The following is a 115,343-nucleotide window of genomic DNA, read 5'->3' on the forward strand; positions in this document are numbered from 1 at the left end:
CCTGGTCACCCACACTCAACTCGGAAGAGCCAGATTAAGTATCTTTTTCTGGGCATTTGTATCCGAACAGACACTAAGAACTTTTCGCTCCCACACAGCTCGTTCAAGAGCAGCTTTTCGAGATGCTTCAATCTCCCTATATTCTTCAGAAGCTACAGAAAGCGCATCTACATTTCCAAACTTGACAAGCTCTTTATATTTCTCTGACACTTCGAGCCAGGTCTTATAACGAGTTAACTCAGGTGGCATCCCTTGTTTGGAGAGTTCCATCTGCTTAGTCTCCCTGCGAGCAGTCAGTATAAGACTCAAAGCGGCGATAACTGCCGTTGCAATTGGTGCGACGGCGGAAATCAGTACTTTGCCAAGATCATGGTCGTGGGTCCAATGCCAGAGATAATCCCAGCTGAATCCCTCAGCCAGCACCTGCGCTAACAGTAGTTGGTTTATCATCAGTGATTGTTCCTTTCTTCGTATTGTCGATTAATTACCTAGCGAAAATTTCACACTTCTCATAGCCTCCTTATTAAATTTACCGAAGCCCTACCCATAAAAAATATTTTCATTACTACATAAATTCCTGCCCATCTGTAAACCCAAAAATATTTAAGGCCACATGTGGCGGAGAGATTTTGAAGGCCTAGAATTAGATGCCCTCGAATACCGATAAAGTTTTTTCCTATTGCAAACGGAAGATAAGCTATCTTCCCCCAATTCAGATTTATATACTGCATAGTAATCACTAATTTTCCGCACTGACATATAAATATAAGCTATAGCTAAATAATCCAGAGGTTTACCAGCTTTAGAGTCTTCAATATAGCAGGGTATAAACTTATCAGAGTACAATTTAAGTTCTTTGTCAAAAATGCACTTTATATCATACTGCCATAATTTCATTACCAAGTAAGCACTAAATATTGAGATTATAAATATGACCATGAGAGCTACTAGGCTAGACTTCACTGATTTATCAGCAGATTCCAAATATAACTTGTACAAATAGGCCAATATCAGAAAAATAAATAGAATATACGTAGTTCTATATAGCAGCTTTCCAACTAAGTCAACCCAAAAGTACCTGACCCAAATAAAAATCCTATGCCGCCAACTCAAATCTGACGTTTCCGTAATATACAGTCCCTTATATAAATGCCCGCTTTCAAAAATCCTAATAAGCAACTCAACTAGAAAAATACCCAGAATAACACCAAAAACCGAGCTAGCAAATTCAAATGACCCAGTGACAAGAAAAACTGATAACGGGCTGAATAATAAGCAAATGATACACAAGAAACTCAGCCCAGGACTTCTAAGCAGTTCACCAAGACCCTTGAGGTATAGATTTGTTTTTACTTTGAAACTAAATCCAATATGGCTAATCTCAGATACAAAACGGTCGCCATATTTACAGCCTAAATCAATATGTCTATCTGTAGCATCAGAATCATTCGATTCAATCTTTGGCTCTGCAAGCAAAGAGTCCACCACGAAATACTCATCGACATGAGATTTGTTGATCTTTTTATATATATTATTAAATTTTTTCAGTCTAGATACATTTTCAATCAGAATATCCTTTTCACTGTAAGTTAACATCAATCCAGAAGATAGTGTAAACCAAGCAAAAAATACAATGAGCCACTGAGGAATATCTCCATACCTTGAAAGATCAATTTCAACAGGAACGAAATAAGTACCCCACCCAGGACCTACACGCCATGGTCCAAAAAACTCAGGAGCATACGATGTACCCTGAAGGTATCCCGCAAAAGCAGCATACCAAAAATTTATAATAAACACCATAGAAACAATGTAACTAACACATTTAGCAAATTTTCGATAGGCTGCACGGCGAGCGTCACCCAAAGGGCCCTCTACCCCATCTGCAAATTTACCTACACTAACATATAGACTCAAAAGAAGACTAGCCAAGGAAGCAAGAATTCCAATCCGTATATCAAAGATATAATACGGAACATTAAATACAACCTGAAATATCAAACTAATTGAACTACCTGTTTTTTCAGGATTGGAAATAAATGCCAAAATTGCTGGAAATATTACAAAGAAATAAGCTATAGTTACGATACCAAAAAGATTAAAAGGGGCATTAATAATATATTTTCTAAATATTTTTCTCCGTTTTTCTTCATGCTCTTCGCCCCAGGCTTCGTTGACCTCGTCAATAACTTCTTGGATTTTCATCGGTGATTGTTCCTTTCCTACATCGTTGTCGGCGGGTTATATACAAGAAAAGCGTTGACCCCGCAGACGGGTTCACATTACGCACCAACCTGCGGGGGTCATCATCATGTTCTACTCACCCAGGAGGGTCTTCGGGTTGACCGGAGTACCCGTACCCTCCGCCAGGTGCTCAATACGCTTCAAGATCAGGCCCTCACGCAGCGCCCACGGGCACACGCGCATCGTCTCAACCCCGAACGCCTCCATCGCCGCCTCCGCAGCGATAGCGCCCGCCAGCATCTGCTCCGCACGAGCCTTCGAAACACCCGGCAGGTCAGCACGCTCAGACACCGTCATCGCCTCCATGCGACGAGTCCACAGGAGCAAATCCTGCAAATGCATCTCACGCTTCACATGCGGGCCCGCCGAATACGGCGCCGCACCACAAATACGCGCCAACGAACGGAACGTCTTCGACGTACCAACCGTCATATCCGGCGCACCATACTTCAACAGGTTCTCCGCGACCGGGGCGATCTGCTCACGCACATACTTACGCAGACGCTTCACCTGCTTCGGGCTCGGCGGCTGCTCATCGAAAAACTCACGCGTCAAACGGCCCGCACCCAACGGCACGCTCATCGCCGCATCCGGCAACGCATTCGTGCCCGTCGAGAACTCAAACGAGCCGCCACCAATATCAAAATCAAGGATGCGGCCCGCACCCCAGCCCTGCCAGCGGCGCACCGCAAAGTACGTAATCGCCGCCTCCTGATCACCCGAAATACCGTTCAGGCTCACGCCGGTCTGCTCACGCACCTGATGCAGCACCGCCGAGCCGTTACCCGCCTCACGGATAGCGCTCGTGGAGAACGCCAGCAGGTCCTCCGCCTCATTCTCGATCGCGAAGTCGCGGGCGCTAGTCACGAAGCGGGTCAGCGCGTCCGCGCCCTCCTGCGAAATATTGCCCTCAGCGTCGAGGTACTGCACGAGCTGCAGCGGAATCTTGTGCGACGCGTACGGTTCGGGGCGCGCTCCAGGGCTGCCGTCAATCAGCAGCAGGTGGACCGTATTCGACCCGACATCCAGAACTCCCAGGCGCACGATGCGCTCCCCTCCCCCGCCCCGCGGCGGGATATCGTCTGTGTGCGGTACCGCAGGTGCGGCGCCTCTTCCAGTCTGTCAGAGGCGCGGCTCACTCCGCAAACAATCCGGGCGGATGCCCAGCATCAGCACAGCGAGGCCATAAAAACACGGCGCAAGCCTAAGAAACATAGCGCGGGTATAAAAACGCGCCGAACCTCCGAACGCGCCGGGCACGCAAAAGGCGCAGGAGGCACCCCACCCCACTAAGGGGTTCGGGACGCATCCTGCGCCTTTAGGTAGAAGAGCTACTCGGCGGTCTTCTTCGCCGCGGTCTTACGAGTGGTCGTCTTCTTCGCGGTAGTAGACTTTGCGGTCGTCTTCTTAGCAGTAGTCTTCTTAGCCGTGGTGGTCTTCTTCGCGGCGGTCTTACGCTTGACCGGGCCCTTCGCGCGCTTGTCAGCAAGCAGCTGCACCGCACGCTCGTGGGTCAGCGACTCGACCGACTCCGCACGCGGAACCGTAATGTTCGTAATACCGTCGGTGATGTACGGGCCAAAGCGGCCGTCCTTCACCACGATCTTCTTCTCGCTGACCGGGTCCACGCCCAGCTCAGCCAGCGGAGGCTTAGCCGCCGCACGACCGCGCTGCTTCGGCTGGGAGTAAATCTCCAGGGCCTGCTCCAGCGTAATCGTGAAGATCTCGTCCTCGCTGCCAATCGAGCGGGAGTCCGTGCCCTTCTTCAGGTACGGGCCAAAGCGGCCGTTCTGCACGGTAATCTCCACGCCCTCAGCGTCGGTACCGAGCACGCGCGGCAGGCTCATCAGCTGCAGTGCCTGCTCCAGGGTCACGGTCGCCAGGTCCATGGACTTGAACAGGGACGCGGTACGAGGCTTGGCGGGCTTCGGCTTCTTCTTCGGCTTGGGCTTACCGTTCTTGTAGTATTCGGTCGGCTGCGCGTCCAGGTATGCCTGGATCTGCTCCTCGGTCATCTCCTCGATCACCTCGGTGACGTAGGGGCCGTAGCGGCCGTCGCGTGCCACGATCTGGTTGCCGGAGACCGGGTCCACGCCGAGTACGCGGCCGTCGGACTTGCCCTGTTCGAGCAGTTCGCGTGCCTTCGCTTCGGTCAGTTCGTCCGGTGCCAGGTCGGCAGGTACGTTCGCGCGGATCGGTTCGGTCAGTTCGCCGGTCTCGGTGTCGAGGGTTCCTTCGGCTTCCAGGTAGGGGCCGAACTTGCCCACGCGTAGCACAATGCCGTCCGCGATCGGGATGGAGTTGATGCTGCGGGCGTCAATCTCGCCGAGGTTGTCGACGATGGGCTTCAGGCCGCGCTTGGAGCCGCCGCCGAAGTAGAACTCGCCCAGCCATTCGACGCGGGATTCTTCGCCGCGTGCGATGCGGTCGAGGTCTTCTTCCATCTGCGCGGTGAACTCGTAGTTCACGTAGGGACCGAAGCTGGATTCGAGCAGGCGCACCACGGAGAACGCGATCCAGGACGGGATCAGTGAACCAGAACGAACGTTCACGTATCCGCGGTCCATAATGGTCGAAATAACCGCCGCGTAGGTGGACGGGCGGCCAATGCCCAGCTCGTCCAGGGTCTTCACGAGGGACGCCTCGGTGTAGCGCGGAGGCGGCAGGGTCTCGTGGCCGGCGGGTTCAATCGCCTCGGCGGTCAGTGCCTCGCCGGTGGTCAGGTTCGGCAGGCGCTTCTCAGCGTCCTTCGCCTCACGCTCAGCCACGCGGGATGCGTCAACGCCCTCCTCGTAGGCGGCGAGGAAGCCTCGGAAGGTGATGACGGTACCGGATGCTGCGAACTCGGCGTCCTGGCCGTTAGATGCCACGGCGCCCAGGCGTACGGAGGCGGTGGAACCGGTCGCGTCAGCCATCTGGGAGGCGACGGTACGCTTCCAGATCAGCTCGTAGAGGCGGAACTCGTCGTTGGACAGAGAGCCGCGCACGGCGTCCGGGGTGCGGAAGGTGTCACCCGCGGGACGGATTGCCTCGTGGGCTTCCTGCGCGTTCTTGCTCTTGGAGGTGTACACGCGCGGTGCGGAGGGCACAAACTCGGCGCCGTACAGCTCGGATGCCTGGCGGCGTGCGGCGGAGATTGCCTGCTCGCTCAGTGCCACCGAGTCGGTACGCATGTAGGTGATGTAACCGTTTTCGTAGAGGCGCTGCGCCACCTGCATGGTCACGCGGGAGGAGAAACGCAGCTTACGTGCGGCTTCCTGCTGCAGGGTGGAGGTGGTGAACGGCGCTGCCGGGCGGCGCTTGTACGGCTTGGTCTCAACGGAGCGCACCGAGAACGCGGCGGACTGCAGGGATGCAGCGAGCGCGCGGGCGGCTTCCTCGTTCAGGTGGGTGACCTTGGAGGTGTTGAGGGTGCCGTTGTCTGCGAAGTCCTTGCCGGTGGCGATCCGCTGACCGTCTACGGCGACCAGCTTGGCGTCAAAGCCCTCGGAGGCTGCGGTCAGGAAGCGTCCGGTCAGGTCCCAGTAGTTGGCGGCAACGAATGCCATGCGTTCGCGTTCGCGCTCAACCACGAGGCGGGTTGCGACGGACTGCACGCGGCCTGCGGAGAGGCCGCGGCCGACCTTGCGCCAGAGTACGGGGGAAATTTCGTAACCGTAGATGCGGTCGAGGATGCGGCGGGTTTCCTGTGCGTCGACCAGGTGCAGGTCGATGTCGCGCAGTTCGCCGAAGGCACGCTGAATGGCTTCCCGGGTGATTTCGGGGAAGGTCATGCGGTAGACGGGTACCTTGGGCTTGAGGACTTCCTTCAGGTGCCATGCGATGGCTTCACCTTCGCGGTCACCATCGGTTGCCAGGTAGAGCGCGTCTACTTCTTTGAGCTTGCGCTTGAGTTCGGCGACCTTTTTCTTCTTGTCGGGGTTGACCACGTAGTAGGGTTCGAAGTTCTCTTCAACGTTGACAGCGAACTTGCCGACGGGGCTCTTCTTGAGGTTCTCGGGCAGTTCGGAGGGCTGCGGAAGGTCGCGGATATGGCCCATGGACGAGTCGACAAGGTAGTCCTCGCCGAGGTAGCTACTGATGGTTTTGACCTTGGAGGGAGACTCCACAATCAGCAGGGCTTTTCCGTTCTTTGCCTGAGCGGGCACGGCACTCCTCTATCTGTGTGTTGAAAAGCTACGTATTCAACCATAACCTACGCTGGCGCTTGTGGGCGCCGACTGGTTGTGGTGTACGCGGGTGAGGTGATCGGTGGGGGTGTAGTTTATGTTGGGTTGATGTGGTGCGCTCGGTGCGTTTCATGCGGCGAGCGCGCGGTGACCCGGCGCGAGGCGAGCTGGCACGGTTCTGGTTGATGAGGACCGGGCGTGTTGAGCTTGCATGAGCGCGCAGGGTACTCGGTACATCATACGGTACCGGAGCGGTGGTGTGTGCACGGGGTACATGGGGGCGGGTGCTGGGGCGCACCGCACCCGCTCACCTGCGTTTCTAGCTGGTGAGGGTGTCCGAGTCGGGATGGGTGCCGTCCAGGTATGCGGGCAGCAACGGGTATTCGCGACCGTACACGGTCTGCGGCGCGATGCGCACCCACTGCATTTCGTGGGTTTCGGAGTCGGGCAGGTCGAAGGTGCGCACAATCTGCGGGGTCATTTCCGGCGGCAGCCAGTGGGCGATACCGACCACGATGACGGAGCGGATGCCGTCTTCGAGGGTTTCGTCGATTTCGAAGGCGACGCGGCGGCTGACCACCACGGAGGAGAACTTGTTGCCGCGGGTGGTGCGGATATAGATTTCCTGCTTGTCGTCTTGGCTGGCGACGGCGTAGAGCACGGGCAGCACATCGACGTGCTGTCCGTCAGTGAGGATGAGGCGGCCGAGAGTGTTTGCGTGCAGACGCTCCCAGCACTTGTCGACGCTGATACTTTCATCGGGGTACAGGTTACTCATGGTTTCAGTGTATGCGATGGGGTGGGCGCTCTTGCGCAGATGACGGTTTTGGTCAGTGGGTGGGTCGGGACTGTGTCATTGCGCTGCCGCCTATACGCGGTGGGCGCGCCCGGGCAGATGCGGCGGGTGCGTAGAATGGTGTGCATGACTATTTCTGCCGCCTTTTTCGCTCCCGAGTACGCCGCCGTTGCGGATGCTCCCCGCAGCGATGATTACGCCCGCCTGACCCGCATCCGTGAACGCCTGCTGGCGTTGAACTACAGCTATGACGCTGTGCAGGAGCTGCTGGGTGTTGAGGCGGCTGAGGCGATGGCTCGCGATCAGGTGGTTCCGGGCTTGTGGCGTGTGGAGCATATTCTGCGCAGCGATTACAGTGCGGGTGAGAAGAACCTGGCGCGTCTGCTGGCGTTTTTCCTGCTGGCTCGTCCGCTCACTGAGGCGGAGGCAGCCGAGGTTTTCGGCGATGCCCTGGTTGATTTCGAGAATGCCGCGCTGATTGAGCGCGACGCCGCGGATTCTACCCGCTGGTCCGCAAGTGTTGATTTGCGCCCGCACGCCGCCGATGACGGCACCGAAATCTTTGTTGCCGCTGACCTGGGTGCGCATCAGCGCCCCGGCGTGCTCCGCAAGGATCACGTGCTCGGTATCGGTCACGCATCCCTGACTCTGGCGCAGATTACCGAGCGCACCCCCGTCAAGCGTGCCCTGGATGTGGGCACCGGCTGCGGTATTCAGACCTTCCACCTGCTCGCCCACGCCGAGCACGTGACCGCCACCGATATTTCGGAGCGTGCCCTGGCGTTCACCCGTTTTAACCTGCTGCTGAACGCGCAGACTCTCAACATTGACCCGCAGAACCCGCAGGCGCGCGTGAGCCTGCGCATGGGTTCCCTGCTGGAGCCGGTCGCTGGTGAGCTTTTCGACCTGGTGGTGTCGAACCCGCCGTTCGTGATTACCCCGCGCGTTGCCGGTGAGAGCGCCGAGGAACAGTTCACCTACCGTGACGGTGGTCTGCCCGGTGACGAAATTGTGAGCACGATGGTGCGTCAGCTACCGTCGGTGCTGGTGCCCGGTGGCCGCGCGCAGATGCTGGGCAACTGGGAAATTATTCGCGATTCGGCAGATCCGGACGCACCGCGCCCGTGGGATGAGCGTCCGCGTGCCTGGGTTGCCGACGGCGGCGCGGAGGCGTGGTTTATTCAGCGTGAGGCGCTGACCCCCGCCTCCTACGCGGAGACCTGGTTGAAGGATGCGAGCGAGAACCGCGACCGCAGCCACTACGAGCAGACCTACGTGGCGTACCTGAACGACTTCGCTTCCCGGAACGTTCATTCTATTGGTTTCGGCATGATTTGGCTGCGCCGCCCGACCGAGGCGACCGCGGCAGGGGTGACCGAGCCCCTGCAGCGTTTCGAGGAGATCACCTACCCGATTCAGCAGCCCATCGCCCGCGCCCTCACCGAGTCCGTGCGCCGCTACGACCGCCTCGCCGCCATGGACGATGAGGCGATCCTTACCGCACACCTGGAGGTCGCCGAGGACGTCACCGAGGAGCGCCACGGCCGCCCCGGGGCCGAGCATCCCAGCGTCATTTTGTTGCGTGCCGGTTCGGGTCTGTGCCGTACTCAGCTGCTTTCCACGGAGACCGCTGGTTTTGCGTCGGCGAGCGATGGTGAGCTTGCCGTGGGTCAGATTGTGGCGGCTCTTGCCATGCTGCTGTCCTGGCCCGAATACGATGAGGCTGCCGCTGCGGCACGCGGTACGCAGGAGCAGCATCCGCGCGACACCCTGCTGCACGCCGTGCGCGAGCTGGTGCTCAAGAGCTTCCTGCACTTTAGCGACGAGCACGCGGGCGCAACGTCGGCTGGCGAGAGCACTGCAGAAGCGCAGGGCTAGGCGTGCGCATTTGGTCCCTTCATCCCTGTCTGCTCGATCGGCGCGCCCTGGTTGCCTGCTGGCGTGAAACTCTGCTGGCGCAGAAGGTTCTGCGGGGTCTGACTCGCGGGTACACGAACCATCCGCAGCTGATTCGTTTTCGCGCTCATCCGCAGCCGCTGGAGGCGGTTGCCGCCTACCTGTCCGGGCTGGCGGATGAGGCGGATGCCCGCGGCTACTCGTTCAACCGTGCACTGATTGGTGCGGGCAAAGATGATGCGGGCAAAGATAGCACAAACGAAAATAGCGTAGGCAAAAACGGTACCGATAAAAACTGCGCTGACAAGGCGGAAGACCCGTACGCTTCGGTCGCGCGTATTCCCGTGCCTTTGGGTCAGTTGGAGTACGAGCTCGCCTTTCTGCGGCACAAGGTGGCTGGGCGTGACCCCGAGTGGGAGCACCGGTTGAGCGAGCGCCTGGCGGCGCGCGGCGAGCTGGCGGCGTGTGCGCATCCGCTCTTTGAGGTGGTTCCGGGCGCTATTGAGCCTTGGGAAAAGACGAAAGATTTTTAGACAGAGGGACTTCTAGATAGAAGGATTTCTAAGAATGTGAGCATAGTAATGCCCCGGCGGAACCCTTGCGGGTGCCTGCCGGGGCATCGCTGTATATGTGGCTCAAGCTGCATGGGAACAAGCATCTCAGCGCGTTACAAAGCGCCGGAAACATCTTGGCACGGGGTCTTTACCCCAGGACCTTTACCCCAGGATCTTCACCTCAGGACCTTTACTTGGTGGTCAGCGCGGGCTTAATTTCCTTCACGATTGCGTCAAACATCTTCAGGTTGAAGTCCACGCCCAGCTACAGTCGACCCGCCGCAATGAGATCGGCCATGGCGGCAAGTTCAGCCATGTAGAGCGGGTTTTCGTAGCGCATGTCTGGGTTGCAGCACTGGCTCTTCATCGTCGGGTGACGGGTCAGTCGTCTTCGAGGTCCTCTAGCACTTCGAACGGCGACTCGACGTCGCCGCGCCAGGCCTCCAGGCCTTCGCGCACCGCGAGCACCGCCACGACCAGCGCCGCGGACGAGGCGAGGACGCCTGCCCAGACTGCGACGATTGCCTCGATTACGTTGTACGTGATCGTGAAGCCGACGATGAAGCGGACGCGCCGGTGCAGCATCGCGCGGCGCGCGGTGGTCAGGGTCTCGCTCATGCTCCCGCCGCCGTTCCACAGCAGCCCGACACCGAGCATGCCGGGTCGATGCACGGCGCGGCCTCGTCCACCGCGAGCGTGACGTCGATCAGGGACGTCAGTGCCGCGGCGAGGTGCGGGTCGGCGATCTCGTAGCGCGTCTGGCGGCCCTCGGGCTCGGCGACGACGATTCCGCAATCGCGCAGGCAGGTCAGGTGGTTGGACACGTTCGAGCGGGTCAGCTCCAGCTCGCGCGAGAGCACGGCTGGATAGCTCGGGCCGCCGAGGAGGGTCATCAGAATCCGGGAACGTGTCGGGTCGGCCATGGCGCGGCCGAGCCGGTTCATGACGTCGAGGTGTGAAGCAATAGTCAGCATACGATGACTATACAGTGATAACTGACCAATTGTCCACTTGTGCGGGCTGCCGCACGTGCTCCGCGCCCTTGCCCTCGGGAGGCGGCAGAGTTCGCGCTCATCAGCGACCACCGCCCATCACGGAAGCGACGGCGGCACGCTGGCGGCACGCGGCGAGCTGGCGGCGTGTGCGCATCCGCTCTTTGAGGTGGTTCCGGGCGCTATTGAGCCTTGGGAAAAGACGAAGGACTTTTAGACAGAGGGATTTCTAGTAGGCAGAGGGATTCTAGAACTTCTGCATCTGAAAACACTTGCGAAAGCTCTAAAGCGCGATAAAGCCCCGCCCCCGAACTACGGGGGCAGGGCTTTACTGAGGTGGCTGAGGGCCGTCTTCTACACCGGGTAGCACCGCAATAAGCCACGTATAGCACGGGATTGACCCCGAACCCTATCGGCAGAATTTGAAGACTACAGGGGTTAAAAACCGACGCATCTGCACGTTATCTAAAAGACTCCTCGCAGTGCGTCATGAAACCAGGGTAAGGCGTGTTCTTCCTCTAAGCTACCTCAACCCAATTTTTCATTTCACTCGGGGTGTCAAACACCGTTTGCCTGCTCTGATATGCTCCGTGCGGTCACTCTCATCCACAGGGTGCAACTTCTACAGGGGCGGTGCATATACCGTCGTCCGCGTAGCGCTTGATGTACCATCTGCGCCGAACATCGGCGCCAATATATTCCCTGTTTTCTTCCTCTCAACTGCCTAATGTAGAAGACTTATCCTTGGGATTAGCAGCTACGAATAGTAGCGGTGGTCTGCAGCTCGTTATTCAGCTGAACGTTCGGCACCTCAGCACCCGAGTAGGTGATGGTAGCCGATTCCACCTGCGAGGTCAGGGAGAAGCTCTTAAAACCGTATGCCGGGTAAACTTCAATCACACCGGGCAGAATAACAACCTGACCGTAGTACTTAGAACCGGTCTGAGTCAGAGTGTAGTCTCGGCTGGTCGTGTAAGTAATCGTGCCGGTAAAGGTTGCGGTGCCGTCGCCGTTATCCTTGATGGTCGGCACAGAAGCATTCCAGGTGCCAGCCACGTTCGCGGTACCCAGGTACGGAGCGGTAGCATTCAAATCGCCCATGCGGCCGGTGAGAGTCTTAGTCCACTTCTGAGCGGATCGCTGAAGGGCAATATTGTTGAGAGTCCACTTCCAGTTGGAGGTAGTCGGGACGACCACGGTCACCAGGGTGCTGAAACGCGCACCCGCCTTCAGAACTGCCTTAGAACCAGAGACGTAACCGGTACCGGTCTTCACCGCAGTGGTGGGTACAGAGAACCAGAAGCCGGTCGAGCTAACATAACCACCGTTAGAACCGCTACCAGAGTTGGTCACAGGAGTGTAGCTACCCGCGCCAACCTTTGCCATACCATCGGTGAAGCAGCCTTCAGAAGTAACATTCATGGTCGGGGTATAGGTGCCACCGTTAGCCCAGTATGCCTGGGGGCTGGTGGGGCCGTTAAAACCAGCGTCATCACTGTGGGTATAACCGACAAAACCACCGTTATAAGCGGTGGTCACGAAGAGACCGTATTCGCTACCGGCAGTATCACCGGTGCTGGCAGCATATGCCGGAACGACAGCGGATGCGGCGATAACGGGGGTTGCCCAGGCTGCACCGGCTGCCAACTGGCGGCGGCTCAAACCGGGCTGCTGAGCCTCGATGGAGGATTTTTCAGAAGTCATGAGGACTAGTCCTTATCTCGTATGTTGAGTGATAATTCACGATGCACTACCGAAGATGCTCTGAAAGGGTCGGTACAGGAAGAAGTATCCACCTGGAAGAACGCTCTTATCTCCGGGCTTTCCGGATGAGCACTCGATCTACCCTTTTCACGACGGTTCATCGTCGTTGGAAAATCCTGGGTGGCGTGTTAAGACTAGGCATATTCAAAAGATAATAAAAATGCATTGAGATGCATTAAATAAAATTTTTAAATAAATTGCATTTATACGCTTTGAATTATTTATTTTCAGTGCGGAGAAATATGTGGCTTTAATATAGCCCACAACAGGCAATGCCCCTTTTTCCGGGTATTCATTCTTGCAGAAAGCCACAAAAAACCACACTCTTCACCCCCGAAGCCAACACTTACCTTCAGGCAGAAGAAGAGACTCGCCGCTATTATCGTGACGTTTATCACCTTTGCCTACCCAACACAAATATTACTCGAAAGTGCCGCCCTGCACCGTCAAATCAACGAGTCGGACGACTTTATGAAACGCAGGGAAAAACCCACTCCCCCACCCTTGAAAGGTTCAGGACGCAAGGCAACAGACCTTCCACCTAGGATGCGCCTCGATAGGATGTGCCCCGACCCCACATATTCTCAACCCTCACATGCGGATTCAAATAGCCCGATAGTACACAGATCGCCCCGGAATCATAGCTCCGGGGCGATCTTCATAATGAAAATTAGTTTAGGGAATAAAGTGCAAACTTACACGTGGACGATACACCCAGACAGCATGCTGTTTTTACACCGTTCTGCACCCTATTTATTTACCAATAAATATTTCTAAAATAACCAATAAATTCAATAATTTTATGATATTTACTTGGTGGTCAGCACGGGCTTGATTTCCTTGACGATGGCATCCAGCATCTTCAGATTGAAGTCCACGCCCAGCTGGTTCGGTACGGTCAGCAGCACGGTGTCCGCTGCCTGAACCGCCTCGTCACGAGCGAGCTCCTCGGCAATCTCCGCCGGGTCACCAATGTAGCTACGGCCAAAGCGAGAGAAGCTGTTGTCGATAATGCCGGTGTAATCCTGTGAATCCTCCGCGGCGCGGCGACCGAAGTAGCGCGCCGAGGTCTCATCAATCACCGGCAGCACCGAGCGGGAGACCGAAACACGCGGAACACCCGAGTTACCCGCCTTCACCCATTCGGAGCGGAAGAGGCGAATCTGCTGTGCCTGCTGCTGGTCGAAGGGAATACCCTTATCTTCAAGCATCAGAGTCGAAGACATGAGGTTCAGGCCCTTCTGCGCGGTCCACACGGCGGTGCTATCGGTGCCCGCGCCCCACCAGATGCGGTCACGCAGGCCCGGCGACTGCGGCTGGACGGGGGCGTACTTGCCGGGAACGCGAGCGCTGGGTGCCATACCCTCACCCTCGATTGCCTTGAGGAAGATGTCGAGGTGACGGCGCGCCATGTCGCTCTCGTTTTCACCCTCTGCCGGGTAGTAGCCGAAGCTCTCAAAACCGCGAATCACGGATTCGGGCGAACCGCGGGAGACACCGAGCTGCAGTCGGCCCGCCGCGATGAGGTCAGCCATGGCGGCGAGTTCCGCCATGTAGAGCGGGTTTTCGTAGCGCATGTCAATCACGCCGGTGCCCAGCTCGATGCGTTCAGTCTTCGCGGCGATGGCGGAGAGTAGCGGGTAGGGGGTTGCCTGCTGCTGGTCGAAGTGGTGCACGCGGAAGAACGCGCCGTCCAGCCCGATGTCTTCGGCGCCTACGGCGAGGTCGATGGCCTGATGCAGGGATTCTGCGGCGGAGGGTACGCGGGAGCCGGGAACTTCAGCCCAGTGGCCGAAGGAGAGGAAGCCGAGCTTCTTTTCGGTGCCAGCCTTGGGTTCGAGGTGGCTGATGCGGATGGACTCGTCGAGCTGCGGATCGAATTGCGGGGTGCCGGGGTTGGTGGGGGTGCTCATTGTTTTTTCCTTTGCGGGTTGTGCCCGATTCTCTTGTAGTGCCGGGCTGGTGATTTAAATCTAAACCCAGATATTTTACATGTCAAGTATTTTGTTTCGGAGTGTTACGCCCAGAGCACCGCTCCCCCGCTTTCGCCGCACGTGTCACCCACTCCGGAGCACAAAATATAGGCCACAAAAGGGCGCAGAAAAGCCCGGTGGCACGAACGCATCGCACCACCGGGCCCTTCTATTCAACAGCTAAAACTGCAACTATAACCGCAGAAACAAGCTACATTAGGAACGCTTCGCCAGCGGAACCCACAGTTCCATACGGTAATCAGCCGCCTGCATATCGCCGCGGCCGTACACCTCAAGGCCACCCACCGGGCGGTACTGCGGGTTCTTCGCGAAGAACGCTTCCTCGAAGCTCGCAAAGCCAGCCGGAATGGACTCCGAAATCGGGCCGGTCACCTCGACCACCGCGTAGGTGCTCGCAGGCAGCTCCAGCACGCCCAGGCCGAGCTTCGCCGCGCTCGCCGGCTCCGACACCAGGAAGCCCGCCGTGTAGCGGACCTGACCCTTCGGGTTCGGCTGAGTGCACACGCCCAGGTACTGGGTCACGTTCAGAACGTCCAGCATTGCCGGGGAGGCCTTCTGATTCAGCTCATCCCACAGCGGGGAGAAGTCCTCATCCAGGGAAAACACCCGCGAAACGCCGGCAACGACCATCGCCGGGTGTTCCTCAACGCGGGGCTCTGAAATCTGAACCGCGTTCTCCTTGGCGGAGGCCATTAGGCCCTCACCTCGGCGGCTTCGCGGTCCACCGAGCACTCGGGCACGCAGTGGCGCTTCGCATCATCAGCTGCGCACTCGGGGCAGAGCAGAACCAGCTCACGGCAGGAATCGTTGGAGCAGTTCTCGAACTTGTTCGAGGGGGCGCCGCACTGTTCGCACTTGCCGATGGTGACGGTGTCCGGGGTGAACTCCATGTGCATGCGCTTGTCGAAGACGTAGAGCGAGCCTTCCCACAGTTCCTTGTCGCCGTACTTCTCGCCGTAACGCACGATGCCGCCGTCGATCTGGTAGATTTCCTTGAAGCCGCGGTTCTTCATGAGCGCGGAGAGAATCTCGCAGCGGATCCCGCCGGTGCAGTAGGTGACGACCGGCTTGTCCTTGAGGTCGTCGTACTTGCCGGACTCAATCTCGCGGATGAAGTCGTGGGTGGTGCGCACGTCGGGGACAATGGCGTTCTTGAACTTGCCGATCTTCGCTTCGAAGGCATTACGGCCGTCAAAGAAGACCACCTCGTCGCCGCGCTCTTCAACAAGCTTGTTGACCTCTTCAGGCTTCAGGTGCACGCCGCCGCCAACGACGCCGTTCTCGTCCACCTGCAGCTCGTCGGGAGCGCCGAAAGCCACAATCTCGTCGCGAGCCTTCACGGACAGGCGAGGGAAGTCCTCCGCACCACCCTCGGACCACTTGAACTCCATGCTCTTGAAGCCGGGGTACTTGCGGGTTTCCTTGGTGTACGCCTTGACCGCGTTAATCTCGCCGCCGAGGGTGCCGTTAATGCCGTGCTTGGAAATCAGGATGCGCCCGCGCAGGCCGAGCTTCTCGCAGAGGGCACGCTGCCAGAGCATGACCGCCTGCGGGTCGGCGATGGGGGCGAACTGGTAATACAGAATAATCTTATTTTGAGCCACGAAACTATTTTAACGTGCGATACCCCCAATACATACAGAATCCTTGATGCGTGCGAACCCTCGGCACAAAAATACGCCCGATACCCCGGAACGCCCCCGACTGAAGACGGATGGGCCCGTAACGAACGAGGGAGTTCGCGCGCGAGCCGAGACCTACAATTGAAGCCATGCCCCAGCACGCAGCTCATCACCCCGCAGACCCCCAATCCGCGAATGTAGACCGTTCGGGCCCACCGGCGGCACCCGGCGTTCCCCGCCGCCTCGGCGACCTTCCAAACGCCACTCAGCAGGCTCTGAGCGCCCTCCTCCCCGAGCTGTCGCCCGCCTCCGCCCTGCCCGAGCAGATCACCCACGTGCACACCATCCCGGCCCGCGAGGCGGAGCACGCCCCCTGGCCGCAGTGGATGCATCCGCGCGTGGTTGAGGCCTTCGAATCTCTCGGCATTTCGGAGCCATACGCTCACCAGGCCGCCGCCGCGCAGGCGGCCCACGCCGGTCTTGACGCCGCCCTGGAGGCGAGCGCCGCCCGCTACGGCTGGCGGAGCGGGCACCCCACAGCTTCGCCCGGCGACCAGATGTCCGCGCCGGGTCGCGCGCACGCGGAGGGACCGGGTAGCGGCGGGCACGTTATCGTTGCCACGGGCACGGCATCGGGCAAGACCCTGAGCTACCTGATGCCCACGCTGGACGCCGTTTACCGAGCTTCGTGCGGCGAATCGGTGAGCTCAACTTCCGCGTATTCCGGGACTGAGAACCTCAATAATAGAGCGAATATTCTTTATATTTCTCCGGCGAAGGCACTCTCCGCAGACCAACTCACCGCCCTCACCTCCTACAATCTTCCCGGGCTTTACCCGGCCAGCTACGACGGGGACACCCCCACCGGCGAACGCCGCTGGATTCGCGAGCACGCCAACTTCGTCCTCACCACCCCGGACATGCTCAACTACTCGATTCTGAGCAACCACCGGCAGTGGGCCTCCTTCCTGCGCGGGCTGCGCTACGTGGTGCTCGACGAGGCCCACAGCTATCGAGGGGTCTTCGGCGCGCACATCGCCAATCTGATGCGCCGTCTACGGCGCGTCTGCGCCCTTTACCGCAGCGTGCCCGTGTTCTACGGCGCCTCGGCCACCAGCTCCAACCCGGTCGAGTCCTTCGCCAAGCTCATTGGCGTGCCGCAGCGGGCGGTCACCGCCATCACCGAATCCACGGCCGCCAGCGGCGAGACCGCCGTGGTGCTCTGGGAACCCGAGCTACTCCCGCCCGCAGCAACCGACCGCCTGGCCGCCGGTGCCCGCAGCACCCAGCAGGAAGCCCTCAAATCCGAAGCCGAACAGAACGCCCCGCGCCGCCTCTCCCCCATCGAGCAGGGTGCGCAGATGCTCACCGACCTGGTGCTATCGCGCACCCGCTCGCTGGTCTTTGCGGGCTCCCGTCGCAGCGTGGAGGTCCTCTCACAGAAGACCCAACGCTACCTCGACGAAGTTGAGCCCGGCCTCGCCCACCGTGTCGCCGCGTACCGGGCAGGGTACACCCCCGAAGAGCGCCGCGAACTCGAACGCAGGCTCCGCAACGGCGAGCTGCTGGGCCTGGCTAGCACCTCCGCACTGGAGCTGGGTATCGACATTTCCGGGCTGGACGCGGTCATCGTGGCCGGCTGGCCCGGCACCCGCGCATCCTTTACCCAGCGCATCGGCAGAGCCGGACGAGGCGGCCAGGACGCACTCGCCGTTCTCATCGCCGACGACAACCCGCTCGATACCTACCTAGTGCACCACCCGGAGGCGATTTTTGGGCAGGACGTTGAAGCCACCGTTTTCGACCCAACCAACCCCTATGTGCTCTCCCCTCAGCTCTGTGCGGCCGCCCAGGAGGCCCCCATCCGCGTTGAGGAGCTGAACCTTTTCGGCCCGCACACCGAGGCGCTCCTGGATCGCCTGGTGCAGCAGGGGTACCTGCGTCGCCGCCCGGACGGCTGGTACTGGACGCACGCCGAATCAGCCGCCGACCTGGTCGATATCCGCGGCACCGGTGGCGGCCCCTACCAGCTCATCGACGCCGAAGACGGCACCCTGGTTGGCACCATGGACGCCGCGCACGCCATGAGCCAGGGGCACCCGGGCGCGATCTACATTCACCAGAACGCGCAGTATGTGGTCGAGTCCCTCAGCGAGGGCGAGCGCGTGATCCTGCTCAGCCGCGTCTACCCGGACTACTACACGCGTGCCGTTGAGAGCACGGAGGTTCGTATTCTGGCAGAGCGTGCGCGGGTTAGTTACGGTGCGCATAACGCTGTTGGGGAAGCGGCTCCCGGCGAGGCTGCTCCCGGCGAGGCTGCTCCCGTCGAGAGTGCTTCTGGAGAACAGCAGCTCGCCCCGCTCACCATGCACCGCGGGCAGGTTCAGGTCACCGACCAGGTCACCGGGTACCGGCGCTTCTCCGTCTACGGCGGCGAATACCTGGGCGAAGAGGCGCAACCCATGCCGCCGGAAGTGCTCATGACCGAGGCGGTCTGGTTCACCTTCGAGCCCAGCTACCTGTTCGGTGCGGGCGTGACCGAAGAGGACGGCCCCGGCACCCTTCACGCCGCCGAGCACGCCGCCATCGGGCTGCTGCCGCTCATCGCCACCAGCGACCGCTGGGATTTGGGTGGACTCTCCACGCTGCTTCACGTGGACACCGGCAGGCCCACCATTTTCGTCTACGACGCCGCACCCGGCGGCGCGGGCATTAGCGAGCGCGGCTTCAACGCGGTTGCGCAGTGGCTGAGCGCCACCCTTGAAGCAATCGAAAGCTGCGGATGCGAAAACGGTTGCCCCTCCTGCGTGCACTCGCCCAAATGCGGCAACCGCAACGAGCCGCTCAGCAAACACGGCGCACGGGCGCTACTGCAGGCGATGCTGCAGAGCATGGCGGAGGCGTAGGTTACTGCAGAAGGCGTAGAGCGGGCTGGGAGCGCGGGGCAAGCTGGGATGACAACTCCCGATGAGCGTAAATAGCCTAGTCGGCTGGGCTTTCTGGCTCAGGCGGGTTTTCTGGCTCAACTGGATTCTCTGATTCTGCGGAGCTTTCTGGTGCGGGAGGCTCGGGCGCTGAGTCCTGCGCAGCTTCCAGCTCTTCCTCCAGCTCGGCTACCTCATCGGGGCTCAGCTCCTCCACGTTGCCCGCCGCGTGCTCTTCTTCGGGGCGCCCTTCTTCGAGATGCTCAGCCCCGGCGCGGGCACGCACCCTCGCCGGGCCCAGCGCACCCATGGGCCCCGCGACCGGGACGGCGACCGTCACCTCCACCGTTTCGGGGCGATCCGGAAAAGTGCAGGATTCCAGGTGCGCGCCGTGGCGTTCGGCAAGATCCGCCGCGACCGCGCACGGGTCCCCCTCGGTGAGCCCGCGGTAGGCGTCTGCCGCCGCGAGCGCACTCAAATCGGCGGCCGCGGAAGCCCTGCGGTTTGCGGACACCACCCCAATGAGCCCGGCAATCACCACGGTCACCACCAGTAGCGCGGCAATAATGGTGAGGGCAAGGACGGTGCCGCTACCCGCTTCGGGGTATTGATTCTCGGAGGCTGTTTTCGGGGTGGGACCCATAGCGACTCTACTCACCTTCATGACCCGCACCGTTTTCAGCATCGTTTTCAGCGCCGGCTTCAACGCGGGCGTGGGCGTCCGCCCGCAGCACCCAGCCGGTTGCCGAACCAATCACACCGGGGGCGGGGCGGCTCACCCGCACGTGCACTTCCCGGGCGCGCCCCGCCTCTGTCACGACTACATCATCAGGAGAAACAGAAATCTGCACGCTCTGCGCCGGGTCGATGCGGCTGACGGCGGAGCGAATCTGCGCCTCGGAATCTCCGCGGGCGGCGGCTCGTGCGGCCGTTCGCGCGGACTCCTCCACCTTGAGCTGCGCAACCCCCGTGGAGGCGGCGCCCAGGCAGAGGGCAAGCACCACCGTCACGGCGGGTAGGGCAACCGCAAATTCGGCGGTAATCACCCCCTCTTCTGCGGGGCTTTTGTGCGGGGTCGAGGGTGCCGGTTCCGCACCGGTTTTCCCCGCGGAGTAGGCGCGCCACAAAGCACCCAAATTCACATGAGCGTTCATTCTTTATTCCTCCCTTCTGGCTTGATTTTCCAAAGAACCTAGCATCTAGGGACAAAACCCTACGGCGGGTTTTCCAATACCTCTAGACTAAGGCCTCTAGAGCAGTCCCGTATTGCCCGCAATGGACAGGGCGTTACGCACAATATCCAGGAGCATGGAACGCACCTCATCCGACTTGAGAATCAGCACCAGCAGGCCCGCGAAACCGACCGCCGCGAGCATCACAATGCCGTACTCCGCGGTGGAGGCGCCCTCCTCCGGATCGCCCGCCGGGGCGTAATCTTCGAGCGCCTTTTCGTGCCCCTCAGCGGGTACATATTCGGTGCAGCCGGGCACGTGTTCACCCAGGCTGTGGCAGGTGGGGCCACATTCGTCCAGGGTGCAGCCCTCGGCGAGCGCGCGGGCAATGGTCAATGCCTGCTCGGGGTTCAGGTGATTCGTGTTCATATCAATCTCCATTTCGTTAGGGTCAATCCTGGGGCCGGCATGCTTCTGTTCAGCGCCGGCGGAAAGTTCAGCATCATTGAAAAACTCGGCATCGCTGAAGAGCCCAGTATCGGCGAAAAGCTCGGGGCATTCTTCGCGCAACTGCTTCATGGTGGTTGCGATGGCAACGGACAGCGGCACGGGGCCCAGAATGGTCTGCGCCTCTGCGCCGGGTGCGGCGGGCTGAATTTCGCTCGGAATGCCACCCGGAGCACCGGCCGGGGCGTTGACCGGAGTGCCGACCGGAACATCGGCAGTGTGCAGGTCGTGGCGGATTGCTTCGCAGAGGGTGTTCGTCATTGGTTTTCCTTTCGTTGTGCCCCGTTCATTCGGGGCGGGGTGGGTACTCATCCGCGTTCACGGCAGATGAGCAAAGGTCTAAAAGCGAAGGTCTAAACTTTTCAGCATTTCGGCTAATCGACAGCGCTTATGGACATGGTTCTTTAGCCGGTCAGCGTGGGTAGTAGCGAAATGAGGATGGGCACAATACCCAGACAAATAAAGGCGGGTAGCGAGCACAGCCCGAGGGGTACCACGAGCGCTACGGAGAGCTTTCCGGCGGCGCGTTCTGCCGCGCGGCGTTCGCTGAGGCGGTGCGCATCGGCAAGGGAGAGCAGCAGTGCAGTGCTGGGTGCGCCGCCCGTGTAAGCGGGGGCGAGTGCATCCCGCAGCTCACCGAAGGTTCCCGCAGCGGAGCCCGACCAGGCACTCCCCCAGCTGCTGCCCATTTGCAGGCGCTGGCAGACCGCGTGTAGCGGTCGGCTGTTGAGCGCCTCGGCAAGGGCACCTAGGGCGGCGAGCGGTGCGAGCCCGGCGCGTAGTTGCGCGGCGAGTAGTTCCAGCACGAGGGCGGTATCAACGGGCGCGGCATCTGTTGGAGAGGCAGGCTTTTCCGTCTCAGATTCTGCATTCGCCGTCCGCAGGCTCTCCACCTCCGCCCGATGCACGAGCGCAGCGGTCCAGCGGCGCCCGGCGAAGGCGAGCCCCAGCCCGAGCAAACCGGTGAGCGCCCCGAGAATAGATCCGGTCAGCACGCTCACGGGGTCACTTCCCATGAGCACGCCCAGGCCCAGGCCGAGCAGCGGTAGCCAGGAGAGGATCCTGCCGGTGGCGCGCGGTGCGGCAAGGGCGCTCTGCCTGCCCAGAAGCGCGTCGATGCGTTCTTCGGCGTGTTCGGCGGCGCGTTCCAGGCTCGTGGCGAGCGGCGCACCGGCGCTCTCGCTCATGCGCAGGCTCAGCTGCAGGTCGTGCAAGCGCTCGCGGCTGTGCGGGCGCATCCGGGTGTTACTTTCGAGTAGCTGCGAGCAGGCGATGTGCGCGGGGGCACCCCAGGAGGTGACCGTGGCGAGCGCCTGCGTGAAGCGGCGAATATCTTCGGCGCACCGCTTCTGCCCGTACTCTTCGGAGAGGGGCGAGAAGCCTCGTGCCCGTCGAGCTTGGGCGCTTTTCCCAGCGCTTTTCCGGGCTGTTATTTTCTTCGCGTGCATTTTCCCCGCATCCGGCACCGGTTCGTTTTGCCCGAACTGTGCAAACTGCCCGGTGCCAGGGTCGGCGTGCACCGCCTCCTGCAGGGGAATACCGGCGCGCAGGTTCAGGGCAAGGGTGCGTAGCATGAGCGGCCACATGCGCATTTCCTCGGCGCTGGCGGGTCCGGCGAGGTGCTCAGCCCAGCGTTCGCGAAGGCTTCCTCGACTCGTTTCTTCCCTTTTCATGGTTCCTCCTTTCACGTTTTCCGTTTCCCCTTTACGGGGGCTAGTACCCAACTTCGGAGCCCACAGAAATACGCCTGACCTGCAGATACTCTTCGCTCCCCTCAACTGCGGGGTGCAGGCTGTAGATACCCTCGATACGGCGGTGTCCGTCCCGGTGTTCCAGGTGGATAATGCATTCAAAAGCCGTCGCCGTATGTAGAGCGACCGTTCTACTATCCAGCCCGGCGAGCGCACCCAGGGCGCACAGACGCAGGGGCACCGCCTGCGCACTATTGGCGTGCAGGGTCGTTCCAGCTCCGCGGTGACCGGTATTCATGGCGGTCAGCAGGTGCACCACCTCCGCACCGCGACACTCGCCGACCACGAGCCGATCCGGGCCCATGCGCAGCGCCTGCACAATCAGCTCACCCAACCCGATTTCACCGGCGCCTTCGGAGTTGGCGGCACGGGTTTTGAGGGCAATAACCTGTTCATGCTGCGGCGCGAGTTCCGGGGTGTCTTCGAGCAGAATGAGGCGCTCCTGCGGCGTGCACAGCCCCAGCAGTGCGTTGAGTAGGGTGGTTTTGCCGGTGCCGGTGCCCCCACTAATGAGGAACCCGCGGCGCTCGGCAATCATGCGGCGCAGGTAGGCGGCAGTCGCCTCATCGCACAGCCCGGCGGCCTGTAACTGCGCCAGGGTGGGGCGCTCGCGGGCGGGTAGGCGCACGGAGAGTCGGGTGCGTTCGCTCAGCGGCGGGATAATCGCGTGGATGCGCCTGCCGTGCTCGTCGCTGATGTCAGCCGCCGGATGCGCGGCGTCCAGCTGCCCGCCGTGCCTGCGGATGAGCCGCTCGGCGAGGTCACGCACACGCCGCTCATTACCGAGGCTCAGCGCCACGGGGCGGACGGTTCCGTTGATGCCCACCCAGATATCGCAGGGCGAGTTCACGTAAATATCAGTGATGGTTCCGGCGCGTTGCCCCTCGTCAAGGAGCAGGTCGAGGGCACCGAGGCCGTAGAGTTCCGCGGCAAGGTAGCGCAGCGCGGTCTGCCGGTTGACGGGCACGTATTCCACGCTGGGGTAGCTCCAGGAGGCGGGCGCGGGTTGCACCGTTTTGGTGCGGAATTTTCGGGGCTTCGCCACGCCCGTTCCTTCTGCGCTCGCGTTCCCCAGGTGTCCGCCGTCAATGGCGCAGATTGCCTCGTCCACGGCGTTTTCGAGAATCTCGCGGAGGGGCTGGGATTCTTGGAGTAGCCCACCGCCCGCGGCACTCGCAGCGTTTGCACTGCCCGCGGCAACCACGCCCTCTGCGGGCGGCCGCTCCCCTGCCCGCTCGGCCCCGGCGCTGAATCCGTTACTGGGTCCGCCACAGAACCCGGCACTGAACCCGGCACTAAAACCACCCAGGGCGATAGCGCTCATCTGCGGCGAGCGCAGAATCAGTTCGCGGGCGTGCAGGGCGACGGCGCGGGCGCGATAGTCTTCGGGAATGAGCAGGGCGGGTAGCGAGTGCGTGCGGGTGTTCTGGACGCCCGTATTCTGTGCGCCCGGCTGATTCGCGCCCTGTGCGGCACGCGGCGGGCAACCGTTGGGGCTGCCGGGATTGTTGGCAGGGGGCCCGGCGGGATTGCTGGAGGGGTTCATGGCGGGGTTCATGGCTCTAGGAGAGCATTGCACCCACCCCGAACTTTTAAGAGAATGAGCGTTCTGTGGATAACTCCTCGTGCACCCCGAAATATCCACGATGCACGCACCTCAAACGAACAAAACGCACGCATCCGGCGCTTTTATGACAAACCACTCGTACATTCTGGTGATAACCACGCACCACCCGTTCTACCGGCACATCCTCGATAATGGAAGAATGTACGTTCTGCTCAGTCCTGCCACCGGCGCGGGTATTACCGCCCAGACCGGCACCTCCGCGCACCCGGTCACGTCGGCTATTGCCGCGGGTGCGTCCCCGCGCGGTGCTCAGCCGGTGACCTCGTGGGGTGCTTTTCATTTTTCGGCGCCGACCGCTGAGCAGTTGCAGGACCCGACCTTTATTCCGCGGATTACGCGCGCGGATCGGGTGAGTGCGGCGAATCTTCCGGCGTATGTGCGAGAGGTAGAGCGGCAGGCGGCAGATTCGGCACAGGTGCGTTTCCCCCGCTGGATTTGGGCTGATACCCGCCACGTTGACCCGTTGCTTCTGCGCCGCGGGGTGCGGGTGCATCTGTGCCATGATTTGCGTCTGGTGCAGCGGATTTTGGTGACTGCCGCTACGCATCCGAGCGGTTTTGTGGAGTACAGCCCGGTGTTGGATCTTTCTGATGTGCGTGAGGCGGTGGAGCCTCAGGGGTATCTGCCGGTGGCGCGGCAGATTCAGGGTCAGGAGGAGCTGTTCGGCGCCGATTTTTTGAGTGCGCCCGCTACCAACGCCACCCAGTCCCCCGCAGATTCCTCCCCCGATTTCCTTGAAGCGGCGCCTCATGAGCCTTTTGCCCCGCAGCTGGCGGCGGGCCCGGTGACCCTGCTTCCGGAGCATCCGGTGGTGCGTGTGCTGATGCGTGAATGGTTGGCGCAGGCGCGCGCTATCGGTGCGTCGAGGCACCCGGAACGGCTGCGTCTTTTGGCGGCGGCTGAGTCTGCCGGTGCGTTGGTTGCGGCTGAGATTGGCTATTACGGCATCCCGTTTAATGTGCAGGCGCATCATGAGCATCTGTGCGAGTTGTTGGGTCCGCGCCCGGTGCCTGGGGAGCGTCCGCAGAAGATGCAGGAGTTGGCGGAGCAGATTCAGCGCATGCTGTTTATGCCGTCGTTGAATCCGGATTCGCCGCAGGATCTTTTGCGTGCTCTGCAGTCTGCGGGGGTTTCGGTGAAATCTACGCGTTCGTGGGAGTTGAAGAGTTGGGCGGATGCGATTCCGGCTCAGCGGGAAAAGCGTTGGGCGCTGATTGACCCGATTCTGCGCTATAAGAAGCTGTACCGCATTTGGACTGCTAACGGCTGGACGTGGGCTGATACCTGGGTTTCTGAGGGTGCGTTCCGCCCGCATCTTGAGGTGGGTGGCGCCGCGACCGGGCGCTGGGGCGCTTCTGGCGGTGGTGCGTTGCAGCTGCCTGCGGAGATTCGTCAGGCGGTGCAGGCGCCGGAGGGTCAGGTGCTGACGGTGACGGATGGATCGCAGATTGAGCCGCGTATTCTGGCGGCGTTGAGTCGTGATGAGGCGCTCGCTTCGGCGGGTCGTGGCGCTGACCTGTATGCGGGTATTGCCGAGTTGGCGCGCCTGAAGGGTGTGGGTTTGACGGAGCGTTCCCACGCGAAGGTGGGCATGCTGGCGATTATGTATGGCGGCCGCAGCGGTGAGATTGGTGCCCTGTTGCCGCATGTGGCGGCGCTTTTTCCGCAGGCGATGGAGTTTACGGAGCGTGCGGCTCGTATTGGTGAGTCGGGCGGGCAGGTGACGACTTTTTTGGGTCGTACGTCCCCGCCGGTGGATGAGCGTTTCCGTGAGATTGTGGCTGATCGGTCTTCGCCGGCGGCTGAGTCGCGTGCGGTGTCGACTGCGCGTGCGCACGGGCGTATGACCCGCAATTTTATTGTGCAGGGCACCGCAGCTGAGTGGGCTCTGTGTTGGATGGGCGCGGTGCGTTCTCGCCTGTTGTCGGAGCGGATTTTTGGTATGCCGATGCGCACCCGCATTGTGTATTTTTTGCACGATGAGCTTCTGCTGTGCGGTCCTGAGCTTGAGGCCGATCGCGTGGAGCGTATTGTGCGTGAGGGCGCGGCGGAGGCGGCGCGCCTGCTGTTCGGTCGGGTGCCGGTTGATTTTCCGGTGTCGGTGGCGCGGGTGCGCAACTATGCAGATGGTAAATAATCAGCGGTAAATAATTTGCGGGCGGATTAAGACAAAAATAGGGGCGGCAGGTAGCTTCATTCAAGCTATCTGCCGCCCCTATATGCGCACTATCTGCACCCTATATCCGCTGGTCAGGCACTTATTCCAGTCGGTTTTTATTCCTCGTAGCCGGGTGCCGGGCGCATCTTTTTTGTATCCCAGGGCACGGTCCAGCCGAGCGAGTCGAAGATCCGGTCCAGTAGAATCGCGGTGAATCCCCACACGGTGAATTCTTCGCCGCCGGGCATGCGCACCTCGAAGGCGGGGGTGCGGTGTAAAGTGCGGCCGTGTTTGACGTAGGCGGTGTGCCGGTTGGCGGGGTTGAGCAGGTCACGCACGGGCACGCGGGCGATGAGCGCGGACTCGTTGTGGTCGACGACTTCGACGGGCACGGGGCTGTTCCACCAGGCAAGCACGGGGGTGACCATGAAGTTGCTGATGGGTAGCGGCAGGGTGTGCAGCTGGCCGAGGATCTGCACGCCGGCGGGGTCTAGCCCAGTTTCTTCGACCGCCTCGCGCAGGGCGGCAATGTGGGCGACGGGTTCGCCGGTGGTTTCGGCGTGCGCGTAGTCTTCAGGGTCGATTTTGCCGCCGGGGAAGGCGGGCTGACCGGCGTGTGAGCGCAGGGTTGCGGCACGCACGAGGAGCAGTACATCCAGGTCGGCGCTGACGTTCTCGGGGCAGCCTTCAAATTCGCCGGTGGATGGCGAGTTGTCGAGCACGCCGAAGAGAATCAGCACGGCGGCTTCTTTGTTCAACGGGCTGGCGGGTGCGCTGCTTAGCAGGGCTTGGACGTCGAATTCCACGCCGCCCTCTGCGAGAGCCGCCAGTGCCTGCTGGGCGGGGTGCTGTGCCTCCTGCCCCGCCTGTTCGGGTTGTACCTCGGGTGCGCTCATCTGTGTACCTCTCTTCTGTGCGGCTGCATTCCGGTTTGGTTCAGTCGCCGTTAGGCGCTGAGCGGGTAGCCTTCTGCCATGAGTTCGCGGCGGGTTGCGCCCTGCAGGAATCGCAGGTGCAGGTCTTCTCGACCGGGTGCCATTTCGTATTTCATGAGTTTACGTGCTGTTTGTTCGTTCGTCTCCCCGGCTCCATAGGACGGGCAGAGGTCGGCAACGGGGCATACACCGCAGGCGGGCTTTTTGGCGTGGCAGATGCGGCGGCCGTGGTAGACCATGCGGTGTGAGAAGAGCGTCCAGTCTTTGCGGTCGATGAGTTCGGCGACGTCTTTTTCGACTGCTTCGGGGGCGTCTGCGGTGGTGAACCCCATGCGGCGGGCGAGGCGGCCGAAGTGGGTGTCTACGGTCAGTCCGGGCACGTCGAAGGCGTTTCCGAGGACGACGTTCGCGGTTTTGCGGCCGACTCCAGCGAGTTCTACGAGCTCTTCGAGGGTTGAGGGAACCTGCCCGTTGTGGCGTTCTACAAGCTGCTGGGAGAGGGTGATGATGGAGCGTGCCTTGGCGCGGTAGAAGCCGAGGGACTGAATATAGGGTTCGACCTCTTCGGTGCGTGCGGAGGCGAGCGCGGCAGCGTCCGGGTAGCGTGCGAAGAGAGCACCGGTGACGGAGTTGACGCGCACGTCGGTGGTTTGTGCCGAGAGCACGGTGGCGATGAGTAGCTCGAAGGGGTTGTCGAAGTCGAGTTCTGCGACGGCGTAGGGGTAGGTTTCGCCGAGGATGCGGTTAATCTTTCGGGCGCGGCGCACAGTGGCGAGGTGGCTTTCGGGTGCGCGGGCGTTGAGGCGGCGTGCGGCGGCTGCGGCTTTGAATTCGGGAACGAATCGGATCTGTAGGAGCGATTCGGCGTTCTCTGCCGCGGTGTTCTGTGCGCCCGCTGCGGGCTGGGTGGCGTTCTCGGTCATAGCGCGAGGGTACCGGGCTTAGGTGTGTGGGCGGTAGCGAGGTTCACCGTACTTGGCGCGCGTCGCCCCCCGTATGCGGGGATGCGCATCCGCCACGCGCCTGCGCTCTCCCCTCCTCCGCATCATTTTCTGGGCAGTTCGCGTCGGCTAGCGCTCAGCGGGCGCTCGCTGTGCCACACTGGTTTTATGTCAGATACGATTTTTGTGCTTAATGGACCGAATTTGAACCTGCTTGGGCAGCGCCGCCCCGAGGTGTACGGCTACACCACTCTGCACGATATTGAGCGTATGGTGCGTGAGCGCGCGGCGGATCATGGTTTTGATGTTGAGTTTATGCAGTCGAATCATGAGGGCGCGCTGGTGGATGAGATTCAGCGTGCTCGTACTCGTGGCGCGGCGATTATTATCAACCCGGCGGCGTACACCCACACGTCGGTGGCGCTGCATGATGCACTGGAGGCGGCTGAGCTTCCGGTGGTTGAGGTGCACCTGTCGAATGTGCATCGCCGCGAGGAGTTCCGTCATCATTCGTTTGTGTCGCCGCAGGCTACCGCGGTGATTGCCGGTGCGGGTGCGTACGGCTATGTCATGGCGGTTGATTTCCTAGCGCAGCACCTTGCGGAATAGCAGCGCAGCATTTGGCAGAATAGCCCCGCCTATCCCCCTCGCTCAACAATTCAGCGTTAAATAGTTCAGGCTCCCGTTCCTCGCTAGAGGTTCGGGAGCCTGAATGTTTTTACTCGTTACTTGCGGCAGGTGCCGGTGGAGACTGCGGCGGTGTTGTCGCCGCCTTCTGCCAGTGCCTGCTTGAGGGTGCTTGCGGTGATGGCGTATCCGGCCTGGCCGGTGGTTGCCTTACCGAAGATCACGCCGACCACGTTGCCGTTTTCGTCGAGGACGGGGCCACCGGAGTTGCCGTGCTGCACGTCGGCTGCCAGCTGGTAGACCTGGCGCATGGCGTTGGCGCGGCCGGTGTCGGCATCGATGGTCTGGGTGTTGCCGATGCCCTGCACGGTGGCGGGTAGTGCCTTGAACGGGCCGCCCTTGGGGTAGCCCATGAAGGTTACGAGGCTACCTGCGGTGGCGTTGGAGCCGATGGTCAGCGGTTCGAGCGGCAGCTTGGGGACGCTGATGAAGGCGATGTCCTGTTCGCTGTCCATGTAGACGACGGTGCCGGGCCAGGTGCGGCCGCGGGAGTCCTGTACGACCGGGGAGGTAACGCCGGCGACCACGTGGGCGTTGGTGACGACCAGGCCGTTGTCCGCCACGAAGCCGGAGCCGGTGGAGGTGTAGCCGCACTGCTCTGCGGCGCCCAGAATCTCAACGACGGAGGCTGCCGCCCGGTCCAGTGCCGCAGATTCTACGGTCTCGGTGGGGGCGCTGGTTTCGGGGGCGATGAGCTGGCTGACTTCCGGAATGGTTCCGAAGGCGAGCACGTCATTGCGTACCGTGTTGATGCGGTCCTTGACGACCTCGGGGGTGGAGGCGACCATCCAGGAGAGGGTCTTGGAGTCGCTGAGCGCAGTGTTGAGCTGCGGGATGGGTACGGTGCGCATGGAGATGGTCAGCACGACCATGACCAGGGCGCAGGCGGCGAGGTTCAGCACGCCGCCGAAGAAGCGTTCAATGCCCTTGAGCGGGGTGATATCGGTGACGCGGCGGATGGTGCGTCCGGCAAGGAGGCCGAGCCACTGTCCGATGGTCAGGCAGATGATGAGCACGCCGACGGCGGTAATGAGGCTCCACTGTGATCCCACGGATGCCACGGCGAGAGGCACGAGCCAGGCTGCGGCGCAGACGCCCAGGCCCAGGCCGAGGAAGGTTCCGAGGGTGGTGAAGAATCCGCTGCGGACTCCGGCGAGGAAGTAGAGCAGCAGGATGATGGGGATAGCAATATCAAGCAGGTTGATGCCAGTCGTCACGACTAATTGCCTCCTTGGTGGGTAGAAGTGGTCACGGTGTGCCCATTGTGGTTGGTGCGGGCTGTGCCCGGTGAGTGTGGTGGCGCGTTAACACCCGGTGGTGGGTGCGGCGGGCTTGTGTACCCGGGGTTTGGGGTCGGGTTTCTGTCTCGTCGCATCGTACCGCGTGTGGAGGCGGGAGCCTCCTTGTCATGAGGGTGTCTGCGTGCTTGGTACCGATAAAAGTACACACCTGAATGCCTGATATTAGGTGGTGAACCTGTGGGGAAGCTTTGAATTTACTCGAAAGAAATAACTTTTGTTGTAAAGCTCGCTGTATCGGAATGCATAAAGCGCTTTTTTAGGGTACGCTCATATCAGTTGAATATGTCACACTAGCTTGAGCCTTCTCACATTTCAGATGTTGAGACACATGGCACCGGTTCGGGCTCACTCACTGAACATTTACGAGTTTCGGCTCATCACCTCATATCTAGGAGAACTTTATGGATCTCGAGATCCTCCGTCGTACCCCTCTCTTTGCTAACCTCGACGACGCAGCATTCGCTCTGCTGACCGATGACATTCAGGAGATTGACCTCTCCCGCAACGCTGTCCTCTTCTACGAGGGCGACCAGGACGACCAGCTCTTCGCGGTGCTCTCCGGTAAGGTCAAGCTGGGTCGCACCGCCGCTGACGGCCGCGAGAACATGGTCGCAATCATGGGTCCCGGTGACGTCTTCGGCGAGATGGCTCTCTTCGATCCTTCGCCCCGTTCGACCAACGCTGTGGCTGTCTCTGAGACTCGCCTGGCTGCCATCAAGCACGAGTCCTTCAAGCGTGCACAGCAGCTCGATCCCACTATCTCCGATCAGGTTATTAAGACTCTGGCTCGCCGCCTGCGCCACGCTAACGAGGCACTGGCTGACCTGGTCTTCTCCGACGTTCCCGGCCGCCTCGCTAAGGCACTGCTGGACCTGGCTGACCGCTTCGGCCGCCCCGCGACCGACGGCGTGCTCGTTGCTCACGAACTGACTCAGGAAGAGCTAGCACAGCTGGTTGGCGCATCCCGCGAGACCGTGAACAAGGCTCTTGCCGAGTTCGTTTCCCGCGGCTGGATCCGCCTGGAGGCACGCGCAGTTGTCATTCTGGACCTGCCCCGCCTGCGCCAGCGTTCCCGCTAAAGCCTCTTTGAGTTAGGGTATTCTAGGTCGCCCTCGCTGAAAGACACGCGGCTTAAAGAAATCAGGAGCCGTTTCCCTCTGCATGGGGAAACGGCTCCTGATTTCTTTAACGCTTCATCGTACGGGCGAGCATTGCGGCAGCTCGTTAGAGCACGCCTGTTAGTGCACACCCGCTACGCCGGTGTACACGCTACCGGTGGTTGCCGGAACCACCTCGGTGAAGGAGAGCATGCACGCGCCATTGTGGGTCACGAGCACGGGCTTCTTCACCTCAATATTGCGGCGTTTGGACAGCCATGCCACGGAAGTCTGTGCCTTCGCCAAAGATTCGAGCAAGCTCATCACGCCGGGGGTGATGAGCTGGTCGAGGGTACGGCCCACCGTGTTAGGCTGGCCGATGCGGTCACCCAGTTCGCTGGTGTCCTTGGCTTCGAGCAGTTCACGCACGTTCAGCCAGTCACCCCACACACCCTTGCCGAGCAGTAGCTTCGGGTCCTGGCCCACGGGCAACGCCGCGGTGAAGTAGGCGATATCGTAGCGCTTGAGGAAGAAGTCCGGGGACTGCCAACGCGCGACCGGGCGTAGCAGGTCAGCGCGCACGCTCAAACCGCTGGAGGTCAAGAAGTCAGAGAAGCTCTTGTCCTGCTCGGCAACTGCTTCACGCCACGCCATGAACTCAGGGGTGCTGGAGCGCTCCACGACGTCCTGTTCGTCCTCGCCGGCAAGCAGAATGCCGGTCTCTTCAAAGCATTCACGCACGGTAGCCATGACGCTACGGCGTGCCTGCGCAATATCGGAGAAGTGGAATTGGTCCTGCCAGTAGTCGGCGCCGGGACCCACCCAGGAGGCGGACTCATCATCACCGGGAAGAGCCGTGCCGCCGGGGAAAGCCACCACGCCCAGCGGAGAGGTGCCGGGGCGGTAGGTCAGAATCGTTTCGAGGCCGTTGTCGCCGTCGCGCACAAAAATTACGGAGGCAGCCTGACGCATCGTGCAACCGGTCGCACCTTCGTTACCGCCTTCACACCAGCTTTCGGCGGCAGTGCGCATGAACTCAGGAATCGCGTAGAGACGCTGAATGGCTGCGGTGCGCGGACCTGACTGGCGGCCGGTAAACATGCGGGGGCGCTCCACGCCCTCAGCCGGGGTGGGAGTGCCGAAGCGGCGTTCCTGCACCGGCAGGGGTAGAGTCTTGATGTTTTGGGCGGTGCCATTATCCTGTGCGGATTCGGTGCGTGCAGTCTTCTCAGGAGCGTCCTGCGCTGCCCGCTGAGCCTGGGCAGCACGAATAGCAGACAGCGGCAGCGCGCCGGTGTACAGATTAGACATATTCAACAATGATCTCGACCTCTACGGGCGAGTCCAGGGGAAGAACGGGAACGCCGACTGCGGAGCGGGCGTGCTGGCCTGCCTCACCGAAGATTTCGCCGAGCAGTTCGGAGGCGCCGTTAATGACGGCGGGCTGAGCGGTGAAGTTCACCTCGGATGCCACGAAGCCGACAACCTTCACGACGCGCTGCACGCGGTCCAGGTCGCCAATGACGGACTTGACCGCTGCCAGGGCGTTGAGCAGGCTGATACCCGCGTACTTCTTCGCATTCTCGGGGGTCACGAAGCCTTCAGCACCGGAGTCGGACACCTTACCGGTTTCGGGCAGGGCGCCCTCAACGAAGGGCAGCTGACCGGAGGTGTACACGTAGGAGCCGGACGTAACAGCCGGAACGTAGGCTGCAACGGGGGCGGGTGCTACGGGCAGTTCGTAACCGAGTTCGCGGATACGTGCTTCAATACGGGATTCAGTCATGATTACTCCAGAAGGATGGCGGGTGCTGGCACCCAAACGGTGATAGGGGAAATGCCGTAAATCTAAACGCTACTGATATTCAGGCAGCTGTTAAATGGCTAACCGGCGGTCTTCCTCATCTATTCCCGCGCTCCCCTAGTTATAGGAGGGCCGGGATAGCGAGGTGACCGCCGGGTACGCTGCTCTTAGTCAGCCTTCTCGCGCTTAAAGTAGGCGATGGGGTTGCCCTGAGTCGGAGCGACCATGTTCGATGCGGGGGTTGCACCGGCAGGTGCGGAGGCACCGGGCAGCACGGTGACGAGCTCCCAGCCATCTTCACCCCAGTTATCGAGGATTGCCTTGGTCGTGTGGATCATCAGCGGTACAGTTGCGTATTCCCATTTCTTCATACCCTCTAGCCTAGCTTTCAGGGTCGAATAAGTAAAAGGGATTCACTATGGTTTCGGTCAATGTCCGGGGCTTTTTGGGGCTTTATTCTCAGCGCTGAGGCGCCCACCTCCCTGTGGGGTGCCGACCCGGACTTCCTCTCACAGCTTCATGGGATAAACTGAATGAATGGCTTCATCTAAGAAAACCCGTGCGCGTCGCCGCCCGGGAGATTTTTTGCAGTTCCTCGCGTTCAGCGTGATTGCCGGTTTCCTTGCGGCAATTATTGTCGTACCCCCTGCCGTGAGCTTGGGTATGGTCACGAACGCGTCGATGTCATGGTTCCAGGACCTTCCTGACGACATTGCCGATGGCATCTCCTCCCGTCCTTCTACTATTTACGCTGCTGACGGCAAGACCGAAATCGCGACCTTCTTCGAAGAGAACCGTGAACCGGTCAAGCTGGATCAGATTTCTCAGCACATGAAGAACGCTATCGTCTCGGTGGAGGACCGTGACTTCTACAATCACGGTGCTGTCTCCGCTATCGGTATCGGTCGTGCGTTCCTGAACAACATCATTAACTCCAACAGCGGCCGCCGTCAGGGTGCATCCACCCTGACCCAGCAGTACGTTAACAACCTCATTGTTGACTCCGCTGTGGCTCGTGGTGAGGACGCTACCGCAACCCTGAACGGTAACAAGACCTACGCCGCAAAGATTCGCGAGATGAAGCTTGCGATTTCTATGGAGCAGAACAAGTCCAAGGACGAAATCCTTGAAGGCTACCTGAACATCGTGAACCTTGGTGGTTCGAACTACGGTGTTGAGGCTGCTGCACAGTACTACTGGGGTATTTCCGCTAAGGACCTGAACGTGGCACAGTCCGCCCTTCTTGCCGGTCTGGTGCAGGCACCGAACGTGTACGACCCGACCGTGAACCCCGAACTCGCCCGTGAACGCCGCGACATCGTTCTGGGCACCATGCTCCGCGACGGCAAGATTTCCGACAAGGAATACAGCGACGCCATCGCCAGCGACATTAAGCTCAACGTCCACACCAAGTCCCAGGGTTGCTCCCTGGCAGGCGACAAGGCGTTCTTCTGCCGTTATGTGGTCAACTACCTGCTGCAGGATGAGTCCCTCGGCGCAACCGCTGAGCTGCGTAACACCGCTATCAAGCGTGGCGGCCTGAAGATCGTGACCACCCTCAACCCCGAGGCTCAGACCGCGGCTAAGCAGGCAGTTGACTCCACCCAGCCCGCAGCAACCAACTGGAACGACGTGAACTCCGCCCTGACCAGTGTTGAGCCCGGTACCGGTCGCGTCATCGCGATGGCACAGAACACCGAGCTCGGTAGCCCCGCAGACGCAAACGACCACTCCAAGACCGAGTACAACTACAACGTTGATAGCGCCTACGGTGGTACCCGCGGCTTCCAGCCCGGTTCGACGTTCAAACCGATTATTCTGGCTCAGTGGCTCATCAGCGGCCGCGGCGCTAACGCTACCGTGAACGGTACCCAGCTGTTCTGGCCCACCAGCTTCGGTTGGAACGCCAAGTGCTACGACGGCGGTAAGTACTACTACACCGGTCAGCCGAACGGCTGGTCCTATAAGAACGCAGTCAACGGCGGTCTGACCTACGGTACCGCTGCGTACGGTATTCGCCAGTCGTTGAACTCGTACCTGTACGGCATGCTCTCCCAGATTGACCTGTGCGATGTGCACGACCTGTCCATCAAGATGCACGCCCTGGACGGTACCGGCGAACCGCTGCACAGCATCCCCGACCTGGGTACCAACATTGGTGGTACCAAGTACGGTATCTCCCCGCTGACCAGCGCATCCATGTACGCTATCTTCGCTTCTGAGGGTAAGTACTGCACCCCGCGCCCGATTGAGAAGATCACCAAGACCAACGGTGAAACCATGAAGGAATACCAGAACCAGTGCGAGCAGGTCCTGGATCCGGACATCGCGAACGGTGTCAGCTGGGTTCTGAAGGGCGTTATCCAGCCTGGCGGTTCCGCTTCTCAGCGCGGTATTGGTCTTCCGAACGGTTCGGCTGCGAAGACCGGTACGAACGATAACTCCTCCCAGACCTGGCAGGTTGGCTACACTCGTGGCCTGTCCACCGCGTCTTGGGTTGGTTCTAACAACCTCGGCTTCCGCTCCCTGAACGGTGTGGGTATTAACGGTCGAGTCCTCGAGTACGTCGATGGTGCAACCTATGCGGGTGCACAGTGGCAGTCGTTCATGAAGACGATCGCACCGAAGTACAACACGAAGGACTTCACCACCCCCAGCGATAAGATTCTGTCGTACAGCTAGAATCACAGCTCATCAGCTGAAGCCTGAAAGGCGATTGATAATGTGTGAAAACGCAGTCAACGCCCGCGTCCCCGTGGCGGTCCCCGGCGCACGCGGCTCCTCCCCGCTCCTGAAGAAGGTAGCGGGGGCGGTAGCCGCCACTGCAGCCTTGGGGGCCGCCACGGCGGCGTATGGGCACTTTATTGAGCTGAACAATTTTCAGCTCCGCACCGAGTCCCTGCCGGTGTTGCCCGCCGGTAGCCCTGACTTTAGGATTCTGCATATTTCGGATATGCACATGATTCCGGGCCAGCAGAAGAAGATTGACTTCATGCACTCGCTGGCTGCCCTGGAGCCGGATTTGGTGATGAACACGGGTGATAACCTCTCCCACGTGGACGGTATGGGCCCACTGCTGGAGGCACTCGACCCGCTCATGGACTTCCCCGGCGTGTTTGTGCCCGGCTCGAATTGCTATTTCGCGCCGGTTTTCAAGAACCCGGCACGTTACCTGTGGCAGCCGCGCACCCCGCAGATGATTGAGGAAGGCTCGCGCGTAGCCCTGCCCATTGAGCGGATGCACGACGCCTTCGAGTCGCGCGGCTGGACGGGCCTGGTCAACCGCTACGATACGCTGAACCTTAAGGGTCTGCGTCTGGAATTCTCCGGCGTGGATGACCCGCACCTGCGTTACGATGAGCACCCCGGGTTCGCCCCCGGTGCCTTCGATGAGGGTGAGGAGCCGAGCGTCCGTATCGGCGTGGCGCACGCCCCCTATATGCGTACCCTGCACCGCTTCGTGCAGGACGGTGCGCAGGCTATTTTTGCCGGTCATACGCACGGCGGTCAGGTCTGCCTACCCGGCGGTCACGCCCTGGTCAGCAATTGCGATTTGCCGCCTTCGCGTGCGAAGGGTGTCAGTGAGCAGTCCGGTATTCCGGTTCAGGTTTCTGCCGGTTTGGGCACCTCTCGTTTTGCGCCGGTCCGTCTGTTCTGCCCGCCGGAGGCAATCCTGGTGACCCTCACGGCTCGCGATAAGGGTGAGGCCGACGCTTCGAAAGGTGGCCGCCGCTAATGTCTGAGGCTTCTACAGCACGCACGACTAAGCGCCGCCGTAACCCCTTCTTGGAGACGGCGAGCGAACCGACCCCCGCCCCGATCGACTACGCGCACGGTCAGCGTGCCCCGCACACCCTCGCCGCGTATGCGCGTCCGATTCGTGTGCGCTGGGGCGTGGGTCTGCTCGTGGCGTTCGGTGCCGGTGCCCTTGAGATTTCCATCCCGCAGGTACTGCAGATTATTGTGGATCATCTCTCGCAGAGCACCACCGAGAGCGCCATCTGGATTGCCGGCGGCCTGGTGCTTCTGCTGGGTATTGCGCATGCCTCCTTCATGTATTGGAGGCGCTGGCTGATTGTGGACCCGACCTCCACGATTGAGCTGTCCATGCGCATGAATTTCTTTGACCGCCTGCTCAGCGCCCCGCTTTCTCTGCTGGATCGTTGGCCCTCCGGTCAGTTGCTGACCCGCTCCATGAGCGATCTGGGGACGATTCGCCGTTGGTTGTCTTTCGGTATCGTTCAGATGCTGACTGTTGCGGTGATGTTCCTGGTCGGTGGCTTCTTCATGCTGCGTTCTTCGCCGTCTCTGGCGCTGGTGTTCGTGGTGACCGTGCCTATTCTGGTGCTGTCGCTGGTGAACTTCACCCGCAAGTACTACCGCGCTTCACATGAGATTCAGCAGATGACGGGCGACCTCTCCACCCGTATTGAGGAGTCGGTGCGCGGCATCCGCGTGATTAAGGCGCTGGGCCGCTCCCCCGAGCAGATTCAGGAATATTCCGAGTCGGTGGACGCCCTGCAGGTGCGCGAGTACGGCAGGTCGATGCTGGTGGCTCGTGTTGCCCTGTACCAGGGCCTGATCGTGGGTGTCTCTACGGCGGTGGCGCTGGCTGTGGGCGCTTCGCAGGTTGCGGCAGGCACCTTGAGCCTGGGTGCGATGACCGCCTACTTTGCGGTGCAGACGACCGTGCTCAGCCACGTGACGCGCTCGACCGCGCTGATGTCTGCCTATTTGAGCTATAAGGTGGCGTTGGAACGCCACAACGAGGTCATGGACGAGCCCGGCTTTGAGGCGGTGCCGCTGGTTCGTGGCTCCGCGGCTGTGTCTGGGCCCGAGCATCCGCAGGGTGCTTCTGATTCGTCAACAGTAGCTGGAGTATCTGCCGAGGGCGGCTCCGGGAAGGAAACTATGCACCCCAGCGGTGGCGCAGTATCTGTCACTTTCGATCACGTTCAGTTCAGCTACGACGCTATCAAGGCGCCGGCGGAGGCTACCACTGAGGCGAATTCTGAAGTTGCTTCTGAGACGAAGGCACCCGAGGTTTCCGTGCTGAAGGACGTAAACTTCAAGGTCTTCCCTGGCGAGATTCTGGCGCTGGTGGGCGCAACCGGTAGCGGCAAGTCCACCGCGCTCTCGCTGGTTCCGCGTTTCTACGAGCCGACCTCCGGTTCCCTGCGTTTCGGCACCCGTGATACCGCCGACATGTCTATTGAGGAGGTGCGCGCCCAGACCGCGTTCGTCTTTGAGGAGGCGGTGCTCTTCTCCGGCACGGTCCGTGAGAATGTGCTGATGGGCGTTGCCGAGCAGTACGAGCGCGGCACCGAGGATGAGGACTACCCGAGCCAGGAAGAGCTGGAGGCGACCCTGAACACCGCGTTGCAGCTGGCTGCCTGCGATTTCGTGGCGGAGCTGCCGCAGGGGCTGGACACGATTATCGGTGAGGAGGGTCTGAGCCTTTCAGGTGGCCAGCGTCAGCGTCTGTCGTTGGCGCGCGCTTTGGCGAAGCGCCCCTCCGTGCTGCTGCTGGATGACCCGTTCTCGGCGCTGGATGTGAACACCGAGGAGCGTATTATTACCGGTCTGCGTGAAGGCTTGGAGGGCCTGGGCGGCGCCACGACCCTGCTGACGGCGCACCGCCCCTCCACGGTGGCTCTGGCGGACCGTGTGCTGCTGATGGTTGATGGTGCTGTGGTCGCCGAGGGCACTCACGCTGAGCTGATGGACTCTTCGGAGCAGTACCGTCAGCTGATGACGATGGAGGAGGGCTAATGGCCCATCATCGTCCGGCGGAGCCGCGGGATCAGATGAGCCCGCAAGAGCGCGCGGAGACCCGTGAACGCTCGATGGCTCTGCTGCGCCAGATGTTGCGCCCGCACCGTGGGGCGTTGGCTCTGTCGATTATTTCGGTGCTTTTGGTGTCGGGTTCCTCAGCGGTTGCGCCGATTCTGATTGCCCGCGTCCTGGATAGTTCCATTGAGCCGCTCAGGCAGGGTGATGCCTCTCCCCTGTTGACCCTGCTGGTGTTCTTTGTGGTGGCTACCGCGGTGACCGCGATCTTCTCATGGGTCAACGTGGCGTACACGGTGCGCGTGTCGCTGGGCGTGGTGGTGTACCTGCGTAAGCGGGTGTTCCGTCACGCGCAGTCGCTGAGCGTGTCGTTCCATGAGCGGTACACCTCGGGCAAGGTCATTTCGCGTCTGACTAGCGATATTGATACGATCCGCAGCTTCTTGGACAGCGGCATCAGCCAGTTGGCGATTACTTTGCTGTCCATGGTGATTTCTGCGGTCGCTATTTTCCTTCTGGATTGGCGTATTGGCCTGTTCATGCTGGTCATGGGCGTGCCGATTTACTTCTTGACGCGCTGGTTCCAGAAGACGGCGGTGCCGGTTTTCCGTACGATGCGTACCGAGTCTGCGCATTTGACGAGCCGTTTTGTGGAGACTTTTACGGGTATCCGCGCGGTGAAGGCGTTTGGTGCGGAGGCGCAGATGCGTTCTGAGTACGCTCAGGCGTCGGAGCGTTACCGCCTTGCGGTGATGGATTCCATTAAGATTTTCGGCATCTATTCGCCCGTGCTGATGCTTTTGGGCAATGTGTTTATTGCCGGTGCGCTGGTGCTGGGTGGTTATGCGGTGCTGGGCGGCACCATGCAGATCGGTACCCTGCTGGCGCTGGTGATTTACGCGAACCGTGTGTTTGAGCCGGTCATGCAGCTCTCTGAGTTCTACAACATGTTCCAGTCGGCGATGTCAGCGCTGGAGAAGCTGTCGTCGTTCTTGGCTGAGGAGCCGGAGGTTGCTGAGCCGGAGCATCCGCATGAGCGGGCTGTAGAGTCTGTAGCTGAATCTGCTACTGGCGTTACTGAGGGCGCGTCCGGCACGGTTCAGGGCGCTCTGGTGGAGCTGGATTCGGCGGTCTTTGGGTACACCTCGGATCGTCACGCGCTGAAGGAGACGAGCCTGCGCATTGAGCCGGGTACGACCGTGGCGCTGGTGGGTGCTACGGGTGCCGGTAAGTCGACGATCGCTAAGCTGGTGGCTCGTTTCTACGATGTTTCAGCCGGTCAGGTGCGTATTGACGGCGTGGATGTTCGCCAGCTGGCAGATGCTCAGCTGCGCCGTGAGGTGCTCATGCTGACCCAGGAGGTGTTCCTGTTCTCCGCGTCGATTCTGGAGAATATCCGCATGGGTAACCCACAGGCGTCCGATGAGCAGGTGAAGGCTGCCGCGAAGGCGGTGGGTGCTGACGCGTTCATTGAGCGTCTGCGTGACGGCTACGAGTCACAGCTGGGCCGTGGCGGTATTACCCTGTCGGCGGGTCAGCGTCAGCTGGTGTCCTTTGCTCGTGTGTTCTTGGCGAATCCGCGGGTGCTAATTCTGGATGAGGCGACGGCTTCGCTGGACATTCCGAGTGAGCGTGCGGTGCAGGCGGCGCTGCGAACTATTTTGGCGGGGCGTACGGCGCTGGTGATTGCGCATCGCCTCTCGACGGTTCTGGGTGCTGATCGTGTGCTGGTGATTCATGAGGGCTCCGTAATGGAGGATGGCTCCCCGCAGCAACTGATTGCCTCCGGCGGTCGTTTTGCGGCGATGTACGCCTCCTGGGATGAGCTGAATCAGGTTCAGGAGACTGAAGCCTAGAAGCTTTATCTGCCCCTCCTCCGAGCGGTGGTGTGCCGCTGTGTTGCGTTCTGAATTTTTTTGGGTTATCCTAGGTGAGTTGCCTACGGTATTCACTGATAGGTCAACATCGGGATGTGGCGCAGCTTGGTAGCGCGCGTCGTTCGGGACGACGAGGTCGCAGGTTCAAATCCTGTCATCCCGACAGATAGCCCCGGTCCTCTGGACCGGGGCTTTGTCGTACCCGCAGTATTTCTGTTGCAGATGTTGAGCACATAGAGGCGACCCCCTACCCGCGCAGGAACTCGGGCGAGGGGGTCGCTTTCGTATCGAGCTCAGTTCCGTTTAGCCGCGCCCGGAGATGAGGGCGAGAATCGCCTCCAGAGGGCCGCGTCCGGCAATGGAGCGTGCCATGCGTGACCAGAGGGTGCAGAAGCCCAGGGCGATAACAGCGCCGAGTAGCAGGAAGGCGCTCCAGTACACGGCGGTGCCCCAGCCTCCGGTGGCGACGTAGTGCTCGCCGACGGTGAATGCCTTGATGGTGGGTCCGGCGTAGATGATGATTCCGCTCAGCACAATGGAGGCGCTCAGCGACATCTGGCCCAGGCGGGCGATGGGGGTGAGCATTCCCGCCTGTGCGGAGAGCAGGCGCGCGCATTCGGCCCAGAAGTAGAGGGTTGCCGCGAGGTTTAGGGTTAGCAGCACCTGCGGGCTGTTGAGGAAGCCGAGCTCGGTGTAGGGGTTGAAGGTGCGGTAGACGGCGAGCGCTAGCACGGCGAGTACTACGGGGATTGCGAGCTTTGCCTGCAGGTTGTCGTAGAGGCGCACGAGCACGATGCCCAGGCACAGGACCCAGATGAGCTGTGCACTCTGAGCGTGGTTGACGCCGTGGCTTGCCAGGAACGGCAGCTGCACGGCGGTCCACTGGTCGGCCCGAGCGGCTACGTCCATGAGGAGGGTGTAGGTCCAGGTGATGAAGGGGCTGGTGACCACCGCTAGCACTGCGATTGCCCACAGGGGCAGGTGCACGACGAGCAGGGTGAGCAGGGTCAGTAGCGCCAGGTGCACGAGCATGTCGAAGGGCAGAGAGTATGCGAAGCCCTGCGCCGGTACGGTCACGCCAGCTTGCGGCAGGTAGGTGATGCCCTGCATGAGTGCCACGCCCAGCAGAAGCAGCGCAAGGAATCGCACGATGGTTCCGGCGAAGAGTTGTGGGAAGTTCGCGGTGCGTGCGTAGCGCCAGGCGGCTGCGCCCAGGATCGCGGCGAAGAGCGGTTCAGCGGGTACGAGGGTCTGCGGGATCCAGAACGTCCAGGACACCGGGATCAGCTGCAGCCAGTATCCGAAGGGGATGAGCAGGCTGAGCACGGCGAAGGCGCGGGCTAGGTCGAGCCCGAGGTCGCGTCGGGTTCCTCCGAGGGAGGCGGCGCGTGCCCCGCTGCTGACGGTGGGGATGGGTTGAGTGCGCCCTGCTGCCATGTCCTCGCTCCTTGTAGTGCCGTGTTTGAGAGTCTGTGCACCCTGCCGGTGGTGTGTGCCCTGCCAGGGTATCTGCCGCATCCGGTGGTGTGTGTCGGATGCTCTGGCATAGGTGTTAAGTGTAACGGTGGAAGCTGTGTCTGCTCGGGTGGTGGCGCGGAGGTTTTGCTCTCATACTGCCTCTCTGTCGGCTGCTGGCTGGAGCTTCTTGCCCTATTGGTGAGTGCTGTTCAAGTGTTGTTGCACGAGGTTAGGTGTGTACCATTGGTACGTTCTTAAAGGTGGAGCAACCCCGCGGGAGCATGATTTCGCTCCTTTTACTGTCCCAAACGCGCCCCACCTGCACACACCACGTTGAGGTTTTATGTTTTCGACTTTTTCCCCGCTTTTCTTGACGGATTTGGGGGCGTCTGGTGCTCTTCTTGCCTCGGGTACGACCCTCTCGGAAGGGTCGAGCCACGATAGCGGCCAGTTTGTGTCCATTTTCTGGATTACGTTGGTTGCGTTGCTTTCCCCGATTCTTTCCCGCGTGACGGGTAAGAAGATTCCGGATGTGGTCTTCCTGCTCATTTTTGGTCTGCTCATTGGCCCGAATATGTTCAATCTTGCCAGCAGTGAGGGCGGCATCCCGCTGCTGAAGGAGCTTGGTCTGGGCATGCTCTTTTTGATTGCGGGCTTTGAGATTAACGTGTCCTCGCTGCGTAGCCGCCAGGGTTATAGCGCTATTGCCACGTGGTTTGTGTGTTTTGCCTTGGGTATGGCGGGTGCGGCGGTGATTACGTCGTTCTCGCGTGAGCTGAATACGTATGTTGCGGTGGGTGTGGCGCTGAGTTCTACGGCTCTGGGTACGCTGCTGCCGATGTTGAAGTCTCATGGTGCCGCCGGTACGCCGGTGGGTAATGCGGTGCTGGTGCACGGCGCTGTGGGTGAGCTGCTGCCGATTTTCGCTATTTCGCTGTTGTTGTCGTCGCGTTCGCCGGGTATGGCGTTTGTGGTGCTGCTGGCGTTTATGGTGGTTGCGGTGATTACGGCGTTGATTCCGCACCGCCTGTTTGCGCATGTGCCGGGTCTGCGTCAGATTATGGCTGCGGAGGCGAACACTACCGGTCAGACGGTTCTGCGTCTTGCGATGTTCCTGCTGGCGACCCTGATCATGTGCACCGCACTCTTCGATTTGGATGCGGTGCTGGGCGCGTTCGCGGCGGGCCTGATTCTGCGTACCCTGACCCCTCCGGCGGCTCTGCACATGATGACTCGCCGCCTTGAGGTGGTTGGTTTTACGTTCATGATTCCGCTGTTCTTTGTGGTCAGCGGTATGGGTATTGATGTCTCTGCCGTGGTGGCTAAGCCTTTGGGTCTGCTTGCCGTGGTGGTGGGTATTCTGCTGTGCCGTGGTGTTCCGGTGCTTTTGGCGGAGCATTTCTTCGATACCCGTTCGGGGTTGACCACTCGCGCGCAGAAGGCGCAGTTGGCGTTGTATTCGGCTGCGGGTCTGCCGATTATTGTGGCGGTGACGGAGGTTGCGACCAGTTCGGGTCTTCTGGAGGAGTCCACGGCGTCGCTGCTGGTTGCCGGTGGCGCGCTGACGGTTCTACTGTTCCCGCTGTGGGCGTTGGGTATTCGTCAGGCGTTTGGTTCTGCTGGACCGTCTCAGCAGGCGCCGAGCCGTAAGGAACAGATGAATGCTCTGAAGGCTCAGCGTAATGCTCAGACGAAGCTGACTACGGGTATGATTCCGGTGGTTCGTTTGAAGTCTCAGGCTGAATCTGATTCTGTCGAGGTTGAGGTTGCTTCCTGTACTGCGTCTCGGGATGCGGCAAAGAAGCGCAGGGGCTCTGTAGAGAATACGGATGCTGCGCAGAAGTAGCTGCGGCTATGTGGTGGTTCGATCTTTCATGGAATGAACTAGTTTGGACAGGTACCCCGCATACAGTCACAGCAACCTTATGTGGGATTACCTTAATAAAAACCACATAATAACAGGTAGCTACGCTATTCAATTTCACAAGGCATCCCACATATAGGCTCAAAACTCGCCACGCCCTCATCGTAGGGTGTGGCGAGTTTTTGCATCTGAATCTCCTTATAAATCAGGGGGAGGAGGCAAAAAATCCTTAAATTCGGATTTTTTATGCAAATATTACAGAAGATGACGTGTCTTAGCTTTCGCGACTGACACTTTGTCCTATAAAATTGAAAGCACACAGGGTATTTCCCTAAAACACACATAAACCAACATACATGCACAGAGCCGCTTCCGCCCCAGCGGGAGCTGGTGTACCTCCCCATTCACACACGGGAGGCGCCCCTTTCGGGAGTATCCGCGACGATACCCCGGCGGCTCCCAACCACGGAGGAGGATTATATGGGTCAGAAAGGTAATTATTTCTAACCTCACATCTCAAGGCCTCGCACTGAATCCTAACGATTGTCTGCACACACAGTCATTTCCGAAGGAAAAATCATGCACCAACTACTCCTCACCGCGAGCACTGGTGGCGTAGAGCTAGACTTCCCGTCATGGCTCCGAATTACGCACTTCATCAACTTCATTATGATGGGCTTCCTGATTCGTTCAGGTTGGGAAGTTCTCGCCTCTCACCCCCGTCTGTACTGGAACAACCAATGCACCCCGGGTTCCGAGTGGCTCAAGTTCACCAAGGACAAGGTTTCGACTGTCCCCGGTGAGTTCACTGCCCGCGACGACCAGCGTCGACTGTCGCCGCTTATCTCCCTACCCGGTAACGGCCAGATTGGTCTCGGCCGTGCATGGCACGCTCTAGTTACTTTTATCTGGATTGCTAACGGTCTCGTCTACGTCTCCTTGCTATTCCTGACCGGCCAGTGGCGCCGCATCGTCCCGACCAGCTGGGACATCATCCCGCAGGCGTGGGAATCCATCCAGATTTACGCTGGCTTCCAGATTCCCTCCATTGAGCATTTCCAGCCGTACGACGCTCTGCAGCAGATTATGTACTTCACCGTGGTGTTCATTGTGGCACCGCTGATGATTGCAACCGGCCCGATTATGAGCCCGGCATTCTGCGGCCGCTTCCCCGGCTACGTGCGCCTCTTCCGTAACCGCCAGACCGCACGTTCCATCCACTTCCTGGGCATGGCGTTCTACTGCGTCTTCACCGTCATTCACGTGGCGCTGGTGTTCGTGGTTCACCCCCAGTACAACATCGCCCACATGATGCTGAACAAGCCCTACAACGAGGTCGACGCAGCACAGTTCGCTCAGGCAGTCACCATGCTCATTGGCGGCATTGTCTTCGCTGTGGCTCTGTGGATTTTCGCTTCGTACTGGTCCCTGCGCGACCTGCGATTCACCCAGACCTTCATTTGGGGTCTGACCCAGCCGATTCGTAACGTCCTGCTGGACCGTATCACCTCCCGTCAGGTGCAGAAGAAGACCTTCACCGATGCCGACATCTCGCCCTTCCACTGGGTTAACACTCGCCCGCCGACAGAGCGTGAGAGCACCGAGTGGAACCGCCTGAAGGAGCACGAGTTCGTTGACTACCGCCTCGAGCTGGGCGGCCTGGTGAAGGAATCCAAGTCCCTGAGCATTGACGAGCTCAAGCAGCTGGGCAAGGAAGTCAACATCACCATGCACACCTGCATGCAGGGTTGGACCGGCATCGCCAAGTGGGAGGGCGTGCGCCTGCGCGACGTTCTCGCACTGGTCGAGAAGACCGACGAGGCTCGCTACGTTATGGTGACCTCCTTCGGCCACGTGGGCCACACCTACGACGGCCGCCCGACCGAACCTTACTACGAGTGCCTGGACATCTCCATGGCAATGGAGGATGAGACCATCCTGGCATGGGGCATGAACGACAAGCCCCTGCCGGATGTGTACGGTGGCCCGCTGCGTCTGCGTGCGGACTCCATGCACGGCTACAAGATGGTCAAGTGGGTTCAGAAGATCGAGTGGATCAAGGACTACCATGATGTTGGCGACGGCCAGGGCGGTAGCCGCGAGGACTCCGGTCTGCAGCACTTCGACGCACGCGCCTAAGCACCCTTACGGGGCGCTACGACGCTAACCGTCGATACACCACCCTATAAAGCGCTGAACATATAAAGCACAGAACGGTGGCGGGAAACATGGGCCCGCCACCGTTCGCGTATCTTCTCCGCCGCTCTCTAGCTCTGAAAGATGCAGAAGCCGCGAGGGCATAAAGAAACCGCCCGGGAGCCTTAGCTCTCGGGCGGTTTCTTTAGAGGTTTGCCTTCTGGCGCTGCACCTTAAGCGTCGTAGATGATGACGTCCAGGGTACGGGGGCCGTGCACGCCCTCCACGCGGATCAGCTCGATATCACTGGTTGCCGACGGACCGGAAATCATGGTCACAGGGCGGGTGTAGGTGATACGCTCGATCGACTCGGGAACCAGCTCCACCACGGTGGAACGGGGAACCACGCAGATGTGGTGGTCGGGCACCAGGGTGATGGCGCGGCGACCCTCATCGGGGTTGGTGTTCAAGAAGATCGTGCCGGTCTCTGCGCAGGAGACGGTCGAACCGGTCACCACAGCGTCAACTGCGTCCAGTTCCTTCAGGCTCAGGCAGCCGGGTTTGAGGGTGCTACCGGAGTCGGTGACGCGCTTGCGGTCAGCGGTGTCAGCCGGTAGCCACTCCATGTTCAGGCCCTCGGGAACCACGTAGGTGGACTTTTCACCCAGTCGCTCTGCGATGACCTTGGAGATGTTCTCCTTGTTCGCGTGGAACACGTTTGCCTTGTAGTCAATGAGGCGGTCGACGAGCATCTCAATGGTCTGCTCTTCGTTCAGCTCGCTGACGCGGCGGTAGTTACGTACGGGCTCGGGGGCGACGGGTGCGTCAGCCAGGGACGAGCGGATACGTGCGAGGATATCTTCCTTAGCAGAGGACATTAGTTGTTCTCCTTAGCTTCACGGGCTGCCTGGGCGTCCATAGCTGCCTTGGCGTTTGCTGCCGCCTCAGCGACCTTACCCTTGTTTGCCTCGATGAGGGCCTGAATGTCAACGCGCTCAGCGTTATCGCGTGCCGGAGCCTGACCCTTCTCCTTCTTCCACCAGTTGCGGAAAGATTCCTTGGGGGGCTCGGGGATGTCGCGGTAAGCGGTCCAGCCGCTGACGATACCGGGAACAGCGGTGATCTTGTGCTTGCGGCCGCTGATAAGGCGGGACATGGGCAGACCACGCTCTGCAATCGACATCATCTTGCCGGAGGTGAAGAGCTTCTTCGCACCAAGCATCATGCCGTCCATCTGCGAGAAGGGAGCCTTCTTGTTGCCCTCGAACTCGCGGACAGCGTGCTGGGACTCAACATCCTTAGCGCGCAGATGCACGAGGACCTCAGGGAAGTTAATCTTCACGGGGCAAACTTCGTAGCAAGCGCCACAGAGAGAGGATGCGTACGGCAGGGAGTTGTTCTCTGCAGCCTCGATACCGGAGAGCTGCGGGGACAGAATCGCGCCGATGGGGCCCGGGTAGGTGGAGCCGTAGGCGTGACCGCCTGCGCGCTCGTACACGGGGCACACGTTCATGCAAGCGGAGCAGCGGATGCAACGCAGTGCCTGGCGACCCAGCTCGTCGGACAGAACGGCGGTACGGCCGTTGTCGATGAGGATGACGTGCATGTTCTGCGGGCCGTCACCGGGGGTCACACCGGTCCACATGGAGGTGTAGGGGTTCATGCGCTCACCGGTGGAGGAACGGGGCAGCAGCTGCAGGAATGCCTCGTAGTCCTGGAAGGTGGGCAGAATCTTCTCAATACCCATGAAGGTAATGAGGGTGTCGGGCAGGGTCAGGCACATACGGCCGTTACCTTCGGACTCCACGATGGTCAGGGTACCGGTCTCAGCAATACCGAAGTTGGTGCCGGAGACTGCCACGGTGGTGTTCAGGAACTTGTTACGCAGACGGTTACGCGATGCCTCTGCCAGTTCTGCCGGCTCATCGGTGATGTCCGGGTTAATACCCTCAATTTCGCGCAGGAAGATGTCGCGGATTTCGCGGCGGTTGCGGTGAATTGCGGGCACCAGAATGTGGGAGGGGCGGTCGTGGCCGAGCTGGACGATTTCTTCCGCGAGGTCGGTCTCAATAGCGTTGATGCCGTTTTCCTCGAGGAATTCGTTCAGGCCGGTCTCTGCGGTTGCCATGGACTTAATCTTGATGATTTCGTCCACGCCCTGCTCGCGAATCAGGTCCAGAGCAATCTGGTTCGCCTCGGTGGCGTTGCGTGCCCAGTGCACGTGGCCGCCTGCGGCGGTGAAGTTACGCTCGAACTGTTCGAGCAGCTCGGGCAGGTTCGCCAGAACGTAGTTCTTGACGGACTCACCGGTGTTACGCAGGTCCTGCCAGTCGGGCACCTCTGCGGTGACGCGTGCGCGCTTGTTACGGATCGCGTGGGTCACGAAGCGCAGGTTGGCGCGTAGCTGCTCGTTCTTGAGCTCTTCCTTCGCGTACTTGGGGAAGGGGGTTTCTTCGAAAATGTTGCCCTCGCCGTAGTGAACGACCTTGGGCATACCAAGCTGAATAGCGGTCATGAGGTCTTATCTTTCCTTAGCCGATCGAGAGCTCAACACGCTCGGAGTTAATCTTGAGCGGGTTTTCCTTGGTGGATGCGAGGATCTCAGCGAAGTGGATGGTCTGAACGTCCGAGCCGCGACGCATCAGCGCACCGCCGATGTTCATCAGGCAGGAGCAGTCGCCGCCGGTGCAGACGGAAGCACCGGTTGCTTCAACGTTGTCTGCCTTGTCGTTGACCATTGCGCCGGAGACGTCAGCGTTCTTGAAGGAGAAGGTACCACCGAAGCCGCAGCACTGGTCCATGCCCTCGAGCTGGGTGTACTTGATGCCTTCGACGGTGCGGACCAGGTCCTGCTGGCGGGTGCCCAGGCCGAGCATACGCATACCGTGGCAGGAGCTGTGGTAGGTGACGTGCTCGGGGAAGTAGGAGCCGAGCTGCTCGGCAGCGTTGGTGATGCCCAGGATGTCGATTAGCAGCTGGGAAAGCTCGAAGGTGCGGGAAGCAATCTGCTCTGCCTTCAGAGCCAGCGCTTCGTCGCCGCGGCTACGTGCGACCATTGCCTGCTGGTGACGCAGGGAAGCAACGCAGGAGCCGGAGGGTGCAACAGCTACGTCCCAGTCCCAGGAGTCGAAAGCTTCAACGTGGTTCTTGATGACTTCGTAACCGTCATCGAAGTAGCCGGAGTTGACGTGCATCTGAGAGCAGCAGGTCTGGTTCGGGGGGAAGACAACCTCGTGGCCCAGGCGCTCAAGAATTTCGACGGTGGCGCGTGCTACGCGGGGGTACATGCCGTCAACGATGCACGTGGAGAAGAGTGCAATGCGCATGACTTGTCCGTCCTTTCCTCTGTGTTCAGAGTTTCTCGGTCTCACCGCCTGCGTCTGGGGCAGGCGGGGCACAGTCCGAACAAGTTCGGTCTTCCAAAGAAGCGACTCAGATGTATTGAGTCGGGGAAGCTGGGCCGGATGGTTCCGGCTAATGTGCGCGCCCCAAGTGGAGGTGGGATGCGGTGGGATCAGAAACCGTGGTGATGTCTTTTATCTTTCTAGCCATTTAACACCGTTGGGCGGCTTTTCTCTAGTTGGAATAGCACATACTTTCCTTGTTAAATAACCGGTTAGGTCGACCTGACCTTAAGGTATATTTCCCTACCTTCCGGTACATGTGACCTCATCTCCCATACACCCCCCGTAAGACCCCTATATTCTTTTCGCAGATTGAACATTTATCAAACACACAGAAGTGGACCATAAACCCCCTAGAAATCCGCCGTTCTGAAGATTTTATGGTTGTTTTATGGGGCTTTTCCTTTTTAAAACAACATTCTTTTCGGGTATATGCGTCCAAATGAAGACTCTCCCCTGGGTAAACCAATGACCCATACACCCAACTCGTGATGTATCTGAAAATATTCGAGTTTCAGAACCTGGAATTAACTATCAGAACCGCAATATTTCGGCAGTTTCACTGGAAGCGAGCCCAGGTTCCGGTCGCCTTCCACAAAAATGAGTCAGGTCACTTTTGGTGAAACACCACATTATCCGGTACTCTTCTAAACATGCGATCAATGGTCTGACCACATCCCCGCATGGGAAACAATGACCCGTTCCCCAGCGGGATTATCTATGGTCTGACCACACACAAGACACACCCTGAACCAAAGGAGTTCCAGTGGAAACTTATACCGCTGTAACCAATGCAGTGGGAGGTAGCCTCGGCCTCAGCGCACTCGTGGCAACCATTCCCCTCCTCACCTTCTTTGTGATGCTACTGGGCGTTAAGGCACGCGCTCACTGGTCCGCACTCGTGGCACTGGCAGCATCCATCCTCGTAGCAGTCCTGGGCTTCCACATGCCCGCTGACCTCGCCGGTCTGAGCGCCGTCCGCGGTGGCATCTACGGCCTGGTCATCTGCTGGGTTATCCTCGGTGCAATCTGGTTCTACCAGCTCACCGTTCTCTCCGGCCGCTTTGAAGACCTGCGCCGCGTCTTCGACCGCCTCGGCGGCGGCGACCTGCGCATCCAGGCTATCCTCATCGCATTCTGCTTCGGCGGTCTGCTCGAGGCACTGGCTGGCTTCGGCGCTCCCGTTGCAATTACCGCAACCATGATTCTCGCCCTGGGCGTTAAGCCCCTCAAGGCTGCTATTACCGTTCTGCTCGCTAACACCGCACCCGTGGCATTCGGCGCAGTTGCTGTCCCGATTACCACCGCAGCTGACGTCGGCGGCAAGGACGCACACGTTATCGCAACCATCGTTGGTCACCAGGCTCCGTTCCTGGCAATGCTCGTTCCGCTCATCCTGCTCGTCATCCTCGACGGTATGAAGGGCCTGAAGGACGCTTGGCTGCCCGCACTGATCATCGGTGTTTCCTTCGCAATTACCCAGTGGGTCACCGCTGCTACCCCCGCGTTCAACCTGACCGACGTTGTTGCTTGCATCGTCTCCATGGGTGTTGCTGTTATCTTCCTGCAGTTCTGGAAGCCGCGCGGCGTCGAGGGCGTTCGTGAACGCTACGGCCTGCCCGCACAGGCTGAAGAGAAGGAAGCTCTGCCCGCCGTTCGCGTCTGGATGGCACTGCTGCCCTACGTCATCGTTGTCGCGATCTTCGGTGTTGCTAACCTGCACGCTGGCCTGAAGGCATGGCTGAAGAGCTTCGTCATCAAGATTGATATCCAGGCTCTGAGCTCCCGCCTCGTCACCGCTGACGGCAAGCCCGTCAAGGACGCTGTCTACAACTTCGCGTGGATGTCCAACCCCGGCACCCTGCTGATCATTTCCGGTCTGGTTGTTGCTGTGGTCTACTTCTTCTTCAACGAGAAGGGCCGCTACGCCTTCAAGTTCCCGGCGATCTTCACCGAATTCGGTTCCGTTGTCTACCGCATGCGCTGGTCCATCCTGACCATTGCTTCGGTTCTGGCACTGGCATACGTCATGAACTTCTCCGGTCAGACCATTGCTATGGGTACCTTCCTGGCAGGCCTGGGCACCGTCTACGCGTTCCTCGCACCGGCTCTGGGCTGGATCGGTACCGCTGTGACCGGTTCGGACACCAGCGCGAACGCACTGTTCTCCAAGCTGCAGGTGTCTGCTGCTGAGAACCTGCAGCACGCAGGTATCCACGGCGCAACCCCCGAGCTCATGCTGGCTGCTAACACCACCGGTGGTGTGGTCGGTAAGATGATCTCCCCGCAGTCGCTGGCTATTGCTGCTACCTCCGTGGACATGGAAGGCAAGGAATCCGACATCCTCAAGGCTGTCCTCCCCTGGTCCTTCGCTATGCTCCTGTTCGTCTGCGTCCTGGTCTTCCTGCAGACCAACGTGCTGTCCTTCATGATTCCCTAATCTGAAGCTCAGGTTTTAGAGAGTTCCTGAAGCATCCGCTTCACGAACAGTAGGACATTCGCCCCGGTTTGACCGGAGGCCACAGCGGGGCGGCGTACCTTTCCGGTATCGCCGCCCCGCTTTTTATGCCCCTTATGACTCGATAGGTTGCCCCAATAGTTTGGGAGAACATGCTGAGTCGAGACTTCTTTTCGTTATCCGCCTCGTTATCAGGAGAGAGTATGCCTCGTTCTTTTGACGACACCCAGCCTGCAGAGGCGCCCCCTGTGGTTGAGCGCCAGCCGATTCTGGCGGACCGCAGCTACAGCATCATTCTGGAGACCTTTGAGCGGCGCCTGCGCCTGGGTGAGTTGCGTGTGGGCGATAAGCTCCCCTCCGAGCGTGAGCTGGCGGCACGGCACGGTATCTCCCGCCCCTCGGTCCGTGAGGGTTTGAGGGTTCTGAACGCGCTGGGTCTGATTCGTTCCAGCACGGGTTCGGGACCGAAGTCGGGCGCGATTATCATTTCTGAGCCGTCGGATGCGCTCAGCTGGGCGCTGCGCATGCACATTGCGACCCGTAGCCTGCCGGTGAAGGACGTTGTCTCAACCCGCTTGCTGCTGGAGGGCCCTGCGGCGCGTGCGGCAGCTGCCGCGCCGGACACTCCGGAGCGTGCGGCGGCGCTGGAGCGGGCGCGCGTGCATCTGGCAGAGATGGATGAGCAGATCAGCGATGAGCGCTTCCACTTCTGCGATACGCGTTTTCACTATGAGCTGTCGAAGCTCGGCGGCAATATTGTGCTTGATACGGTTATTGACTCTCTGCACATGGCGACGATGAGCTATGTGCAGGAGGCAGTTCCTTTCTTGAAGGATTGGGAGGCGGTCAAGCGCACGTTGCAGCAGCAGCATTACGGCATTATTGAGGCGATTACCTCTCACGATGAGCAGGCGGCCTATGAGCGGGTGTGCGAGCACATTACGTGGTTTTATTCGCTGTCTGACCGTGCTGCGGAAGAGCGGGCGCGGCAGCATCCGGCGCGGGATATTCTGCACGAGGATTTGTGCCACGAGAACATTCACGCCGGCTAGGATGTGCCACTCAACCTCATAACCCCACATAGCTAAAGGGCGGTGCCCCGGAAGAATGACCTTCCGGGGCACCGCCCTTTAGCTATCTCAAAGACTTATTCGGTCCGAAATATTGAGTTTAGAACTTCGTGCCGGTCAGACGCTCATACGCCTCAACGTAACGGGCACGAGTCTTCTCCACAACCTCCTCAGGCAGGTGCGGCACGTTATCCGAACCGTCCCAACCCGCTTCCGGGGAACGCAGCCAGTCACGCACATACTGCTTATCGAAGCTCGGCTGTGCACGACCCGGCTCGTACTGGGTCGCATCCCAGAAACGCGAAGAGTCCGGGGTCAGCACCTCATCACCCAGGGTGATTTCGCCGCGGTACGAATCGGTACCGAACTCCATCTTGGTATCCGCCAGAATAATGCCCTGCTCGCGAGCAATCTTCTCGGCAGTGGTGTACAGGCTCAGGCTCAGCTCCTCCAGGCGCTCACCCACCGGCTGACCCACCTCAGCGTACAGCTCCTCACGGGTCACCAGCTCATCATGCTCACCCACCTCAGCCTTACCGGTCGGAGTGAAAATCGGGGTGTTCAGGCGGGAACCATCCACCAGACCCGCAGGCAACTTTACACCAGCAATCTCACCGGTCTCGTTATACGCCGCCAAGCCCGAACCAGTCAGGTAACCGCGCACAATGCACTCCACCGGGAACATGTTCAGCGAACGGCAAATCATCGCGCGACCAGCCACAACATCCGGAACATCAGTGGACAGCACGTGGTTCGGAACCTGCTTGAGCTGCTCAAACCACCACAGGGACATCTGAGTCAGAATCTTGCCCTTATCCGGGATCTCGGTGGGCAGAATACGGTCAAAAGCGCTAATACGGTCCGAGGCAACAACCATGACCGAACCGGCACGCAGCTCAGCGTCATCATTGACGGTCAAGCCGGTAGCATCAAAACGTTCCTCATTCGGAACATACAGGTCGCGGACCTTACCGGAATAAATGTGAGTCCAGCCCGGGATTTCCACGGGGTTAGAACGAGAAGTCATGAGAATTTCTCCTGATGAGGTGGTGTGATGTGGATGCAAAAAGTCTGTGTAATTACAATACCGCGACAGGCACGGCTCCCGATAGTGCCATCAGTCACCGATACGGCACAATCTTGTGAGCCCAACCTGCCCCGGTCGCCGCCGACAGTACCCCGAGCTGAGGAAATGAACCCGGGAAAAGCTGAGGCGGCACAAAGCTAAGAAGCGAGTGGCAAAGAAGCGACCGGCTCCCCCACCCTCAAGCGGGGAAGCCGGTCACCTTAGGTTTTAGCCGCGCGGGGCGGGAATCTGGATGCGATTCTCCACAGCCTTCAGCGCGATATCGGTGCGGTACTGCGCGCCAGCCCAAGAGATAGCGCGAACACCCTCGTAGGCGGCGGCGCGGGCAGCGCCCAGGTTCTCACCGAGCGCCACAACAGCCAGCACACGACCGCCAGCGGTGTGAATCTCTTCGCCGGAAACCACGGTACCCGCGTGAATCACGTGCACGCCCTCCAGAGCGTTCGCCTCGTCCAGACCTGAGATGACGTCACCCTTGCGGGGAGTGTCCGGGTAGTTCTCAGCAGCCATGACCACGTCCACTGCGGTGCGGGGATCCCAATCCAGCTCGGTACCCTCAGAAATTTCACCGCGAGCAGCCGCACGCAGCAGCTGACCCAGCGGGGTGCGCAGACGCGCCAGAACCGCCTGGGTTTCCGGGTCGCCAAAGCGGGCGTTGAACTCGATAACGCGCACGCCGCGGCTGGTCACAGCCAGGCCGCAGAAGAGCACACCCACGAACGGGGTGCCGCGCTCAGCCATACGAGCCACGGTCGGGCGGGCAACCTTCTCCACGACCTCCTGCACGAAGCCCTCGGGCAGCCAGGGAAGCGGGGTGTAGGCGCCCATACCGCCGGTATTCGGGCCCTCATCGTTGTCAAAAATGCGCTTGAAGTCCTGAGCCGGGGACAGCGGCAGAACGTTCTTACCGTCAGAGATGACGAAGAGGGACACCTCGGGGCCGTCCAGGAACTCTTCGATGACCACGGTACCGCCAGCGTTGAAGCAAGCCTGAGCGTGCTCCAGTGCTGCGGTGCGGTCCTCGGTCACCACAACGCCCTTACCTGCTGCCAGGCCGTCGTCCTTCACCACATAGGGTGCACCGAACTCGTCCAGTGCCGCCTGCGCCTCAGCGGCGTTCGTTGCCACGTAAGCGCGGGCAGTCGGCACGGAAGCCTCTTCCATGACCTGCTTAGCGAAAGCCTTAGAACCCTCCAGCTGTGCAGCAGCTGCGGAGGGGCCGAAAACATCAAAACCCGCCTCACGCAGCGCGTCAGAAACACCGGCGACCAGGGGCGCCTCCGGGCCAATAACGACCAGGTCGGCGTTCAGTTCGCATGCCAGGGCGGTTGCCTGAGCGGGATCATTTGCGTCAATTGCGTGGACGGGAACATCCTGGGCAATGCCGGCGTTGCCGGGGGCGCTGTGCACCTCAGTTACCTCAGGGTCGCGCAGAAGCGCTCGGATAATTGCATGTTCGCGGCCGCCGGGGCCCAGTACCAAAACCTTCATAGTATTTAGGGTACCCGGTACCCTCTCAAAAATGTGAGCTGAGCACACTAAAAATGCGGCCCTTCTCATGTAGCGGCACATTCGCAAGAATGCACGCTAGAGAAGAGCCGCACAGCGCGGTAACCGAAGCTACCGAATCAAGCTAAACCTTAGATGAGGGCGGTAATAGCAGCCACACCACCGAAGACAATACCCGGGAGGTTCGCGATGATGATCGGGACGTCCTTCTTGGGGCGCCACAGACCGTACAGAACCCACAGGGTGCAGTTGATAGCCGCGACCAGAGGCTGAATCCAGTCGCCCTTGTGACCGCTCAGGTTACCGATAATCTGCGGGAAGTAGAAGACATACATGAGCACGGCAGTAATCGAAGCGACTCGCGCAAGAATGGGGAAAAACTTGGCGTGAAATTCAGATTCAGCGCTCATGCCGCTTTTTTCTGCGGTGTTCTTAGGGGTGGTGGAAGAAGAGTTGTTCTGCTCTGCCATAAAATTACCTATTTCTTCTGATGATCTAGTGTGCGTATTATCTGGTGCTGTCGTTCTCGCAAACAGTGGAGACGTAGATGATGGGAGGATCTGTTCTAGGTGGCTCCAGGATAGGTGGCGCTAGGATACATGGCGCTAGGAAGGGGCCGCTCCCATTTTGAGAGGTATGCGCAGACCTCACGGGTATACTCCACGAATATTCTATTCCTCCCCATGCTAAAGACGTAACCCCTACCACCAATTAATATGAGAGGTATCACATATACAGCTCACTGTCGGTCAAAAAATATCACATAAACATCCAAAAATAAGGATGAATCCGCCCCACCCTTACAAGCAACGTTCTGCACGGAAATATTTGCGGGGATACCATTCTGAGCCGCCCTATACGCGTAAAACCGCGTACATAAGGCAGAACAATACACCCCTTAAACTAGAAGAATGACCAACAGCACCACCCCACAGGCAACCACTCACACCACCAACCCCAGCAGCGCCTTCGACGTAGAACTCGCGCAACTCACCCGCAACAACTTCATTGAGGCACGCCACCGCGGCCGCCTCATCCTGCTGGGCCCCGACGGCGATGTACAGCTTGCCCTCGGTGATATTCACGAGCCCTTCTACCTGCGCTCCGCCGCCAAACCGTTGCAAGCCATCGGATCTATGAAGGCGGGCGCGCCCCTGTGCGGCTCCCAGGTCGCCATCGCCTGCGGCTCGCACTGTGGCACCTTCGAGCAGATGCGCGCCGTACAGGACGTACTCACCCAGGGCAGCACCGAAACCAACCCGCTCACCCCGGCGAACCTGGCGCTCAAGCCCACACTCCCCTCCGATAAGCAGGCACGTCAGGCAATGATTCAGGCGAACCTTGCCGCTACTGCCCTAGCGCACCCCTGCTCCGGCAAGCACGCCGCTTTCCTGTGGGCGTGTACCGCTAAGCTTGAGCGCGGCGATCTCGAAGAGGGCTCGCAGAACTGGACTCTACACAACTACCTCGACCCCTCCCACCCGCTGCAACAGGTCATCACCGAAGAAATTGAGGCGTTCACCGGCGAGCCCGTAGCCGCAATCGGCGTTGACGGCTGCGGCGCACCCGTGCACGCCGTCTCCCTGGCCGGTGCCGCACGCGCCTACTCGACCCTGGGTGCGGCAATCCGCAACCTCGGGGCGGATGCGCGCGCCTCCACGGTCGCGACCGCCATGGTGGATTACCCCGAGCTGATTCAGGCGCCCGGCTCCCCCGACACCGTGCTCAGCGAAGAACTGGACGCGATCGTCAAGGGCGGCGCGGAGGGCGTGCTCTGCATCGGTCTGCGTTCGGGTGCGTCCGTGGTGGTAAAGATGAGCGACGGTTCGCACCGCGCCATGTACGCCGTGGCCTTGCGCGCCCTGGTCGCTGGCGGATACCTGAGCACTGAAGAATGCGAGCGCCTACTCGCGCTGGTGGTTCACCCGGTGACCGGCGGCTACGTGGACGGCAAGCCGGTTGAGGTGGGCGAGCTGCGCGTGCATGAGGAGCTCTTCACTCGCGAGAATCTGACTCTCGGTACCCAGGAAGGGAACTAGTTGTGGCGATTCGACGTAAGACTAGCGAAGAAGCGGGCATGGCGGCGGTACGCGAAGTGCGTGCCTTCTTTGAGGAACAGCGTGCGGCAGCCGGTGAACTTGCAGATTCGCATGCCCGAGGCGAGTACCTGCTGAACAGCCCCGAGGTGGAGCAGGCGTTTGCCGCGCTCCCCCGCCCGGTGCGCGCTACCTTTGTGCGCTTCACCCTGGAGGAGCTGGCAACCCTCGCCCCCGGCAATAGTGTGGAGGTGCGCGTACCCCCGCTGGGCGTGACCCAGTGCGTGGCGGGTCCTCGCCATACGCGCGGTACCCCGCCGTCCGTGGTGGAGGCGCGTCCGCTCGTGTGGGCGGCGCTGGTTCTGGGTGCCTGTTCGTGGGCGCAGGCGGTGAGTGCCGGTGCGCTGGATGCGTCGGGTGAGCGTAGTGACCTTTCGGGTTTGTTGCCGCTCTTCTAGAGTTCGCTACGAGCTCACAGGTCCACGCAGTTTTCGTGATTTGGCGTGTTTGGTGCCTGTTCTAGTGGTCCATCCTGAGGTATTTAGCGCATCTTTCACCGCATCGGCTCCGAAACCCGGTACACTTTTAAAGGTCTGGTGTATGCTACGGCACACACAGGCAGGTGTGAGTGCGGCAACACGCCCTAATCTTGCGCTTGCACAGACGCATCCGCAGTCCCATCGTCGAAAAGAAGTGAATTGATTCGCCCCGACGGAAAACTCACTCACGACCTCGATCCAATTGACCACGGCCCCAAGGACGCCTGCGGCGTCTTCGGTGTCTGGGCTCCCGGCGAGGACGTGGCAAAGCTAACCTACTACGGCCTGTACGCGCTCCAGCACCGCGGCCAGGAATCAGCAGGTATCGCAACCAGTAACGGCAAACGCATCCACGTGTACAAAGATATGGGACTGGTCTCCCAGGTCTTTGACGAAGCCACCCTCAGTTCCATGCCCGGCGACCACGCTATCGGCCACGCCCGATACTCCACCACCGGCGCATCCCACTGGGCTAACGCACAGCCGACTCTCGGTACCACCCCGCACGGTACGCTCTGCCTGGCGCACAACGGTAACCTCACCAACTCGGCAGACCTCTACGAGCGTCTGATTGAAAAGAACGGCGGCAAGCCCCCCAAGCACGGCGAACTCGCCCAGGGCAACACCACCGACACCGCACTCGTCACCGCCCTGCTGGCGGAGCACGACTTCGACTCCCTCGAAGAAGCAGCACTCGACCTATTGCCGACCCTTCGCGGTGCTTTCTGCCTCACCTTCATGGATGAGCACACCCTCTACGCTGCACGCGACCCGCAGGGTGTACGCCCCCTCGTGCTCGGTCGTCTGGAGCGTGGCTGGGTTGTCGCATCCGAAACCGCGGCACTTGATATTGTCGGTGCGTCCTTCGTGCGTGAAGTGGAGCCCGGCGAGCTCATCACCATTGATGAGAACGGTCTGCGTTCCCAGCGTTTCGCAAAAGCTAAGCCCGCCGGTTGCGTCTTCGAGTACGTTTACCTCGCTCGCCCGGACACCACCATCTCCGGCCGTAGCGTCTACGAATCCCGCGTAGAAATGGGCCGTCAGCTTGCCCGCGAACACGCTGTTGAAGCTGACCTGGTCATGCCCACTCCCGAATCCGGTGTTCCGGCTGCTATTGGTTACGCCGAAGAGTCCGGCATTCCCTACGGTAACGGCCTGGTCAAGAACGCCTACGTGGGCCGAACCTTCATTCAGCCCTCGCAGACTATCCGCCAGCTCGGTATTCGACTCAAGCTGAACCCGCTCAAGTCTGTGGTTGCCGGTAAGCGCCTCGTCGTTATTGACGATTCCATTGTTCGCGGTAACACTCAGCGTGCCCTCGTGCGTATGCTCCGCGAAGCTGGCGCGAAGGAAGTGCACGTGCGCATCTCCTCCCCGCCCGTGAAGTGGCCTTGCTTCTACGGTATTGACTTCGCTTCCCGCGCGGAGCTGATCGCTAACGGCCTGTCCGTGGACGAAATCGCTTCCTCCCTGGGTGCCGATTCGCTCGGCTTCATCTCTCAGGACGGCATGATGGCAGCCACCGAGCAGCCCGCCGAAAACATGTGCACCGCATGCTTCACCGGCAAATACCCGATTGAGTTGCCGAGTGAGGAACGACGCGGCAAGTCCCTCTTCGACTCCGCGGAGAAGGGCAAGGGCGGACCCCTCGCCGGCAAGGCAGCTGAGGTAACCGTGGAGCGCCCCGTCCCCTCCAAGCCTGAGCATGCTGAGGCCGTCTCCATTGAGACCCGCGAAGGCACCGAAACTCTCGAAACGAAGTTCGACCCTTCCGCAGTACAGGTTGCCGCAGACGACGCCGGTATGGGCATGTGCAACCCCGGCCCCGACGCCGACCTCGAGGCATTGCTCACCGAGCAGGACCGCATCCCCGCAAACTCCTCCGCTACCGCTACCCCGAAGGAATCCTAATGAGCGAGAACACCACCACCGTAACCTATGCGAGCGCAGGTGTTGACGTAGAGGCTGGCGATCGCGCCGTTGAGCTGATGAAGGGCGCTATCAAGGCGACCCACAACTCCTCCGTCGTTGGTGGCGTGGGCGGCTTCGCGGGCCTGTACGACGTCTCCGAGCTGGTCAAGTACCGCAAGCCCTACCTGGCTACCTCCACCGACGGTGTGGGCACCAAGGTCGCTATCGCGCAGGCTCTGGATATTCACGACACCATCGGCTACGACCTGGTCGGTATGGTCGTGGACGACATCGTCGTGTGCGGCGCTAAGCCCCTGTTCATGACCGACTACATTGCCACCGGCAAGGTCGTTCCTGAGCGCATCGCTGATATTGTGCGCGGTATCGCGGGCGCATGTGCACAGGCTGGCACCGCCCTGGTTGGCGGCGAGACCGCTGAGCACCCCGGTCTGCTCGCTGAAGACGAGTACGACGTTGCGGGCGCAGCAACCGGCCTGGTCGAGGCGGACGAGCTGCTCGGCCCCGACCGCGTGCGCGAAGGCGACGTGCTGATTGCTATGGCGTCCTCCGGTATTCACTCCAACGGCTACTCCCTGGTCCGCAAGGTCCTGAACGTTGCCGGTTGGGGCCTGGAGCGCCAGGTGGACGAGCTGGGTCGCACCATCGGTGAGGAACTGCTCGAGCCCACCCGCGTGTACGCTGCGGACTGCCTGGACCTGGCGGCGGCGTTCCCCGTCAACGGCGAAGACGGCACCACCGGCAGCGGTGTACGCGGCTTCTCCCACGTGACCGGCGGCGGCCTGGCCGCTAACCTGGCTCGCGTTCTGCCCCAGGGCCTGGAGGGTCGCGTGGACCGCTCCACCTGGCAGATTCCCGCGATCTTCTCCCTGATCGGTTCGCTGGGCAACGTGCCCCTTGCCGACCTGGAGCGCACCCTGAACCTGGGCGTGGGCATGATCGCTATCGTTGACCCCTCCGTGGCTGAGGCTGCTACCAAGCGCCTGAACGACCGCGGTATCCCCTCCTGGATTATGGGTGATGTTGTTGCCGCTGGCGAGCCCGAGGCAAACAGCGCGGACTACATTCAGGGCGCTAAGGGCGTGGACGGCGGCGCGGTTCGCCTGCTGGGCTCCTACGCTTCCTAAGGACGCTTTCTCCAGTAGGTAGCGAGCGCCAGCTTGCTGGTGCTGATGATTCTATAGACCGGGGCGGTCACCCATGCGGTGGCCGCCCCGGTCTTTGTGTGTCTACCGGCGGGGCGTGCTGTCCCGTGTGTTTGATGCCAGCTTTTTATTTATTTTCACGCGTATTTCAGGCTATTTTTATTTTTTGCTATCAACTGCATTTTTAATGCATTCTAGTGCTTACACCACAGTGTTAAAACATTTATTTCTCTCCCCTGTCAGCAAGAGGTGCCGCATATCCTGCCTCGTATACTCCAACCCTCAAGCTTTACTTACATAAACCCTCAACCATTGGGCACTATTCAGCCTCCAGAGGTTGATTTTCTGCACATTAACCCGTGAAAAGCACCTCAAAAATCCCTCAAGTTCACCTTGAAGTGATACCTTAGAAATGTACGTTGCACACCGTCCAAAAAGGGTTCTTTCGGTACGAAAAAGGGTCTACAAAACACTATTCCCTCACCCTATTTATTACTTCAGCGCGCCCAAAAACAGGCCCCTTTTGTCGCCCCGTAAAACCCTATCCGCACCCCGTGCGCCTGCAGACGGAAACACCAGTACACATCACACAGTCCGCATACCACCTACATCAGGAGAACCAGATGAGGCTTCCATACATCGGCGCGCAGCGCACCGAAACACCTCCTCGCCGCTACCCCGATAACTGCCGCACCGATAACCGCCACCGCAAGCGCCCCGCACGCGCGGCACTGAGCCTGCTCGCCGCCGGCGCCATCCTCTTCGGAGGCGACCTGCCCGCCGTCCTCGCGCAGGCACCCAGCGACGAAGCCATCCTGGCAGCAGCTCAGGCGGCACCCCAGATCGAAGGTCCCGTCAGCCCCCTCACCCTCGCGCGCAACGGCGCGGCACGCCCCAACACCCCCACCGCGGCGGCACCCGGAACGCTCCCCCAGCAGGTGTTCGACCGATTCATCGTCACCTACACCAACGAAGCCAAGCAGCGTAAAATGCAGCGCGACGGCGACTGGGACGCAGTCCGCGGCATTGTTGACGACATCATGGACACCGTCGAGGTCGTCAGCGAAGCGCTGAACGTCGATACCAAGTTCCTGCACAACACCTCCACCGATGACGCCGTCATCCAGACCTCCAAAACCCTCAACAAAAACGAGGCGAAGGAGTTCATGGCGAAGGTCGCCTCCGACCCGGACGTAGCCTCCGTCGAGCCCGACTACATCAACTACCCCGCTGCAGAGGGCGACATCACCTTCCAGTTCAACGACCCGCAGTACAGCAAGCAGTGGAACCTCACCAACCCCACCACTGGCGTGCAGAACACCGGTAACGCACGCCTGCGCCGCGGCGCAAACGTGAAGGTTGCCGTGCTCGACACCGGCTACGTGCCGCACCCCGACCTGGTCACCGGCATGGCGAACGGCTACGACTTCGTCAGCGACCCCCTCAGCGCCCGCGACGGCGACGGCCGCGACCCCAACCCCAAGGATGAAGGCGACTACGCGCCCTACAACCTCTGCAAGGATCAGGCGAACGCCCACACCTCCACCTGGCACGGCACCAGCGTTGCCGGCATTATCGGCGCCCGCGGCAATAACGGCATGGGCATGGTTGGTACCGCCGACCTCGCCCGTGTGCAGCCCGTGCGCGTGCTGGGCCGATGCGGTGGCCGCACCTCCGACATTGCCGACGCCATCATTTGGGCTGCCGGCGGACACGTTGACGGCGTGCCGGACAACACCTACCCCGCCAAGATTATCAACATGTCCATCGGCACCGTAACCCAGTGCCCCGCCGCTTACCAGCGCGCCATCAACATCGCCCGCTCCAGGGGTGCAATCGTGGTCGCCGCGGCAGGTAACGGCAACACGGAGGCCTCCAAGTACGCGCCCGCCAACTGCATGGGCGTCATCACGGTTGGTGCAACCACCAAGGCTGGCACGCGAGCTTCGTTCTCCAACTACGGCACGAGGGTTAACATCTCCGCGCCGGGTGAAAACATCCTCTCCCTGTCCATGAAGAGCCTTGACCGCCCGGATTACACTAAGTTCAGCTACGACTACGAGAGCGGCACCTCCATGGCGGCACCGCACGTCTCCGCTCTGCTGGCGCAGCAGCTGGTCAACGGCACCTCCATCACCACCAAGCAGGTTGAGGAGGCGTTCACCCTCGCGGGGGGAAACCGCATCAAGTGCGATAAGTATTTCTGCAGCCGAGGTATTATCAACAGCTTCAACCTGGCTAAAAAGGCTGGAAACCTGGACGCGAACGGTAGGGTGACCTACCTGCGACCGCGCAAGACAATCAAGGTGATCTCTAAGGGATTGAGTGCAGGCGCATCTAACACTAAGATTGCCGATAGAGCCGCCGACGACGAGGCAGCCGAAGCAACCGCAGAAGCTCTCACGGCAGGAGCCAACGGCGAGAGCCTCACCGGTGACTACGACCGGATTCCCGGCGCACCCGCCATGGAAATCCCCGAAGATGCCCAGGTCTACGACCTGAACGGTGACGCCGAGCCCATCACCCAGGACGAACCGCTAGTCACCAACCCCGCCCAGAAGCCCCGCGAGGTCAATGAACAATAAGCTATCCGCTACCGGCTTCGCACCAGGCCCAGTCGACAGCGCATAGTAAAAGCCCCCGATGAGAGAACTCATCGGGGGCTTTTCGTGTCTAAACCCTAACTCAACTAGCGGAAATGACTAGCGGTGATTACCGGTCGCGAAGCCCAAGTAACCATTGTTCAGGTAGCCATTGTTCGGGTAAGTACTGCTCGGGTAGGTGTTCGCAGATGCACCACCGTACCAGGAGCGGTAACGCGGGGTGTGGCCGTGACGCGGACGCGACGGGTAGGAGGGGCGAGTCACCGGGCGGGACGGGCGGGTCCTGGCCTTCGGAGCCGGGGTCACCTTCGGTGCAGGAGTTACCTTCGGTGCAGGGGCCTGCTGACGCTTAGCGTCCTCCTCAGCCTTCTTGCGTGCCGCCTCTTCAGCCGCCTTCTTACGTGCGGCCTCCTCCTCAGCCTTCTTGCGTGCCGCCTCAGCCGCAGCGGCATCGGCAGCCTCACGGTCGGAGCGGACCTGCTGAACCGCACGCGCCGCATTCACAATGCCGGAACCGCACGCGGACTGGTCGCACTCAACACCCTGAGAGGTGGACTGCAGAACCTTCTTCGCCTGAGCGTAAGTGAGCTTCGGGTCGACCGCCTTCATGAGCGCCACAATACCGGCAACATGCGGTGCCGCCATGGAAGTGCCCTGGTACTCGGCGTAGTCAGCCTTACCCGGAGCGGTCTTACCAGCGTTCAGGGTGGAGAGAATACCGCCACCCCAGTAGCTGCGGTCGCCACCGGGCGCGCTCACGTCCACGCGGGAGCCGTAGTTGGAGAAGTAGGAGCGCTTGCCGTTCTTATCGGTTGCGCCCACGGTGATGACGTCCTCGCAGTTGCCGGGGCTGGACTTCGAGGCGTCAAAGTTGTTGTTACCGGCTGCGACGACCACGATGGAGCCGCGCTTATTCGCCTGAGCAATCGCCTGGCGGTACGGGGTGGTGCAGGCACCCTCGCTGCCGATGGACATGTTAATGACCTGGGCAGGGTTCTGGTTTGCGGGAACACCGCGCACGCTACCGCCGGCAGCCCAAATAATGCCGTCGGTGATGTCCGAGTCGAAGCCGCCGCAGGCGCCCAGAACGCGCACGGGCACGATCTTCGCCTCGGGTGCCACGCCGGCAATGCCCTCGTTATTGTTCGCGATAGCGGCAATGGTGCCCGCCACGTGGGTGCCGTGCCAGTCGGAGGCGGTCGCCTTCGAACCGGTGAAGCACTGGTTATCTACGGTCCAGTTGCCGGCATCGGTCGGGTCGGAGTCGCGGCCGTTACCGTCGTTGGAGAACGCCGACTCGGCAATGAAGTCGTAGCCGGGCAGCACGTTAGCGTCCAGGTCCGGGTGGGCGGTAATGCCGGAGTCCAGCACCGCCACGGTCACGCCCTTGCCGCGGGTGGTGCCCCATGCCTCCAGCGCGGAGACGCCCTTTTCACCGGTGAGGGACCACATACGGTTCATCTTCGGGTCGTTAATCTTGACGGGCTCCGCGGAGGTGTGATCCACGGTAGCATAGCGGCGCATATCGGGCGACACGGAGGCGACCTTGGAGTTCGCGCTCAGGGCGTTCATATACTGCTGCGCCTGAGCCGGGGTGAGCTCCGCGGAGGTGGTGACCACGCTGGCATCCAGCGCGGTGGAGCGGACATAGCTGGTCTTAATGTTCAGCAGCTCGTCAATGCTCTGCACATCGGAGGTGATGCCCGCGTAGAGTGCGTCGGTCCAGGTCGCCTGCTGGGTGCCGGCGGCTGCGGACCAGTCAATCTGGTCTGCGGTGGCGTCGGTGGAGGCGGCATTCTTCGCCTCATCGGTGTAGGTGATGATGAAGCGGTTGTATGCCACGGGCGCGGACTGGGTGACCTGCGCATTATTGGAAATCTGGGCGGCGGTAGAAGCCTGTGCCGCCGCAGATGCCTTGGCCTGGTTAGCCTGCGCGGTGGGTACTGCCACGGCGGGGATAACACTTGCCGAAAGCAGGCAGGTTGCGGTGACGAAGCTCAGCAGGGAACGCTGGGGGCTGCGTGCCTGTGAGGGGCGAGCAATGCGAAGCATGGACATCCTTGAGGTGAGTGGTACCGAGTGCGCACGATGCGGCGTAACGTTGCCGACTCGCGTTGAGGGCGCAGAGTGAGGTGTGTGTACTCGGTACGAGTGAATACGGAAGAGTGAGGTGTTAGCGCTGTGCGGTGTTTTCATCGCACGTATCTGCCGGGCAGATGTCTCTGTGGGCAGATGTCGTTGTGCGGGGTGGTTGATGCATGGCGCTGTGGTGCGTGGTGTCTGCGTTGTTGCTTGTGGGGCTGTTGAGGGTAGCTCCACAATGTGCGTGCACGGGTACGCACCGTGAGATACTCTAGCACCCTTTTTCAGTTACTTTATGAATAAAATAACCTTTGTGATGCAGGTCATTTTATGCATAGATGAGTAAAACTTAAATCACTACTTTAAGTCGCGAGAATATTCCGACTAGGCATTTCTTTATCTGCATTTATATGAAAGAAAAATCTCATTATTTACGCCACACTATCGAGTTTTAGCCGCTTCACACATAGGAAAAGGTGCTAGGATATCGATATCTCACCACATAAACCACTTCCGAAGAGCTCCCGCACGGGGGTTTAGAGAAAAATACACATCAATGCAGTGATGTGCATTTTCTTTTTCTATTCGCTCCTCACAAGCAAATACACAAAAGAATGCAGATATTTTCTCAAAGGTGCATTTATGTGAGTGGATGACCAACCCGCTTGCCGCTTCCGGCACTCACATACGCAAAGGACCCCGATGTCTTTTACCACTCACCCCTCAGCGCGCGGTGTCGCACGCACCGCACTGAGCCTGGGTACTGCAGCAACACTCGTCGCAACCCTGGGCGCCCCCGCATCCTTTGCGGCACCCGCACAGGCCAACAGCGCCGAACGCGCAAAAGCCCACACCACCATCTCCTCCCTCAGCTCCGCACAGCAGAAGGCAGGCTTCAACCGCTTCGTTATCACCTACACCGATAGCGCACTGAACGCAGGCGGCATCAACTGGGCAAGCCCCGCAGGCACCCAGGTTGCCACCTGGAACGACGCCCTCTACCAGGGCCTCACCTCCGAGGTGAAGAGCGTCGACGACCTCTTCAAAATCAAAACCAACTACGTACGCACCACCGCCCAGAAGGCAACCGTGGTGACCCTCTCCTCCAAGCTCACCGCAGAGCAGGCGGAGAAGTACATGGCAACCCTGAGCTCCAACCCCTCCGTCGCATCGGTAGAACCCGACCTACTGCGCCGCTCCACTGCACGCGCTCGTGGTGCTGCCACCTCCAAGGTCGCTCAGGTAGCTCAGGCATCGAACCAGGCTGTAGCACCGAACGACACCCTCTACCCGCAGCAGTGGAACCTGCACGGCACCAAGGGTCTGGCTGCACCCGAGGCGTGGAAGACCACTCAGGGCGCTGGCGTGACCGTTGCTGTGATTGACTCCGGCATCGTCAAGCACCCCGACCTGGACGCTAACGTCCTGCCCGGCTACGACTTCATCACCGAGCCCTCCATTGCTCGTGACGGCAACGGCCGCGACTCCGACCCGACCGACCAGGGCAACTGGGAAGAAGCGGGCGTCTGCGGTGCTGATGCAGAGGCAAGCGAGTCGAACTGGCACGGCACCCACGTTGCCGGCTCCATCGCGGCGATTATGAACAATAAGCGCGGTATCGTCGGCGTGGCACCCTCCACCAAGATCCTGCCCGTGCGTGCCCTGGGCATGTGCGGCGGCTACGACTCCGACATTGCGGATGCAATGGTTTGGGCAGCCGGCGGCACCGTTGAAGGCGTTCCTGCGAACTCCAACCCCGCCAAGATCATTAACCTCTCCCTCGGCGGCGAAGGCACCTGCCCCGCAACCTACTCCAAGGCTATTGCTGAAGTGAACAAGCGCGGCGCGATTCTCGTTGTCGCTGCTGGTAACGATGGTCAGGACACTTCCAAGGTCGCTCCGGCTAACTGCGGCGGTTCGATCGTGGTGGGCGCTACCGACCAGAACGGTAAGCGTAGCGACTTCTCCAACTACGGCAAGATTGTTGATGTGAGCGCTCCCGGCAGCAACATCATGTCCACCGTGGATCTGGGTACCACCGTGTCCACCGGCGCAGGCTACACCGAGTACGACGGCACCTCCATGGCAGCACCCCAGGTTGCTGGCGTGATTGCTCTAATGAAGTCCGTGGATCCCTCGCTGAACGCTGAGCGTGCAAAGCAGATTCTGAAGCAGAGCTCCAAGCCGCTCACCTGCGATGTGAACGGTTGCGGTTCCGGCATTGTGAACGCCGCGAGTGCACTGGCTATGGTGCAGGGCAAGAAGGACCCGAACCCGCAGGCAAAGCCCTGGCCGAAGCGTGCACCCAAGCACCCGACCCGTGCGGCTCGTGTTGGTTACGTGACTAACCCGGCTGTTAACCACAACCCGCCGTTCCTGATTACTGCCCACGGTCTGATTCCCGGTCAGTAATCGGCATGTTGCCAGCTCGGAAGCCGGTGAGCCAATAGGCTTCTGAAGGATGCCACATACAAAAAGCCCCCGTTGAGTTTTCTCAGCGGGGGCTTTTCGTGAACAGAAACGCTGCGGCTTTTGGTGCTGCAGCTTGCTTCTCCCACCCACCCTCACGACTGACAGGTGGGAGAAATCTTGGGGTACGCCCCTAACGAGCTGGACGCTAGGGTAGACGAGCTAGGGGCGTACCTGGGAGGCGCGCGCACCGGTACGGATACCTGCTGCCTCCATGCGAGCGGACTCGTAGCTCACCGCGCGCAAGCCGGAAGAGGCGGCGATTGCCTGAGTCTTTTCTCGCGTATTTTCCTGACGCTGGGTGGGTAGAAAAACCCAGCGGCGCTGGACCGCGAAGCTGATCGGGATCAGAATCAGTTCGGTCAGGATCTTAGCGACCAGCAGGGACGCGCCCAGGCCAGTCAATGCTTCCATCAGAGCCGCGTTGGCTGCGAGGATACCCACCGCCAGCACGGTGTACCGTACCAGCGAGGAGGATGCCGAGGGGCGTGCGCCTCCGTCGTGCATGAGCATTCGGTTGACGGTGAAGTTCGTCAGCGCCGAGATGATGCGGGCACCGACCACGGCTACCAGTAGCGGAGCGCCCATGCCCACCAGGACGAAGAGGGCGATAGCATCCACGAGGAAGCCGGTCAGGAAAGACGATGCCAGGAAGGCAAGCAGCGGTGCGTAGATGAGTGCCGAGTCCTGCAGGGGCCTAAAGTGGCTGGTCGGGTTGCCGGGCTCGTAGACCTTCACGATGGGTACCTGCACCAGTTCCACGTCTGCGCGGGTTGCGCGTAGCAACATGGAGAACTCGTACTCGTACTTATCGCCGGGAATCTGCAGCAGCCAGTCCAGGATCTGCGGGGTGAAGCCTCGCAGACCGGTCTGGGTGTCTGCCACGCGGGCTCCGGTCGCCAGGGCGAAGAAGCCTACGGTTGCGCTGTTGCCAATTTTGGAGCGCAGCGGCACCCTGGTGCCTTCTTCGCCGGCGTTCGGGTCGGGCTTGGTACGCACGCCGAGGATGATGCTCCGCTGACCTGCCACCGCGGCGGTTTCGGTGCGCACGCCCACACGGAAGATGTCCCGAGGTAGGTGCTGGCCGTCCGCGTCGGCGGTGACGATGACCTCGCCGGGGCGGTTTGCTTTCGCCCAGGCGATGCCGGTGCGCAGTGCCGCACCCTTGCCCCTGTTGGCGGGGTGGGTCTGCACGGTCACGCCGTCGATGCGCAGTTCGGTAAAGATGGGTGCGTAGGCGCTACCGGATCCGTCGTCAATCACGAGGATTTCGGCGTCCGGGTCCTGTGCGTGCAGGGCCCGTGCAAGGCGGACCAGTGATTGGTCCGGCTTATAGGCGGGTATCAGGATAATCACGATGCGCTCCCTGCAATGTAGAGAATGTCGCTGGTGCCACGTTCCTTGGTGCCACCCTGCGGGCGGTTGACCAGCTTATTGTTGAAGACCATGGCGGAGGAGCCACCACCGTCCAGGTTGTAGGCGCTCACGCAGCCGAGGTCCTTGAACATCTGGGCGAACTCGGGCATGGTCACGCCGCGCGAGTAGTTGGTGGAGCGGCCGTCGACCACGATGAAGACCAGGTGGTTGGTGCCGAGCACGCCCACACCGGTTCGCGGCTGGTAGCCCTGGATGGAGTGGTTACCGAAGTTGGTGTCCACTTCGACGCTGTCGATGCCGTCGACGATTGCGGAGTCCTTGACCAGTGCGGGGCCGAAGGAGAGGGTGTTCCACACGCCCTCGTTGACGAGGGTCTGGGCGTTGGTTGCGGTTTCGTCGTAGAGCTTGACGGAGCCGTCGCGGTAGAAGGCGAGGCCTTCACGTGCACCGGAGTCACGGTAGACAACACCGTTTCGGATCACGATGCCGGTGGTACGGAAGCCGTAGTAGTCGCCGTTGATCGCCCAGATGCCGTTGTGTTCGGACGCCATGTTCGAGGGGGTGTCGATGATGTTCTGGCCGAACTTGTTGTTGGCGAAGGCGCTTCGCAGCAGGGTTGCGTTGTCGAGCTTGATGTCTGCTACGAAGGAGACGACCGCGTCCGAGCCGCTGCCGGTGGTGGTGGAGGTGATGGTAATCGAGCCTTCGTTAGCGGTGAGGCTCTGGCCGTTGACCTTCACGCCGGTCAGTTCGGTGGGATCTGCGGTGGCGGAGCCGGAGGCGCTTGCGTTTGCCTGGGCTGCTGCCGCCTCGTAGGCGGTGGTATCTTCGATTTCGGTGTGCTCTGCCAGGTAGCGGTTGTACGCCCAGCCTGCGCCGCCGCCAACTACTGCGAGTGCGCCGAGGCCGCCGCCGATGAAAATTCGACGGGTGAGCTTCTTCTTGGCTAGCTTCTGCTCTGCAGCGGTTTGCGCTGCGTTAGCTTGTTCCGCTGCGGTCTGGGTGGCCTGGTCAATGTTCTGAGTCATGTTCTGTTCGTTGTTCATGTCTCTAGAATGCCGGGCTATTCTCTGTGCCAGGCATTACTAAGCTGTGCAGAAGCTATGTATGCTTATTCATTCCAGGCTTTTTTATTACTGCCTGTTCCGTATTACCAGAAGATGCTATACACACCCATGTATAAACATGTGTACTGGCTGTGTGTACCAAGCAGTTGAGCACCCACCGCATCCCCACTCCCCCACGCGCACGTGGCCACTCGAAGGCACGAAAAAACCGGCTGAGCACCCCGTGCGGGGCCTCAAGCCGGTTCATCATCTATGAAATACGCTCGGTCGATATGCACCGAATCATTCCGCGTATTCTTTATGCCTCATCCTCGTAGGACGCGTACTTTTCTGCGTATGCCGAGTAGTCGTCCTCGTCGTCATAGCGACGGCGGGACGAATCGGAGGACTTCGTTTTCTTCGCGCTGCTGAGCTCGCGCTCGAGTGCGCTGTAGTCGGTCTCGGGGCTGAAGTACTTCATCTCCCGAGCCTGCCTTGTTGCTTTAGCCTTCTGACGGCCGCGCCCCATGGCGTGACCCCCTCTTTCATCCTGTCCGAGGCGAACAGCACGCGCGGCGCATCGCTCTCGGATCGTTCAACAGTCTTTACTACACTATAGAGTACCCTGTTTCAGCCCTGAATGTCTCGCTGGACGGCACCTATTTTGCGTATCAGAGCACTTCTTCGCACCGGAACAACCGTTTTATTTTGCACCCGCAGCTTTTTTACCCCAGCCGCCACACTCCCTATATAACACGTAGCCCCGCACCGGATATATCACTATATCCGATGCGGGGCGAGTGTCTCTGCCTCCGGCTCACTCACAAGACCGGGTTCAGAGAGGGTACCGTGCAGGTCATGACATCCCGCACGGGGTCTAAGGGAGAGCCCCCTGCCGCTGAGCCTGCGGCGAAGGAGCTGCTAGCTTGCGGTAAAGGAGCCCAGCGAGGTGGCGTTAGAAGCCAGGGTGGTGCTGGAGGCATCCACGCTATCGGTGGTGGTGTACACGGTGTAGCTCTCGCCCTTGGTGATCTTGGAACTGGAGACCAGGATCAGTGCGGTGCTGGAGTTAGTCACCTTGTAGTTCGCCACCACGTTACCGGAGGAGTCGGTCACCTGTACGGTGGTGCCTGCGCTCAGGTTCGATACGTTGCTGATCTTCACGTAGCCGCTGGTGGAGTTGGTCGAGGGTGCCTCGAACATGTCGCCGGAGTTACCCGCGGCCACGGTCGTGCCGTTGAGCAGCAGGTCGCCGTTGGTGTCCAGGGATGCGTTACCGCCGGTGAAGGGACCGTTCACGATCAGGGTGCCACCGGAGAGGGTTGCCGTACCGTTGGAGTCGATGCCGTCGCCGTTCGTGTTCACGGTGACGGTACCGCCGGAGATGTTGATGGTTGCGTCGACGACCTCGAAGGTGCCGCCGCCACCCATGCCGCCACCTGCGCCACCACCAGCCGGGGGCTGACCCATAGTGCCCGAGGGAGCCTGACCGCCACCTGCAGGTGCCTGACCTGCGCTACCGCTGGGCGCCTGGGGTGCAGAGTTCTGGCCATTCTGCGCGCTCTGCTTAGTCGAGGTTGCAGTAGTCGAGGTTGCAGTAGCCGACTCAGTGCTGGTCGAGCTAGTGCTGGTCGAGGTGGTGCTGTACGAGGCGTTGATACCGTCATCGGAGCTGGTCACGTTCACGGTGCCGTCCAGGATGTTGATGTACTGCGCCTCGATACCCTCGTTCGCCTGGGTGATGTTCAGGGTACCGCCGGAGATTTCAAGCACGCGCTCAGCCTTGAAACCGTCATCACCTGCAGAGATGTTCACGGTACCGCCGCTCAGGCGTACCCAGCCGCGGTTGCCGTCGGTGTCGTTAGTTGCCTTGATGCCGTCCTGGCTTGCGGTCACGGTGATGGTGCCGTCCAGAATATCGACGTAGTCCTTACCCTTGATGCCGGTGTTTGCCGCGTTCACTTCCAGGGTGCCGGAGGCAATGACCAGGCCGTCGGAGGTGTGGATACCCTCTTCGTACTTACCTTCAACCTTCAGGGTGCCTTCGCCCGCCAGGGTCAGGTCACTCTTGGAGTAGATAGCTGCGTCGGGGCTGCCGCTGGCGGTATCGGAGTAGGAGGAGCCGTCAGAGACGGTGTTGGTGGTACCCGAGGCGGTGTAGATAACGACCTCGTCCGCCTCAACAACGTTGATAGCAGCACCGGTGGAGTTGGTGACCGTCGCGTTGTTCAGAATCAGGCGGACCATGTCGCTGTCGGCTGCCTCAACCTTGATCTGGCCCTCGTAGGTGCCGGTGAGCTTGTAGTTGCCCGCCTTGGTGATGGTGATGACGCCGTCGCTGACGGTCACGCCGTCGGTCGCGGTCGGGTTAGAAAGATCGATAGTGACTTCGCTGGAGGAATCCCAGGTCAGATCCTTCGCGGAGTAGTGGGTGTCCTCGGCGAGCTTCGCGCCGCTCTTCACGTCGGTGGAGAAGGAGTCTGCCACCTTCGACGTGGTGCCCGAAGTGCTCGAAGCGGAGGTACTGATTGCACTCGAAGCGCTGGCATTCGATGCCGAGGTTGCCGAGCAGCCGGTCAACGCCAGGGCTGCCAGGAGGGTAATGGAGGTTGCGCTCTTGATCATATTGCTCTTTTTCACGGGTTTTCCTTTGTGTTTTGGTGACTACTCGCGGAGAGCTTTGCGCCACAGGTTTAGGGAGTACAGGTTGTATGTGAAATGTGAATATGTGTGAGAGCGGTTATTGCCTGTGTGGGGCGAATAAAGCCGATGTTGTGCTTGGTTCGGGGGTATAGATGAGGGGCTGGGGGTGCGGGTAAGGTAGGTGCACTACCCTACCCGCGCATCCCAGATTGCCGTTTTAGGCAGGTTGCTGTTTTAGGCGGCTGCGAAACGCTCGGTCAGCAGCTTCTGGTAATCCTCTTCGGTCATGTCATCCACGTTCAGGCGGGTGCCGTCGACCGGTTCCAGGTGCATCCAGTTCTTCAGGGTTTCTTCCCACTTGTTGCTTGCCAGCTGCGGGTTCAGCGCCGCCATACCGGTTGCAAACTTGGAAATCTTCGCGGGGGTGATGCCCGCATCCCAGAGGTGCTGGTCTGCCACGGAGGGCTCCACGCCGGACTTGGTTTCGATGATGACCGCATTCGGCAGGCCGTAAGTGGTGCCGATCAGGTTGCCGTGGAAGTTACGGTAGTTCACGCCAGCCATAAGGATGTTCTCAGACATGGGGGTCCAGGTCAGGGCGTTATCGACGGTCATGCGGGAGGCGACCGGGTTCTTCTTGCTCTGCGGCAGGAAGACCGTGGTACGGCGGTAGCCGGTGCTCAGGACCGCCTCCAGCCTGTGCACGGGGCCCGCGAGGATATCGCCGAGTGCTGCGGTGATGTACTCGTGGCCTTCCGCGGTCAGCTGGTCGCGCTTCTCAAAGATGTACGGGATACGCTTCTTGACGGTCATATCCTGCTCACCGTCGGTCTTGACCTCCAGGAAGGTCAGCTTCGAGTCCAGGTAGCTACGGGTACGGATCTTGAAGGTGTCGTCGCGGCTGTAGGCTGCCGAGTGGTAGCTCTGCATCTGCGGGGTGTCGAAGTAGACCGAGTCGTAGGCGAAGTCGCGCTGGCCCTTGATGTCCATGACGGATGCGTCTGCATCGAGCGTGGAGAGTACCTTGGCGGCGGTTTCTGCGTCGACAATGTACTTGCGGTCCACACGGGTCTGCATGGCTGCCTTTTCGTTCATGGCTTCGAGGCTGATGCTCTTCCACTCTGCGGGGATGATGTTTGCGGCTGCGTTAGTCATGGGTCTTCGTCCTTCTGGGGTGCCGTCCCTGCGTGCTGGGGGGCGGCGTGTCGTGGGTATCGGAGATGTTTGTGCAGTTGGAGTGAATCGGAGGCTTTTATGCCGACTGGTCTTACTTGCCCACCAGGGTGCGCTGGAGCGGAACCATCCGGGTGTCCAGGGTGGTGTGCGCCTCGGCGGTAGGTGCTACCGGCTGGCGGGTTGCGGTCATCTGCGGTGCTACCGCCTGAGCGGCTACAGGCTGTGCCGCCTCCACTGCCGCGGGGGTGCCGCCCTCGGTGGGTTCCTTGGGCTGGTAGGTGACGGTGGCGCGGGTCAGGTTGTTCACCATGTCCAGCTCGGTGATCTTCGCCGAGGTGACGGTGTAACCCAGGCGAGCGCTCAGGTATACCTTGAGCTCTTCCTCATCGCTGATCGCACGATCGGCGGTGACGGTCTGAGTCTGATCGGTAGAGACCGGGGTGCTGCGCGAGTCGAGAATCGCGATGAGGCCGACCAGGGTAGCCATGAGGCCGAAGGCGATGTACGCCGGGCTAATGTTCACACCTGCGATCATGCCGACCGAGAGAGCTACGAAGTAGTAACCCACCTCGCGCTGGCTCAGGGCGGTGGATCGCAATCGGATAATCGACAGGACACCGAAGAGGCCCATACCCATAGCGGATGCGTTCGATCCGGCGGATACCAGCGCCACCGAGACGGTGAAGATGCCGGCGTTGATGACCGCGTAGGAAATCATCAGTTCGCGGTTGCGGTGCCGCACCATGTAGAGGGTGCAGAGAGCTGCGATGGCTATGGCATCGGCAATCGCCATGGTCAGAATAGTCATTGGGTGCTCCAGGTATCGTGTCGTGATGTTCGCAGTGCTTTTTGCTGTCTGTTCTTCAGCTTCGGGCTGTGCGTTCTTTGTAGTATCTAGATTCCCGTGCAAGCCTGTGTTTACCCTGTGTTGCCCTTAACTTAGAGATAAGTGTTAGAAGTCTCTAGTATATCTGCTGGTCAAATGCACTAGAGGCTATTATTTTTTCCCTCTCTCCACTACGTTTTCTGTATCTTCTGCGGTATCAAAAGGCGCAAAAAATGGGCTCCCTCCGAGATGGAGGGAGCCCATAAAAGCAGCTAAAAACTTAGCGACTAGGCGTTATTATGCCTTCTTGCGCATGCGGGTTGCTACGATGGTCGCGCCACCAGCACCCAGAGCAATCAGACCCAGACCAGCAGCGGTCATCGCATCGGATGCACCGGTCTTAGCCAGGGAAGAAGAGCTCTTGGAGGATGCGTTCGAGGAACCGGAGCCCAGGTTGTCGTTCGAGCCGGAGCTCAGACCACCGCTAGAACCGGAACCCAGGTCGTCATTGCCGGAGGACCCCAGCACGAGGTTATCGGAATCCTTGGAGCCCTTAGACTCCTTGGAATCACCCTCGACGTGGTCAGCCGCAGGGGCAGACTGCTCATCAGACTTCTGCTCTTCAGCAGGTGCGGAGGTCTCTTCAGCAGGCTTGGTTTCCTTAGCGTCCTCAACTGCGGGTGCGGAGGTCTCTTCAGCAGGCTTGGGAGCCTCGGTGGTCGGGTCCTGAGTGGGAGCCGGGGTCGAGTCCTCGGAGGGGGCCGGGGTCGGATCCTCGGAGGGAGCGGGGGTCGGATCCTCGGAGGGAGCCGGGGTGGGCTCTTCGCTAGGTGCCGGAGCGGGCTGCTCTGCAACCTTAATGGTCACGGTAGCTGCCTTACCGCCGCGGGGAACGTCGCCGTCCTTCAGGGAGCCGGACAGCAGGTAAATGTCAACGGAAACGCTGCCGTGCAGCTCTTCCTGCCAGGGGATGGTAACGGAGAAGTTGCCAGCCGCGTCAGCGTGGATTTCCAGGTAGTCCTGGCCATTAATCTTGACAGCACCCTTGTTCAGCTTCAGCGCCAGAACGGAACCGGAGGTACCATCAGCGGTCTTGAAGCCCTCGCCACCAATGTTCAGACCCTGACCCTCAACCCATACGTCGGGGGCGATGAACTGTGCAGAGTCTGCGTAGGTGTGGACAACCTGAGGTGCGCCTTCAACAGCGAAGGTGGCGGGGACGGAAGTAGCAACGAGGCCACAGCCGATGAGGGCGGTGGCACCGATGCGTGCAATGTTGTTTCGAATGTTCATGCCCCCATTCTAACGAGCGAAGCTTAGGATACCGACCCCCAAGACGTCAATTTATCATGACCTAACTCACAAAATATATTTTTCTTGAAGGTTTCTTGAAGGCATGGTTGAACTATACGAGCCTTTTGCACCGCCGTGCACACCCAAACTCTCAACCCCACATTGAAGAAACTAACAAGTACATACCTCATCCCATCAGCACAACCCAACAGCAAAAACCACCCCGTTAAACGCGAAAATCCCCTCCACCCGAACACTCAAAAGCGTTCAGGGGAAGGGACCCTCATGCACACCGCGCCCGGCGGCGGCAACAGTTCTTAGGAGTTCTTGCGGTTGCGCACAGCAGACACGCCAGCAACACCCAGACCCAGAGCCACCAGACCCATACCAGCAATGGTGAAGGCGTTAGAAGCACCGGTGTTAGCAAGAGAAGAGCGCTGAGCGCGGCTCGAAGTGTAGCTGCTCGAAGAGGAGGAGCTGCCACCCAGGTTATCCAGACCGCCAGAGTTGCGGGACGAAGAACCCGAGGAGCTGTTGGAGGAGGAACCGTCGGTTACCTCGCTGTTAATGACCTCGCAACCCAGGCCGTTACCGTCATTATCAAACTTCTTGCGGAAGTCTGGGTGGCTTTCGTGCATAGGCGCCAGGCCAGCAGCCGCAACCTCTGCACAGTTCGCAAAGCGAGTGCTCTCAGCCGAAGCGGTCACCTGCTCGGTAGCGGAGGTGGAATCACCCAGCTGATCCTTCGCCTCGTTCACAACGGCTGCGTTCTGATCAGCAGCAGCCGAAGCCGATGCGCTCGCAGAAGCAGTTGCCGAAGCGGAGGGGGTAGCCACCACAGAAGCAGAAGCCGATGCGGTAGCCGAGGGGCTCACCGAGGTTGCCGGGCGGTTCTTAATCTCTGCATCCACGGAGGCGACAACCTCATCAGCGGCGGTAGCCGATGCCGAGGGGGTAGCAGAGGGAGCTACAGATGCGGAGGGGGTAGCCACCACGGAAGCCGAAGCGCTCGCGGTCGCCGAAGGGCTCACCGAAGCGGTAGCGGAGGGGGTTGCTTCCTGAACGGAACGAGCCTCAATCTTCACGGTCGCAGCCTTGCCGCCGCGAGCGGTGTCGTTGTCCTTCAGGGAGCCGGAGAGCAGGTAGACGTCCACGGAGATACGCTCATCCAGGTCGTTCTGCCAGGGAATGGAAACGGAGAAGTTGCCCTTCTCGTCAGCCTGAACTTCCAGGTAGTCCTTGCCGTCAATCTTGACGGAGCCCTTGTTCAGCTTGATAGCGATGACGGAGCCGGAGGTGCCGTCCTGAGTCAGGAAGCCTTCGCCGGTAATCTTCAGGGTTTCGCCCTTGTACCAGACCTCAGAGATGTGGGAAGTCGCCTTGTCGGAGTAGACGTGGGTGACGGACTCTTCACCGTTCTGAGCGAACGTTGCGGGGATTGCGGTGACCGCCAGACCGCAGCCGATCAGGGCGGTGGCACCGAAGCGAGTGATAGTGTGTCGAATGTCCATCCCATCATTTTATCCCCGCGCTCTGGGTGTATCCGCCTGTCCAGGGGCTATTTGCAATGACTTGCAACACAAAATAGCACTTTCGTGCAGTTAACGACGGGCCAGCTATAGGTCAGTGCACGCGCGGCAAAATTCGCCGGGCGCTAGCGCTACCTAGTCGTCAATCTCGTCAAGCATGAGCTCCAGTGCCTCACCCACGCCGGTGCGCCACAGGTAGGTAGCCTTCGCATCCGCACGACCGGGGCCGCCATTGATGACAGCGACCGGCTTGCCGGCACGCAGAGCCTCCAACACAATCTTGTAGCTACTCATAACCGCCACCGAGGAGCCCACCACCAGCAGCGCCGAACATTCAGCGAGCATGGCGTCCTTGAGCGCCTTACGTTCGGCGGGCACGGACTCACCAAAGTACACCACATCCGGCTTGAGGCGGGTCGAACCGCAGGCGATGCAGGGCACCATCTGAAAATCGCGGATATAGCGGTCGTCCAACTCCACATCGCCATCAGGGTTCACGCGCAGCTCTTCGTCTTCAAGGCGCGCCAGGTAGCCGAGGTTCGCAGCATCCAGGCGTGTATCCAGGCTTTCGCGACTCTCGTCCTGCCCGCAGTCCAGGCACACAATACGAGAGAGGTCGCCGTGCAGCGCCAGCAGACGGGAGCTTCCAGCACGGGCGTGCAGCCCATCCACGTTCTGCGTAATCACGCCGCTCACGGCACCCAGCTGCTCCAGCTCGGCGAGCGCATAGTGGGCACGGTTCGGTTCGGCGCGGCGCATGCGGCGCCAACCCACGTAGGAGCGCGCCCAGTAGCGTTGGCGGGCGGCGTCATCGTAGCGGAATTCCTGGTAGGTCATGGGGCGGTGGTCGTGCAGGGAACCGCCGGGTCCGCGGTAGTCGGGGATGCCGGATTCGGTGCTTACTCCCGCGCCGGTGAGCACGAGAACCTTACCCGCCTTGAGTAGCTCGGCAATACCCGCGGAGGCGTATTCTTCGTCGTGCGGGGTGGCGTTCTCAGAGACAACGCGCTGAATCGAGCGGATTGCTGCACGGTGCACGGAGGCGATTTCTTCGCGCTGCTCACCGGCGGCGGCGAAGTTCTGGTGGTCAGTCCAGCGGTCCATTCTTCTCCTCAATTCTCTGTGTACTAGTGCGGTCAGCGCGGTTCTAGTGCGTTAAACGGCTGTGGGGCACCCCTTTCGAGGGTACCCCACAGCCTATTTCGTATGGTTTCGAATGTGCAAACTCAGCCACGGGCTAAGTCCGCCCAGCCAGCCGATTGAGCTTAGTTCTCAGCCTGCTGCTCACGCTCGGAGGTCACCGACAGGCCGTCGCTGGCAACGTCCGGGTTCACGTCCACGGTCACGGTGTCGCCGTCGTGGATTGCGCCGGAGAGGATGCCGCGAGCCAGGCGGTCGCCAATCTCACGCTGAACCAGGCGGCGCAGCGGGCGGGCACCGAATGCCGGGTCGTAGCCGGTCTTACCCAGCCACTCGAGGGCTGCCTCGGTCACGTTCAGGGTGAGGCGGCGGTCCTCCAGACGCTTAGCCATGCTCTTGATCTGCAGGCCCACGATCTGGCCCAGGTTCTCAGCCGACAGGGGCTGGAACATGATGATGTCGTCCAGTCGGTTGAGGAACTCGGGGCGGAATGCCTGGTGAACAACCTCCAGCGCCTTCTCGGATCGCTCCTCGAAGGGCAAATCCTGGTTGACCAGGTACTGCGAACCGAGGTTCGAGGTCAGGATCAGGATGACGTTGCGGAAGTCCACGGTGCGGCCCTGGCCGTCGGTCAGGCGGCCGTCATCGAGTACCTGCAGCAGGATGTCGAAGACCTCGGGGTGTGCCTTCTCGACCTCGTCGAGCAGGACCACCGAGTAGGGGCGACGGCGTACAGCCTCGGTCAGCTGACCGCCCTCTTCGTGGCCAACGTATCCGGGAGGGGCACCGACCAGGCGGGACACGGTGTGCTTCTCGGAGTACTCGCTCATGTCGATGCGTACCAGGGCACGCTCGTCATCGAACTGGAACTCAGCCAGTGCCTTAGCCAGCTCGGTCTTACCGACACCGGTCGGGCCCAGGAACAGGAAGGAACCAATCGGGCGGTTCGGGTCGGAGATGCCGGCGCGGGCGCGGCGCACAGCGTCAGAGACAGCGACTACTGCGGCTTCCTGGCCAATGAGGCGGGCACCGATGCGCTTCTCCATTTCGAGCAGCTTCTCGGATTCACCCTGCATCATGCGGCCTGCGGGAATACCGGTCCAGGAGGAAATCACCTCGGCAATATCGTCCGCGGTGACCTCTTCGGAGACCATGGACTCGTTCTTGGCGGTGTCCTCGGCGCGCTGTGCTTCTTCCAGCTCAGCCTGCTTTGCGGGAATCTCGCCGTAGAGCAGGCGGGATGCCTCAGCGAGGTTACCCTCGCGCTGTGCAACCTCTGCGCGGGAACGTAGCTCGTCAATCTGGGTCTTGATGTCACCCACACGGTTCAGGCTAGCCTTCTCGGCCTCCCAACGAGCGTTGAGGGCGTCGAGCTGTTCCTTCTTGTCAGCCATGTCCTTGCGCAACGCTTCCAGACGCTCCACGGATGCGGGATCGGTCTCGTCGGCAAGTGCCAGTTCCTCCATGGTGAGGCGGTCCACGGCGCGGCGCAGCTGGTCGATTTCCTCCGGTGCGGAGTCAATTTCCATGCGCAGGCGGGATGCAGCCTCGTCAATCAGGTCAATTGCCTTGTCCGGCAGCTGACGGGAGGGAATGTAACGGTTAGACAGGGTTGCTGCGGCAACCAGCGCGGAGTCAGCAATCTGCACCTTGTGGTGTGCCTCGTAGCGTTCCTTCAGACCGCGCAGAATACCGATGGTGTCATCTACGCTGGGCTCGCCCACGTACACCTGCTGGAAGCGGCGCTCCAGGGCGGGGTCCTTCTCGATATTCTCGCGGTACTCGTCGAGGGTGGTGGCACCAATCAGGCGCAACTCGCCACGGGCAAGCATGGGCTTGAGCATGTTGCCTGCGTCCATGGAACCTTCGGATGCGCCGGCACCGACGACGGTGTGAATCTCGTCGATGAAGGTCACAATCTGACCCTCGGACTTCTTGATTTCTTCGAGGACTGCCTTCAGGCGTTCCTCGAATTCACCGCGGTACTTTGCGCCTGCGACCATGGAGCCCAGGTCCAGGCTAATCAGGGTCTTGCCGCGCAGGGATTCGGGCACGTCGCCGGAAACCATGCGCTGTGCCAGGCCTTCCACGACGGCGGTCTTACCGACGCCGGGCTCACCAATCAGCACGGGGTTGTTCTTGGTGCGGCGGGAAAGCACCTGCACCACGCGGCGAATCTCGGAGTCACGGCCGATGACCGGGTCAAGCTTGCCTGCGCGAGCAATGGCGGTCAGGTCGGTGCCGTACTTTTCGAGTGCCTGGAAGGTGCCTTCGGGGTCGGGGGTGTCCACGGTGCGGTCTCCTCGGACGTTGGGGATGGTCTGTGCGATGAGCTCTGCGGTAGCGCCGAGCTTGTGCATTGCGGTTGCGGTGCTATCGGTTCCGCTGGCAATGCCCAGCAGAATCATTTCGGTAGAAACGTAGGTATCTCCGAAGCCCTGGGCGCGGGTCTGTGCCGCCTGCAGAGCGGAAAGCGCGGCACGGCTGAGGGAGGCATTCTGCACGGAGGCACCGGATGCCTTCGGCAGCTTCTTGATTTCGGCGGATGCCGCCTCGGAGATAGCGTCCACATCCAGGCCTGCAGCCTTGAGGACTGCTACGGCGACGCCTTCGCGCTGGTCCATGAGGGCCTTGAGGATGTGCGCGGTTTCAATAGTGGGGTTGCCGGCGGTTTGAGCGTTAGTATTTGCCGCCGAGATGACTTCTTGACTCTTGGTGGTGAACTTGTTGTCCATGGTGTTCCTTTCGTATTTCGAGGGGCTTATCCTATGCGCCCCTGCATTACACAACTTGAGTCTACTCCACTCAACTATGTTTCGCAAGCCTCCTGCAAAAAAATTTTCGTATTTTTCGCCCCACCTCACACCCCCTGACCCCCAAACAAAAGCCCCAGTCAAAACTCCCTGTCAAAGCCCCAGTCGAAGCCGCATTGCTATACTGACCGGATTGGGCGCTTGCAGGTTCCCATAACAGCTAAAGATTAAGGACCCCACATGAAAATACTGGTTCTAGGCGCAACCGGCCGCACCGGCTATTTCTTTACCCGCAAAGCCCTAGAGGAGGGTCACACCGTCACCGCCTACGTGCGCAACCCCGACAAGGCGCTAACACTTTTGGGAGCGCACCAAAATCTCACTATCGTTCCGGGAGCCCTGAATGATGCCGAGCAGCTCGCCGCAGCATCCGCCGGGCAGGACGTCATGGTGAGCACCCTGGGACAGAAGGCCACGGTGCGAGAGTTCCTTCACAGTACGTTCCTACAGGAGCGCCTGCCGCTCATCATGCAGGCGGTCACGGGCGCAGGCGTAAAGCACTGCGTTCTGATGAGCGCCTACGGCGTGGGCGATACGGTACGGACCGCCTCACTCCCCATGCGCCTAGTGTGTAAGGTCATCATGCACGGCATCTTTACCGACAAGGTCAAGGCTGACGCCCTGGTCGCCGAATATCAGCCGTATATTTCGCGTGCTCATCCGGGCAGGCTGACCGATAAGCGCGGCAGGGGCGGGGTCAAGGTATTTGACATGGCGAGCGTCGAGCGAACTCCGGGCATTCCGACGATTGCCCGTGAAGACGTTGCCGATGCGCTACTCACTATCGCCAAGAACCCCCAGAACGCGGGCACAGATTTTTTGGTAACAACTGGGGACGCTGTCCTACGCTCGCCTCAGAAATAAACCGGTAGGCTTAATGACATGACGACTACGAACACCTTCCCCGCCGCCATTCTTTTCGACCACGACGGAACCCTCGTCGATACTGAACCCGTATGGGCTGCCGCCAAGGTTGCTCTCGCCGCAGAATTTGGCGGCACCTGGACTGAGCAGGACACCCTCGACTGCCTGGGCCTGTCAATGAAGTTCACCTTGGATCGTCTGCGTGAGCGCGGCGTGAACCTGCCGGACGAGGAGATTAACGACCTACTGGTGGCGAAGGTGCACGAAACCCTGGCGCAGCAGCCGGTCGAGTTTCTGCCCGGCATTGAGCGTTTCCTCTCGGAGGTGCGTGAGGCGCAGATTCCGGCGGCAGTCGTCACGAATGCGACCACCTCCGTGGCTCGCCGCACCGCGAATGCGGCACCCGAGGGCACGTTCTCGGTGGTTATTGGTAATGATGAGACCACCCACCCCAAGCCGGACCCGCAGCCCTATCTTTTGGCGGCGGAGCGCCTGGGTGTTGATCCGACTCAGTGCGTGGCTCTTGAGGATTCCCCTTCGGGCGTGCGTAGTGCGACCGCGGCGGGTATGCGTGTCATTGTTGTGCCGGGCGAGCTGGAGGTTCCGGCGGAGCTGGGCACCGTGCACCTCAAGCACGAGGAGCTGAATCTGGAGGCGGTTCGCGCGCTGGCGTAGCCGCTTGGTTCGCAAACCGGAAGCCCGGCAGAGAAAGCTCTGCACGAAAACTGAATACGCTTCACCCTAAAGGGCGGGATGCGTGATACGAGATACCGCACATCCCGCCCTTTATGCATGCTTGGGCGGTGAGCCGTGTGGGTTTAAGCAGGAGCTTTTGAGTGAGGACTTGAGGGCGACACAACAGGCAGATGATAATTTATTACGAAGTACTCAGAATAAGCTTGACAGCAGTTCCTTAAAATGATTTACTAATCAATAACGACTTCGGTGGGAATACAAACCTCACCGGACCACAAGCATCACAGCATCATGAAGGAGACCATCATGGCATTCGCAAACTACACCGCACCCGGCCTGACCATCGAAGAAGGCAAGGGCATTTCCGAGGTTCTCCAGGCACGTCTGCACGACCTGAACGACCTGCACCTGCTGCTGAAGCACGCTCACTGGAACGTGACCGGCCCCGGCTTCATCGCCGTTCACGAAATGATTGACCCCCAGGTCGACACCGTCCGCGAATTCGTCGACGCCATCGCAGAGCGTATGGCAACCCTGGGCGCAGCCCCCAACGGTCTGGCTGGCGCACTGGTCGCACAGCGCACCGTCGAGGACTACGCGGTTGGCCGCGCACCCGTCCCCGCTCACCTGCGCGCCCTGAACGACGTCTACACCCGCGTGATTGAGGCTCACCGCAACGCGATTGCATTCGCTGGCGAGTCCGACCCCGTCACCGAGGATCTGCTGATCGGTCAGACCGCTGAGCTGGAGAAGTTCCAGTGGTTCATCCGCTCATTCCTGGAAAACGGCGAAGGCAACATCTAAGCTGCAACCATCTAAGTCGTAGCGTCTAAACTGCAGCCTACTTATGGCGGCACGTCATGTAGGCGTTAGCTTTTAGAGTCACAAGCCGGGCGGGTGCGCTCTCCTTATGGAGGGTGCACCCGCCCGGCTTTTTATGCTCGAAGCTGCCCCGCTTCTTCCCGGCACTTTTACCTTTCCCGCCCCTTGAGTCCTCGCCCGTGCGGTATCACAAAGTACGTTGAGGCGAACAATAACATCGGGTTAGGCCGTCCTAGATTTTCTGTTCGGAGTGCTCTACAGTTGTTCACTGATCAACTCAGAACACACAGATTGAACGCATGATTGTGCGCCCGGGAAATACCCGGCGCGACCCGCATCCGGTGGAAAGAGAGATATGAGCACGCACGCCCCGAACGAGCACGGCGAAGACACGTACGGCGAGCAGACCGAGAAGCTTCAAGCTGACGCGGCCGAGGCCGAAAGGACCGCAGCTGAGGCAACCGAGCACAAGCCGACCCGCCACAGTGCGGTTACTTCCCCCTCCCCCGCGCAGATTAAGCGTTGGCGCCGCTACCTGGCTGATGAAGAGTCGGAGGCGCGCATCTACCGCTACCTGGCTCGCCGTGCCGAGGGCACCGACCGCGAAATCCTTCTGCAGGTTGCTGAGGCGGAGAAGCGTCACCAGCAGCATTGGCGTGACATGCTCGGTGAGCACGCGAATGTGCACGTGCGCCCGTCCATGCAATCTCTGGTGTTGCAGTTCTTGGCGAAGAACTTCGGTTCGGTGTTTATTCTGGCGATGGCTCAGCGCGCCGAGTCCCGCTCCCCCTACGCTGAGGATCCAGACGCTACCGAGGAAATGGCGGCTGACGAGGCAATTCACGAGGAAATTATTCGCGCCCTGGCGACTAATGGTCGCGAGAAGCTTTCGGGTAATTTCCGTGCGGCGGTCTTTGGCGCTAATGACGGTTTGGTCTCGAATCTGGCGCTGATTATGGGTATTACTGCCTCGGGCGCGTCCAGCTCGATGGTCCTGCTCTCAGGTATTGCGGGTCTGCTGGCGGGTGCACTGTCGATGGCGGCGGGTGAGTTTGTGTCTGTGCGTTCTCAGCGTGAACTGCTGGATGCCTCCCAGCCGACCCAGGTGACCCTGCGTGTTGCACACGATTTGGATTTGGATTCGAACGAGCTGGAGCTCATTTACCGTGCCCGCGGCATGGAGCCGGAAGCGGCGCATCACCGTGCGATGGAGCGTTTCGGCTACATGGATTGTGACTGCGATCCGTCGCTGTCTCACCGCGAGGATGAGGATCGTGAGGAGAATGTGGCTTTGGGTACCGATATTGGTGCCGCCGCTGCTTCGTTTGCGTTCTTCGCTTCGGGTGCACTGGTTCCGATTCTGCCCTATATCTTTGGCTTGTCGGGTGTGTTCGCGATGGTGCTGTCTCTGCTGTTTGTGGGTGCGGCGCTGGGCTTCACCGGCGGCGTGGTGGGCCTGCTTTCGGGTGCTTCCCCGCTCAAGCGCGGTGTTCGTCAGATTCTAATTGGCTTTGGCGCTGCGTTCGTGACCTACCTGCTGGGTCTGGCGTTCGGCACGACGGTCGGCTAGTTACAACACCCCCAATAAGCTCTCGACAAGTGTATATAGCCGCTCTTGCATGTGCCGTAGCTTGAGCGCAAAGAAACCCCCGGCGGGTGATTTAAAATCACACGCCGGGGGTTTTCTATACGTCCGTACCCTGCATGAGGGGTTACCCTACTACGGGCTGAGCCCTATTACGGGTGAATCTCCGCGGTGGTGGCCTGACCGGAAACGCTCTCAGAACCGGTCGCGCCGTTGCCGGAGTAGGTCAGGTTAGCGACCTGCACGCTGGACGTCTGCTTGTACGAAACCCAGCCGTCGTTTGCCGGGAAGCGCAGCTGCGCCGGCATGAAGTTAGTCTGGCTGTAGTACTTGGTGCCGGACTGCTTCATGGTGTACGCCTTGCTGGTGGTGTAGACGATACGACCCTTGAAGGTGTAGGTGCCGTCGGAGTTCTTGGTGACGGTCGGTACTTCTGCGGTCCAGGTGCCAGCGGTCTGTGCGACGGACAGGTACTTTGCCTGGCCTGCAGATGCGACCAGCTCGGTGGTCTTACCGGTCAGCTGGCGGCTAGAGGGGCTCCAGGACTGGCCGTTGATCTTGCCGAGCTTCAGGAGCGACTGGGCCTTGGCGGAGACGGTGTACTCCACCTCGGTCACGAAGGTTGCGCCCGCTGCGAGGGTGACGCTGCTACCGGGGATGTAGCCGGTGCCGGTTGCGGTGTCCTTGGTCGGTACGGACCACCAGAAGCCGCTGGAGGACATGTATGCGCCGTTTGCGCCGGTCTGGGAGTTGGTGACGGGGGTGAACTTACCTTCGCCGTTGACGTAGGTTGCGCTCTTGGGCTTGGAGGTTGCGTCGTCCCAGTTGATGTCGGAGTCCGGAACGGTGGAGGCGGTGAAGTGTGCCTCGGGGCTTGCCGGGTTGATGGTGCCGGTGTTGTTGGAGGATGCGTAGCCGACGTAGCCGCCGTTGTTCTGCACGCTGACGTACACGCCGTACTGTACGCCGGGGGTTTCCTTGGATGCGGCGTAGGCGGGTACGGCTGCGGAGGCTGCGACGACGGGTGCAGACCAGACGCCTGCCTTGGCGATGGTGCGGCGAGAGATGGGCTGGGTCATGAGTGTGGTGATCTCCTGTGAGTGGTGGTGTTTCTTGGAGCCGTCAAGAATGGTTCTGACTAGGCTCAATGCACTCCAGTATACAAAGGTTGAGGTTATATCTGTACCTTATGAGGGCAGATGTGCACAATCTTACTTTCTGTCGCAAGTTCTACCGCTCTGGTTCAAACATCTCAAAAGCGCCCTCAAATCCAAGCACTGTTCGACAGCTGGAGCGGCTCTATCCCTCCTCTTTTCCCCAGCGCACTCCCCCAGCGCCTTCGAGCATTAGTCGATGCTGTCTCTGTTGAGCTCCGGGTTAAAGCACAGATGCCGGTAGCCTCATGGACTACCGGCATCTGCCGCAATACTATGCTGTTTACTTCGCTGCGAAGATTTCGCGCATCAGGTTTGCAGCCTCGGAGGGGGTCTTACCGACCTTCACGCCTGCTGCTTCCAGAGCTTCCTTCTTCGCCTGAGCGGTACCGGAGGAACCGGAGACAATAGCGCCTGCGTGGCCCATGGTCTTACCCTCAGGAGCGGTGAAGCCTGCAATGTAACCAACGACGGGCTTGGTCACGTTTGCCTTGATGTACTCTGCAGCACGCTCCTCAGCGTCACCACCAATCTCACCAATCATGACGATTGCTTCGGTCTCGGGGTCAGCTTCGAAAGCTTCCAGAGCGTCGATGTGGGTGGTGCCGATGATGGGGTCGCCACCAATACCGATAGCGGTGGTGAAACCAATGTCGGACAGTTCGTACATCAGCTGGTAGGTCAGGGTACCGGACTTGGAAACCAGACCGATCTTGCCCTTGCCGGTGATGTTCGCCGGGATAATACCAACCAGGCACTCCTCGGGGGAGATGATGCCGGGGCAGTTGGGGCCGATGATGCGGGTGATCTGCTTGCCGTTCTCGTCCACGGATGCCTTAGCGGCTGCCCAGAACTCTGCGGAGTCCTGAACCGGAACGCCCTCGGTGATGACGACGACGAGGCCAATCTTAGCCTCGATAGCCTCGAGAACTGCTGCCTTGGTGAAGGCCGGGGGAACGAAGACGATGGAGACGTTCGCGCCGGTCTTCTCCATAGCCTCAGCTACGGAACCGAACACGTTCAGCTCGATGTCGGAGCCGTCCTTCGCCTTGTGGGTGACGGTGGTGCCAGCCTTGCGAGCGTTCACGCCGCCCACAATGTTGGTGCCTGCTGCGAGCATGCGTGCGGTGTGCTTGGTACCCTCGCCACCGGTGATGCCCTGAACGATGACCTTGGAGTCCTTGTTCACAAAGATAGACATATTACTTCCTTGAAATCCTTTGCTGGCGATTACGCCTTGTGAGCGAGCTCTGCTGCCTTGTCAGCGCCGGAGTCCATGGTCTCAGCCAGAACAACCAGCGGGTGGTTCGCCTCGGAGAGGATGCGGCGACCCTCAGCAACGTTGTTGCCGTCCAGGCGCACAACCAGGGGCTTGGTTGCTGCGTCGCCCAGAATCTCCAGAGCCTTCACAATGCCGTCTGCCACTGCGTCACATGCGGTGATGCCGCCGAAGACGTTCACGAAAACGCTCTTGACCTGCTCGTCGCCCAGAATGATTTCCAGGCCAGCAGCCATAACCTCAGCGGATGCGCCGCCACCAATATCAAGGAAGTTTGCGGGCTTGACGTTGCCGTGGTTTTCACCAGCGTATGCAACGACGTCCAGGGTGGACATAACCAGACCTGCACCGTTACCAACGATGCCGACCTCGCCGTCCAGCTTCACGTAGTTCAGGTCGAACTGCTTTGCCTTAGCTTCCAGCGGGTTCTCAGCGGACTTGTCCACGAGAGCCTCGTGCTCGGGCTGGCGGAATTCTGCGTTGTCGTCCAGGGAGACCTTACCGTCCAGGGCGAGGATGGTGCCCTCGGGGGTCAGAACGAGGGGGTTAACCTCAACCAGGGTTGCGTCTTCCTTAGTGTAGACTTCGCCCAGCTTGACGAGAACGGGAACAACCTTCTCCTGCAGTTCTGCGGAGAAACCTGCTGCCTTAGCAATTTCTTCAGCCTTAGCCTGGTCCAGGCCGACCAGCGGGTCAACCTCAATCTTTGCCAGTGCCTCGGGGCGCTCAGCAGCGAGCTGCTCAATTTCCATACCGCCTTCTACCGAGCACATTGCCAGGTAGGAGCGGTTTGCGCGGTCCAGCAGGAGGGAGAAGTAGTATTCTTCGGCGATGTCTGCGCCGTCAGCGACCAGCACGCGGTGAACGGTGTGGCCCTTGATGTCCATGCCGAGAATTGCCTTAGCGTGCTCGTAAGCTTCTTCGGGGGACTTTGCGAGCTTAACGCCGCCAGCCTTACCGCGGCCGCCGGTCTTAACCTGAGCCTTAATGACGGTCAGGCCGCCAATTTCCTCAGCTGCTGCCTTTGCTTCTTCAGGGGTGGTCGCAACAATGCCCTTGAGCACGGGTACACCGTGCTTTGCGAAGAGCTCGCGCGCCTGGTATTCGAAAAGGTCCACAGGTGTCCTTCTTCTTCGAAGTGGTGCCGAGTACTGGTGCACTCGGCCTGGTCTCATTAGAGGAGGTTCCCCTGTGTGTCCGGTACGTGCGATAGGTATCTCTCGCACCCGGCGCACACGCATCATTGACGCGGGGAATTTCTCTCGTCTCTACTCTATCGGATTCGGCGTGAGCTCGCACTCACGGACCCCCAAATCTGAGATTTTAGCGACTCAGCTCACAAATATTTTGGGTACATTCCACCCAAAGGCTGTGCACCGGGTAACTAACCCGAACTCGCACTCCCCCATCCGCCGCGAAATACCGGCGAAAACGCGACAATACCGCCGCACGCAGAAGAGCATCCGGACCTTTCTCACCAGGCGGACAACACGCCCGGTACAGCGCACAAAAGAGGGGCGGGCACCCTCAGATACCCGCCCCTCCATCGGCGTTGTCAGGTTCTCACGCCTGACGCGTTAGCTCACCTTCTCCAGCGGTGCGTAACGCAGCAGCAGACGCTTCTCTTCCGAACCGAAACGAACCTTCGCCACGGTCTTATCGCCGCTACCCTCAACGGCGAGCACGCGGCCCTCACCGAACTTGGTGTGGCGCACGGTATCACCGACCGCCAGAGTCGGGATTTCCTTGCTCTGGTGCACACGGGAACGGTTTGTCACCTTCGAGGAGGCAACCGCCGCCAGCCCGTAGCTTGCCGAGCCGTTAATATCCGCGGTGGACGGCTCGGAGCGGCGTGCGGGGCGGGACTCGTAGGGGTCGTATGAGCCGCGCGAGCCACCGGAACTGTAACCACCCGAGCCGTAACCACCCGAACCGTAGCCGGAGCTGTATCCGGAGCGCGAACCGCCGGAGTAACCATTGCCGTAGGAACCACCGTAGGAGCTACCGTAGGAGCCACTGCCGTAAGAACCGCCGCCGCGAGCGCCATACGCACCCATACCAGAGGCACCAAAACCCGAGAAACCGGCGGTGCGCTTCCACTCAATCAGCTCCTCCGGGATTTCCTCCAGGAAGGGCGAGGGCGGGTTGAACTGGCTCTTACCCCACATGGTGCGGGTCTCCGAGCGGGTCAGGTACAGGCGCTCCATGGCGCGGGTCAGACCCACGTACGCCAGGCGGCGCTCCTCGCTCATCTCCTTCTCGTCGGTCAGGGCACGCTGGTGCGGGAACAGTCCGTGCTCCATGCCAGTCAGGAACACCACGGGGAACTCCAGGCCCTTGGCGGTGTGCAGGGTCATGAGGGTGACCATGCCCTGGGCCTTCGCCTCGGCGGCCTCGGCGGCAATCTGCGCGGCGGAGGCGTTCTCACCCTCCGCGCTGGCGGGGCGGTTTGGAATCGAGTCGGCGTCGGCAACCAGCGCCACGTGCTCGAGGAACTGCTCCAGGTCGGCGCCGGGGTTCTCGGTCTCGAACTCGACCATGGCGTCAAGCAGCTCGGAGAGGTTCTCTACGCGAGACTCGTCCTGAATGTCCTTGGAGGCGCGCAGAGCCGCCAGGTAGCCGGTCTGCTCCAGGACCGCCTCCAGGCAGGTTGCGGCCGGTTCGGTGCGGGCAATTTGCGCCAGGTCATCCATGAGGCGCACGAACTCGGCGTACTTCTTGACCGCGGCGGCGCCCAGGCCGGGGATGTCGGCTGCCTGACGCGCCGCCGCAAAGAACGAGATGCGGTGAGCGGTCGCGTAATCGGCCACCACGGACTCGGACTTGGCCCCGATACCGCGCTTGGGTTCGTTCAGAATACGGCGCACGTTCACGTCGTCATCGGGGTTGCTCAGGGCACGCAGGTAGGCGAGCGCATCTTTGATTTCCTTACGCTCGTAGAAGCGGGTACCACCGACCACGCGATAGGGCAGGCCGGCACGCATGAGCATGTCCTCGAGGGTTCGGGACTGCGCGTTGGTGCGGTAGAAGATTGCGACGTCACCGGGCTGCACGCCGTGCTCATCGGCAAGGCGATCAATTTCGCGGGTGATGTAGCGTGCCTCGGCGTGCTCGGATTCGGCAACGTAACCGATGATCTTCGCACCCGCGCCGGAGGCGGTCCACAGCTTCTTGGGTCGACGATCGGGGTTGCGTTCAATGACCGCATTCGCCGCAGAGAGGATGTTCTGCGTGGAACGGTAGTTCTGCTCCAGCAGGATCGTGTGGGCGTTCGGGTAGTCCTTCTCGAAGTCCGTAATATTGCGAATATCCGCACCACGGAAGGCGTAGATGGACTGGTCGGAATCACCCACCACGGTCAGCTCGGCAGGGGGCACCGCGTCCGGGTAGGGGCCGCGGTCAGCCGGTGCCTTCGCGTGGGCGCCGACCAGTTCACGCACCAGCTGGTACTGGGCGTGGTTGGTGTCCTGGTACTCGTCCACGAGGATGTGGCGGAACTTACGGCGGTAGTAGTTCGCGATTTCGGGGAACTTCTTGAGCAAAAAGACGGTGCGGCCAATCAGGTCGTCAAAGTCGAGGGAGTTAGCGGCGCGCAGACGCTGCGTGTAGACGGTGTAAATCTGCGCGATGGTCTTCTCGTACGGGTTATCGCTAGCCACACGGGAGGCATACGCCTCGGCGCTGACCAGCTCGTTTTTCAGCGCGGAGATGCGGTTGCCCACAGCCTTAGCGGTGAACTTCTTGGTGTCCAGGTTGAGCTCTTTAATGATGAGGCTCAGCAGGCGCTGCGAGTCGGTCGAATCGTAGATGGTGAAGGTGGACTTCAGCCCCAAGGCGGCGGCCTCACGGCGCAGCACACGCACGCAGAAGCTGTGGAAAGTAGAAATCCACATGTGCTTGGCGCGCGGGCCGACCAGCGCCTCAATGCGTTCACGCATTTCGGCGGCAGCCTTGTTGGTGAAGGTGATGGCGAGGATCTGGCCGGGGGTCGCGCGGTGGGTTGCGAGCAGGTAAGCGATGCGGTGGGTGAGCACGCGGGTCTTGCCGGAACCAGCGCCCGCGACGATGAGCAGAGGCGAGCCGGAGTGCAGCACGGCCTCTTCCTGGCGTTCATTGAGCCCGGCGGTGAGGGATGCGGGGTCCACGGTGCTCAGGCTGTGGGTGCGTTCGCCGTAGGGGTCGGCGGGGTCGAAGTCCTCGCCGTAGCCGCCGACGCGGTAGGCGGGCGGCATGAAGTCGCCGAGCGGGTCTGCGGCGGTGAAGGCTGCGGGTGCGCCGGGTTCAGGAACGGGCGCGCTGGTAGCAGGGGCACCGTAGGCGGGCATGCCGGTGGGCAGGGCGACGGGTACGTCCTGTGCGGGCGCCTCCATCACCGGGGCATCCATCACTGCGGCGTCCATGGCAGGGGCGTAGTAGTCGTCCTCGGCAGGGGGTACGTCGTAGTAGGGGTCGAAGGGCGGCTCGTCCACCGGTGCAGGGTCTACCGGTGCTGCGGGGGTGACGAGTTCGGCGGCGAACAGGCCGTCCTGTTCGGTGAAGGGCTGCTTCTGCTGTTCGGGCTTGTCGCTCATCATCTACCTCGCTGCCTAGAATACACGTTCGATATTCCATGCTACCGCATTTGCTCCGCAGCTCCCACCCTTTCGGTCATCCGCCGCCCTCTCATTCGAGCAAAGATAAGAAAACCGCCCGCGCCTGCTAATGCAAGCGACGGGCGGTTTCTCGTACCGGCACGCATGCCGGTTCTGTGTGCCCCCGAGACGATTCGAACGTCCGACACCTTCTTTAGGAGAGAAGTGCTCTATCCCCTGAGCTACGAGGGCGTACCTATCCAGTATAAAGCACCCCGCACCGCAGGTCGGCACAGCCCACGACAAGCCGCCCGCATCCACCGGTAATCGCACCGTGCCCACCCCCGGTCCCAGCCAGCGTTCACCGACCCGTGTTCACCGCCTGAGGACACCCGCACCCGGCGGCAGAACCGCTCCTACAATGTACGAATGAGCATCTACATTGACCCACCCGTCTGGCCCGCGCACGGCACCGTCTTCTCGCACCTCATCTCCGATGCATCCCTGGCGGAACTGCACGAGTTCGCTGCGGCGGCGGGCATTAGCGAGCGTGCCTTCGACCGCGACCACTACGATGTACCGGCGCACCGCTACGAGGAGCTGGTGCAGGCGGGCGCGATTGAGCTCAGCGGCGCACAGCTGACCCGTACGCTCATTGCGAGCGGCCTGCGCATCCCCCTAAAGGAACGCCCCGAGAAGATCCGCCCGCGCCTGCTTCGCACCTGGGAGGCGGCGTTTGCGCCCCGCCTCGAGCGTGCGGATGCGTCCGCCGAGTCGCGGGCCCGGCTCGTAACGCAAGTGGCTGAGTTGGGCGAGCACCTGATACAGGCGTGGGAACAGCCGCACCGCGCCTACCACCACAGCGGGCACCTTTCGCAGATGCTCACCGATCTGGACCGCCTATATGCCCCCCACTCGCATACAGGTTCCACTCCCCTGCCGCTGGTTCTGGCGGCGTGGTTCCACGACGCGGTTTACGAGGGCGCGCCAGGTGAGGATGAGCGCCGCAGTGAGCAGCTGGCGAGCGCCTCCCTGGAGCCGCTGGTCGTCGCTGGTCTGCTGGGCGAAGAGGAGCTACAGCTGGTGCGCCTTCTGGTTCGCGCCACGGCAACCCACGAGCTGCCCGAGTCCACCGAACTACCGGCGGGCTACAATCCGGCAGATATTGAGTTCTTCCTTGACGCAGACATAGCGATTCTGGCTGCCGAGCCGGCACGCTACCGCCGCTACCTGCGCGGGGTGCGTAGCGAGTACTCCCACTTCGATGATGAGGCGTTCCGCACCGGCCGCACGAGCTTCCTGCACTCCGTCCTAGAGCGCGAGCGCATCTTTCTCTCCGAGCGAGCCCGCGAACTTTGGGAGGAGCCCGCACGGGCTAATCTACGTGCTGAGCTCAGCGAGTGGGAGCAGGACCCGCAGAGGCTTCTGCAGACTCTGGCATCCTAGCCGCATACACCTAAAACACATACCGCCGAGAATGCACCCACACTAAGGTGCGCTCTCGGCGGTATTTTCATGGAATCTCTCGGGTACACAAATCTCGGGTACACAAAAGGCGCCCACCCCGTGCGGGGTAGGCGCCTTTTGAGAAGTATGTTGGGCTAGACCCAGCTCTTATGCACTAAGGCTTAGAGAGCGGTGTAGTAGCCGTCAACGGACATCCAGGAGGTGGGGTGCACCAGGGTACCGTAGCTGGGGTTCAGAGCGGAAATCATCTTGCCGTCGCCCAGGTAGATACCAACGTGGCTGTAGCCGTTCTGGAAGACGATGTCGCCGGGCTGGGGGTTAGCGGTCGGGCGCAGCTCGTTCTTCATTGCGTAGGTGAAAGCGGTCAGCTTGATGCCGTGCTGAGCGAAAACCCAGGAGGTGAAGCCGGAGCAGTCCCATGCACCGAAGGTCTTGCCGCCCCAAACGTAGGAGCCGCCCAGACCGCTCATTGCGGTTGCAACGATTGCGTCGCGGGATGCGTTACCGGTGGAAGCGGAGGAAGCTACGGGTGCCGGAGCTGCAGCGGGTGCAACGTAAGCCTGCTGTGCCTCAGCCTGAGGAGCGACGTAAGCCTGCTGTGCCTCAGCCTGGGGTGCTACATAGGAGGTCTCAACTGCGGGTGCCGGAGCTGCAGCGGGTGCAACGTAGGTCTGCTGTGCCTGAACCTGGGGTGCAACGTAGGTGGTTGCGGGGGTGTTGTAGCTGGTGTAGTCGAACTCGTAGTTGGTGTAGTCGTAGGACAGGTCAGCTGCAGCGGGGATCTGTGCGAATGCGTTCGCGGGAACGGTCGAGCCGAGCAGGATTGCGCCTGCTGCGAGGGTTGCGCCTGCGGTACGTACGATCTTGTTAGCCATTGGTAATTCCTCCATTGCCTGACGAGGTGAGCTGTCGGACTCGAGCATGGATTCGCTCGGCCACCGAAGTGACTTAGCCCCGAGGCCTCTCGATTGAGAAGCCGTATCCCAGCTTGGGGATTGGGTCCCCCGCTTCTGCCATATTGGGTAGACGTTCATCGAAGCGTTGGCAGAACTCAGCGGAACCGCTTCGACGGTGCCCTCTTACGATTAGGATTTGGGCACAGAAAAGAGAATACACAGAAAACTCCCAGTTGTCACCTCAATCGAACTTAAATTTTGAGCTTTCACCCCCGGAGGAACGGAGCGAGCTTGAACGACCAGAACCTCGTTTATCTGCGGATGCTTAAGCAACTTAAGGCGTTTGACTAGGCATTTCACAAGGATGCACATTCGCTTTTAATGCACCACCACCCCTTAAGGGCATGGTTCAAAACTCTTAAAAATGAGCCTCGTCTCTTAAGATTTTGCGCCCATTACCCGCTCAGAAACCGGCGTGTCTCTCAGTTTTAACCTCAGATTTAAGCGAAAAACGCGAAAAATGCACTCAAGCGCAGTTGCCAAAAAGTTAAGAGAGGAGTATATGCTCGCTCACGTGAGGGTAGTCTGAACTACTGATATACGTCGCTTAGCCCACCTTTTGTAGCCCGAATACGCCGCATTCCTCCGCTTTTGTCCGTTTCTTCCCTTATATACGGCATTTTGCGCCGATTCTTGAGCTAAATCATCCACTATCTAAGACAGTGCCGGATCCCGGGGAGTCAACGGCACAAAAAACGGTGGTACCGCCTCCTCAAGTAAGAAGGCGGTACCACCATTTAAAGCGTGAAGCGGGATAGTAGACTCTCAAAGCTGGAGCTTAGAGGCTGCCACCGCGCTTGACCACAATTGCGTTTGCCACGTCCATATCCAGGGAGAGGGTGTCCTCTTCACCATCGGCGTGAACAATCACGTCATCGTTCTGGCCAGCAACCACGGACACCGAAGCGCCGTAGACAATACCTGCGTCAGCCAGTAGCTTCAGCAGCTCAACATCAGTCTGAATGGACTCGGGGAAGCGAGAAATGGTGAAACGATCCTCGGGACCGGAGTCGCGTGCAGCCAGGGACATGGGCACGGTGCGCTCATCATTCTTCTCGCTAGTGTGGCCCAGGTCCTCCAGGCCGGGGATAGCGTTACCGTACGGGGAGAACTTGGGATCCTTGAGCATCCCCAGGATGCGCTTCTCCACCTTGTCACTCATGACGTGCTCCCAGCGGCATGCCTCTTCGTGCACGTACTCAAGTTCCAGACCAATAATGTCGGAGAGCAGGCGCTCAGCCAGGCGGTGCTTACGCATCACCTCAACCGCCTTGTGGCGGCCTTCCTCAGTCAGTTCGAGGTGGCGATCCGGCTCAACGGTGAGCAGGCCGTGCTTCTCCATACGTGCCACAGTCTGGGAAACGGTCGGGCCGGAGTGCTCCAGTCGTTCAGCAATGCGCGCACGCATGGGGACAATGCCCTCTTCCTCCAGTTCGAGGATGGTGCGCAAATACATCTCTGTGGTATCGATAAGGTCTGTCATATATCTCTCCCAGCTATCACCGCAACAGTGCTTAGATAGCACTGCCTAAGTCGTTACTTATTCAATAATCTATTATGTACTTTTTCAGCGGCTTTTGCCACGGCTTAAGTCATTGAGTCGCCCAACAATAACCGTTGGACGACTCAATACAACACCTTATATATACATTTTGTTAGCCCGCCCCTTAGTAAGAGGAGTGGATAGTAGGCTCTATTCTGCGGACTCAGCCTCGGCAGTTTCCTCTGCAGCAGAAGCGTTCTGCGCGGTTTCACTCTCCGCCGAGTTGTTCTCTACGGGCTCACCGGACTCAGCAGATTTCTCAGCATCAGACTCTGCGTTCTCCTGCGCGGCGTTCTCCTCCAGGTCTTCCGGGCGAACACGGTCAGCCCACGGAACCCAATCCGGAGCGATGAGCGCATCATCACCGGGCAGCAGACCAACCTCGCAGATCGTTGCCACGCGGGAGCGAGGCGCACGCGAGAGGGTCGCGAACCAGAACCAGCCACGGTAACCGGGCAGGGTGCACTCAAACAGGTGAGTGCTCAGGCGCTCTTCCTCGGCGCGCACGTGGTGAACCAGACCGATAGCGTGTGCCGGGGCGATCTCTCGCACACCCTGCAGCGCTACGTCCTTAGCGGCGGCAAGAATCTCATCCACCTTGGAGGTGCGGCGCAGCTTGTGCGGAACACCCAGGGAGGGGACACCTACCTCTTCATCCAGCGGGGTGAAGGGGTCGGGGGTGGAGTCTTCGTTCTGTTCAGTTTCTTCGGTAGCGGATTCCTCGGAAGCAGATTCTTCAGCAGGCGTCTCAGCCACCTCAGGCTCCTCAGCGTTCACGGAGGGCTGAGTCTCAGCAGGTACAGCGCTACCCTCGTCAGCGCTCTCAGGCGCGGCAGAAGGCACAACGGACTCTGCAGGCGCGTCAGTAGCGGGCGTAGTTTCGGGGAGCAGTTCAATAACCTGTTCAGACATACCCCTATTAAAGCATCTCGCGTGCGCAAACAGTGCGGCGCCCGCTCCAAGCTTCGCATACGCTGTGAATTTGAGTCTCAAACCGCTAAATCTGGGGCTTCACCCATTAACAGCTGTGTGTGAGCTGATACGGTTAAATTTATGAGTAATGAACCCGTACAGGACACGCGCAGTACCGCAGACCAGGCGCCCGCGCCCCTTCCCTACGCCGGAGCCATCCGCTGGCTCGGTGCAGGCGGCGCGATTCTCGCCCTGCTTTGTCTGCTCACCGGAGTTGCCATGCTCGTGATGAAGTGGGTTGGGGCAACGCCGCCCGCCCTCATGAGCCAGATTCCGCTGGTCCTCCTACCCGTCGCCTTTATCGCCCTCATGGCCGCACTCATTCTGTCGGTCATGCGCCGCAACAAGGCATAAAGATTTGAGCCGCAAGCTCACACACACATCATTCACTTATCAAGTACAGCCTGCCATTCAGAGAGAAAGATAGAGTATGTCTGCTGAAGCAAAACTCCTAGTCGTCGATGACGAGTTCAACATTCTTGAACTGCTCGCCACCTCCCTGCGTTTCGCCGGTTTTGAAGTAGTCACCGCCGGCAACGGCCGCGAAGCCCTCGAAAAGGCACACGCCGAAAACCCCGACCTCATCGTCCTGGACGTCATGATGCCCGGCATGGACGGCTTCGAGGTGACCCGCCGCCTGCGCGAAAACGGCACCACCACCCCCGTGCTCTTCCTGACCGCGAAGGACGCCACCGAAGACAAGGTCACCGGTCTGGGTGCTGGCGGCGACGACTACGTCACCAAGCCCTTCTCCCTCGACGAGGTAATCGCCCGCATCCGCGCTATTCTGCGCCGTAGCCGCAGCATCCAGGAAGAGGACGACGCCGTACTGCGCGTTGACGCACTCACCCTGAACGTGGACACCCACGAAGTGTTCCTCGGTGACGAAGAGATTGACCTCTCCCCCACCGAGTTCAACCTGCTGCACTACCTGATGCTCAACGCCAACCGCGTGCTGTCCAAGGCGCAGATTCTCGACCACGTGTGGGAGTACGACTTCAACGGCGACTCCTCCATCGTTGAGTCCTACATTTCGTACCTGCGCCGCAAGATCGACAACAACCGTGAAAACCACGAGCCGCTCATCCACACCAAGCGCGGTGTGGGCTACATGATTCGCGGTTCTCGAGGCTAACGTGGCGCTCAAACCCCTCGACCGGATCCCCCAGTCTCTTTCCCTTCGCACCCAGCTGGTGCTCATCACCTCCATGCTCATCGCCCTCTCCATTGCGGTGACGAGCCTGGTGGCGATTTCCGCTCTGCGCGCCCAGATGGTGCACCAGCTGGACGAAGAGATGAAGAACAGCGCCCCCTCACTCGTGCAGCTGGCGACCGTGCGCCCCTCCGGCAATCAGGAACAATCCCTGAGCACCTACCGCCTGTACCTGCTCGACAAGGACGGCAACGTACTGTACTCGCTCAAGTCCGAGGACAGCGAACAGTTCAGCGAGCCGGCGTTGCAGGGCTGGACCGAAGAGAAGGTTCGCAAGCAAAATGAGGAGGCGGTCACCGTCAACTCGGTGGGCAGCTCCTCCGATTGGCGTGTGCTCGCCGTGCCCATTGAAACCAACGACACGTCAGGTTTGCCGGAGGCGGCCTCCCTCATCATTGCCATGCCGCTGAAGCAAACAAACCAGGTGGTCGCCCTCGTGGGTGTGCTGACCTTCGCGTTTGGTTTGGCGACTCTTGCCTCCGCGATTGCGATGACCTGGGTGATTGTGACCCGCACCTTCGAGCCGCTGGCTCGCGTGGAGCAAACCGCCGCCAAGATTGCTGCCGGTGACCTCTCTCAGCGTATTGAGGACTACAACCCCAGCAACGAGATTGGTAACCTCGCGGTTTCGCTGAACACGATGCTCACCCAGATTGAAATGCTCTTCAAAGCCCGCGAGAAGAGCGAGGCGAAAATGCGCCGATTCGTGGGTGACGCTTCGCATGAGCTACGCACCCCGCTGGTCAGTATTCGAGGCTACTCGGAGCTGTACCGTCAGGGCGCTCTGCCCACCGATGAGGCGGTCGCAACCGCGATGAGCCGCATCGAGTCGGAGTCCAAGCGTATGGGTCAGCTCGTGGAAGACCTGCTGACCCTGGCGCGTATTGATGAGCGCCGCGAATCCAAGCTGGCACCCTTCGACCTGTTCAATCTCGCGGTGGACGCTAGTAACGACGCCTACGCCACGGCACCCGATCGTACGGTGTCCCTGGTGGGCCTGAACGAAGAGGTGGCACCGACCTCCGCAACCGTGCTCGGCGACGAATCGCGTCTGCGTCAGGTCGTGGCAAACCTGCTGACCAACGCCATGCGCTACACCCCCGACGGCTCTCCCCTGGAGATTGCGGTGGGCGTGCGCGAAGAGGTTCCCGGTTTCCCGCTGTCCGTGCTGGAGGTGCGCGACCACGGCCCCGGTATTCACGGCGAGGACCGCGAGCGCGTCTTCGAGCGTTTCTACCGCACCGATGCTTCACGTTCGCGTGAGACTGGTGGTACGGGTCTGGGCCTGTCCATTGTGGCTGCGATTATTGAGCAACATGAGGGCAGGATTCACATTGACGAGACCGATGGTGGCGGTGCTACCTTCGTGATTTCTTTGCCGTTCTATCCGCCGCCCGTCTCGGATGATCAGCTGATGAAGTAGCGCTGATGCATAAACCCCCGGATTGTGGAACTTGAGTGTTCTACGGTTCGGGGGTTTTGCTGTGCCCTGGAGGCGGGACTATATCGCGGCGGGGCGATAACTCGCGGCGGCGCAAGTGAGGAGAGCGCGGGGAGGAGAAGTTGCGCGGCTCAAGAACAGCGGGGGCAACCTCGTGTGCGTCATGGCGGCGTCATTTTCGGGTGGGTTTTCGATTTTTTCGAGATGCCGGAGTGAATCTGGCGGGTTTATCCACAGATTTATTCAATAATCATTTTTCAGCTCATTTGATGCATTTTGAAAGATATAGTGATAACAAGCTTCCGGTCAGGAACTCAGCTCTTTCAGAGATCCAAACCCCAAGCACCACCACGGGGCAACCGCCCCACCCATCTCACATATCTCAAAGGAGAAAACCATGGCACAGTTCAATGTCGATTCCGAAGTCATCGCAGCCAAGAGCGCACAGGCACGATCCTACGTCGCATCCATCACCGCAGACGTCAACGGTATGACCGCATCCCTGCACGATTTGCAGAGCTCCTGGACCGGCTCTGCATCCGCTAACTTCCAGGGTGTGCTGGACCAGTGGCACGCAACCCAGCGCCAGGTCGAAGCATCCATCACCCAGATCAACGAGGCACTCACCCGCGCAGGCGTGAACTACGCAGACACTGAGCAGGCTAACGCCTCCATGTTCGTCGGCTAAGGGGTCAGGGCAATAAGCCCAGAAGCCCCCAGGCAGGCGGCACGCAGGGCGGCTAAAAGGTCCGGCCGCACGGCACACCGCCCGCCAGATTCGCCAGAAGGTGGCGAACATTTATTGAGAAAAACCCCGCCGCATCCTCGCAAGTGAGGATGCGGCGGGGTTTTATTGCACGAAAATCTTTGGGCTCAAGAGCCCAATCCTTAGGAGCTGAGCGTTAGAAGCTCAGCTTTAGGAGGCGGGGGTCTCCTGGCGGAATCGCAGACGCCACAGACCGCGCTCAGCGTCGTAATGCCAGATGCTCGAACGGCTCACGCGGCCACGCGCGGTGGCAACCGCCGCCATGACCAGCACGCTGGAAGAGTCCAGCACCTGCACGCCCTGCTTGAGCGGGGCACCCTGCTGGGTGAAGGCGCGTTCACGGTACTGCAGCACCGAGGAGCGGGACACCGACTTGCCGGTGGCGGTCACCCACACCAGTCGCTCGTGCAGCATGGATTCCAGCTGCGCTGCTTCCATGGCGGAGCCGCGGCTTTCGAGCAGCTGTTCTGCGGCGGAGGCTTCCTCAGGGTTCAGGACAGCGGGGTTCGGAGCAGGCGCGGCGGGAGCGGTGCGCGCGGGAGCAGAAGCGGGCGCTTCCTCCACGGGTGCCTCAACCTGAGCGGACTCTACGGTCTGTGCGGGCGCCGCGGCGGGCTCTACGGCAGGCTCTACCGTCTGCTCTTCTGCGTGTTCTTCCGTCTCACCCAGCAGTTCCGCCGGGTCAACATCGTTCGGGTCCAGACCCGCGAACTCTTCCAGACCGGTCAGGTCATCCTCTTCTTCCGCCTGCGCGGCAGTGGATGCCTGCTGAGCGGTCTCCTGCTGGAGCGCCAGTGCCTTTGCGTCACGCTCGGCGGCACGCTCTGCCGCGAGCGCCAGCTGTTCCTTGCGGGTGCGGACCGCCTCCGGGTCGGGGGCGTTCACCGCGGAGGCGGGGCGCAGCAGACCTGATAGGCGCAGGCTCTCCACGCCGCGCTGGGCGTTCTCAATCTCGGCTGCGGTGAATTCCTGCACGGGCAGGTGGGCATCCGCGGAAGACTCGGAGGGCGCCGGCTCAGAGAGCGCAACCTCAGGGAGGGCAGCGTCCAAGAGGGCAGGTTCTGCAGCCGGAGCGTTCACAATCGGCGCTTCAACAGCCACAGGCTCCACAGCCGCAGCCGCAGGTTCAGCAGACGCGCCGAAGCCGGGGCCGTGCGCAGGTTCGCGGCCCTCCTGATAGGCGCGCGCGGCACCATTCGCCAGGGAATCCGCCTTCTCGTTGAGCTCGTGACCCGCGTGGCCCTTCACCCAAATAAACTCGTAGTCGCGGCCGGTCAGCGCCTGATCCAGCGCCTCCAGCAGGTCGCGGTTGAGCACGGGCTTGCCGTCGGACTTCTTCCAGCCCTTCTTCTTCCAGCCGGGCATCCACTTGGTCAGCGAGTTAATGACGTACTGGCTATCGCAGTACACGCGCAGCTTCGCCTCCGGGCGGGATGCGGTCGCCTCAAACAGGTCCAGAACAGCCTTAAGCTCACCCATGTTGTTGGTGCCGTGCGCCCAGCCGCCGCTCGCCCAGTGGTCGTCGTCGATATACCATGCCCAGCCCGCCGGTCCGGGGTTGCCCAGCGCCGAGCCGTCTGCGGCGGCAATGATCTCTTGCGTGCTGTTCACGGTGCCTTCTTTCTGCGCCGCCGCTCTATCGTGCGGGCGGCTGTCCGTAATGATGTCTGTGATGACTTTACCGCACCGGCGGCGAGGGTGCGTAGCGCGCGGTTACAGCTGTGGACAACCTCAAGCAGACTTGTAGCGCCATTTGCCGTAATGCCGGGCGGGTACACTAAACCTATGAGCTATTCTGCCCCCGAAACACCCAGCGCACAGCGCCCGGAGCCCCCTACCGCCCGTCCGAGCGAGCGCGTGCAGATTTTCGCTCTTCCTACCCGCACGATGTACGGCTCCCTGCGTTTTAGCTGGTTGAGCTACCTGGGGCTTGCTGAGCAGCAGCATGCGGCGCAGTTGCCGACCTCCACGGCGGCGGTCAGCTACCTGAGCACTCAGGCGCTCATGCGCGCTATGGCGGCGGCGCGTCTGGATGTGCCTTCCAGTGCCGCTTCTGAGATTGAGGTGGATCGTTCCTGCACCCTGTGCACCAGCGGTAAGAAGCACGGTAAGCCGCGTATTGCGGGCGTAAATTTCAATATGTCGCAGGTGAATCCGCTGGTGGTGGGTGCGTTTAGCCGTAATTCCTCGGCGGTGCTCGGCGTGGATGTTGAGACTCTGGATGCGCGCCTGTTCTCCGGTTTTGCGCGCCTAGCGCTCTCCAATGAAGAACGCTCGTTCTATGAGCGGGTGGCACAGGAACGCCCTGCGCCCGTACTGCACCTGCTCTCGGTGGCGCTGTGGACCGCTAAGGAGGCGGTGCTCAAGGCGACCGGCCACGGCCTGAGCGTAGTGCCCTCCCTGGTTCGGGTGCAGCTCACCGATGCACTGCTGGATGCGCTCGAACTTGCCATGAACGAGGAGGTCCCGGGGGACCTTCTGGGCAGCAACGCTCCCGAGCCGACCGCCCTGCGCGTACTGACTCAGGACAGCTTGACCGCGCGTGCTACCTTTAGCGCACCCACACCTCAGGGCGGCGGCGAGGCTATCGAGCGGAGCTTTAGCCTGCAGTGGGTACCCGTGGCGCTGCCCGATGCGGAGAACCCCGAGCACGCGCAGAAGATGCTCATCGCCCTGGCTGTGGAGAACCCTGCCGAGGGTGAGCCCGTGCAGCTTGAGGCTCAGCTTCTGCCGGTTGCCACTCCCCTGGAGCTCAAGCGTCTGCTCACCGACTAGCCACGCTCCCCCATAACAACAACGACTGAACGCGCCCGCCATAACAGCGAGCGCGTTCAGTCGTTTTATTCTGCCGGGTCAAGGCAGTCACGAAAGGCGTTCACGAAAGAGCCTAAGGGGTGTCTTCGCCCAGGGTCTCCACGCCCAGGGCACGGCCGAAGCTGCCGAGCTTCGTGCCGGTCTCGGTGTGCTCCAGCTCTGGGTCGGACTCAGCCACAATACCCGCACCCGCGTACAGCACCGCCTCGTCCGGGCTGACCTGGGCACAGCGTAGCACCAGCGCCCACTCGCCGTTACCCTCGGCATCCATGTAGCCGACCAGGCCGCCAAAGTAGCGGCGCTCAAAAGACTCCAGCTGGCGAATCAGCTCCAGCGCCTTCTCAGTGGGGGCACCGCAAATCGCGGGGGTCGGGTGAATCGCGCGGGCACCGTCCAGGCAGGTCAGCCCCTCCTTCAGCACGCCGTCGATGGGGGTCGCCAGGTGCCACAGCTGCGGGGTCTGCAGCAGCGAGGGCACCTGCGGTACGTTCAGCTCCTCGGCGATGGGTGCCAGGCGCTTGGCAATATCGTTAATGACGTAGGCGTGCTCGTGGCGGTCCTTCGGCGAGGCGAACAGGCGGTCACGAATCGCCTCGTCCTCGGCGCTACCGGGCTCGGCAATGCGCGGGGCGCTACCGGCAAGCGGGTGGGTCTTGAAGGCGCGGCCCTCGGTGCGGAACACCAGCTCCGGGGAGGCACCCATCAGGTAGCTTCCGTTCATGCCGCGCTCACCGTCGGGCAGGCGCACCGCAAAGTTGAACGCGGAACGCTGCTGGGCGCGCAGGTTGTTGTACAGCGCCTCCAGGTTGAGAGCGCCGGGTGCGTAGCGGGCGGTGAGCACACGCGAAAGCACGATCTTGCTCAGCTCACCCGCCTTCATGCGCTCCACGGCGGTCGCAACGGCGGCACGGAACCGGTCGTTCTGCCGGCCGGTGACCGATACCGGTTCGGCAAGCGCCACAGTCTGCTCGGGAACCGGCACCTGCTGCTCCTCCAGGCGTTCAGGCACGAAGAGGTAGGCGAGCATATCGGGGTCAAAAGGAATCAGACCCACGACGGCGCTACCGGAACGTTTCGCCTCGTCCAGGGCATTATCGAAGGTTACAGGGATCATCGCACCGGATGCGCGCAGAACGCGGGTGCCGGTGGCAAAGATAAAGTCGGGAAGGTTCGTCATCGTACTTCTATCAGTGGTGTGTGGGTTCGCGCCGGGCATCTAAACGCCGGACGCGGGGGTGCCGTTAGAGGGTCGCGCCGCCGTCAGCGACAATCTCCTGCATGGTGATGTGGCGTGCCGCCTCAGAAATGAGGAAAGCGTTGACCGCCGCAATATCCGCAGGGTCGGCAATACGGCGCAGCGGAATGCCCAGACGGAACGTTTCCGGGTTACCGGCAACCGGCAGGGCGGAGCGGTCCTCACCCTCCCAGGCGTCAGTCACCATGGGGGTTCGGGTGGTGCCGGGGCAGACCGAGTTCACGCGAATACCGTGCGCGGCAAGCTGCAGACCGAAGCTGGAACTCACGCGCGCCGCCGACGCCTTCGATGCACCGTAGGCGCCAAACTCCGCGCGGGGCACACGCGCCGCGTTGGAGGCGACCGTCACCAGGGAGCGGCTGTTCGCCGGGTCGCTCTCCTGCTGGTCAATCATGATGCGTGCGAATTCGCGCAGGCACAGGAACACGCCGTCGGAGTTGACCGCGTGCAGGCGCTTCCAGGTGGTGAAACTGGTTTCGAGCAGCGGCTGGCTGTGGGCGATGCCCGCGGCGAGCACCGCACCGGTGATGGGTTCGTCGAGTGCCGCTACAGCGTTGGCGAGGGCGGTGACGGACTCTTCACTCGTAACGTCTACAGCGCGGTAGCGGAAGATTGCGTCTCCGTAGGTACCGAAGGAGGCAATGGGCTGCTCTGCAAGGTCAGCCGCAAACACCGAATAACCGTTCTTAATGAGCTGGTGGACGGTTGCCTCACCAATACCGCCGTTCGCGCCGGTCACAATGACCCAGCTCATGCGCGCGCCTCCTCAGCAGTCTCAGCCTTCTCAGCACCTTCTGCAGCATGCAGGTCGGCGAGTACATCGGCGGTGTTCAGCACGCGGGCGCAACGACCCGAAGCGTACTCGCACGCCGTGCGGTGCTCACCTTCCGAGAAGTCGGCGAGCGCATCCGCGACCATGAACGGCTGAATATCGCGCATGAACGCCTCCAGGGCGGTGGTCAGGCAGCCAATATGCGCGTACACGCCGCCGATAATGAGCTGGTCGCGACCGGACTCCTTGAGCAGGTCCTCGAAGGGGCTGCGCACGAACGCGGAGTAGCGCCACTTGGTCAGCACGGTGTCGCGGTCGGTGGGTGCAAGTGCGTCGAGCACGCGGGCAGACTCGTCATTCTGCAGACCGTCGCCCCAGAAGTCGATGAGCAGGCGGCGGTCTTCGGGGTTCTGGCGCGGCGGCTGCGCGGTGTAGTAGACCGGGATTCCGGCGGCGTGGGCGGCATCAATGAGGCGGCGCAGGTTCCGAATGGCGATGTTAATCTGGGCGTCCGGGTTATCGTTACCCTCACCCAGGTTGGCCCCTTCGAAAGCCTGGACGAAGTGTACCTGCATGTCGTGCACGAGCAGTACAGCGCGGGAGGGGTCCACGGGCCAGCTCACTCGGTTGCTGTGTTCACGGTCGACGTAGGTGTAGGGCTTGATTTTGGGCAGTGCCATGATTCTCCCGGTTCGTGCCTTTGGTTTTCGGTTGTATGCGCGGCGCAGGCGATGCACTGTGGTTGGTGTAGCAGCGAGTGGGTGTCTCCTCCGAGCCCTCTCGCGCTGACCACCCAATCGGCGAGCTTGCGCTTATCTCATAACCATCTTAGGGCATGCTTAGCTACTAGGTATATATGAGCCTTAACAAAAATGCTTCCCCACCCGCACCTCCGTTGACAGCACAACGGGCGGAACGGGCAGGGAAGCACTCAGACAAGCAGAAACGCTATACGAACCGCGAATCCAGACGCGATTCTAGTTCAACTAGTTCACGGGCGCCGCGACAGCAAGAACCTCATTCAGACCCTCAGTGATCGAGGGGTGAGTGTAAATCTCATCGCGCAGCTGCGAAGCAGTAATGCCGTGGCGCATCGCCAGAGCCACCAGGTTAATAACCTCCATGGACTCGATTACCAGCAGCTGGGCACCCAGAATCTGGTCGGTCTGCGCGTCAATCACGAACTTCATGATGCCGCGCGGGTTCTCCTGGGTCTTCGCGCGCGGCATCGCGGCAACCGCGGCAACAGGCTTCGAAGCGACCTTCACCTTGTGGCCAGCCTCAATTGCCTCACGCTCGGTCAGGCCTACGGAAGACAGCGGCGGGTTCATGTAGATGGTCGAAGCCACTGCCTTGCGGTCCTTGGTGGAGCGGGAACCGTCACCGACCAGCTGGGAGAGCACCACGCGGTAGTCATCCAGCGAAATGTAGGTGAACTGCGGGCCGCCGTTCACGTCACCGAGCGCGAAAATGTTCGGCACGGTGCTGCGCAGGTGCTCATCCACGACAATTGCGCCGCGGTCGTTGGTTTCGATGCTGGTGTTCTCCAGGCCCAGACCCTCGGTGGCGGGCTTGCGGCCGGTCGCAACCATCACGTAGTCCACCTCCAGCTGCTGAGTAGCACCCTCGGAGTCGAGGTAGGTCACGGTCACCGAGTCAGCGCCGTCCTTGAAGGACTGCACGCGCACGCCGGTATGAGCGGTAATGTCCTGATCTGCGATAATCTCGCGGGCAACCTGGGCAACGTCCTCATCGTAGCGTCCGAAGAGGGCGGGGGCACCGTCCAGAATGGTTACCTCAGTGCCGTAGGAGGAGAAAATACCGGCAAACTCAACACCGATGGGGCCGCCACCGATGATGCCCAGGCGCTTGGGGCGCGGGGTGAGCTTCTGCAGCTCGGTGGAGGTGAGCACACGCTCAGATTCGCGGACGCCCTCAATCGGCGGGATGACCGACACGGCGCCGGTGTTGACGATGAAGTAGTCGGCGGTAACGCGCAGGGTGTCCTCGCCCGCGGTGACCTCAACCTCGGTGTCGGAGATGAAGCGTGCGTGACCGTCAATGAGCTTGGCAGTCTCGTTGGACAGCAGGATCTCGCGGTTCTTGGCGCGCATCATGCCGGTCAGTTTGTCACGGAAAACCACGGCGGATTCGTAGGCGGCGTTTGCCTCTTCAAGGGTGCGCTCGCCGCTGGCGCGGAACTCGTCGGCGCGGTGTACGAGCGCCTTGGTGGGTACGCAACCGATGTTGATGCAGGTGCCGCCGTACATGCCGGTGGACTGTTCGATGAGGGCAACGTTCTTACCGGTCTTCGCATATGCGCCGGCGAGGGTCTTACCGCCCTTGCCGAAGCCAATGACGACCATGTCAAAGTGCAGCTGAGCGGGGGTGGTCATAATATTCTCCTGTGAAATTTAGATGATGATCTCTTCACAGAGTTCAACGGGAAGAAATGAGTATTATTCCCGCGCGCCACATTTTTTCTTGGCCCCAGCCGCCCCTCAGCCCGTGCGGGCGTAGACTGAAACTACCCGGCTCCCTACGAGAAGCCAGCCTACGAGCAGCCAACATTTTCAGGAGGACTTTATGAAAACCCACGATATTCTGCGTGACGCCGCCAGCCGCCCCGGCATCGAGGCCGCCGTAGCCGTCAAAGGGCTATCAGCGGAGGCGCTCAACGCCCACCCGTGCGGGCACCCGAACTCTATCGCCTGGCTGCTCTGGCATGCCGGACGACAAATGGACATGCAGCTTTCTGCTCTGAATGGTCAGCCGCAGGTCTGGGAGACTCAGGGTTTCAGGGAGCGTTTCAACCTGGGCGAGCTCGGCGACACCATGGGCTACGGCCACACCGCCGAGCAAGCACGCTCCATTGTGGTTGAAGATTCTGCCCTGCTGGTGGAATACCTTGTGGCGACCGACGAGGCGCTTGCCGACTACGCGCAGACACTGAGCGAGGCTGATTTGAGCGAGATTATTGACCGTTCGTGGACTCCGCCGGTAACTCGCGGTATGCGCCTGGTCAGCCTGATTGACGACGCAACCCAGCACGTGGGTCAGGCGGCGTACGCGGCGGGTATTCTCGCCGCGCAGGATTTCGCGGCGTAGGATTAGGATTTCACGCCCGCTAGAGGGGAACGAAAAGGCGGTGGCGCCTCGGATGGTTGTATCCGAGGCGCCACCGATTTTTACGTAGTCTCTCCTAAGAGGCCAGTTTATATTCGCTTATGGACATGAATGACATTTTCCATCTGAGGTCAGGTGTCTCGCTACTTTTCCTTTTGAAGAACCCTTACAAGAACTTTCTCAGTCCTTGACGAGTAAAGGTACTTCCTAATGGCATCACTTCCACGCTTCAATACGTATATTCTTTTAAGGTTTGCATATATCTCCCGTGCTAAATCATCACGTGAATCTTTTCTTCTTGCATCTAATATTTCTTCCGTAGCTTCTTGCAAGAATCGGGATCTTCTGGACATATCATCAACCATTCCAGAACGCGTATAAAGTATACGATTAATAATCTTTGGATCGCCCAGGAGTGTCAAATCAATATAAAAGCGCCAAATATCATGTTTTTGTACCGCAATCAACCAAGAATATTCAATTAATCTATCCTCCCGTAATCTATTAACAATTTGCGAAATGTCTTCCACTCCATCAATATCTTGAAATCCATAATTATCGATTCTAGAAATTCCATAAGAATAACCTTTTTTAACTGACGAGTAGTTTGAAAAAACCTTCTTCAATCTCAACTCAACTATATGCTCCTGATTCAAAATAGCACAGTCATAGTTTTCTGATATTCTATACAGGTTCTGATCAATCCACGCCATTAATTCTTCATACAGTAGAACAGATTCCTCAAGGCGCTTATTACCCTCCTTACTTACAATCTTCCGAATATCTCTTTTTTGACTATAGAAATAAAAGAAGAAAATAGTTGGTAGCAATGTGATTATAGTAAGTGCAAGGGGCAGACTCGAGAAAATCCCAGCCACATCCAGCTTAAGGTTCAGGAAATTTTCCACAATATCTTTACCTGTAATCTTAATTGGATTATTTACCCCCAGGGATAGATAGATATGAATCGAAAGTAAAAATATAGTCAAGACCAGCATATCTTTAACTATATTTCTTAACCATGAAGGAAGCACTTTTCCATGCAGGCCATTCCAAACTTCATTCCCACCTCCAGTAGCGATAGGCAACCACCACAGCCTCAAAAATCGATACAACTTATCCCAGCGATATGTAATTCTCACTCTCCACAGAGCAATTTCAGTACGACCTTTAAGAATCATCTTCCAGGAATTACTGTCAAAAATATAAAAAAACAATGTATCCAAACCAACTAGAATAAGTTCATACAATCCTAGAGATATAAATAAAATAGACAGGGGCTGCAATAGAGGTAGCATAAATTCAAATAAAGAGGAATTACTAGAATTCATTCCAAGACTGGATATAATATTAGACCAAGCTAATTCTACATTTCCCAAAAATAGACTTAAAACAAGCAATAATATACCCACAGGTATAGCCAGCCTAACAACTCTTGGAAATCTCATTTAAATTATTCATCCCCCGAACTTTATTATGATTACATTACTCGTCTATCAAAATTTTTTTAATATCATAGTTGCCGCTGCAGCAGCACCATGACCTCGTAGTGGTCCGTATGCGGGAACATATCCAGCACACGACCCTGCACCGGCGCATACGACGGCATGCGCGCCAGGTCCTTCGCCAGAGTCACCGCGTTACAGCTCGAATACACCACACGATCAATACCCGAACCCTCAATCCACGCGCACAGGCTCTCACCAATACCGCGACGTGGCGGATTCACCACCAGCATCTGCGGCACCGTGCCCGAAGACACCGCAAACTCCGGCGCGTCCTGCGCCGAAAAGTTCACGCCCTTCAAACCGTACTCAGCAACCGTACGCTGTGCCGAAGCGACCGCCTCCGCACTAATCTCAATACCGGTCACCGAGCCGCCATCCATCACCGAGGCCGCATGCAGGGCAAAACCACCCACGCCACAGTACAGGTCCCACAGCGAGCCCGGAGCCACCTCACGCACCCACTCGCGGCCCTGCGCGTACATCGCCTCAGCGACCTTCGTATTCGTCTGGAAGAAGCTCTGCGGGCGCAGGTGCAGGGTCAGGTCGTTCACCTGCATCGGCAGGGTCTGACGCTCCGACAGGATAATCTCCTCATTACCCTCAACACGCGCCACCGGCTCACGTAGCAGGTTCACCGACAGCACCGCCAGGTTCGGTAGCCGCTCCTGCAACCAGTCCATTTGGCGGCGAATCGGCACCAGAAGCTTCTTCGAACGCAGCACGAAACGCACCATCAGCTCGCCCGCCGCCGAAGCGGTCACCAGAATATTCTTCAGCTCGCCGCGACGATTCGGAATGTCGTAGGGGGTCAGGTCTGCGCGCTGAATCAGCTCACGCAGCACCGGAATGACCGCCTGAATCTGCTCCATATAGAGCGGGCATTCGCCAAGATCAGTGGATGCGCCCGTACGGTAATCCACAATGCCGAGGGTCGGGTTCTTCGCCGAACCACCCACCACAAGCTTCGCCTTGTTGCGGAAGCCCGCCTCCGCACTGGTCACCGGGTCCAGCCACTGCAGCTGCGGGTACGCGGCAAGCAGGGCGCGGGCGTGCTCCTGCTTCGCCTGCACCTGCGCGGTGTAGGCGGTCTCAATGCTGGGGCAGGAGGAGCAGAGGTCTTCACGAAAATAGGCACATTCCATAGGGGCACCATTTTACCGCCTCCATCGGCGGGACAGGACGCATGGGCACACAAAAGCGGGGGCGGCCACCCTTCATGGGTAGCCGCCCCCGCCTCATACGGATGCGTGGGCCTGCACCGGTTTGAGTACCAGCGTTAGGTCACCACCGTGTCACGCTTCGCGTGCCACGGATTCCGTAGAAATTTACCCCATCAGGGATAAATTTCTACTACATCATGCCTGCCATGCCGTCCGCACCGGGAGCAGCCGCACCAGCGGGCTCCGGCTTGTTCGCAACAACAGCCTCAGTGGTCAGGAACAGACCAGCAATCGACGCAGCGTTCTGCAGAGCCGAACGGGTCACCTTCACCGGGTCAGCAATACCAGCAGCCATCAGGTCCTCGTACTCGCCGGTCGCAGCGTTCAGGCCGGTACCAGCAGGCAGGGAACGAACGCGGTCAACCACAACGCCCGGCTCCAGGCCAGCGTTAGCAGCAATCTGCTTCAGCGGTGCATCAATAGCCACGCGCACAATGTTCGCGCCGGTAGCCTCGTCACCGGTCAGCTCCAGCTTGTCGAAGACCTTCACGCCAGCCTGAATCAGAGCAACGCCACCACCGGGGACGATACCCTCCTCAACAGCAGCCTTAGCGTTACGCACAGCATCCTCAATGCGGTGCTTGCGCTCCTTCAGCTCAACCTCAGTTGCGGCACCAGCCTTCAGCACAGCAACGCCACCGGCGAGCTTAGCCAGGCGCTCCTGCAGCTTCTCACGGTCGTAGTCAGAGTCGGAGTTAGCGATCTCTGCGCGAATCTGAGCAACGCGACCCTCGATAGCCGCTGCGTCGCCTGCACCCTCAATGATGGTGGTCTCGTCCTTGGTCACAACGACCTTGCGAGCGGAACCGAGCATATCCAGGGTTGCTGCGTCCAGGGACAGGCCAACCTCTTCGGTAATGACCTGGCCACCGGTCAAGATAGCGATATCAGCCATCTGAGCCTTACGGCGGTCACCGAAGCCCGGAGCCTTCACAGCAACAGACTTGATGGAGCCGCGCATCTTGTTCAGCACCAGCAGAGCCAGAGCCTCACCCTCAACGTCCTCAGCAACAATCAGCAGCGGCTTGCCGGACTGCATGACCTTCTCCAGGACGGGGACGAGGTCCTTCACGTTCGAAATCTTCTGGTTCACAACCAGGATGTAGGGGTCCTCCAGGACTGCTTCCTGACGCTCCGGGTCGGTCACGAAGTAACCGGACAGGAAGCCCTTGTCGAAGCGCATACCCTCAGTCAGTTCCAGGTGCAGACCGAAAGTGTTGGAGTCCTCAACGGTGATGACGCCTTCCTTGCCGACCTTCTCCATTGCCTCAGCAATGAGCTTGCCGATCTCGGCGTCGCCAGCGGAAATAGATGCGGTTGCGGCAATCTCTTCCTCGGTCTCAACTTCCTTCGCGGAGGAGAGCAGAGCCTCGGTCACAGCCTCAACAGCCTTCTCAATGCCGCGCTTGAGGCTCAGCGGGTCAGCGCCAGCAGCCACGTTGCGCAGGCCCTCGCGAACCAGTGCCTGAGCCAGAACGGTAGCGGTGGTGGTACCGTCACCTGCGATGTCGTCAGTCTTCTTAGCAACTTCCTTGACGAGCTCCGCACCAATCTTCTCGTACGGATCCTCCAGCTCGATTTCCTTCGCGATCGAGACACCGTCGTTGGTGATGGTGGGGGCGCCCCACGCCTTCTCCAGCACAACGTTGCGGCCGCGGGGGCCGAGGGTCACCTTCACTGCATCGGCGAGGGTGTTCAAACCGCGCTCAAGGCCGCGGCGTGCCTCTTCGTCAAAAGCAATGAGCTTTGCCATAAGTGTCCTCCTGGACGATCGGATTTCTTCCTTCACCCTTGCGGGTGCGGTACATCTAAAATCGGGTGGCTGCCCCTCCACAACACCCCGGTTACGGAGGCGCGGGCAGAGTAGGGCATAAAGCACCCGAACGCTACATCAATTGTGGCACCCGCACCGGCATGGAGCAAACGTTTAAGCCCAAGGTTGAAGGGTTAATCGCCCAGTGCTTAATCTGCACTCATTAAGCCCGCCAAAAGGGGCGTTACCGGTGTGCCTACCGGGGGCGCGTGAGGGGTGTTAAAAGCATCAACCCCACCCGGCGCATCAGTGGAATTGCGCGGATGGGGTTGAGCAGAAGTCGTTATGGCAGAAACAGTGGGCACGGGCTTAGATTCGCGGACTTAGCACGGGCTTAGATTCGCGGACTTAGATTCACTGGGGCAACCGCCCGAACCTATTCCGCTGCAGTAGCGGAGCCGGTGTAATCCGAGGACAGAATCACGATGACCTCGTGGTTGCCCATCCGCACGTCGGAGGTTGCCTGACGCACCTGAGCAATACCCAGCTTCGAGGCGATACTCTGCGCCTGCGACTGGTAGCCCTCAGCGTAGTAGACCACGCTGGTTGCCGGTGCCACACCCGTGTAGTTTGCCGTCTCGCTGATGGTGTAACCGGTCAGCTGCGCCGCCGCACCGGATGCGCTACCCGCCGGAGCCGCCGCATTGTAGACCGCCACAGAGATGGACTCAGCCAGACCGGTCTTCGTGGCGCTTGCCGACGCAGAAGCCTTAGCCGGCGCAGAGGACGCCGACGCACTTGCGGGGGCGGAGCTGCTCTTCGCGGTGGACGCCGAGTACTGCGGGGAGGCGGTGCGCGGCGCGTACACGTACATTGCGCCGCCGATGAGCAGACCAACTACGCCTGCAGCTACCAGGGGGATAGCGCCCTTGGGGCTCTTTGCCGGGTCAGCATTGACCGCGCGGTAGGTTCCGCGGCGGGCGGTATTTTCGTCTACCTCATCAAATTCGTCGCGGGGGTAGCTCATTTATCCTCATTTCACGGGTCTCTGTTTACCGGCTGGTACCGTGCCTCCCTGCCTGGCACGCGGGCGCGGCTGCAGAAGGTGCGGTCTTGGTGTTCTAGTACCTAGAGTACCGGCTCAATTAGCGAGAACCAATGTGAACGCCCCGCAACCGGCTGTGAAAGAGATGGACACCGCACAGTGTTCAATCTCTGGTTGAACCTAAGGTGTGCGGGGTTGGATGCAGGAGTTGGAAGGCTCGCACGGCTCCCGCAATTCGAGCCCCTAGTCAGCGTCTCGGCGGGCGCGCAGAACGTCGATCATCTGCG

Annotated in this window: 88 protein-coding genes, 2 tRNA genes, 1 pseudogene and 1 riboswitch (1 of these 92 running past the window's edge); of the genes and pseudogenes, 32 read left to right on the forward strand and 59 right to left on the reverse strand. The window is 60.3% G+C overall.

Annotated elements, in window-relative coordinates; genetic code table 11:
• Positions 1-15: 15 nt before the first annotated feature.
• From HMPREF2528_RS04970 to HMPREF2528_RS04985, 5 genes are all read right to left on the reverse strand, one after another.
• A complete protein-coding gene (locus tag HMPREF2528_RS04970; protein WP_070542834.1) occupies positions 16-450 on the reverse strand; it encodes a hypothetical protein in 435 nt (144 codons plus the stop codon).
• 153 nt (positions 451-603) lie between these two features.
• Positions 604-2,205, reverse strand: coding sequence for a hypothetical protein (locus HMPREF2528_RS09140; RefSeq protein ID WP_070507083.1), 1,602 nt, complete (start codon positions 2,203-2,205; stop codon positions 604-606).
• A 111-nt stretch (positions 2,206-2,316) separates the two neighbouring features.
• Positions 2,317-3,288 (reverse strand): Ppx/GppA family phosphatase, encoded by a 972-nt coding sequence (locus HMPREF2528_RS04975; protein ID WP_070507085.1) that lies wholly within the window; start codon positions 3,286-3,288, stop codon positions 2,317-2,319.
• Positions 3,289-3,575: 287 nt separating this feature from the next.
• Entirely contained in the window at positions 3,576-6,392 is a 2,817-nt protein-coding gene (gene topA, locus HMPREF2528_RS04980; RefSeq protein WP_070542838.1) for a type I DNA topoisomerase, read from the reverse strand.
• 340 nt (positions 6,393-6,732) lie between these two features.
• Complete coding sequence (locus HMPREF2528_RS04985) at positions 6,733-7,191, reverse strand: pyridoxamine 5'-phosphate oxidase family protein (RefSeq protein ID WP_044145909.1); 459 nt, start codon at positions 7,189-7,191, stop codon at positions 6,733-6,735.
• 144 nt (positions 7,192-7,335) lie between these two features.
• Here HMPREF2528_RS04985 and HMPREF2528_RS04990 point away from each other — a divergent pair, with 144 nt between their 5' ends.
• Together HMPREF2528_RS04990 and HMPREF2528_RS04995 are read left to right on the forward strand one after the other, a co-directional pair.
• Complete coding sequence (locus HMPREF2528_RS04990; protein ID WP_246823885.1) at positions 7,336-9,087, forward strand: DUF7059 domain-containing protein; 1,752 nt, start codon at positions 7,336-7,338, stop codon at positions 9,085-9,087.
• A 2-nt stretch (positions 9,088-9,089) separates the two neighbouring features.
• Positions 9,090-9,638: a pyrimidine dimer DNA glycosylase/endonuclease V gene (locus HMPREF2528_RS04995; protein ID WP_070542845.1), complete on the forward strand. Its 549-nt coding sequence runs from the start codon at positions 9,090-9,092 to the stop codon at positions 9,636-9,638.
• A 289-nt stretch (positions 9,639-9,927) separates the two neighbouring features.
• Here the strand turns inward: HMPREF2528_RS04995 and HMPREF2528_RS09325 are convergent.
• The 7 genes and pseudogenes from HMPREF2528_RS09325 to HMPREF2528_RS05025 form a co-directional block, all read right to left on the reverse strand.
• Positions 9,928-10,002, reverse strand: a pseudogene (locus HMPREF2528_RS09325) (luciferase); the annotation flags it as partial.
• A gap of 38 nt (positions 10,003-10,040) precedes the next feature.
• Entirely contained in the window at positions 10,041-10,277 is a 237-nt protein-coding gene (locus HMPREF2528_RS05000) for a hypothetical protein (protein WP_083297874.1), read from the reverse strand.
• Positions 10,274-10,633 carry a Cd(II)/Pb(II)-sensing metalloregulatory transcriptional regulator CmtR gene (locus HMPREF2528_RS05005; protein ID WP_049331677.1) on the reverse strand — a complete coding sequence of 120 codons (360 nt, stop codon included), beginning with the start codon at positions 10,631-10,633 and terminating at the stop codon, positions 10,274-10,276. Before HMPREF2528_RS05005 ends, HMPREF2528_RS05000 begins: the two co-directional genes overlap by 4 nt.
• Positions 10,634-11,401: 768 nt before the next feature.
• Positions 11,402-12,355 (reverse strand): hypothetical protein, encoded by a 954-nt coding sequence (locus HMPREF2528_RS05010; RefSeq protein WP_070542851.1) that lies wholly within the window; start codon positions 12,353-12,355, stop codon positions 11,402-11,404.
• A gap of 869 nt (positions 12,356-13,224) precedes the next feature.
• Positions 13,225-14,328: an LLM class flavin-dependent oxidoreductase gene (locus HMPREF2528_RS05015; RefSeq protein ID WP_070542854.1), complete on the reverse strand. Its 1,104-nt coding sequence runs from the start codon at positions 14,326-14,328 to the stop codon at positions 13,225-13,227.
• Positions 14,329-14,604: 276 nt separating this feature from the next.
• Positions 14,605-15,102 carry a GyrI-like domain-containing protein gene (locus tag HMPREF2528_RS05020; protein ID WP_049331670.1) on the reverse strand — a complete coding sequence of 166 codons (498 nt, stop codon included), beginning with the start codon at positions 15,100-15,102 and terminating at the stop codon, positions 14,605-14,607.
• Complete coding sequence (locus HMPREF2528_RS05025) at positions 15,102-16,013, reverse strand: oxygen-dependent tRNA uridine(34) hydroxylase TrhO (protein ID WP_070542857.1); 912 nt, start codon at positions 16,011-16,013, stop codon at positions 15,102-15,104. Before HMPREF2528_RS05025 ends, HMPREF2528_RS05020 begins: the two co-directional genes overlap by 1 nt.
• A gap of 167 nt (positions 16,014-16,180) precedes the next feature.
• On the opposite strand from HMPREF2528_RS05025, the gene HMPREF2528_RS05030 reads away from it, so the two are divergent.
• Positions 16,181-18,937, forward strand: coding sequence for a DEAD/DEAH box helicase (locus HMPREF2528_RS05030; RefSeq protein ID WP_083297875.1), 2,757 nt, complete (start codon positions 16,181-16,183; stop codon positions 18,935-18,937).
• 76 nt (positions 18,938-19,013) lie between these two features.
• On the opposite strand, the gene HMPREF2528_RS05035 is transcribed toward HMPREF2528_RS05030, so the two are convergent.
• The 5 genes from HMPREF2528_RS05035 to HMPREF2528_RS05055 form a co-directional block, all read right to left on the reverse strand.
• Complete coding sequence (locus HMPREF2528_RS05035) at positions 19,014-19,598, reverse strand: Rv3654c family TadE-like protein (protein WP_049351923.1); 585 nt, start codon at positions 19,596-19,598, stop codon at positions 19,014-19,016.
• 7 nt (positions 19,599-19,605) lie between these two features.
• Positions 19,606-20,109 (reverse strand): TadE family type IV pilus minor pilin, encoded by a 504-nt coding sequence (locus HMPREF2528_RS05040; RefSeq protein ID WP_070507104.1) that lies wholly within the window; start codon positions 20,107-20,109, stop codon positions 19,606-19,608.
• A gap of 96 nt (positions 20,110-20,205) precedes the next feature.
• A complete protein-coding gene (locus tag HMPREF2528_RS05045) occupies positions 20,206-20,895 on the reverse strand; it encodes a DUF4244 domain-containing protein (protein ID WP_070507106.1) in 690 nt (229 codons plus the stop codon).
• A gap of 143 nt (positions 20,896-21,038) precedes the next feature.
• Positions 21,039-22,307, reverse strand: a complete 1,269-nt coding sequence (locus tag HMPREF2528_RS05050; protein WP_070507108.1) for a type II secretion system F family protein — start codon at positions 22,305-22,307, stop codon at positions 21,039-21,041.
• Positions 22,308-22,347: 40 nt separating this feature from the next.
• Positions 22,348-23,943 carry a TadA family conjugal transfer-associated ATPase gene (locus tag HMPREF2528_RS05055; RefSeq protein ID WP_246823886.1) on the reverse strand — a complete coding sequence of 532 codons (1,596 nt, stop codon included), beginning with the start codon at positions 23,941-23,943 and terminating at the stop codon, positions 22,348-22,350.
• A 208-nt stretch (positions 23,944-24,151) separates the two neighbouring features.
• On the opposite strand from HMPREF2528_RS05055, the gene HMPREF2528_RS05060 reads away from it, so the two are divergent.
• Positions 24,152-26,149, forward strand: coding sequence for a bifunctional 3'-5' exonuclease/DNA polymerase (locus HMPREF2528_RS05060; RefSeq protein ID WP_070542860.1), 1,998 nt, complete (start codon positions 24,152-24,154; stop codon positions 26,147-26,149).
• Between the two features lie 137 nt (positions 26,150-26,286).
• Here HMPREF2528_RS05060 and HMPREF2528_RS05065 read toward each other — a convergent pair whose 3' ends face one another.
• Positions 26,287-27,066, reverse strand: coding sequence for an NUDIX hydrolase (locus HMPREF2528_RS05065; RefSeq protein WP_070542864.1), 780 nt, complete (start codon positions 27,064-27,066; stop codon positions 26,287-26,289).
• A 50-nt stretch (positions 27,067-27,116) separates the two neighbouring features.
• Complete coding sequence (gene nth, locus HMPREF2528_RS05070; protein WP_070542868.1) at positions 27,117-28,028, reverse strand: endonuclease III; 912 nt, start codon at positions 28,026-28,028, stop codon at positions 27,117-27,119.
• Between the two features lie 186 nt (positions 28,029-28,214).
• On the opposite strand from nth, the gene aroQ reads away from it, so the two are divergent.
• Positions 28,215-28,655, forward strand: coding sequence for a type II 3-dehydroquinate dehydratase (gene aroQ / locus HMPREF2528_RS05075; protein WP_044150130.1), 441 nt, complete (start codon positions 28,215-28,217; stop codon positions 28,653-28,655).
• 116 nt (positions 28,656-28,771) lie between these two features.
• On the opposite strand, the gene HMPREF2528_RS05080 is transcribed toward aroQ, so the two are convergent.
• Positions 28,772-29,950: a MarP family serine protease gene (locus HMPREF2528_RS05080; RefSeq protein WP_070542871.1), complete on the reverse strand. Its 1,179-nt coding sequence runs from the start codon at positions 29,948-29,950 to the stop codon at positions 28,772-28,774.
• 485 nt (positions 29,951-30,435) lie between these two features.
• Between HMPREF2528_RS05080 and HMPREF2528_RS05085 the strand changes: the two genes are divergently transcribed.
• Complete coding sequence (locus HMPREF2528_RS05085; RefSeq protein WP_012902921.1) at positions 30,436-31,113, forward strand: Crp/Fnr family transcriptional regulator; 678 nt, start codon at positions 30,436-30,438, stop codon at positions 31,111-31,113.
• A gap of 159 nt (positions 31,114-31,272) precedes the next feature.
• On the opposite strand, the gene HMPREF2528_RS05090 is transcribed toward HMPREF2528_RS05085, so the two are convergent.
• The 3 genes from HMPREF2528_RS05090 to HMPREF2528_RS05100 form a co-directional block, all read right to left on the reverse strand.
• Positions 31,273-32,442 carry an NUDIX hydrolase gene (locus HMPREF2528_RS05090; RefSeq protein ID WP_070542876.1) on the reverse strand — a complete coding sequence of 390 codons (1,170 nt, stop codon included), beginning with the start codon at positions 32,440-32,442 and terminating at the stop codon, positions 31,273-31,275.
• Positions 32,435-32,917, reverse strand: a complete 483-nt coding sequence (locus tag HMPREF2528_RS05095) for a RidA family protein (protein ID WP_005508253.1) — start codon at positions 32,915-32,917, stop codon at positions 32,435-32,437. The genes HMPREF2528_RS05090 and HMPREF2528_RS05095 overlap by 8 nt, the downstream gene beginning before the upstream one ends.
• A gap of 185 nt (positions 32,918-33,102) precedes the next feature.
• Positions 33,103-33,306: a DUF4177 domain-containing protein gene (locus tag HMPREF2528_RS05100; protein ID WP_005504647.1), complete on the reverse strand. Its 204-nt coding sequence runs from the start codon at positions 33,304-33,306 to the stop codon at positions 33,103-33,105.
• A gap of 166 nt (positions 33,307-33,472) precedes the next feature.
• Between HMPREF2528_RS05100 and HMPREF2528_RS05105 the strand changes: the two genes are divergently transcribed.
• The 5 genes from HMPREF2528_RS05105 (at position 33,473) to HMPREF2528_RS05125 (ending at position 40,765) form a co-directional block, all read left to right on the forward strand.
• Positions 33,473-35,617, forward strand: coding sequence for a transglycosylase domain-containing protein (locus tag HMPREF2528_RS05105; protein ID WP_070542879.1), 2,145 nt, complete (start codon positions 33,473-33,475; stop codon positions 35,615-35,617).
• A 40-nt stretch (positions 35,618-35,657) separates the two neighbouring features.
• Complete coding sequence (locus tag HMPREF2528_RS05110; RefSeq protein ID WP_070542883.1) at positions 35,658-36,671, forward strand: metallophosphoesterase; 1,014 nt, start codon at positions 35,658-35,660, stop codon at positions 36,669-36,671.
• Positions 36,671-38,707, forward strand: coding sequence for an ABC transporter ATP-binding protein (locus tag HMPREF2528_RS05115; RefSeq protein ID WP_070542886.1), 2,037 nt, complete (start codon positions 36,671-36,673; stop codon positions 38,705-38,707). The genes HMPREF2528_RS05110 and HMPREF2528_RS05115 overlap by 1 nt, the downstream gene beginning before the upstream one ends.
• On the forward strand, positions 38,707-40,581 hold the full coding sequence (locus HMPREF2528_RS05120) for an ABC transporter ATP-binding protein (RefSeq protein WP_070542890.1): 1,875 nt from the start codon (positions 38,707-38,709) through the stop codon (positions 40,579-40,581). Before HMPREF2528_RS05115 ends, HMPREF2528_RS05120 begins: the two co-directional genes overlap by 1 nt.
• A 110-nt stretch (positions 40,582-40,691) precedes the next feature.
• Positions 40,692-40,765 (forward strand) — tRNA-Pro (locus tag HMPREF2528_RS05125).
• 140 nt (positions 40,766-40,905) lie between these two features.
• On the opposite strand, the gene HMPREF2528_RS05130 is transcribed toward HMPREF2528_RS05125, so the two are convergent.
• On the reverse strand, positions 40,906-42,039 hold the full coding sequence (locus HMPREF2528_RS05130) for a hypothetical protein (protein WP_070542893.1): 1,134 nt from the start codon (positions 42,037-42,039) through the stop codon (positions 40,906-40,908).
• A 364-nt stretch (positions 42,040-42,403) separates the two neighbouring features.
• Between HMPREF2528_RS05130 and HMPREF2528_RS05135 the strand changes: the two genes are divergently transcribed.
• Together HMPREF2528_RS05135 and HMPREF2528_RS05140 are read left to right on the forward strand one after the other, a co-directional pair.
• Positions 42,404-43,906, forward strand: coding sequence for a cation:proton antiporter (locus HMPREF2528_RS05135; RefSeq protein ID WP_070542896.1), 1,503 nt, complete (start codon positions 42,404-42,406; stop codon positions 43,904-43,906).
• A gap of 597 nt (positions 43,907-44,503) precedes the next feature.
• On the forward strand, positions 44,504-46,063 hold the full coding sequence (locus HMPREF2528_RS05140) for a molybdopterin-dependent oxidoreductase (RefSeq protein ID WP_070542899.1): 1,560 nt from the start codon (positions 44,504-44,506) through the stop codon (positions 46,061-46,063).
• A gap of 230 nt (positions 46,064-46,293) precedes the next feature.
• Here the strand turns inward: HMPREF2528_RS05140 and HMPREF2528_RS05145 are convergent, their stop codons facing one another.
• The 3 genes from HMPREF2528_RS05145 to HMPREF2528_RS05155 are packed head-to-tail and all read right to left on the reverse strand — an operon-like array spanning position 46,294 to position 49,386.
• The gene (locus HMPREF2528_RS05145) at positions 46,294-46,938 is read right to left on the reverse strand and encodes a LutC/YkgG family protein (RefSeq protein ID WP_012902909.1); all 645 of its coding nucleotides are present in this window, start codon (positions 46,936-46,938) and stop codon (positions 46,294-46,296) included.
• Positions 46,938-48,575 carry a LutB/LldF family L-lactate oxidation iron-sulfur protein gene (locus tag HMPREF2528_RS05150; RefSeq protein ID WP_049353896.1) on the reverse strand — a complete coding sequence of 546 codons (1,638 nt, stop codon included), beginning with the start codon at positions 48,573-48,575 and terminating at the stop codon, positions 46,938-46,940. The genes HMPREF2528_RS05145 and HMPREF2528_RS05150 overlap by 1 nt, the downstream gene beginning before the upstream one ends.
• A 16-nt stretch (positions 48,576-48,591) precedes the next feature.
• On the reverse strand, positions 48,592-49,386 hold the full coding sequence (locus HMPREF2528_RS05155) for a (Fe-S)-binding protein (protein WP_005504630.1): 795 nt from the start codon (positions 49,384-49,386) through the stop codon (positions 48,592-48,594).
• 844 nt (positions 49,387-50,230) lie between these two features.
• Here HMPREF2528_RS05155 and HMPREF2528_RS05160 point away from each other — a divergent pair.
• The gene (locus HMPREF2528_RS05160) at positions 50,231-51,904 is read left to right on the forward strand and encodes an L-lactate permease (protein WP_070542902.1); all 1,674 of its coding nucleotides are present in this window, start codon (positions 50,231-50,233) and stop codon (positions 51,902-51,904) included.
• A 221-nt stretch (positions 51,905-52,125) separates the two neighbouring features.
• Positions 52,126-52,974, forward strand: a complete 849-nt coding sequence (locus tag HMPREF2528_RS05165; RefSeq protein ID WP_070542905.1) for a FadR/GntR family transcriptional regulator — start codon at positions 52,126-52,128, stop codon at positions 52,972-52,974.
• A gap of 118 nt (positions 52,975-53,092) precedes the next feature.
• On the opposite strand, the gene HMPREF2528_RS05170 is transcribed toward HMPREF2528_RS05165, so the two are convergent.
• The 3 genes from HMPREF2528_RS05170 to HMPREF2528_RS09250 form a co-directional block, all read right to left on the reverse strand.
• Positions 53,093-54,019 (reverse strand): phosphoribosylaminoimidazolesuccinocarboxamide synthase, encoded by a 927-nt coding sequence (locus HMPREF2528_RS05170; RefSeq protein ID WP_070542908.1) that lies wholly within the window; start codon positions 54,017-54,019, stop codon positions 53,093-53,095.
• A 267-nt stretch (positions 54,020-54,286) separates the two neighbouring features.
• On the reverse strand, positions 54,287-55,570 hold the full coding sequence (gene purD, locus HMPREF2528_RS05175; protein ID WP_070542912.1) for a phosphoribosylamine--glycine ligase: 1,284 nt from the start codon (positions 55,568-55,570) through the stop codon (positions 54,287-54,289).
• Positions 55,571-55,719: 149 nt separating this feature from the next.
• A complete protein-coding gene (locus HMPREF2528_RS09250) occupies positions 55,720-56,058 on the reverse strand; it encodes a SemiSWEET family transporter (protein ID WP_083297876.1) in 339 nt (112 codons plus the stop codon).
• Between the two features lie 441 nt (positions 56,059-56,499).
• Between HMPREF2528_RS09250 and HMPREF2528_RS05185 the strand changes: the two genes are divergently transcribed.
• The 5 genes from HMPREF2528_RS05185 (at position 56,500) to HMPREF2528_RS05205 (ending at position 63,822) form a co-directional block, all read left to right on the forward strand.
• Positions 56,500-57,627 carry an asparaginase gene (locus tag HMPREF2528_RS05185; protein WP_070542916.1) on the forward strand — a complete coding sequence of 376 codons (1,128 nt, stop codon included), beginning with the start codon at positions 56,500-56,502 and terminating at the stop codon, positions 57,625-57,627.
• Positions 57,628-57,629: 2 nt separating this feature from the next.
• Complete coding sequence (locus tag HMPREF2528_RS05190) at positions 57,630-58,082, forward strand: sterol carrier family protein (protein WP_070542920.1); 453 nt, start codon at positions 57,630-57,632, stop codon at positions 58,080-58,082.
• Between the two features lie 240 nt (positions 58,083-58,322).
• The gene (purF, locus tag HMPREF2528_RS05195; protein WP_070542923.1) at positions 58,323-60,074 is read left to right on the forward strand and encodes an amidophosphoribosyltransferase; all 1,752 of its coding nucleotides are present in this window, start codon (positions 58,323-58,325) and stop codon (positions 60,072-60,074) included.
• Positions 60,074-61,219 carry a phosphoribosylformylglycinamidine cyclo-ligase gene (gene purM, locus HMPREF2528_RS05200; protein ID WP_044150117.1) on the forward strand — a complete coding sequence of 382 codons (1,146 nt, stop codon included), beginning with the start codon at positions 60,074-60,076 and terminating at the stop codon, positions 61,217-61,219. The genes purF and purM overlap by 1 nt, the downstream gene beginning before the upstream one ends.
• A 641-nt stretch (positions 61,220-61,860) precedes the next feature.
• A complete protein-coding gene (locus HMPREF2528_RS05205; RefSeq protein ID WP_070542926.1) occupies positions 61,861-63,822 on the forward strand; it encodes a S8 family peptidase in 1,962 nt (653 codons plus the stop codon).
• Between the two features lie 117 nt (positions 63,823-63,939).
• On the opposite strand, the gene HMPREF2528_RS05210 is transcribed toward HMPREF2528_RS05205, so the two are convergent.
• Complete coding sequence (locus HMPREF2528_RS05210; protein ID WP_070507155.1) at positions 63,940-65,892, reverse strand: S8 family peptidase; 1,953 nt, start codon at positions 65,890-65,892, stop codon at positions 63,940-63,942.
• Positions 65,893-66,624: 732 nt separating this feature from the next.
• Here HMPREF2528_RS05210 and HMPREF2528_RS05215 point away from each other — a divergent pair.
• Entirely contained in the window at positions 66,625-68,334 is a 1,710-nt protein-coding gene (locus HMPREF2528_RS05215; protein WP_070507157.1) for a S8 family peptidase, read from the forward strand.
• Positions 68,335-68,553: 219 nt separating this feature from the next.
• On the opposite strand, the gene HMPREF2528_RS05220 is transcribed toward HMPREF2528_RS05215, so the two are convergent.
• From HMPREF2528_RS05220 to clpB, 10 genes are all read right to left on the reverse strand, one after another.
• Positions 68,554-69,747: a bifunctional glycosyltransferase family 2/GtrA family protein gene (locus HMPREF2528_RS05220; RefSeq protein WP_012902888.1), complete on the reverse strand. Its 1,194-nt coding sequence runs from the start codon at positions 69,745-69,747 to the stop codon at positions 68,554-68,556.
• Positions 69,744-70,814, reverse strand: coding sequence for a phosphodiester glycosidase family protein (locus HMPREF2528_RS05225; RefSeq protein WP_070507162.1), 1,071 nt, complete (start codon positions 70,812-70,814; stop codon positions 69,744-69,746). The genes HMPREF2528_RS05220 and HMPREF2528_RS05225 overlap by 4 nt, the downstream gene beginning before the upstream one ends.
• Positions 70,815-71,133: 319 nt before the next feature.
• Positions 71,134-71,343, reverse strand: coding sequence for a DUF3073 domain-containing protein (locus tag HMPREF2528_RS05230; protein WP_005504588.1), 210 nt, complete (start codon positions 71,341-71,343; stop codon positions 71,134-71,136).
• 392 nt (positions 71,344-71,735) lie between these two features.
• Positions 71,736-73,454, reverse strand: a complete 1,719-nt coding sequence (locus tag HMPREF2528_RS05235; protein ID WP_070507164.1) for a carbohydrate-binding domain-containing protein — start codon at positions 73,452-73,454, stop codon at positions 71,736-71,738.
• A gap of 237 nt (positions 73,455-73,691) precedes the next feature.
• On the reverse strand, positions 73,692-74,612 hold the full coding sequence (locus HMPREF2528_RS05240) for a polyphosphate polymerase domain-containing protein (RefSeq protein WP_060824311.1): 921 nt from the start codon (positions 74,610-74,612) through the stop codon (positions 73,692-73,694).
• A gap of 112 nt (positions 74,613-74,724) precedes the next feature.
• A complete protein-coding gene (locus HMPREF2528_RS05245; RefSeq protein WP_070542930.1) occupies positions 74,725-75,441 on the reverse strand; it encodes a DUF4956 domain-containing protein in 717 nt (238 codons plus the stop codon).
• A gap of 315 nt (positions 75,442-75,756) precedes the next feature.
• Complete coding sequence (locus HMPREF2528_RS05250) at positions 75,757-76,752, reverse strand: calcium-binding protein (protein WP_070542933.1); 996 nt, start codon at positions 76,750-76,752, stop codon at positions 75,757-75,759.
• Between the two features lie 317 nt (positions 76,753-77,069).
• Positions 77,070-78,263 (reverse strand): excalibur calcium-binding domain-containing protein, encoded by a 1,194-nt coding sequence (locus HMPREF2528_RS05255; protein ID WP_049363444.1) that lies wholly within the window; start codon positions 78,261-78,263, stop codon positions 77,070-77,072.
• A gap of 153 nt (positions 78,264-78,416) precedes the next feature.
• Entirely contained in the window at positions 78,417-79,385 is a 969-nt protein-coding gene (locus tag HMPREF2528_RS05260; RefSeq protein ID WP_070542936.1) for a Sir2 family NAD-dependent protein deacetylase, read from the reverse strand.
• 161 nt (positions 79,386-79,546) lie between these two features.
• On the reverse strand, positions 79,547-82,156 hold the full coding sequence (clpB, locus tag HMPREF2528_RS05265) for an ATP-dependent chaperone ClpB (protein WP_070542939.1): 2,610 nt from the start codon (positions 82,154-82,156) through the stop codon (positions 79,547-79,549).
• Positions 82,157-82,414: 258 nt separating this feature from the next.
• Here clpB and HMPREF2528_RS05270 point away from each other — a divergent pair, with 258 nt between their 5' ends.
• From HMPREF2528_RS05270 to HMPREF2528_RS05285, 4 genes are all read left to right on the forward strand, one after another.
• Complete coding sequence (locus HMPREF2528_RS05270; protein ID WP_070542943.1) at positions 82,415-83,098, forward strand: NAD(P)-dependent oxidoreductase; 684 nt, start codon at positions 82,415-82,417, stop codon at positions 83,096-83,098.
• 18 nt (positions 83,099-83,116) lie between these two features.
• Complete coding sequence (locus HMPREF2528_RS05275; protein ID WP_070542946.1) at positions 83,117-83,773, forward strand: HAD family hydrolase; 657 nt, start codon at positions 83,117-83,119, stop codon at positions 83,771-83,773.
• A 327-nt stretch (positions 83,774-84,100) separates the two neighbouring features.
• Entirely contained in the window at positions 84,101-84,598 is a 498-nt protein-coding gene (locus tag HMPREF2528_RS05280; protein ID WP_070507180.1) for a Dps family protein, read from the forward strand.
• 373 nt (positions 84,599-84,971) lie between these two features.
• Positions 84,972-86,186 carry a VIT1/CCC1 transporter family protein gene (locus tag HMPREF2528_RS05285; protein WP_070542950.1) on the forward strand — a complete coding sequence of 405 codons (1,215 nt, stop codon included), beginning with the start codon at positions 84,972-84,974 and terminating at the stop codon, positions 86,184-86,186.
• 167 nt (positions 86,187-86,353) lie between these two features.
• Here the strand turns inward: HMPREF2528_RS05285 and HMPREF2528_RS05290 are convergent, their stop codons facing one another.
• The 5 genes from HMPREF2528_RS05290 to HMPREF2528_RS05310 form a co-directional block, all read right to left on the reverse strand.
• Positions 86,354-87,280, reverse strand: coding sequence for an amino acid oxidase (locus tag HMPREF2528_RS05290; protein ID WP_070542955.1), 927 nt, complete (start codon positions 87,278-87,280; stop codon positions 86,354-86,356).
• A 358-nt stretch (positions 87,281-87,638) separates the two neighbouring features.
• On the reverse strand, positions 87,639-88,556 hold the full coding sequence (sucD, locus tag HMPREF2528_RS05295; protein WP_005504562.1) for a succinate--CoA ligase subunit alpha: 918 nt from the start codon (positions 88,554-88,556) through the stop codon (positions 87,639-87,641).
• A gap of 29 nt (positions 88,557-88,585) precedes the next feature.
• Positions 88,586-89,752, reverse strand: a complete 1,167-nt coding sequence (gene sucC, locus HMPREF2528_RS05300; protein WP_005504561.1) for an ADP-forming succinate--CoA ligase subunit beta — start codon at positions 89,750-89,752, stop codon at positions 88,586-88,588.
• Between the two features lie 459 nt (positions 89,753-90,211).
• On the reverse strand, positions 90,212-93,208 hold the full coding sequence (locus HMPREF2528_RS05305; protein ID WP_070542957.1) for a UvrD-helicase domain-containing protein: 2,997 nt from the start codon (positions 93,206-93,208) through the stop codon (positions 90,212-90,214).
• Positions 93,209-93,384: 176 nt separating this feature from the next.
• Positions 93,385-93,457: transfer RNA gene (locus tag HMPREF2528_RS05310), tRNA-Arg, on the reverse strand.
• Positions 93,458-93,634: 177 nt separating this feature from the next.
• Here HMPREF2528_RS05310 and HMPREF2528_RS05315 point away from each other — a divergent pair.
• Positions 93,635-94,651: a DUF4031 domain-containing protein gene (locus HMPREF2528_RS05315; RefSeq protein ID WP_070542960.1), complete on the forward strand. Its 1,017-nt coding sequence runs from the start codon at positions 93,635-93,637 to the stop codon at positions 94,649-94,651.
• Between the two features lie 182 nt (positions 94,652-94,833).
• Here the strand turns inward: HMPREF2528_RS05315 and HMPREF2528_RS05320 are convergent, their stop codons facing one another.
• From HMPREF2528_RS05320 to HMPREF2528_RS05330, 3 genes are all read right to left on the reverse strand, one after another.
• Positions 94,834-95,547, reverse strand: coding sequence for a C40 family peptidase (locus HMPREF2528_RS05320; RefSeq protein WP_070542964.1), 714 nt, complete (start codon positions 95,545-95,547; stop codon positions 94,834-94,836).
• A riboswitch (cyclic di-AMP (ydaO/yuaA leader) is annotated at positions 95,548-95,707 on the reverse strand.
• A gap of 699 nt (positions 95,708-96,406) precedes the next feature.
• Positions 96,407-97,111, reverse strand: a complete 705-nt coding sequence (locus HMPREF2528_RS05325; protein WP_070542967.1) for an iron-dependent transcriptional repressor DtxR — start codon at positions 97,109-97,111, stop codon at positions 96,407-96,409.
• A gap of 210 nt (positions 97,112-97,321) precedes the next feature.
• A complete protein-coding gene (locus HMPREF2528_RS05330) occupies positions 97,322-98,083 on the reverse strand; it encodes a DUF3027 domain-containing protein (protein WP_070542971.1) in 762 nt (253 codons plus the stop codon).
• Positions 98,084-98,224: 141 nt separating this feature from the next.
• On the opposite strand from HMPREF2528_RS05330, the gene HMPREF2528_RS05335 reads away from it, so the two are divergent.
• The 4 genes from HMPREF2528_RS05335 to HMPREF2528_RS05350 all read left to right on the forward strand — a co-directional run bounded on the left by HMPREF2528_RS05335 (position 98,225) and on the right by HMPREF2528_RS05350 (position 101,485).
• Entirely contained in the window at positions 98,225-98,497 is a 273-nt protein-coding gene (locus HMPREF2528_RS05335; protein ID WP_070542974.1) for a hypothetical protein, read from the forward strand.
• 76 nt (positions 98,498-98,573) lie between these two features.
• Positions 98,574-99,278 carry a response regulator transcription factor gene (locus HMPREF2528_RS05340; RefSeq protein ID WP_049326988.1) on the forward strand — a complete coding sequence of 235 codons (705 nt, stop codon included), beginning with the start codon at positions 98,574-98,576 and terminating at the stop codon, positions 99,276-99,278.
• A 1-nt stretch (position 99,279) separates the two neighbouring features.
• Positions 99,280-100,779: a sensor histidine kinase gene (locus HMPREF2528_RS05345; RefSeq protein ID WP_070542977.1), complete on the forward strand. Its 1,500-nt coding sequence runs from the start codon at positions 99,280-99,282 to the stop codon at positions 100,777-100,779.
• A gap of 415 nt (positions 100,780-101,194) precedes the next feature.
• Positions 101,195-101,485, forward strand: a complete 291-nt coding sequence (locus tag HMPREF2528_RS05350; protein WP_005504526.1) for a WXG100 family type VII secretion target — start codon at positions 101,195-101,197, stop codon at positions 101,483-101,485.
• 228 nt (positions 101,486-101,713) lie between these two features.
• On the opposite strand, the gene HMPREF2528_RS09330 is transcribed toward HMPREF2528_RS05350, so the two are convergent.
• Positions 101,714-103,174: an RNase H family protein gene (locus tag HMPREF2528_RS09330; protein ID WP_049363476.1), complete on the reverse strand. Its 1,461-nt coding sequence runs from the start codon at positions 103,172-103,174 to the stop codon at positions 101,714-101,716.
• Between the two features lie 174 nt (positions 103,175-103,348).
• Between HMPREF2528_RS09330 and HMPREF2528_RS05360 the strand changes: the two genes are divergently transcribed.
• The gene (locus HMPREF2528_RS05360; RefSeq protein WP_080976895.1) at positions 103,349-104,338 is read left to right on the forward strand and encodes a 4'-phosphopantetheinyl transferase family protein; all 990 of its coding nucleotides are present in this window, start codon (positions 103,349-103,351) and stop codon (positions 104,336-104,338) included.
• Between the two features lie 112 nt (positions 104,339-104,450).
• On the opposite strand, the gene HMPREF2528_RS05365 is transcribed toward HMPREF2528_RS05360, so the two are convergent.
• The 4 genes from HMPREF2528_RS05365 to HMPREF2528_RS05380 all read right to left on the reverse strand — a co-directional run bounded on the left by HMPREF2528_RS05365 (position 104,451) and on the right by HMPREF2528_RS05380 (position 108,800).
• Positions 104,451-105,554, reverse strand: a complete 1,104-nt coding sequence (locus HMPREF2528_RS05365; protein WP_070542980.1) for an isochorismate synthase — start codon at positions 105,552-105,554, stop codon at positions 104,451-104,453.
• A 64-nt stretch (positions 105,555-105,618) separates the two neighbouring features.
• A complete protein-coding gene (locus HMPREF2528_RS05370; RefSeq protein ID WP_070542983.1) occupies positions 105,619-106,386 on the reverse strand; it encodes an SDR family oxidoreductase in 768 nt (255 codons plus the stop codon).
• On the reverse strand, positions 106,383-107,084 hold the full coding sequence (locus HMPREF2528_RS05375; protein ID WP_070507205.1) for an isochorismatase family protein: 702 nt from the start codon (positions 107,082-107,084) through the stop codon (positions 106,383-106,385). Before HMPREF2528_RS05375 ends, HMPREF2528_RS05370 begins: the two co-directional genes overlap by 4 nt.
• 306 nt (positions 107,085-107,390) lie before the next feature.
• The gene (locus HMPREF2528_RS05380) at positions 107,391-108,800 is read right to left on the reverse strand and encodes an FAD-dependent oxidoreductase (RefSeq protein WP_070507207.1); all 1,410 of its coding nucleotides are present in this window, start codon (positions 108,798-108,800) and stop codon (positions 107,391-107,393) included.
• 190 nt (positions 108,801-108,990) lie between these two features.
• On the opposite strand from HMPREF2528_RS05380, the gene HMPREF2528_RS05385 reads away from it, so the two are divergent.
• Entirely contained in the window at positions 108,991-109,512 is a 522-nt protein-coding gene (locus tag HMPREF2528_RS05385) for a mycothiol transferase (RefSeq protein WP_070507209.1), read from the forward strand.
• A 161-nt stretch (positions 109,513-109,673) separates the two neighbouring features.
• Here HMPREF2528_RS05385 and HMPREF2528_RS05390 read toward each other — a convergent pair whose 3' ends face one another.
• From HMPREF2528_RS05390 to HMPREF2528_RS05410, 5 genes are all read right to left on the reverse strand, one after another.
• Complete coding sequence (locus HMPREF2528_RS05390) at positions 109,674-110,978, reverse strand: hypothetical protein (RefSeq protein WP_168160860.1); 1,305 nt, start codon at positions 110,976-110,978, stop codon at positions 109,674-109,676.
• 65 nt (positions 110,979-111,043) lie between these two features.
• Positions 111,044-112,180: a 23S rRNA (uracil(747)-C(5))-methyltransferase RlmC gene (gene rlmC, locus HMPREF2528_RS05395; RefSeq protein ID WP_070507214.1), complete on the reverse strand. Its 1,137-nt coding sequence runs from the start codon at positions 112,178-112,180 to the stop codon at positions 111,044-111,046.
• A 208-nt stretch (positions 112,181-112,388) separates the two neighbouring features.
• Complete coding sequence (gene groL / locus HMPREF2528_RS05400) at positions 112,389-114,011, reverse strand: chaperonin GroEL (RefSeq protein ID WP_005504512.1); 1,623 nt, start codon at positions 114,009-114,011, stop codon at positions 112,389-112,391.
• A 436-nt stretch (positions 114,012-114,447) separates the two neighbouring features.
• On the reverse strand, positions 114,448-115,038 hold the full coding sequence (locus tag HMPREF2528_RS05405) for a LytR C-terminal domain-containing protein (RefSeq protein WP_012902849.1): 591 nt from the start codon (positions 115,036-115,038) through the stop codon (positions 114,448-114,450).
• 261 nt (positions 115,039-115,299) lie between these two features.
• Positions 115,300-115,343, reverse strand: the final stretch of a protein-coding gene (locus HMPREF2528_RS05410; protein WP_012902847.1) for a DUF3263 domain-containing protein. 280 nt of this gene lie beyond the right edge of the window; 44 of the gene's 324 nt are visible here — the last part of the coding sequence; its start codon lies beyond the right edge, outside the window — the gene reads right to left on this strand; the stop codon is at positions 115,300-115,302.

Origin of the sequence: Rothia sp. HMSC078H08 (assembly GCF_001808955.1) — a bacterium.
Lineage (GTDB): Bacteria > Actinomycetota > Actinomycetes > Actinomycetales > Micrococcaceae > Rothia.

Excerpts from the sequence above, each read along its gene's own strand:
- clpB (WP_070542939.1), bottom strand. The coding sequence starts at position 82,156 with ATGGACAACAAGTTCACCACCAAGAGTCAAGAAGTCATCTCGGCGGCA.
- HMPREF2528_RS04985 (WP_044145909.1), bottom strand. The coding sequence starts at position 7,191 with ATGAGTAACCTGTACCCCGATGAAAGTATCAGCGTCGACAAGTGCTGG.
- HMPREF2528_RS05110 (WP_070542883.1), top strand. The coding sequence starts at position 35,658 with ATGTGTGAAAACGCAGTCAACGCCCGCGTCCCCGTGGCGGTCCCCGGC.
- HMPREF2528_RS05370 (WP_070542983.1), bottom strand. The coding sequence starts at position 106,386 with ATGAGCTGGGTCATTGTGACCGGCGCGAACGGCGGTATTGGTGAGGCA.
- HMPREF2528_RS04970 (WP_070542834.1), bottom strand. The coding sequence starts at position 450 with ATGATAAACCAACTACTGTTAGCGCAGGTGCTGGCTGAGGGATTCAGC.
- HMPREF2528_RS05040 (WP_070507104.1), bottom strand. The coding sequence starts at position 20,109 with ATGAACGCTCATGTGAATTTGGGTGCTTTGTGGCGCGCCTACTCCGCG.
- HMPREF2528_RS05150 (WP_049353896.1), bottom strand. The coding sequence starts at position 48,575 with ATGACCGCTATTCAGCTTGGTATGCCCAAGGTCGTTCACTACGGCGAG.
- HMPREF2528_RS05255 (WP_049363444.1), bottom strand. The coding sequence starts at position 78,263 with ATGGACATTCGACACACTATCACTCGCTTCGGTGCCACCGCCCTGATC.
- HMPREF2528_RS05270 (WP_070542943.1), top strand. The coding sequence starts at position 82,415 with ATGAAAATACTGGTTCTAGGCGCAACCGGCCGCACCGGCTATTTCTTT.
- HMPREF2528_RS05105 (WP_070542879.1), top strand. The coding sequence starts at position 33,473 with ATGGCTTCATCTAAGAAAACCCGTGCGCGTCGCCGCCCGGGAGATTTT.
- HMPREF2528_RS05210 (WP_070507155.1), bottom strand. The coding sequence starts at position 65,892 with ATGCTTCGCATTGCTCGCCCCTCACAGGCACGCAGCCCCCAGCGTTCC.
- HMPREF2528_RS05005 (WP_049331677.1), bottom strand. The coding sequence starts at position 10,633 with ATGCTGACTATTGCTTCACACCTCGACGTCATGAACCGGCTCGGCCGC.
- HMPREF2528_RS05350 (WP_005504526.1), top strand. The coding sequence starts at position 101,195 with ATGGCACAGTTCAATGTCGATTCCGAAGTCATCGCAGCCAAGAGCGCA.
- HMPREF2528_RS05010 (WP_070542851.1), bottom strand. The coding sequence starts at position 12,355 with ATGACTTCTGAAAAATCCTCCATCGAGGCTCAGCAGCCCGGTTTGAGC.
- purD (WP_070542912.1), bottom strand. The coding sequence starts at position 55,570 with ATGAAGGTTTTGGTACTGGGCCCCGGCGGCCGCGAACATGCAATTATC.
- HMPREF2528_RS05135 (WP_070542896.1), top strand. The coding sequence starts at position 42,404 with ATGTTTTCGACTTTTTCCCCGCTTTTCTTGACGGATTTGGGGGCGTCT.
- HMPREF2528_RS05000 (WP_083297874.1), bottom strand. The coding sequence starts at position 10,277 with ATGAGCGAGACCCTGACCACCGCGCGCCGCGCGATGCTGCACCGGCGC.
- HMPREF2528_RS05285 (WP_070542950.1), top strand. The coding sequence starts at position 84,972 with ATGAGCACGCACGCCCCGAACGAGCACGGCGAAGACACGTACGGCGAG.
- HMPREF2528_RS05340 (WP_049326988.1), top strand. The coding sequence starts at position 98,574 with ATGTCTGCTGAAGCAAAACTCCTAGTCGTCGATGACGAGTTCAACATT.
- HMPREF2528_RS05240 (WP_060824311.1), bottom strand. The coding sequence starts at position 74,612 with ATGACTAACGCAGCCGCAAACATCATCCCCGCAGAGTGGAAGAGCATC.
- HMPREF2528_RS05390 (WP_168160860.1), bottom strand. The coding sequence starts at position 110,978 with ATGAGATTTCCAAGAGTTGTTAGGCTGGCTATACCTGTGGGTATATTA.
- HMPREF2528_RS05095 (WP_005508253.1), bottom strand. The coding sequence starts at position 32,917 with ATGACTGAATCCCGTATTGAAGCACGTATCCGCGAACTCGGTTACGAA.
- HMPREF2528_RS04990 (WP_246823885.1), top strand. The coding sequence starts at position 7,336 with ATGACTATTTCTGCCGCCTTTTTCGCTCCCGAGTACGCCGCCGTTGCG.
- HMPREF2528_RS05130 (WP_070542893.1), bottom strand. The coding sequence starts at position 42,039 with ATGGCAGCAGGGCGCACTCAACCCATCCCCACCGTCAGCAGCGGGGCA.
- HMPREF2528_RS05145 (WP_012902909.1), bottom strand. The coding sequence starts at position 46,938 with ATGTCCTCTGCTAAGGAAGATATCCTCGCACGTATCCGCTCGTCCCTG.
- HMPREF2528_RS05320 (WP_070542964.1), bottom strand. The coding sequence starts at position 95,547 with ATGGCTAACAAGATCGTACGTACCGCAGGCGCAACCCTCGCAGCAGGC.
- HMPREF2528_RS05385 (WP_070507209.1), top strand. The coding sequence starts at position 108,991 with ATGAAAACCCACGATATTCTGCGTGACGCCGCCAGCCGCCCCGGCATC.
- HMPREF2528_RS05065 (WP_070542864.1), bottom strand. The coding sequence starts at position 27,066 with ATGAGCGCACCCGAGGTACAACCCGAACAGGCGGGGCAGGAGGCACAG.
- HMPREF2528_RS05260 (WP_070542936.1), bottom strand. The coding sequence starts at position 79,385 with ATGGACCGCTGGACTGACCACCAGAACTTCGCCGCCGCCGGTGAGCAG.
- HMPREF2528_RS05060 (WP_070542860.1), top strand. The coding sequence starts at position 24,152 with ATGTACGTTCTGCTCAGTCCTGCCACCGGCGCGGGTATTACCGCCCAG.
- HMPREF2528_RS05085 (WP_012902921.1), top strand. The coding sequence starts at position 30,436 with ATGGATCTCGAGATCCTCCGTCGTACCCCTCTCTTTGCTAACCTCGAC.
- groL (WP_005504512.1), bottom strand. The coding sequence starts at position 114,011 with ATGGCAAAGCTCATTGCTTTTGACGAAGAGGCACGCCGCGGCCTTGAG.
- nth (WP_070542868.1), bottom strand. The coding sequence starts at position 28,028 with ATGACCGAGAACGCCACCCAGCCCGCAGCGGGCGCACAGAACACCGCG.
- HMPREF2528_RS05360 (WP_080976895.1), top strand. The coding sequence starts at position 103,349 with ATGAGCTATTCTGCCCCCGAAACACCCAGCGCACAGCGCCCGGAGCCC.
- HMPREF2528_RS05250 (WP_070542933.1), bottom strand. The coding sequence starts at position 76,752 with ATGAACATTCGAAACAACATTGCACGCATCGGTGCCACCGCCCTCATC.
- aroQ (WP_044150130.1), top strand. The coding sequence starts at position 28,215 with ATGTCAGATACGATTTTTGTGCTTAATGGACCGAATTTGAACCTGCTT.
- HMPREF2528_RS05335 (WP_070542974.1), top strand. The coding sequence starts at position 98,225 with ATGAGTAATGAACCCGTACAGGACACGCGCAGTACCGCAGACCAGGCG.
- HMPREF2528_RS05115 (WP_070542886.1), top strand. The coding sequence starts at position 36,671 with ATGTCTGAGGCTTCTACAGCACGCACGACTAAGCGCCGCCGTAACCCC.
- HMPREF2528_RS05325 (WP_070542967.1), bottom strand. The coding sequence starts at position 97,111 with ATGACAGACCTTATCGATACCACAGAGATGTATTTGCGCACCATCCTC.
- HMPREF2528_RS05055 (WP_246823886.1), bottom strand. The coding sequence starts at position 23,943 with ATGAACCCCGCCATGAACCCCTCCAGCAATCCCGCCGGGCCCCCTGCC.
- HMPREF2528_RS05050 (WP_070507108.1), bottom strand. The coding sequence starts at position 22,307 with ATGAAAAGGGAAGAAACGAGTCGAGGAAGCCTTCGCGAACGCTGGGCT.
- HMPREF2528_RS05090 (WP_070542876.1), bottom strand. The coding sequence starts at position 32,442 with ATGTCTAATCTGTACACCGGCGCGCTGCCGCTGTCTGCTATTCGTGCT.
- HMPREF2528_RS05015 (WP_070542854.1), bottom strand. The coding sequence starts at position 14,328 with ATGAGCACCCCCACCAACCCCGGCACCCCGCAATTCGATCCGCAGCTC.
- HMPREF2528_RS05380 (WP_070507207.1), bottom strand. The coding sequence starts at position 108,800 with ATGACCACCCCCGCTCAGCTGCACTTTGACATGGTCGTCATTGGCTTC.
- HMPREF2528_RS05280 (WP_070507180.1), top strand. The coding sequence starts at position 84,101 with ATGGCATTCGCAAACTACACCGCACCCGGCCTGACCATCGAAGAAGGC.
- HMPREF2528_RS05315 (WP_070542960.1), top strand. The coding sequence starts at position 93,635 with ATGAGCATCTACATTGACCCACCCGTCTGGCCCGCGCACGGCACCGTC.
- HMPREF2528_RS05405 (WP_012902849.1), bottom strand. The coding sequence starts at position 115,038 with ATGAGCTACCCCCGCGACGAATTTGATGAGGTAGACGAAAATACCGCC.
- HMPREF2528_RS05030 (WP_083297875.1), top strand. The coding sequence starts at position 16,181 with ATGCCCCAGCACGCAGCTCATCACCCCGCAGACCCCCAATCCGCGAAT.
- HMPREF2528_RS05230 (WP_005504588.1), bottom strand. The coding sequence starts at position 71,343 with ATGGGGCGCGGCCGTCAGAAGGCTAAAGCAACAAGGCAGGCTCGGGAG.
- HMPREF2528_RS05330 (WP_070542971.1), bottom strand. The coding sequence starts at position 98,083 with ATGTCTGAACAGGTTATTGAACTGCTCCCCGAAACTACGCCCGCTACT.
- HMPREF2528_RS05170 (WP_070542908.1), bottom strand. The coding sequence starts at position 54,019 with ATGACTTCTCGTTCTAACCCCGTGGAAATCCCGGGCTGGACTCACATT.
- purM (WP_044150117.1), top strand. The coding sequence starts at position 60,074 with ATGAGCGAGAACACCACCACCGTAACCTATGCGAGCGCAGGTGTTGAC.
- HMPREF2528_RS05100 (WP_005504647.1), bottom strand. The coding sequence starts at position 33,306 with ATGAAGAAATGGGAATACGCAACTGTACCGCTGATGATCCACACGACC.
- rlmC (WP_070507214.1), bottom strand. The coding sequence starts at position 112,180 with ATGGAATGTGCCTATTTTCGTGAAGACCTCTGCTCCTCCTGCCCCAGC.
- sucD (WP_005504562.1), bottom strand. The coding sequence starts at position 88,556 with ATGTCTATCTTTGTGAACAAGGACTCCAAGGTCATCGTTCAGGGCATC.
- HMPREF2528_RS09140 (WP_070507083.1), bottom strand. The coding sequence starts at position 2,205 with ATGAAAATCCAAGAAGTTATTGACGAGGTCAACGAAGCCTGGGGCGAA.
- HMPREF2528_RS05375 (WP_070507205.1), bottom strand. The coding sequence starts at position 107,084 with ATGGCACTGCCCAAAATCAAGCCCTACACCTACGTCGACCGTGAACAC.
- HMPREF2528_RS09250 (WP_083297876.1), bottom strand. The coding sequence starts at position 56,058 with ATGGCAGAGCAGAACAACTCTTCTTCCACCACCCCTAAGAACACCGCA.
- HMPREF2528_RS05165 (WP_070542905.1), top strand. The coding sequence starts at position 52,126 with ATGCCTCGTTCTTTTGACGACACCCAGCCTGCAGAGGCGCCCCCTGTG.
- HMPREF2528_RS05185 (WP_070542916.1), top strand. The coding sequence starts at position 56,500 with ATGACCAACAGCACCACCCCACAGGCAACCACTCACACCACCAACCCC.
- HMPREF2528_RS05365 (WP_070542980.1), bottom strand. The coding sequence starts at position 105,554 with ATGACGAACCTTCCCGACTTTATCTTTGCCACCGGCACCCGCGTTCTG.
- HMPREF2528_RS05120 (WP_070542890.1), top strand. The coding sequence starts at position 38,707 with ATGGCCCATCATCGTCCGGCGGAGCCGCGGGATCAGATGAGCCCGCAA.
- HMPREF2528_RS05245 (WP_070542930.1), bottom strand. The coding sequence starts at position 75,441 with ATGACTATTCTGACCATGGCGATTGCCGATGCCATAGCCATCGCAGCT.
- HMPREF2528_RS05305 (WP_070542957.1), bottom strand. The coding sequence starts at position 93,208 with ATGATGAGCGACAAGCCCGAACAGCAGAAGCAGCCCTTCACCGAACAG.
- HMPREF2528_RS05155 (WP_005504630.1), bottom strand. The coding sequence starts at position 49,386 with ATGCGCATTGCACTCTTCTCCACGTGCATCGTTGACGGCATGTACCCC.
- HMPREF2528_RS05290 (WP_070542955.1), bottom strand. The coding sequence starts at position 87,280 with ATGACCCAGCCCATCTCTCGCCGCACCATCGCCAAGGCAGGCGTCTGG.
- HMPREF2528_RS05275 (WP_070542946.1), top strand. The coding sequence starts at position 83,117 with ATGACGACTACGAACACCTTCCCCGCCGCCATTCTTTTCGACCACGAC.
- HMPREF2528_RS05225 (WP_070507162.1), bottom strand. The coding sequence starts at position 70,814 with ATGAACAACGAACAGAACATGACTCAGAACATTGACCAGGCCACCCAG.
- HMPREF2528_RS05205 (WP_070542926.1), top strand. The coding sequence starts at position 61,861 with ATGAGGCTTCCATACATCGGCGCGCAGCGCACCGAAACACCTCCTCGC.
- HMPREF2528_RS05035 (WP_049351923.1), bottom strand. The coding sequence starts at position 19,598 with ATGGGTCCCACCCCGAAAACAGCCTCCGAGAATCAATACCCCGAAGCG.
- HMPREF2528_RS05045 (WP_070507106.1), bottom strand. The coding sequence starts at position 20,895 with ATGACGAACACCCTCTGCGAAGCAATCCGCCACGACCTGCACACTGCC.
- HMPREF2528_RS05020 (WP_049331670.1), bottom strand. The coding sequence starts at position 15,102 with ATGGCCTCCGCCAAGGAGAACGCGGTTCAGATTTCAGAGCCCCGCGTT.
- HMPREF2528_RS05140 (WP_070542899.1), top strand. The coding sequence starts at position 44,504 with ATGCACCAACTACTCCTCACCGCGAGCACTGGTGGCGTAGAGCTAGAC.
- HMPREF2528_RS05215 (WP_070507157.1), top strand. The coding sequence starts at position 66,625 with ATGTCTTTTACCACTCACCCCTCAGCGCGCGGTGTCGCACGCACCGCA.